General features: G+C 69.2%; 75 protein-coding genes, 2 pseudogenes and 1 riboswitch. Of the genes and pseudogenes, 34 read left to right on the top strand and 43 right to left on the bottom strand.

Annotation, left to right across the window (positions count from 1 at the left end; all coding sequences use genetic code 11):
- Window positions 1-694: 694 nt before the first annotated feature.
- Both NET02_RS14385 and NET02_RS14380 read right to left on the bottom strand, forming a co-directional pair.
- On the bottom strand, window positions 695-2047 hold the full coding sequence (locus tag NET02_RS14385) for a glutamine synthetase family protein (RefSeq protein WP_284058127.1): 1353 nt from the start codon (window positions 2045-2047) through the stop codon (window positions 695-697).
- A gap of 144 nt (window positions 2048-2191) precedes the next feature.
- Window positions 2192-2833, bottom strand: coding sequence for a DedA family protein (locus NET02_RS14380; protein WP_284058126.1), 642 nt, complete (start codon window positions 2831-2833; stop codon window positions 2192-2194).
- 292 nt (window positions 2834-3125) lie between these two features.
- Between NET02_RS14380 and NET02_RS14375 the strand changes: the two genes are divergently transcribed.
- Window positions 3126-3584, top strand: a complete 459-nt coding sequence (locus NET02_RS14375) for a RidA family protein (protein ID WP_284058125.1) — start codon at window positions 3126-3128, stop codon at window positions 3582-3584.
- A 17-nt stretch (window positions 3585-3601) separates the two neighbouring features.
- On the opposite strand, the gene NET02_RS14370 is transcribed toward NET02_RS14375, so the two are convergent.
- The gene (locus tag NET02_RS14370; RefSeq protein WP_284058124.1) at window positions 3602-5011 is read right to left on the bottom strand and encodes a sensor histidine kinase; all 1410 of its coding nucleotides are present in this window, start codon (window positions 5009-5011) and stop codon (window positions 3602-3604) included.
- A 140-nt stretch (window positions 5012-5151) separates the two neighbouring features.
- Here NET02_RS14370 and NET02_RS14365 point away from each other — a divergent pair, with 140 nt between their 5' ends.
- Together NET02_RS14365 and NET02_RS14360 are read left to right on the top strand one after the other, a co-directional pair.
- Entirely contained in the window at window positions 5152-5847 is a 696-nt protein-coding gene (locus NET02_RS14365) for a response regulator transcription factor (protein ID WP_284058123.1), read from the top strand.
- 210 nt (window positions 5848-6057) lie between these two features.
- Entirely contained in the window at window positions 6058-6681 is a 624-nt protein-coding gene (locus tag NET02_RS14360) for a hypothetical protein (protein ID WP_284058122.1), read from the top strand.
- 198 nt (window positions 6682-6879) lie between these two features.
- Here NET02_RS14360 and NET02_RS14355 read toward each other — a convergent pair whose 3' ends face one another.
- The 3 genes from NET02_RS14355 to NET02_RS14345 are packed head-to-tail and all read right to left on the bottom strand — an operon-like array spanning window position 6880 to window position 9318.
- Complete coding sequence (locus NET02_RS14355) at window positions 6880-7215, bottom strand: hypothetical protein (protein ID WP_284058121.1); 336 nt, start codon at window positions 7213-7215, stop codon at window positions 6880-6882.
- Window positions 7208-9034 carry an aldehyde ferredoxin oxidoreductase family protein gene (locus NET02_RS14350; RefSeq protein ID WP_284058120.1) on the bottom strand — a complete coding sequence of 609 codons (1827 nt, stop codon included), beginning with the start codon at window positions 9032-9034 and terminating at the stop codon, window positions 7208-7210. Before NET02_RS14350 ends, NET02_RS14355 begins: the two co-directional genes overlap by 8 nt.
- Window positions 9031-9318 carry a hypothetical protein gene (locus NET02_RS14345; RefSeq protein ID WP_284058119.1) on the bottom strand — a complete coding sequence of 96 codons (288 nt, stop codon included), beginning with the start codon at window positions 9316-9318 and terminating at the stop codon, window positions 9031-9033. Before NET02_RS14345 ends, NET02_RS14350 begins: the two co-directional genes overlap by 4 nt.
- 108 nt (window positions 9319-9426) lie before the next feature.
- Here NET02_RS14345 and NET02_RS14340 point away from each other — a divergent pair, with 108 nt between their 5' ends.
- Window positions 9427-10359 (top strand): DMT family transporter, encoded by a 933-nt coding sequence (locus tag NET02_RS14340; protein WP_284058118.1) that lies wholly within the window; start codon window positions 9427-9429, stop codon window positions 10357-10359.
- A 26-nt stretch (window positions 10360-10385) separates the two neighbouring features.
- On the opposite strand, the gene NET02_RS14335 is transcribed toward NET02_RS14340, so the two are convergent.
- The 4 genes from NET02_RS14335 to NET02_RS14320 form a co-directional block, all read right to left on the bottom strand.
- Window positions 10386-12128, bottom strand: a complete 1743-nt coding sequence (locus NET02_RS14335; RefSeq protein ID WP_284058117.1) for a flotillin family protein — start codon at window positions 12126-12128, stop codon at window positions 10386-10388.
- A 96-nt stretch (window positions 12129-12224) separates the two neighbouring features.
- Window positions 12225-12818, bottom strand: coding sequence for an NfeD family protein (locus tag NET02_RS14330; protein ID WP_284058116.1), 594 nt, complete (start codon window positions 12816-12818; stop codon window positions 12225-12227).
- Window positions 12819-13063: 245 nt separating this feature from the next.
- Entirely contained in the window at window positions 13064-14413 is a 1350-nt protein-coding gene (locus NET02_RS14325) for a PQQ-dependent sugar dehydrogenase (RefSeq protein ID WP_284058115.1), read from the bottom strand.
- 23 nt (window positions 14414-14436) lie between these two features.
- Window positions 14437-15702, bottom strand: a complete 1266-nt coding sequence (locus tag NET02_RS14320) for a M20 metallopeptidase family protein (protein ID WP_284058114.1) — start codon at window positions 15700-15702, stop codon at window positions 14437-14439.
- A gap of 211 nt (window positions 15703-15913) precedes the next feature.
- Here NET02_RS14320 and NET02_RS14315 point away from each other — a divergent pair, with 211 nt between their 5' ends.
- From NET02_RS14315 to NET02_RS14305, 3 genes are read left to right on the top strand one after another with little or no spacing between them, the layout of a single operon-like run.
- Window positions 15914-16690 (top strand): TerC family protein, encoded by a 777-nt coding sequence (locus NET02_RS14315; RefSeq protein ID WP_284058113.1) that lies wholly within the window; start codon window positions 15914-15916, stop codon window positions 16688-16690.
- Between the two features lie 39 nt (window positions 16691-16729).
- Complete coding sequence (locus NET02_RS14310) at window positions 16730-17563, top strand: hypothetical protein (RefSeq protein ID WP_284058112.1); 834 nt, start codon at window positions 16730-16732, stop codon at window positions 17561-17563.
- Between the two features lie 60 nt (window positions 17564-17623).
- On the top strand, window positions 17624-17935 hold the full coding sequence (locus NET02_RS14305; protein WP_284058111.1) for a hypothetical protein: 312 nt from the start codon (window positions 17624-17626) through the stop codon (window positions 17933-17935).
- A 7-nt stretch (window positions 17936-17942) separates the two neighbouring features.
- On the opposite strand, the gene NET02_RS14300 is transcribed toward NET02_RS14305, so the two are convergent.
- Window positions 17943-18863, bottom strand: a complete 921-nt coding sequence (locus NET02_RS14300; protein WP_284058110.1) for a proline dehydrogenase family protein — start codon at window positions 18861-18863, stop codon at window positions 17943-17945.
- A gap of 233 nt (window positions 18864-19096) precedes the next feature.
- Here NET02_RS14300 and NET02_RS14295 point away from each other — a divergent pair, with 233 nt between their 5' ends.
- Window positions 19097-20434: an HD domain-containing protein gene (locus NET02_RS14295; RefSeq protein ID WP_284058109.1), complete on the top strand. Its 1338-nt coding sequence runs from the start codon at window positions 19097-19099 to the stop codon at window positions 20432-20434.
- Window positions 20435-20857: 423 nt separating this feature from the next.
- On the opposite strand, the gene NET02_RS14290 is transcribed toward NET02_RS14295, so the two are convergent.
- Window positions 20858-24505 (bottom strand): hypothetical protein, encoded by a 3648-nt coding sequence (locus NET02_RS14290; protein WP_284058108.1) that lies wholly within the window; start codon window positions 24503-24505, stop codon window positions 20858-20860.
- Between the two features lie 163 nt (window positions 24506-24668).
- Window positions 24669-24752: riboswitch (cyclic di-GMP riboswitch) on the bottom strand.
- Window positions 24753-25169: 417 nt separating this feature from the next.
- On the opposite strand from NET02_RS14290, the gene NET02_RS14285 reads away from it, so the two are divergent.
- From NET02_RS14285 to NET02_RS14265, 5 genes are all read left to right on the top strand, one after another.
- Window positions 25170-26630, top strand: coding sequence for a hypothetical protein (locus NET02_RS14285; protein ID WP_284058107.1), 1461 nt, complete (start codon window positions 25170-25172; stop codon window positions 26628-26630).
- Window positions 26631-26660: 30 nt separating this feature from the next.
- Window positions 26661-27161, top strand: coding sequence for a GNAT family N-acetyltransferase (locus NET02_RS14280; protein WP_284058106.1), 501 nt, complete (start codon window positions 26661-26663; stop codon window positions 27159-27161).
- A 490-nt stretch (window positions 27162-27651) separates the two neighbouring features.
- Window positions 27652-28059: a hypothetical protein gene (locus tag NET02_RS14275; protein WP_284058105.1), complete on the top strand. Its 408-nt coding sequence runs from the start codon at window positions 27652-27654 to the stop codon at window positions 28057-28059.
- Between the two features lie 213 nt (window positions 28060-28272).
- Window positions 28273-29757, top strand: a complete 1485-nt coding sequence (locus NET02_RS14270) for an LGFP repeat-containing protein (RefSeq protein ID WP_284058104.1) — start codon at window positions 28273-28275, stop codon at window positions 29755-29757.
- Window positions 29758-29896: 139 nt separating this feature from the next.
- Window positions 29897-30814 (top strand): DMT family transporter, encoded by a 918-nt coding sequence (locus NET02_RS14265; RefSeq protein WP_284058103.1) that lies wholly within the window; start codon window positions 29897-29899, stop codon window positions 30812-30814.
- An 83-nt stretch (window positions 30815-30897) separates the two neighbouring features.
- On the opposite strand, the gene map is transcribed toward NET02_RS14265, so the two are convergent.
- A complete protein-coding gene (gene map / locus NET02_RS14260) occupies window positions 30898-31647 on the bottom strand; it encodes a type I methionyl aminopeptidase (RefSeq protein WP_284058102.1) in 750 nt (249 codons plus the stop codon).
- A 223-nt stretch (window positions 31648-31870) separates the two neighbouring features.
- On the opposite strand from map, the gene NET02_RS14255 reads away from it, so the two are divergent.
- The gene (locus NET02_RS14255) at window positions 31871-32404 is read left to right on the top strand and encodes a CHRD domain-containing protein (protein WP_284058101.1); all 534 of its coding nucleotides are present in this window, start codon (window positions 31871-31873) and stop codon (window positions 32402-32404) included.
- A 79-nt stretch (window positions 32405-32483) separates the two neighbouring features.
- Window positions 32484-33035 (top strand): cupredoxin domain-containing protein, encoded by a 552-nt coding sequence (locus tag NET02_RS14250; RefSeq protein WP_284058100.1) that lies wholly within the window; start codon window positions 32484-32486, stop codon window positions 33033-33035.
- On the opposite strand, the gene NET02_RS14245 is transcribed toward NET02_RS14250, so the two are convergent.
- From NET02_RS14245 to NET02_RS14220, 6 genes are all read right to left on the bottom strand, one after another.
- On the bottom strand, window positions 33022-33876 hold the full coding sequence (locus NET02_RS14245) for a (2Fe-2S)-binding protein (RefSeq protein WP_284058099.1): 855 nt from the start codon (window positions 33874-33876) through the stop codon (window positions 33022-33024). The two genes, NET02_RS14250 and NET02_RS14245, sit on opposite strands and share 14 nt — an antisense overlap.
- Window positions 33873-35534, bottom strand: a complete 1662-nt coding sequence (locus NET02_RS14240) for an ABC transporter ATP-binding protein (RefSeq protein ID WP_284058098.1) — start codon at window positions 35532-35534, stop codon at window positions 33873-33875. The genes NET02_RS14245 and NET02_RS14240 overlap by 4 nt, the downstream gene beginning before the upstream one ends.
- 9 nt (window positions 35535-35543) lie before the next feature.
- Window positions 35544-36605 (bottom strand): FecCD family ABC transporter permease, encoded by a 1062-nt coding sequence (locus NET02_RS14235; protein WP_284058097.1) that lies wholly within the window; start codon window positions 36603-36605, stop codon window positions 35544-35546.
- Window positions 36605-37645: a FecCD family ABC transporter permease gene (locus tag NET02_RS14230; protein ID WP_284058096.1), complete on the bottom strand. Its 1041-nt coding sequence runs from the start codon at window positions 37643-37645 to the stop codon at window positions 36605-36607. The genes NET02_RS14235 and NET02_RS14230 overlap by 1 nt, the downstream gene beginning before the upstream one ends.
- Before the next feature lie 61 nt (window positions 37646-37706).
- Window positions 37707-38882, bottom strand: coding sequence for an iron-siderophore ABC transporter substrate-binding protein (locus tag NET02_RS14225; protein ID WP_284058095.1), 1176 nt, complete (start codon window positions 38880-38882; stop codon window positions 37707-37709).
- Between the two features lie 52 nt (window positions 38883-38934).
- Window positions 38935-40143 carry an ABC transporter substrate-binding protein gene (locus NET02_RS14220; RefSeq protein WP_284058094.1) on the bottom strand — a complete coding sequence of 403 codons (1209 nt, stop codon included), beginning with the start codon at window positions 40141-40143 and terminating at the stop codon, window positions 38935-38937.
- A 246-nt stretch (window positions 40144-40389) separates the two neighbouring features.
- Between NET02_RS14220 and NET02_RS14215 the strand changes: the two genes are divergently transcribed.
- Window positions 40390-41088: an LmeA family phospholipid-binding protein gene (locus NET02_RS14215; protein WP_284058093.1), complete on the top strand. Its 699-nt coding sequence runs from the start codon at window positions 40390-40392 to the stop codon at window positions 41086-41088.
- Between the two features lie 45 nt (window positions 41089-41133).
- Entirely contained in the window at window positions 41134-41592 is a 459-nt protein-coding gene (locus NET02_RS14210; protein ID WP_284058092.1) for a nuclear transport factor 2 family protein, read from the top strand.
- A gap of 9 nt (window positions 41593-41601) precedes the next feature.
- On the opposite strand, the gene NET02_RS14205 is transcribed toward NET02_RS14210, so the two are convergent.
- Complete coding sequence (locus NET02_RS14205; RefSeq protein WP_284058091.1) at window positions 41602-42822, bottom strand: M24 family metallopeptidase; 1221 nt, start codon at window positions 42820-42822, stop codon at window positions 41602-41604.
- Between the two features lie 352 nt (window positions 42823-43174).
- Here NET02_RS14205 and ftsH point away from each other — a divergent pair, with 352 nt between their 5' ends.
- Both ftsH and NET02_RS14195 read left to right on the top strand, forming a co-directional pair.
- Window positions 43175-45166, top strand: coding sequence for an ATP-dependent zinc metalloprotease FtsH (ftsH, locus tag NET02_RS14200; RefSeq protein WP_284058090.1), 1992 nt, complete (start codon window positions 43175-43177; stop codon window positions 45164-45166).
- Between the two features lie 56 nt (window positions 45167-45222).
- Complete coding sequence (locus NET02_RS14195; RefSeq protein ID WP_347711049.1) at window positions 45223-45921, top strand: queuosine precursor transporter; 699 nt, start codon at window positions 45223-45225, stop codon at window positions 45919-45921.
- Between the two features lie 54 nt (window positions 45922-45975).
- On the opposite strand, the gene NET02_RS14190 is transcribed toward NET02_RS14195, so the two are convergent.
- Entirely contained in the window at window positions 45976-48021 is a 2046-nt protein-coding gene (locus NET02_RS14190) for a PhoX family protein (protein WP_284058088.1), read from the bottom strand.
- Window positions 48022-48344: 323 nt separating this feature from the next.
- On the opposite strand from NET02_RS14190, the gene fabD reads away from it, so the two are divergent.
- Window positions 48345-49295: an ACP S-malonyltransferase gene (gene fabD / locus NET02_RS14185; RefSeq protein ID WP_284058087.1), complete on the top strand. Its 951-nt coding sequence runs from the start codon at window positions 48345-48347 to the stop codon at window positions 49293-49295.
- Window positions 49296-49414: 119 nt separating this feature from the next.
- Window positions 49415-50653 carry a beta-ketoacyl-ACP synthase II gene (fabF, locus tag NET02_RS14180; RefSeq protein WP_284058086.1) on the top strand — a complete coding sequence of 413 codons (1239 nt, stop codon included), beginning with the start codon at window positions 49415-49417 and terminating at the stop codon, window positions 50651-50653.
- Between the two features lie 193 nt (window positions 50654-50846).
- Here fabF and NET02_RS14175 read toward each other — a convergent pair whose 3' ends face one another.
- The 16 genes and pseudogenes from NET02_RS14175 to NET02_RS14105 all read right to left on the bottom strand — a co-directional run bounded on the left by NET02_RS14175 (window position 50847) and on the right by NET02_RS14105 (window position 67204).
- Window positions 50847-51815 carry a catechol 2,3-dioxygenase gene (locus NET02_RS14175; RefSeq protein WP_284058085.1) on the bottom strand — a complete coding sequence of 323 codons (969 nt, stop codon included), beginning with the start codon at window positions 51813-51815 and terminating at the stop codon, window positions 50847-50849.
- 24 nt (window positions 51816-51839) lie between these two features.
- A complete protein-coding gene (locus NET02_RS14170) occupies window positions 51840-52505 on the bottom strand; it encodes a 4-carboxy-4-hydroxy-2-oxoadipate aldolase/oxaloacetate decarboxylase (RefSeq protein ID WP_284058084.1) in 666 nt (221 codons plus the stop codon).
- A 17-nt stretch (window positions 52506-52522) separates the two neighbouring features.
- Window positions 52523-53254, bottom strand: a complete 732-nt coding sequence (locus tag NET02_RS14165) for a PIG-L deacetylase family protein (RefSeq protein ID WP_284058083.1) — start codon at window positions 53252-53254, stop codon at window positions 52523-52525.
- Between the two features lie 2 nt (window positions 53255-53256).
- A complete protein-coding gene (locus NET02_RS14160; RefSeq protein ID WP_284058082.1) occupies window positions 53257-54198 on the bottom strand; it encodes a DUF6282 family protein in 942 nt (313 codons plus the stop codon).
- 170 nt (window positions 54199-54368) lie between these two features.
- Window positions 54369-55097, bottom strand: coding sequence for an ABC transporter ATP-binding protein (locus NET02_RS14155; RefSeq protein ID WP_284058081.1), 729 nt, complete (start codon window positions 55095-55097; stop codon window positions 54369-54371).
- Window positions 55090-55236, bottom strand: coding sequence for an ABC transporter ATP-binding protein C-terminal domain-containing protein (locus NET02_RS16710; protein ID WP_430981085.1), 147 nt, complete (start codon window positions 55234-55236; stop codon window positions 55090-55092). Before NET02_RS16710 ends, NET02_RS14155 begins: the two co-directional genes overlap by 8 nt.
- 102 nt (window positions 55237-55338) lie before the next feature.
- Window positions 55339-55782, bottom strand: a pseudogene (locus tag NET02_RS16705) (ATP-binding cassette domain-containing protein); the annotation flags it as partial.
- Between the two features lie 73 nt (window positions 55783-55855).
- Window positions 55856-56890: a branched-chain amino acid ABC transporter permease gene (locus tag NET02_RS14145; RefSeq protein WP_284058079.1), complete on the bottom strand. Its 1035-nt coding sequence runs from the start codon at window positions 56888-56890 to the stop codon at window positions 55856-55858.
- 18 nt (window positions 56891-56908) lie between these two features.
- Window positions 56909-57769, bottom strand: a complete 861-nt coding sequence (locus NET02_RS14140) for a branched-chain amino acid ABC transporter permease (RefSeq protein ID WP_284058078.1) — start codon at window positions 57767-57769, stop codon at window positions 56909-56911.
- A gap of 18 nt (window positions 57770-57787) precedes the next feature.
- Window positions 57788-57913, bottom strand: a complete 126-nt coding sequence (locus NET02_RS14135; RefSeq protein ID WP_284058077.1) for a hypothetical protein — start codon at window positions 57911-57913, stop codon at window positions 57788-57790.
- Between the two features lie 88 nt (window positions 57914-58001).
- The gene (locus tag NET02_RS14130) at window positions 58002-59402 is read right to left on the bottom strand and encodes an aminomethyl transferase family protein (protein WP_284058076.1); all 1401 of its coding nucleotides are present in this window, start codon (window positions 59400-59402) and stop codon (window positions 58002-58004) included.
- Between the two features lie 144 nt (window positions 59403-59546).
- Window positions 59547-60923 (bottom strand): ABC transporter substrate-binding protein, encoded by a 1377-nt coding sequence (locus tag NET02_RS14125; protein WP_284058075.1) that lies wholly within the window; start codon window positions 60921-60923, stop codon window positions 59547-59549.
- Between the two features lie 556 nt (window positions 60924-61479).
- Window positions 61480-63135: a thiamine pyrophosphate-requiring protein gene (locus tag NET02_RS14120; RefSeq protein WP_284058074.1), complete on the bottom strand. Its 1656-nt coding sequence runs from the start codon at window positions 63133-63135 to the stop codon at window positions 61480-61482.
- Between the two features lie 164 nt (window positions 63136-63299).
- Complete coding sequence (locus NET02_RS14115) at window positions 63300-64160, bottom strand: prolipoprotein diacylglyceryl transferase (protein WP_284058073.1); 861 nt, start codon at window positions 64158-64160, stop codon at window positions 63300-63302.
- A gap of 238 nt (window positions 64161-64398) precedes the next feature.
- Window positions 64399-66105, bottom strand: a complete 1707-nt coding sequence (locus tag NET02_RS14110) for a protein kinase domain-containing protein (protein WP_284058072.1) — start codon at window positions 66103-66105, stop codon at window positions 64399-64401.
- A gap of 307 nt (window positions 66106-66412) precedes the next feature.
- Window positions 66413-67204 carry a sortase gene (locus tag NET02_RS14105; protein WP_284058071.1) on the bottom strand — a complete coding sequence of 264 codons (792 nt, stop codon included), beginning with the start codon at window positions 67202-67204 and terminating at the stop codon, window positions 66413-66415.
- 221 nt (window positions 67205-67425) lie between these two features.
- Between NET02_RS14105 and NET02_RS14100 the strand changes: the two genes are divergently transcribed.
- Both NET02_RS14100 and NET02_RS14095 read left to right on the top strand, forming a co-directional pair.
- Window positions 67426-67659, top strand: coding sequence for an Lrp/AsnC family transcriptional regulator (locus NET02_RS14100; RefSeq protein ID WP_284058070.1), 234 nt, complete (start codon window positions 67426-67428; stop codon window positions 67657-67659).
- Between the two features lie 196 nt (window positions 67660-67855).
- A pseudogene (locus NET02_RS14095) lies at window positions 67856-68781 on the top strand (carbohydrate deacetylase).
- Between the two features lie 34 nt (window positions 68782-68815).
- On the opposite strand, the gene NET02_RS14090 reads toward NET02_RS14095, so the two are convergent.
- On the bottom strand, window positions 68816-70150 hold the full coding sequence (locus NET02_RS14090; protein WP_284058069.1) for an acetyl-CoA carboxylase biotin carboxylase subunit: 1335 nt from the start codon (window positions 70148-70150) through the stop codon (window positions 68816-68818).
- Between the two features lie 254 nt (window positions 70151-70404).
- Here NET02_RS14090 and NET02_RS14085 point away from each other — a divergent pair, with 254 nt between their 5' ends.
- From NET02_RS14085 to NET02_RS14055, 7 genes are all read left to right on the top strand, one after another.
- Window positions 70405-71277: an FAD binding domain-containing protein gene (locus NET02_RS14085; RefSeq protein ID WP_284058068.1), complete on the top strand. Its 873-nt coding sequence runs from the start codon at window positions 70405-70407 to the stop codon at window positions 71275-71277.
- Between the two features lie 31 nt (window positions 71278-71308).
- Window positions 71309-71785: a (2Fe-2S)-binding protein gene (locus NET02_RS14080; RefSeq protein ID WP_284058067.1), complete on the top strand. Its 477-nt coding sequence runs from the start codon at window positions 71309-71311 to the stop codon at window positions 71783-71785.
- 31 nt (window positions 71786-71816) lie between these two features.
- Entirely contained in the window at window positions 71817-74177 is a 2361-nt protein-coding gene (locus NET02_RS14075) for a xanthine dehydrogenase family protein molybdopterin-binding subunit (RefSeq protein ID WP_284058066.1), read from the top strand.
- A gap of 97 nt (window positions 74178-74274) precedes the next feature.
- Window positions 74275-74529, top strand: coding sequence for an acetyl-CoA carboxylase (locus tag NET02_RS14070; RefSeq protein ID WP_284058065.1), 255 nt, complete (start codon window positions 74275-74277; stop codon window positions 74527-74529).
- A 43-nt stretch (window positions 74530-74572) separates the two neighbouring features.
- Window positions 74573-75568 (top strand): 5-oxoprolinase subunit B family protein, encoded by a 996-nt coding sequence (locus NET02_RS14065; protein ID WP_284058064.1) that lies wholly within the window; start codon window positions 74573-74575, stop codon window positions 75566-75568.
- 43 nt (window positions 75569-75611) lie between these two features.
- Window positions 75612-76604, top strand: a complete 993-nt coding sequence (locus NET02_RS14060) for a 5-oxoprolinase subunit C family protein (RefSeq protein WP_284058063.1) — start codon at window positions 75612-75614, stop codon at window positions 76602-76604.
- Window positions 76605-76607: 3 nt separating this feature from the next.
- Complete coding sequence (locus NET02_RS14055) at window positions 76608-77378, top strand: LamB/YcsF family protein (RefSeq protein WP_284058062.1); 771 nt, start codon at window positions 76608-76610, stop codon at window positions 77376-77378.
- A 244-nt stretch (window positions 77379-77622) separates the two neighbouring features.
- Here NET02_RS14055 and NET02_RS14050 read toward each other — a convergent pair whose 3' ends face one another.
- The 4 genes from NET02_RS14050 to NET02_RS14035 all read right to left on the bottom strand — a co-directional run bounded on the left by NET02_RS14050 (window position 77623) and on the right by NET02_RS14035 (window position 81154).
- On the bottom strand, window positions 77623-78690 hold the full coding sequence (locus tag NET02_RS14050) for a ParB/RepB/Spo0J family partition protein (protein WP_284058061.1): 1068 nt from the start codon (window positions 78688-78690) through the stop codon (window positions 77623-77625).
- Complete coding sequence (locus NET02_RS14045) at window positions 78683-79465, bottom strand: ParA family protein (protein WP_284058060.1); 783 nt, start codon at window positions 79463-79465, stop codon at window positions 78683-78685. The genes NET02_RS14050 and NET02_RS14045 overlap by 8 nt, the downstream gene beginning before the upstream one ends.
- 255 nt (window positions 79466-79720) lie before the next feature.
- Window positions 79721-80563: a PhzF family phenazine biosynthesis protein gene (locus NET02_RS14040; protein ID WP_284058059.1), complete on the bottom strand. Its 843-nt coding sequence runs from the start codon at window positions 80561-80563 to the stop codon at window positions 79721-79723.
- An 87-nt stretch (window positions 80564-80650) separates the two neighbouring features.
- Complete coding sequence (locus NET02_RS14035) at window positions 80651-81154, bottom strand: hypothetical protein (RefSeq protein WP_284058058.1); 504 nt, start codon at window positions 81152-81154, stop codon at window positions 80651-80653.
- A 247-nt stretch (window positions 81155-81401) separates the two neighbouring features.
- Here NET02_RS14035 and NET02_RS14030 point away from each other — a divergent pair, with 247 nt between their 5' ends.
- From NET02_RS14030 to NET02_RS14015, 4 genes are all read left to right on the top strand, one after another.
- A complete protein-coding gene (locus NET02_RS14030; protein WP_284058057.1) occupies window positions 81402-82274 on the top strand; it encodes a polysaccharide deacetylase family protein in 873 nt (290 codons plus the stop codon).
- Window positions 82237-82992: an SDR family NAD(P)-dependent oxidoreductase gene (locus NET02_RS14025; protein WP_284058056.1), complete on the top strand. Its 756-nt coding sequence runs from the start codon at window positions 82237-82239 to the stop codon at window positions 82990-82992. Before NET02_RS14030 ends, NET02_RS14025 begins: the two co-directional genes overlap by 38 nt.
- Window positions 82993-83317: 325 nt before the next feature.
- A complete protein-coding gene (locus NET02_RS14020) occupies window positions 83318-83605 on the top strand; it encodes a hypothetical protein (protein ID WP_284058055.1) in 288 nt (95 codons plus the stop codon).
- A gap of 144 nt (window positions 83606-83749) precedes the next feature.
- Window positions 83750-85141, top strand: a complete 1392-nt coding sequence (locus NET02_RS14015; protein WP_284058054.1) for a DUF2851 family protein — start codon at window positions 83750-83752, stop codon at window positions 85139-85141.
- Window positions 85142-85435: 294 nt separating this feature from the next.
- Here NET02_RS14015 and NET02_RS14010 read toward each other — a convergent pair whose 3' ends face one another.
- Window positions 85436-86002, bottom strand: a complete 567-nt coding sequence (locus NET02_RS14010) for a Uma2 family endonuclease (protein ID WP_284058053.1) — start codon at window positions 86000-86002, stop codon at window positions 85436-85438.
- Window positions 86003-86274 lie beyond the last annotated feature (272 nt).

The following is an 86274-nucleotide window of genomic DNA, read 5'->3' as shown; positions in this document are numbered from 1 at the left end:
AGCCCTCATAGGTACTGTCGAAACTGGACGTAGACCAGTCCAAACGTCGCTACGACAATCACGTTTCAAGCCCTCATAGGTACTGTCGAAACGCGTCACGCCATCCCTCTTCCCAAGAGGGATAGCTTGTTTCAAGCCCTCATAGGTACTGTCGAAACGGCAGGTACTCGCTACCTGGCTAGTCGTTATCAGTTGTTGTTTCAAGCCCTCATAGGTACTGTCGAAACATCCACGTCGCGAGTCCGATCCCCAGTAACGCAAAATCGTTTCAAGCCCTCATAGGTACTGTCGAAACCCAACCAGATCCCCGCCAGTATCGCGATCTCGTCACCCGCAGTATAGCGGGAAATCCAGCCAGGCGCAAGCCCCTCTTCAGCCGTTTTCCGCGTGCCGACGGCGATCCAGGCTCCTCGCCGCCGCGCGTCGACCCCCCGGGGTTTGTGCACGATTGGAGGTCGACGCAACGCCGCGCGCCCGCCTCTCTCCCCGCCGTGGCCGCGAGCGCTTACCCAGCACGCCCGCGCGTCGACCTTCCCCACGCGCTCTGCCGCGCGACACCCCAGCGCAGGCAAGCCGCGGGGCGCCAGGCGCGGCACCGGCAGCCCTGGCCAGAGTCGTGACCTGCCTCCTCGAACCCGAGCGCGGCGTTGTGTTCGAGCCGGTGCGGGGAGCCGCGGGACGGCGAGAGCGGCCGTCAGATCAGTTCGCCGTACTCGCGCCACTCGTAGGGGTCGACCCGGCCGTACCACTCAGGCGTGCCGTAGTCCGGGCAGTTGGCCTTGGCCTTGGTCACGTCCCAGCGCTTCACTTTGCGGTAAGTCTCGACGAACGGCTCGCCGAGGATCTCGCGCAGGGCGCGGTCGGCCTCCAGCGCGTCCAGGGCATCTTCCAGCGAGCGCGGGAGCTCCGGCAACCCCGAGACCCGGCTCGCTTCGACGGTCACCGGCTCCGGGATGGGCAGCGCGCGGCAGATGCCGTCGAGCCCGGCGGCCAGCGAGGCGGCTAGCGCGATGTACGGGTTCGAGGCAGCACCGCCCAGCCGGTTCTCGATCCGAGCGGCCGGCCCGCGCGCTCCCGCGGGGATGCGGAAGGCAGCCGAGCGGTTGTCTGGCCCCCAGCAGATGCTCGTGGGGGCGAAGAGCCCGGGCCGGTAGCGCTTGTAGTCGTTCGGCGTGGGGGAGAGGAAGGCGATCAGGGCCGGGGCGTGGTGGATCAGGCCGCCGAGGAAGTGCCAGCCGAGCTGGGAGATGCCGAGCGGGTCGCGGTCATCGGCAAAGAGGTTCTTGCCAGTCCGCAGATCGATCAGGCTGTGGTGCAGGTGGCAGCCCGAGGCGGCCTCGCTGATGAACGGCTTGGTCATGAAGGGCGCGTCGTAGCCGTAGCGCCGGGAGACCTCCTTGACCGCAGTACGGAAGCTGAACGCCTGGTCGGCGGCCGCCAGCCCGTCGGCGGGGCTGAAGGTGACCTCGAACTGCCCGGGGGCGTTCTCGACGCTGAGCGTCGAGACCTCGATGCCGAAAGCCGGCAGGCTGCCGAGCAGCTCGTCGCGCCACTCGGGGAGCATGTTGTTGCGGAGCGTGGAGCAGATCTGCCGGTCTTCGAAGGCGCGAGCGCGGGTGACCCGGTCGATCAGGTAGAACTCGTACTCGAAGCCGCTTCGGGGAAGCATGCCCTGATCGAGGAAGCGCGCGATGACGCGCCGGCAGACGACCCGCGGGTCGTCCGGCGTCGGGGTCTCCGGGTCGATGTAGAGGTCGCCCAGCACGCGCGCCTCGCCCGGAGCGTAGGGCAACACGACCAGCGTATCGAGGTCGGGCTTGAGCAGGAAGTCGGGCGGCGGCAGCCGCTCGTCCTGCGGGATGTCCCAGCCGGAGGCGTCTTGCAGCAGGATGCCCCCGTAGAAGTTGACTCCTTTGACCGCGTAGACCGGGAACTTGCCGAGCGGGACGCTCTTCGAGCGGGCGATCGCGTGGATGTCGGCCATCTCGATACGGACCCACCGGACTCCGGCTGCCGCAAGCAGCCGCGTGACGGTGGACACGTCCATACGGTATGCCTCCTCCCCATACGCCTGACGCGTCCAGTATACCCGCGCCTGAAGCCCGCTCGGCAAGCAGGCCAGGGCTCCTCGGGCCCGGCAACCAGAGCGCGCACCGCCCAGGCGCGCGAGGGCGCGACGACTGGGCAGGACTCAGCGGCCGGGCGTCCGCGCGAGACGGCGCCGTACGTGCGCCGTGATCTCAGCGCCGTTCTCCCGCCAGACGTGGATCGCCGAGGGCGCGATCGAGACCAGGATGATGAAGAGCACGATCGGGATGAGGTAGCGATCGACGTCCGGGATCATGCTCCCCAGGAAGTAGCCGGCCATCGTGACCCCCACCGCCCAGAGGAAGCCGCCGAGGACGTTGAACGCCAGGAAGCGCGGGTAGTGCATCTTTCCCATGCCAGCCACGATCGGCGTGCAGGTTCGGACGATGGGCAAGAAGCGCGCCAGCACGATCGCCTTGCCGCCGTGCTTTTCGAAGAACGCCTCGGCGCGCTCGAGGTGCTTGCGCTTGAAGACGCGGGAGTCCTCGCGGTTGAAGAGCGACCGCCCGACGCGGTACCCGAAGGCATAGCCGGCCGAGTCGCCGGCTACCGCGGCGATGAAGCAGAGCGGGACGAGCCACCGGATATCGAGGTACCCCTGGGAGGCTAGGAAGCCGGCGGTGAAGAGCAGGCTGTCGCCGGGGAGAAAGAGACCGATCAGGAGGCCGCTCTCGGTAAAGACGATCGCCGCGACGCCCAGCGTGCCGACCGCCTTGATCAACGTCACCAGATCGAAATGCGGCATCACTAACCCTCATCTCATATCGGACGCGAGGCCGCTCGCTCCACCCGGATCGCGCCCGGGCCAGCGGCTTTTCCGGGCCACGCGCATCGCGCCAGCAAAGTCTCCCGGCCAGGCGCATGGAGCGTCGCGGTCATCGGGCCCGGCGCGCGGCCTCCGATGGCGGGCGGCTTCTTGACACCGCGGCGATCGCCGCCTACCATGCCGCCCGGCGCCGGAAGTATAGCCCGGCCTGGGTTCCGTTACCCATGCCGGCCTAACCAAATCGCGAACGCGAGAGGGAGGGATGACCTCGATGAAGACCGAGCAGCGACTCGCCGAGCTGGGGATCGAGCTGCCACCAGTGCCGCAGCCCGCCGGGAACTATGTCCACGCGGTGCAGACCGGCAACCTGCTCTTTCTGGCGGGCAAGGGCCCCTTCAACCCCGACGGCTCGGTTCCGACCGGGAAAGTCGGACGGGACTACACCACGGAGGAGGCGTACCAGCATGCCCGCTCGGTCGGCCTCACGCTGATCGCGGTGATGAAGGACGTGCTGGGCGACCTCGACCGGGTGAAGCGGGTGGTCAAGGTGCTCGGCATGGTCAACGCCGTGCCGGAGTTCGGCGAGCAGCCCAAGGTGATCAACGGCTGCTCGGATCTGTTCGTCGAGGTCTTCGGGGAGCGCGGGCGGCATGCCCGGTCGGCAGTGGGCATGGGCTCGCTGCCCAACGGGATCACCGTGGAGATCGAAGCGATCGTCGAGGTCGAGTAGGGAGCGACCAGGCGAGGCTAGCCCCTCGCCGAGCTCGGCTGCGGGACGGAAGCCGGAGCCGCCAGGGGGAGGAAGACGCTCATCGTCGTCCCCTGGCCAGGGTGGCTCATCGCCTCGATCCGTCCCCCGTGCGCCGCGATGATCGTCTTGGCGATGGGCAGCCCCAGGCCCGCGCCTCCCCGCGCGCGGCTGCGCGCCTTGTCGACCCGGTAGAACCGTTCGAAGACCAGCGGGAGGTGCTCCGGCGGAATCCCGGGGCCGCGGTCGACCACCTCGATGACCAGCTCGTCGCCGCGGATCTCCGAGGAGAGCACGACCACGCCGCCGCGCGGGCCGTACTTGGCGGCGTTGTCCACCAAGGCAAGCACGGCTTGCTCGATGCGGACCGGGTCGACCTCGAGCCACCCCTCGGCCTCCAGGGCCGCGCGCAGCGATGCGCCGTGCTCGCGGGCCAGCGCCGCGGCACGGTCGGCGAGCCCGGCCAGAAACGGCCCCACGGCGAGCCGTTCCCGGACGAGCGGGAGCGACGCTGCGTCGGCTCTGGCCAGCAGCAGGAGGTCTTCGACCAGACGGGACAGGCGATTCGCCTCCCGGAGGATCTCGCCGAGAAGCTCGGCGTGAGCGCAGCTCGAGTCGACCGCCAGGGCAAGCTGCGCGTTCCCGCGCAGCACGGTGAGCGGCGTGCGCAGCTCGTGCGAGGCGTCGGCGATGAAGTCGCTCTTCGCCTTGAGCGCCTCCGCGAGCCGCTGCGCGGTCTCCTGCTGGGCCGCGTACAACCGCCGGAACGCGTTCATGACCTTCACCGTCGCGTAGACGAGCCCAGCGCCGATCAGGCCCAACCCTGCGAGCACGCCGAGGAGCACAAGTTGCGCGGTCGTCATCGTCTGCTCGACGCTGTCCAGCGCCTGGCCGGCTTCTTCCTCGCCGACGCGCTGGACGACGCGCGCGTCCCGATCGAGCTCGGTCAGGAGCATCAACCCGCGCTCGCTCGCCTGGGCAAAGCGGATCGGGTCAGCCTGATAGCGATCGAGCGCTGAGGAGAACGTGGCGTAGTACGCCTCAGCGACCGCGCGGAGGGCTGACGGCTGCGGGATCGTGGGGTCGCGCACCCCGAGCCGCTCGATCGCCGCGATCGTCTCGACCAGGTACGCGTAACTCTGCTCGAACTCGACCCGCTCAGCCGCCGAAGGGCCGCCATCCCTGAGGTTGAAGTGATGGTTACGCAGGTCGAGGACGGCCAATCGGAGCTCGTGCCCGAGGTGCTCGAGCTCCACGTCGTAGCGCACCGCCTCGTCGACGACGGTCTTGACGCGCTGGTTGAGCGCCAGCGACACGAGACCCATGACCGCGATCGCTACCAGGAGCCCGCCTAGCGAGGCGCTGACGATCCACCACGAGCGCATGCGCGACCAGTCGCGATCAGCCATGGCCCACCAACCGGCTCACCTCACACCGCTCGATCCCATTTCCGTCTCCGGAAGTACGCGCGTATAGTATAGAGAGTACGGCACACCCGACCGACAGGAGAGGGTTCCGGGGTCGTCTCGCTCACCTCGCCGGTTGCCGCATGCGGATCCTGATCGTCGAAGACGATGCCGCCGTCGTACGCTTGCTGGAGCGCAGCCTGCGCGCCTACGGTTACGAGGTGGTCAGCGCGGGCAGCGGCGAGGAGGCGGTGCGACTGGCCTCCACCGGCTCGATCGATCTCGTCCTGCTCGATATCGCCCTGCCCGGGATCGATGGGCACCACGTGCTCTCCCATATCCGCGCGATCGACCGCATGCTGCCAGTCTTGATGTTGACGGCGCGCGACGACACCAGGAGCAAAGTCGCCGCACTCGACGGCGGGGCGGACGACTATCTCACCAAGCCGTTCGACCTCGAGGAACTACTGGCCCGCATCCGCGCGCTCCTGCGGCGTCGAGGGCAACCACAGCTCCCGCAGCCGTCATCGGCGCTCCTCCAGGCGAGTGATCTGGTCGTCGACCCCCTGTCTCACCGCGCCTGGCGAGGGGATGAACCCCTCGACCTCTCCGCCCGCGAGTTCGCTCTGCTCACCTACTTCATGCGCCATCCCAGCCAGGTACTGAGCCGGGAACAGATCTTGTCCGCCGTCTGGGGGTACGACTTCGACCCCGAGTCGAACATCGTCGACGTCTACGTCCGCTACCTGCGCCGAAAGCTCGACCGCCCAGGCGAACCATCGGTGATCACGACCATCCGTGGGGTCGGGTACCGCTTGGACCCGCCCTCGCCAGCATAGCCGGCGGATCGACCTTGCTCCATCGCCCGGCACGCTCGATGAACGTTTTCTCATGCCACATTAAGCCCCGGTTAATCTCGCCGCGCTATCTTCACGAGTGGGCGCGCGGTCGAGGAGTATTCGACACCTAGCGCGCTGCACTCGCGGACAGGGAATACGGCACTGTCCTCGACACCGTGGCCGCGTCAACCGGAGTGAGAGGAGTCCAACATGCGAGCGATAGTCACGCTCCTGGTCGCGAGCGCCGTGCTCGCTGTCGTCGTCATCGGGTCGGCGCCGATACGGCTCGCGGCGGCACCGCCCGATTGGGTCACGCCGGGGCCTCCGCCCTGGGCCGGAGGCGAGCTCCGCGAGCGAGCCAACCAGGAGGCCCCGCAGACGGACACGACGTCGTCCACGGAGACGCTAGGTTGCGAACCGATCGAGCAGAGCGCCGAAGAGGTGCTCCCGGGCGTCGTCTTGACCTGGGACAGCGCGTTCCTCTGCGCGGATGCGCCAGACGCGGGCAGCTACGAGTTGACGGTCACGGTCTCGAACAGCGCCGAGAGCGCCGAGGCCGTCTCGATCGATGCGCTCACGCTGACCCACACGACGCCGAGACCGCGTGGCCAGGCGCCCAGCGCGAGCGGCGATGCGACTGGGCTGCCGCTGACGCTGGCGCCCGGCACGACCGCGAGCTTCACCGTGAGCGGAACCTATGAACTGGTCGAGACGGACGAGGGCAAGAAGGCTAACCTGCACTTCCGCGCGAGCGGACACGGCCTGAGCAGCGGCGAGCCCTTCGAGCTCGGCATCAACGCGCACGTCCGCGCGCCCGGCGTGCCCCTCGACTGACCGGGGCCAAAACCTCGTCGCGGCGATCCGCGGGAAGCCGGTGCAGCGAGCCCAGCGGGTGGGGCACGGTGCTCCACCCGCTTGGTGTCACCGCTTTCCCGCGCCAGCTTGGGCCGCGAGGGGATCACCGGCCGGCTGCCGGCTCGCTGAACCAGCAGCCGGCAGTCTCCTGGTCACGATCCGGGCACGACGGAGGGACTACGACTCCGGCCCGTTCGGGCTGACCTGCCCACCCTCCAGCGCCTGGTCGCTCTCCTCCACCTCTTCCAGCGTCGTGGCCTCTGACGGCTGGTCGGGGCTGAGGGCCTGGCGGACGAACAGGAGCTCGCGGCGACGCAGATCCCACATCCGCTCGAGCTCCAGGTCGAGCTCGGCCAGCCGGCGGAGCGCCTGGTCGCGATGGTGGATGAGGTCAGGGATAGTACGGAGGAGTTGCCGCCGCTCCTCGGCTAGCTCCTCGATACGGGCTAGCACGGGGGAGGGAAGCCGGATCCGTTCGAGTTCGAGTGCGAAGAGCTCGTCACTGTCAAGCATACTCGCGCATCATTCTACCATCGGCGAGGAGATCCGCCAGGCCGAGGTCGCGTAGCCGCTCCGGCGGCACCTGGCCCTGCTCGTCCCAGCCACGGACACGGTAGTATGCCTGGATGAGCCTGTCCAGCTCCGCCGCCGTCAGGCCGCCCGCCTCGCCGCTGAGCAGGCGCGAGGGCAGCGTGTCGTCCCCTCGCGTCCACCCCTGGCGGATGTTGAACAGCTTCTTAACGGTGTTGATCCGCTCCCCCGCGAGCCGAAGCTCATCTGCTGACATCGGAAGACCGGTCACGCGCTCGAAGAGGTCGGCCGCCTCGGCGAAGAAGTCGCTGAAGCAGTGGCGCAGGAACTTGCAGACAGTCAGCGAGTCGAGCACCGCGGCGCGATCCTCGGAGCTAGCCGCCGCCCTGGCCCAGGCCAGCGCCTCAGCCTGCGGGTCGAGCTGGTCGGAGAAGTCGACCTCGTAGGCCGAGGAGCGGTTGTGGCAAGCGCCGCGAGTCGACACCGCGAAGCCCAGCGCCATGGCCTTGAGCTTGCGCGGATCGTAGCCGGGCAGCTCCAGGCCCTTGACGTGCATGGCCCAGGCCTCGCTCCCCTGGCCGGTGATCTCGGCTGCCCGGCGCGAGCCCTCAGCCAGCAAGTCACCTAGGCCTCGCCGCTCGCCGATGGCCTCGATCGTCCGCAGCAGGCCCTCCGCGTCGCCGAAGCGCGGCCACTCCTCCGGCCGGCCCGGCAGGCGCACCCCCCGCTCGACACACTCCATCGCCCAGGCGATAGTCGAGCCAGTGCTGATGGCGTCCATCCCGTAGCGGTCGCAGAGCGCGGCTGCTCGCAGCACGGCGTTGGGGTCGCTGACCCCGCAGAGCGAGCCGAGCGCGAACAGCGACTCGTACTCCAGCCTGACCTCGACGGCCTCGCCGGCATCCCGTGTGCGGTAGTGGTGCTCGCAGCCGATGGTGCAGGCAGCGCAGCCATGCTTGTCAGTCCGGTGCTCCAGGAAGAGGCGCTCGCCGCTGATCGCCTCGGCCGCCTCGAACGTGCCGGCCTGGAAGTTGCGCGTCGGCAGCACGCCGAGCCGGCTGAAGAAGGCGAGGTTGGCCGCCGTGCCCAGCTCGCGGTACTTGGCCGTGCCCGGGCCCAGGCTGCGAGCGGCCAGCTCGCGCGCGGCCCGCACCACCCCGCGCGGGTCGGCGACGGCCGGCAGCCGCTGCGTCCCCCGCACCGCAAGCGCCTTCAGGCGCTTGCTGCCCATCACCGCGCCGGTTCCGGTTCGACCGGCCAGCCGGCCGTCGTTGCTGATCGAGGCGTAGCGCACGCCGCGCTCGCCCGCGACGCCGATCGCCGCCACCCGGAAGCCGCTGCCGAGCTCGGCGCGGACGGCGCCAGCGGTGGCAGCCGGATCCAGGCCCAGGAGATCGCTCCCCGGCAGCAGTCGGATCTCGCCGTCGTCCACGGCCAGTACCGTCCAGCCGGGCGCCTGGCCGGTGATCACCAGCGCGTCGTAGCTGGTGCGCTTGAGCGCCAGCGCCAGGTAGCTGGAGGAGAGCGAGTCGCCGATCATGCCGGTCTGGGGGGACTTCGCGGCGACCGCGATCTTGCTGGCGGTGGTGATGCCGGTGCCGATGAAGGGGCTGCTGGCGAAGACGAGCGGGTTCTCCGGCCCCAGCGGGTCGGCACCGGGCGGGCAGAACCGGTAGAGCAGGTAGCTGGCCAGCCCTGTCCCGCCGATCAGCCGGGCGAAGACGTCCTCGGAGAGCGGATACGCCCTCGCCGTGCCCGAGGAGAGGTCGATATGGAGGTAGCGGCCGTGGACGGCGTTCACGACGCCCCTCCCGCTTGTGCCGAGACGAGGAGAACTGACGACTCCGGCCCGACCGGGCAGCTCGGGTCACGGGTGAAGCGCCCATCGACGACGAAGAGGTAGCCGCCGTTGATCCAGCCGGTCGCCGGGTCGACGACCGAACCGGCGAGGGCGGGGAACTCCCGCGCGAGCGCCCCGGCGACCTCACGCAGCGTCCGGCCCGGCACCTCTACCTGCCGCCGGCCGGTCAGAAGCTGCGGGACACCGAAGAGCTCGACTCTAACTGTGGCGGTGCCGGTCGACATGGCCACTCTCTGCATCGTTGCGACCAGCCCTGACAGCGGTTAGTATGCCGGAACGGGCTGGCCAGGCGCCAGTCCGCGCCGACTCTCTGCGAACCACGAGGTCGTCCGGTGCGTACCCCCGCGATGATTGCCCGCTCAGCGAAAGGTGCGCGCAAGGCCGCGCTCTGGCGCTGGGTCAACCTGCCCGCGCTGGCCGCGGTCGTCATCTGGGGCGCGGCGTTCCCGATCGTCAAGTATGCCCTGGCGGAGTTTCCGGTCTTGGCCTACGCCGCGCTGCGGCCGGTGGTCGCGGTCGCGCTGCTCTTCGGCCTCCTCCGGCTGCGCGGCGAGTCGCTCGCCGTGGAGCGCGGCGACTGGCCGCGGCTGCTGCTCGCTGGCTACGGTGGCATGGCGCTCTTCCAGCTCTGCTACGTCCTCGGCCTCGACAACACCAGCGCCAGCCACAGCGCGTTGCTGCTCTGCGCGAGCCCGCTGCTCGGCGCGGTCATTCTCTGGGTGGCGGGTCGCGAGCGTCCGGAAATCCGCTCGCTGGCCGGCCTGCTCCTGGGGTTGGCCGGCGTGGCGCTCGTGGTGCTCCAGGCCGACCCCTCCGGCAGCGCCAGCCTGATGGGGGACCTCCTGACCCTGCTCGCCGCGCTGGGCTGGGTAGTAGTGACGGCGCTGCCGCGGCCCCTCGTCGTCCGCTACGGGCCGGTGAAGGTGACCGCCTGGCTGCTCCTGGCCAGCACCAGCGTGTTCCTCCCGATCGCCTGGCGCGACACGCTGGCCGCGCTGCGCGATCCCCCCTCGCTGCTCGCCTGGCTCTCGCTCATCTACAGCGCGGTCGTGGCGATGGTGCTGGCGAACGTGCTCTGGCAGCGCGCCGTGCGCGCGCTCGGGTCGACGCAGTCGCTCGTCTACTTCTACCTGCAGCCGGTCATCGCCATTCTGCTGGCCGCCGCGATGCTCGGCGAGCGGCTCGGCCTCCTCCAGGCGATCGGCGGGGCGATCACGCTGCTCGGGGTCGGCCTCGTCCAGCGGGGCAAAACCTCGACCGGTTGAAGCGCGCCATCGCCCTGCCTCCGTGCCTACGCACGCGGGCTGGCCGGAGGCGCTTCGGAGGCGCCGGCCGACTCCTCTCCTGGCGCGGGGTCGTCCGCAGCCGCGCCCGGGGATGGATCGCCGCCAGCTTCGGGGGCTTGCGCCTCGGCGGGGGACGGCGCCGCCCCGTCGGACGACACGTCCCCGCCGTCCGGCTGGCCCAGCCGCTCCTGCGCCAGCTTGACCAGGTCGATGCCGGTCAGCGCGGCGAAGCTCTCGGTCATCTGCTGGACGATCAGCGGCAGCCCCGTCGCGTAGCGGCCCAGCGCGCTGTGGCCGTCTCCGCCCGCGCCGTTGCTGTCGATCAGCACGACCCGCTCGATCTGCGCGAGCGGCCGGGCAGCCGCTTCGACCACCTTCGGCAACTGCTCGACGAAGGCCTGGTACATCAGAAGCTGCATCGCGGTCGGCCCGTAGGCGTTGAGCGCGGCCGCCAGCGCCCGCTTGCCCTCGGCTTCGGCGATCAGCGCGGCGCGCTTGCCCTCAGCCTCGGCAAGCAGGGCAGCCTTCTGCCCCTCGGCCTGGGCGAGCAGCTCGGCCTGGACGGCGTCGGCCAGCGCCTTCTTGGCATCGGCCTCCGCCTGGCCCACCTGGCGGATCCGGGCCGCCTCCCCCTGGCCGACCAGCTCGCGCTGGCGCGCCTCCGCCTCGGCTCGCGTGATCGTCGCCTGGCGATCCCCTTCAGCCTTGACGATCGCCGCCTGCTTCTCCCCCTCGGCGGTGATGATGGTGGCCTGGCGCTCGGCCTCAGCCTGCTTGAGGACCGTCGCCTCCAGCTCCTTCTCGCGCCGGCGCGCCTCCATCTCCTGCACGGCGATGGCCGCCTCGGTGCGGGCCAGCTCCACCTGCTGCTCGGCGACGACCACCTGCCGCCGCGCCTCGGCCTCGGCGAGCGGGCCGGCCTGCGAGGCCCGCGCCTTCTCGGCCTCGACCTCGGCGTCGAAGCGCGCCTTCTTGGCGTTCGTCTCCTTCTGGGCCGCCGCGATCTCAGCCTCGGCCATCGCCTCGGCGACGGCCGCCTCCTGCATCGCCTGTGCCCGGCGCTTGCGGGCATCGCGCTCGGCCTCGGCCTTGCCGATCTCGGCGTCGCGTTTGACCTCGGCCGTCCGCCGCTGGCCCAGCGCGTCCAGGTACCCCTGAGGGTCGCTGATCTGCTGGATAGTCAGCACATCGATCTCGATCCCCATCCGGGAGAGATCCTGCGCCGACTCGGCGGCCAGGCGCTGGGCGAACGCCTGCCGGTCAGCGTTGATCTGCTCCACCGTCAGCGTGCCCAGGATCGAGCGCAGGTGACCTTCGAGCGTCTGGAAGATGACGTTGCGGATCTGCTCCTGCGGCATGCCGAGGAAGCGCTCGATCGCGTTCATGACCATGACGTCGTCGGAGCCGATCTTGACGTTAGCGACGGCATCGACCGAGACCGGCACGCCCTCCTTGGTGTACGCCGAGGCGATCTTGAGCGGGATCGTCATCACGTTGAGCGAGAGGAAATCCACCCGCTCGATGATGGGGATGCGGACGCTCGAGCCGCCCTTGACGATGCGATAGCCCACCGTGCGCCGCTGCCCGGTCGCCGGATCGGTGACGGTGCGCTTGCGCCCGGAGAAGACCGCCACCATGTTGGGCGGCACCTTGACGATGTTGCGGCTGACGATGGCGAGCAGCGCCATCAGCGCCATCAAGATCAGGATGACGGCGGCGATGACGAAGAAGACCTCGGCGATATTCATACCGGGCTCCCCTCGAACGCGACTCGAGAACTCCCAGTCTCTCACCCGCTCGTCAAAACCCCGCGCTACCGCACTGGGCGGCTGGACGCTCGCGTGTCAGCCGTCAGCCCGCTGGCCACGATCCCCGGCCTCGCCGCGTTCCGGCGCGACCCGCTCCGCACCGCTGGCCCGGGTAGCCGGCTCCGCCTCCCCGGCCGGCTCGACAATGACGGCCGTCCCGACCACGTCCACGATCCGGACGAGCTGCCCGGCCGGGATGCTGGCCCCCTCGCGGCTCCGGGCCAGAAGCTGGCGGCTGCCGGTGGCGTCGCGGTAGAGCACCTGGCCCAGACCGCCCTCGGGGATAGCGGTCGTCACCTCGGCGAGTCGGCCGCGCGTCCAGCTCATCGAGAACTCGGTCGTGGCCTGCTGCTTGTAGAACAGGCCGATCAGCCACCAGGCCAGCGCGCCGACGGCGAGCGCCGCCGCGGCGGCGATCAGCGCGCCGGTGACCGGGCTGCGGTCATAGTAGGTGGCCAGCATTCCGGCGGAGCCGAAGGCGGTCAGCGAGGCGGCGAGCACCTTGCCGTTGAAGGGGCCGACGCCGTCGCCATCGGCGCCGAAGTCGAGCACGTCGTCAATCTCACCGACCACCAGGGTGACGATCAGCAGGAGCAACCCCAGGAGCGCGATCCCGAAGTAGATCAGCATGGCCCGCCGCTCTGCACGCTCGTCGTTCCGCTCGGTGCGCAGCTATTCCTATCCTAACCGAGGGCTGGCCCGCGCGCCAGGACTCCGGGAACGGCTCGCGGCCTCGAGCCTCTGGGACGCGGGCGGTCAGGAGGGTGAAGAGACCGATTGCCAGTCCCGCGGGCGATGCACTTCGCAAGACAGCGCGCTGCCGGGCAGCCGCCGGTGAACGCGGCCGTGGCCGCCCACCCGGGTGGACGGCGGGCTCAGAGCACGTCCGGCACGATCCGCAGGACGCGGTCGTCCTCCGCGCTCGGGTTGCCCCGGCCGTCGCGGTTGCTGGTCAGCAGGTAGAGCGTGCCGTCGGGCGCCTCGACCACCGCGCGCAGCCGCCCGAACTCGCCGGCGAAGAGCGGCTCCAGCGCCACCGCCTGCCGCCCGTCCTCCGAGAGGTCGAGCCGCCACAGCGTCCGGCTGCGCAGCCCGGTGAAGAGCAGGTCACCCTGCCACTGCGGGAAGCGCCCGGAGGAGACGAACACCGCTCCCGACGGCGCCCAGGTCTGCTGGCCACTCTCGAGCACGGGCGGGACGTAGTCGCCAGGCGCGCCGACCACCGTTGCCCCGACCATCTCCGGCCAGCCGTAGTTCCGACCCGGCTCGATCAGGTTGACCTCGTCGTGGGCTGCCATGCCGAGGTCGCCGGTGGGGCCGTGCTCGGTCGCGTAGAGCCGACCATCGGGCGCCCAGGCCAGCCCCTGCGGGTTGCGGTGCCCATACGACCAGACCGGTGAGCCGGGGAACGGGTTGTCCGGCGGCACGCTGCCGTCCGGGTTCACCCGGAGGATCTTGCCCGCCAGCGACCCCAGATCCTGCGCCAGAGCCGGGTTGCGGGCGTCACCGGCGGTCACGTACAGCTTGCCGTCCGGCCCGAACGCGATCCGACCGCCGTCGTGCAGGCTGGCGCCGGGGATGCCGTCGAGGACGACGAGCGGGTCGATGAGGCGGTTGTCCCGCTCGGTGTAGCGGACGACCCGGTTCCAAAACGCGCCGCTGCCGTCCCGGTAGGTATAGTAGACATAAATATAGCCGTTCGAGGCGAAGTCAGGGTGGAGCGCCAGGCCGAGGAGCCCGCCCTCACCGACCTCCGCCACCTCCTGGATCACGACGGCGGGCTCGGGCAGGAGCTGCCCGTCGGCGATGACCCGCACCCGTCCGGGCCGCTCGGTGAGAAAGAGGCGGCCATCGGGCGCAATGGCGAGCTCCCAGGGCGCCTCCAGGCCGGTGGCCACGGTCTCGACCCGTACCGGCACCGGCCCGGCGGGCGCAGGCGTGGCCGCCGGTTCCGGCGTGGCGGTGGGAGCCGGGCTGGCCGCGGGTTCACCGGCCGCCGTCGGTGAGGCTGGCGGTGGAGGGGTCGGTGAGGCGCTCGCTGCCGGCTGCGTAGGCCTGGCCGCCGGGCTCGGGGCCGGCGTGGCACTCTGGGAGCCGGAGCGGCACGCGGCCAGCACTGCCGGGAGAAGGAGCAGGGCGAGCAGGAGCGCTGCGCGCGCGCCGGAACCCCGGCGACGCGCTGGCCCGACCGCCGACCGCCGGTGGAGTACGCAACGGGCGCTCATCGCCGAACCGACCCTCCTGCCGCTTACCGGGCTGTCTCCAGGTACCGCAGCGCGACCGCCGCCATCAGGCGCACCCCGACCGCCAGGGCGTCCTCGTCGGCGTCGAACTTCGGGTGGTGCGGCGGGTAGACGAGCCCGCGCTCCGGGTCGGCGACTCCCAGACTGAACATGCAGGTGGGCACGTGCTGGGAGATGAACGCGAAGTCCTCGCCCGCCATCAGCGGCTCGCGCTCGAACACGTTCTCCGGGCCGAGCAGCTCCCGGCCGACCTCCTGCACCAGCGCCGTCAGGGCTGGGTCGTTGCGCATGGCCGGATAGCCGCGGAGGTAGACGGTCTCCGCCCGCGCGCGCATGCCCTGGGCGATGCCGCTCGCCAGCTCGGCGATCCGCCGCTCGATGTGATCGCGCACGTCCGGGCTGTAGGTGCGCACCGTGCCCTCGAGCGTCGCGTGGTCGGGGATGATGTTGGTGGCGGTGCCGGCCTGGAGCCTGCCGACCGTGACGACCGCCGCCTCCAACGGGTCGACCTCGCGGCTGACTAGGATCTGCAGCGCGACCACGATGTGCGCGGCCACCACGATGGGATCGACCGCCCCCTGCGGCCGGGCGGCGTGGCCACCGACCCCCCACACCGTGACCTTGAACGTGTCGGCCGACGCCGTGACCGGCCCGGCGGAGACCGCGATCTGCCCGGCCTGTCGCCCGACGTCGACGTGCAGCGCCACCGCGGCATCGACCGGCGGATCCTCTAGCACGCCGTCGTGGATCATCGCGAGCGCGCCGCCGGGCCCCTCCTCGGCCGGCTGGAACATCAGCTTGACCGTACCGGCGAAGTGCTCACGCAGCCCGTTGAGCACCTCCGCCACGCCGAGCAGGATCGTGGTATGCACGTCGTGTCCGCAGGCGTGCATCACGCCCGGGCGAGTCGAGCGGTACGGCGTGTCGTTCTGCTCCTCGATCGGCAGCGCGTCCATGTCGGCGCGCAGGAGCAGCGTCTTGCCCGGCCCCTTCTCGCCGCGGATCAGCGCGACGACCCCGGTGCCACCGGTCGTGGGGCCCGGCGTGATCCCAGCCGCTGCCAGCGCCTCCGGCGACATGAACAGCGATCGCCCGTCGCCACCGACCCCTGTCCGGTGCTCGATCCCGAGCTCGCGGAGGTGCCCGGCGACCAGCCGCGACGTGTTGACTTCCTGCAGCGAGAGTTCCGGGTTCATGTGCAGGTAGCGCCGGGTCTCCCGCAACCAGGCGTCCAGCTCAGGCGTGACTCGTACCAGCTCGACCAGGCTCACCGTTCGTCTCCCTCCCGTCATCCTGCCGGTTCTTCCGGCCCTCATAGTAACACCCGCGCCTAAGAGCGCGATAAGAAGCCGTGACTGGGCCGGCTCGACCCATCGCGGCACGGGTGGGATCGCGCGCGAGACCGAGAGGTTGGTAGCATTAGTGCGGGGCTGGCCGAACAGAGCGCCGCCGGCCCGGACGGTAGGCACGCGAGACTCGAGGGTGAGCGTCCATCTCCTCACTGGCATCTTCAGCATCGTCGTCGTCGACCTCGTCCTGAGTGGCGACAACGCGCTGGTCATCGGCATGGCGGCCCACCGGTTGCCGCCGCGCCAGCGCCGCTGGGCGATCGTCCTGGGCGGCGCCGGGGCGATCGCGCTGCGAGTCGCCTTTACCGCTCTCGCGGCCGTGCTGCTGGCGATCCCGCTGCTCGAGGCCGCGGGTGGACTGGTGCTCACCTGGATCGCCTACAAGCTGGTGCGCGAGGAGGCGAGCGAGCACAACATCGCCGCTGCCGAGTCGTTCTTCGGCGCCGTGCAGACGATCACGCTGGCCGACCTGGTCATGAGCCTCGACAACATGCTGGCCGTGGGTGGCGCCGCGCACGGCAGCATCGAGCTGCTGCTCTTCGGCCTGCTGCTCTCGATGCCGCTCCTGCTGTTCGGCAGCAGCCTGGTCGCTCGCCTGCTCAACCGCGTCCCCAGCCTGCTCTGGCTGGGAGTCCTCGTATTGACCATAACGGCCGCCCGCATGCTGGTGGACGATCCCTTGATCGCCCGGCGGCTCGGCGCCGAGCTTCACCTGCCGGCCCTGGTCATCCTGGCCGCCGGCCTGACCGGCCTGGTGACCACCCCGACCGCCCTTCGCTGGTGGCGGAAACGATCTGCGCCAGAGACAGCCGAAGCCGACGAGGTAGCCACGATCAGGAGCTCGTCCTCCCTTGCGGCACATCCTGCGCCTGCGAAGCATCCCGACCGGCCCGGTACGCGCCTCGAGTGAGTCGATGTGCCTCGGTTCGCGTAGAATTGGGACAGAGGGATGCCTGTGCCGATCACGATCGACGACTTGCCGGAACTGCTGCGCCTGTTACGGGAGCACCCGGAGTGGCGGGACGCACTCCGGGCCACGTTGCTGACCGAGGAGCTGCTCCAGCTCCCGGCCCTCACTGAGCGCCGCTTCGCCGAACTCGCCAGCGCCATCGAGCGGCTCACGGAGCGCCAGGAGCGTACCGAAGCGGCGCTGGCCGAACTGGCTGCCCGCCAGGCCGAGACCGAGGCCCGCCTGGCAACGCTCACCCAGCGCGTCGAGGAGCTCGCCGCCCGTCAGGCCGAGACTGAGGCGACGGTCGCACGACTCGCCGAGCGCATGGACCAACTCACCGAACAGGTGAGCGTACTCGCCGAGCGGGCAGGACACCTCGATACGGATGTCGCTGAGCTCAAGCAGTTCCACCTCGAGGCCACATACCGCGTGAACGGGCCCGCAATCTTCGGTGGCCCAGAGTTCCGTCGCCCCCGAGTTCTTTCTCCAACCGAACTCGATGCCCTGCTGACCGATGCGGTCGAGGCAGGAACGATTACCTGGGCCGAGCGCAAGGCCATTATGCAGGCCGACCTGGTCGTCCGGGGCCGCACGCCGGAGGCCGACCAGCTCTACCTGGTCGTCGAGGTCTCCTGGGGCGTGGGCACGACCGATATCGCGCGGGCGATCGAGCGCGCCCACCTGCTCCGCAAGGCTGGCTTTCCCGCGCGCCCGGCGGTCGCCGGACGCTGGTTGAGCCCCGACGCGCAGCGGATGCTGGACGCCCTGTCCGGCGACGATCGGCCGGTCATCGTGCTGGACGGCACCGTAGAGTGGGACGGCAGGGGTTGAGCGGTGGCTCCCGCCGCCGGCGCGAGCCCCTGGGCTCGATCTGAGGAGCGAGGCCGAAGCATGTACCGAGGACAGTTCCCATACGGGCGATATGACCGGGCGCCGCAGCCGGAGATCACGGTCGATGACCTCTCCCGGATCTACGTCGTGGTGCCCCGCGACGACGGGCCGGGAACCGAGAACGTCACGGTCGCGCGGATGAGCGACCGGCAGTTCCGCGAGTGGATCGTGGCCAAGGGGGAGCTGCACGGGGTGCCGATGATCGCCCCGATGGGCCGGATCGGCCACGAGACCCGGGCCCGGATGATCAACCGGCTGATCAAGCACGGCGTCCGCATCTACATGGTGCCGAAGGCGGAGCCGGAGGCATAGGCGCCGCTCAGCGCCCGGCAATCTGGCGCAAGGCGAAGAGCAGGTTAGCCGGGCGCTCGGCCAGGCGCCGCATGAAGTAGGGGTACCACTGCCGGCCGAACGGCACGTAGACGCGCATCGCGTACCCCTCGCGCACGAGCTGCTCCTGCACGTCCCGCCGCACCCCGTAGAGCATCTGGAACTCGAACTTCTCGCGCCCGATCCCGAGGCGGCGGGCGAAGCCCTTGGCCACGCGGAGAATGGCCTCGTCGTGCGTGGCAATGGCGACGAACCGGCCGAACTCCAGGAGCAGCTCCATCTGCCGGCGATAGGCGGCGTCCACCGCCCGCTTCGAGGGGTACGCCACCGTCGGCGGCTCGGCGTAGGCGCCCTTGACCAGCCGCACCCGCGCCTGGCGCTCGATCGCCTGGCGTACGTCGCGCTCGGTACGGTACAGGTACGCCTGGAGCACCAGCTCGATATGATCGCCGTAGACCGGGTGGAGACGGTAGAAGAGGTCGAGCGTCCGCTGGGTGTAGGCTGAGCTCTCCATGTCCACCGCCACGGAGTTCCCCAGCTTCCGGGCGTGGGCGACGATCGACTCCAGGTTCTCCCGGCAGAGCTCGTCGCTGAGATCGAGCCCCAGCATCGTCAGCTTCACCGAGACCGTGCTGTCGATGCCGCTGCCGGCGATCCGATCCAGCACGATGCGGTAGGTCTCGGTCGCCTTGCGCGCCTCGTGCTCGTCGGTGACGTTCTCGCCCAGGACATCGAGCGTCGCCGACATGCCGCGCCGGTTCAGCTCACGGACGGCCTCGACGGCTTCCTCCAACGTCTCGCCCGCCACGAAGCGACGAACCAGCGGCTGAGTGACCGGCGCGCTCCTCACCAGCTCGGCCACCTGCGGCTGGCGGGCCAGCCAGAGCATCGCCGTCCGGAGCACGGGCATGGTGCTTTCCTCCTCGCGCGAACGCACGCTCATTCCCCCGGCCAGCGATTGTACTCCCGCACTGCGGGGATCGGCTGAGCGTCGATCAGTCTCTGCGGCTGCACATCGACCTCCCTCACCCCGGCTTCGCCACCCCTCTCCCGCGTGGCGGGAGAGGGGCCGGGGGCGAGGGGAGTACCACGAACACGCGTTCGAGGACGTGCTAGAATCAGCCGGAGCGAGCGGGAGACGCCATGACGACGCTGCCCGACCAGGCCTGGGTCACCACCATCCGCGACAGCCTCTACGACCGGATCCCGTTGACTGCCGCCGAGGCGGCGCTCATCGGCACCTCGGCCTTCCTGCGGCTCGACCGGATCCAGCAGCTCGGCTTCGTTAGCAAGGTCTGGCCGGGCGCCAAGCACACGCGCTTCGAGCACTCGCTCGGCGTCATGCACCTGATGCGCCAGGCCGTCGCCTCCGTCCGCCGCTACGACCGCGAGGGGCTGGTCGACGACGAGGTCGCCCGGGCCGCGGTCGCCGCCGCGCTGCTCCACGACATCGGGCACTACCCGTTCAGCCACGCGATCGAGGAGCTCGGCCCGCCGGTGCTCCCCCACGAGGAGGTCGGCCGCCGGCTGATCGAGACCGGCGAGGTCGCCGACGTGCTGGAGCGCGAGTGGCGGGTCGACCCTGGCCGGGTAGCCGACCTGGTCGCCCCCCGCGGCGAGCTCCCCCATGCCGACCGGCTGCTGCGCGGCCTGCTGAGCGGCCCGCTCGACGTCGACAAGCTCGACTACCTGCCGCGCGATGCCCGCCACTGCAACGTCCCCTACGGCGGGGTAGACATGCCCCGGCTGCTCGACGCCCTCCGCCCAGCGGTCGTCCAGGGCCAGCGGCGCATCGTGGTCACCGCCAAAGGGGTCAGCCCGCTCCACTCGCTGATCAACGCCCGGCAGGAGATGTTCGACAATGTCTACTGGCACCACACCAACCGGGCCTGTATGGCGATGCTCCTGCGCGCGGTGCAGGACGCGCTGCTGGCCGGCGCGATCGACCCCGGAGAGCTGCCGCGCCACGACGACGCCTCGCTGCTGGAGCGGTTGGGCAGCCCCGGGATGCCGGCGAGCACCCGCGCGCTGGTCGAGCGGCTGCGCGAGCGGCGGTTGCACAAGCGGGCGGTGGAGGTGAGCGCCCGGGCGCCGGAGCTGTACCGCTACCTGAGCGGCCTTTTCTACGCGCCGGCCCAGCGCCGCGCGCTGGAAGTCGAGATGGCCCAGCGGCTGAGCGCGTTGCTGGGTCAGGAGGTAGCCGACTGGGAGATCCTGGTCGACCTGCCCAAGCCGGAGCGCTGGAGCACCGACGTCTGGGTGCTGTTCGAGCGGCCGCCGGTCGGCTTCCGGGAGCTGATGCCCTGGACGGAAGTGGTGGGCCTGAGCGACGAGGACTTCAAGCGCTACGAGGAGCACCGGCGCCTGGTGCGGATCGTGGCCACCGAGCGGCTGCGCGAGGCGGTGGCGGCGCGCTGGGAGGCGCTGCTGCTGCCGCTGCTGGCCCAGCCGGCCTCCCTGACCGAGACGACCTGGCCATAGGGGCGACCGGACGGTCACCCCTCCAGCACGCTCGCTGCCCGGCTGCCCCGGCGTGCCGGGACAGCGTCGCCAGAGACGACCGCGGGGGCGGACAGTCGTTCGCCCCCGCGGTGTCACCGGAGACCGGCCGCCTCCCCGCGCCTTCCCGAAGAGCTGAAATGCGCCGCGCGCTTGACCGATCGGGGCAGGAACCACGGACGACCGGCAGGCCGCTCGCTGCCCCTCCGTTCGCTCGCGATCCCGGTCGGCAGAGATACGGCCCTGCGGACGAACCACCACTCGCCCCTGCCGGACGGAAGGGCGCCCGCGGCCTGGGGCACCCGGCGAGCGGGAGCGCGGCGCGCGGTCTCTGACCAGGAAAGGAACCGGGGGCGACCGAAGCGGTCGCCCCCGGTTGGGCTCATCTCGCTTGGTCGGGCCCGGCTAGGCGCGCAGGCCGCGCCGCGAGCGCCGGTGCAGCTCGACACCGCATCCAGCGGCCATCAGCAGGCTCCCCAGGCCAGTCAGCAGCCAGAGCATCCCCGAGCTGCCCTCGCCGCGGCCGGTCTTCGGCAGCACCTGCGGTGGCGGAGCTCCGACGATCGGCGAGGCCTCGCTCACCCGGGTCGGCGGCGTGGCGGTCGCCGGGGCAGCCTCGCTGACCGGCGGCGACGCGGTGATCGGCGCTGCCTCGCTCACCGGCGGCTGCGGAGCCGGCGGGCTCGAAGGCGGATTCGATGGCGGGGACGGCGGGTTCTCCTCGCGCTGCTGCTCACGCCGGTTCACCACCGTGTGCGTGCAGTCCTCGGCGTTGCCGCAGAGCTGCTCGACCGTGAAGGTGCCGGTGCCACTCGTCGTCTCCCAGCCGGCCGGCACATCGGGCTCGGCGATGACGACCGTCACGTCGTCGCCCGCCGGCAGATCCAGCGTCGGCGTGCACGTCCAGAGCGAGCCGCTGCCGCTGCACGTCACCTCAGTCGTCTCCGAGCCGATGGTCACCTCGATGACGAGCGAGTCCGGGCGACCGCTCCCGATCCACTGCTTGCGGAGGGTCAGCGTGCGCTCGGGCTCCTCAGACGGCTGGGTCTGGAACCGGTTCACCACCGTATGCGTGCAGCGGATCAGCCGCTCCGACGTCGCGCAGTTCTGGAGCGTCGAGGGGTCGATGATGCCCAGGCCACTCTCGTTCTGCCAGTTGTCGGGCAGCCCGCTCTCAGTGACCGTAAACGTGTCGCCCCACTCGACGGTCAGCGTCTCAGGCGTGCAGACGAGCGCTGTGCCGTTCCAGGTGCAGACGATGGAGTTCTCACCGCTCCCGGCGCTCAGCTCGAAACCGCCGGCCTGCGCAGCGCTCGGCGGGGTGCCGCCGACCCACTGCTTCACCAGCTCGATCTCGTAGTGCTGGCGCAGGTTGACGACGGTGTGCGTGCAGGTGACCGTCGTGACCAGGATCTCGTCCTCGAGCACCGGGTCACCCTCGACGCACGTCACCGGATCGTTGGTATTGCCAGGATCGAAGGTGAAGTCACCGACAGTGGCCGGGTCGGGCTCCCAGCCCTCGGGTAAGTAATACTCGGAGACGTTGTAGCTCTGGCCCACACTGATCGGGATACTCAAGTTCGAGCAGGGCTCTATCTCCCCACCAGCGCCGCAGTGTATCTCCTGATTGTCACTCGAGGTCAAGAGCAACGTAAATGTGCCGCCCGGTCCTCCCTGCCACTCCTTCGCGACCTGTATCCGATACCGGGTCTCGGTGCCGCGCTTCTGGTTGACGACGGTGTGGGTGCACTCATCGTCGGTGTTGCACGTATTGAGGAAGTCGGCGTCGACCGTCAGTGTCAGCGTGCTCGTGTCCGCCTGCCACTCCTGGCCCAGCCCGCTCTCCTCGATCGTGAGCTGGTCGCCGAGCTGGATCTCGATCGCGCTGTCCTCGTTGATTCCGCACGTCCACGTCGTGCTGTCGCCACCACCGCTGCACGTCGCGGTGTACTGCGTGCTCGTTTGCCCCCGCGTCCGCGTGATCGTCAGCGTAATTGGGTCATCCGGCGGGGCGCCGCCCTGCCAAAGCTTCTCGAAGCTCAGCTCGTAGGTGCGCAGCCGGTTCGTGACGGTGTGGGTGCAAACCACCAAGGTAACGTTTATCAGGCCCAGTTGTTCGGACCTTGTTTCACAGGTCAGTGCATTCGGGTCGAAGATGAACTCACCGACAGTGGCCGGGTCGGGCTCCCAGCCCTCGGGCAGGTCAGTCTCGGAGACGCTGTAGGAATCGCCGGGCTCGATGATAATCACCTCACTCGGGCAGTTCTGGCCAGCCGTGCAGGTAACTGAGACTGCGTCCACCTCCAGCGTGAGCGTCGGCGCTGCGCCCTCCGGTGCCTGGCCATCCCAGTCCTTGTCGACCCGCAGGAAGTAGGGGGGCTCCTCCGAGGGGGTCGTCTCCGCCGTGTTCGTCACCGTGTGGACGCAGACCCCGTTCTCGCACTTCGAGGGCACCGTAAAGTCGCCGGTGCCGCCGGTCACCTCCCAGCCATCGGGCACGTCGGGCTCGTCGACCGTGTACTCCTGGTCGGGCTCGACGTCGATGTCGGGCGTGCACGTCCAGGTCGACGTGCTCTGAGCCTGGCAGGTGACGGTGTGGACGGTCTTGCCGACGGTGACGGTGAGGGTCACGTCGTCGCCGGGCAGCTGCCCGTCGCCCAGCCAGACCTTCTTGAAGCGGAGTTTGAGCGTCGTGGGTTCGCCGGTGCACTTAGCGTGGCTGAGGTTGAACTGGCCGTTCCAGTCCTCGTAGATCGTGGCCGTCGCCGTGATGAGCGTGTCGGAGCCCGAGGTGTAGTACGTGTAGTGCGCGGTTCCGCCGGTGAACTTCTCACGCGTGATCGTGACGGTGCCAGCGTTCTGGAACGTCGCCGTGATCGAGCTCGGCGCGTTGGACTCTTGGTCGATCTGGGTGATCACGAAGTGCCACTCGACCTGCTGGCCCTGCGGGCACGATTTGGTGAAGTTCCCCTGTTTGATCTCGATCTCCGTGGTGCCGCCGTTGCCACCACCGCCGCCAGTCGTCTGCGGCTCGTTCTGGACGGTGTGGGTGTAGGTGCCGCTGCCGGACGGTATCGTGAACGAGAGCGTGCTCGCTACCGGCTGCCAGCCGCTCGGCGGGTTCGGCTCGGTGATCGTGACACTGCTCCCCACCTGGACGTTCGAGACGCTGCCGCAGCTCCAGGTCGACTGGTTGCTTTTCTTGCAGGTGAGGTTGTACTGCTTCGGGCTGCCGCTCCCGGGGTCGTCCACCGTCACCTGGAGCTGGACGTCCTGGTTGGGCGGCGTGTTCGTGAGCCACTGCTTCATGACCTCGAGCTTGCGCGTCACCGGCTTGTTCTCGACCGTGTGCGTCGCGGTGCCGCTCCCGGAGGTCGGCACGGTGAAACTGAGGTCTGCAGAACGCGGTGCCCAACCGGCGGGCGGACTGGGCTCAGAGAGGGTGACGGTCGTGCCGACCGGCGCCTGGATAGTAGGCGTGCAGTCCCAGGTCGTCCCGGTTCCGTTGCAGGTGACCGTCGTCGATCCCAGGACGGACTGGATCTCGAGCTGCACCGGGCCGGAGGGCACGCCGATGCCGGCGCCGGAGTCGGTGTCCCACTTCTTCCTGATCTGGACGTCGCGGAGCTTGTGGTTCTTGACCGTGCAGTCCTGATCCCCGTTCCCTGACCTGACTCTACAGCTCAGTGAAGCCGGATCCGTCCACCAGCCGGTGAGGCTCGGCTCGGTGATGGTCACGGTCGTTCCGACTTTGACGTCCTCGATCTCGGAGCCGCAGTCCCCGTCGTTGGCTGGGCAGTTGCGCGTCGTCTGCTGCTGGTTACCGTCCTTATCGGTGTAGGTAATGCTAAGAGTTACCGAGGTGCCGTTGCCGCCCACCCAGTCCTTTTCGATCTGGACGTCACGCGTGCCGCCCTGTCCGCCACCGGTCGCCGCGGTCGGCTGCACCGCCAGGACAAAGCTCGCGAGCACCAGGGACAGGCCCAGGAGCACACTCGCCCAAGCAGCGACCGCGCTTCGACTTTGGGGCTGTCGCCGACGTGAAAAGCGCATCCAAAACCTCCTCGACTTCACTTCCGGTTCACTCGTAGACACATCGCTGGGAAACTGCTCGATCTCGTGCACGACTCCCGTCTCACGCTCGGCGCGTCACCTCCCCGATCGTTCAAATCCCGGTCAAATCCCGGTAGAACCGGGAGAACAAAAAACCGGCCGATGTCCCACCGGCCGGTTGCGCCACTCGCTCCACGCGGGCCAGGCGCCCAGCTACGGCCCACGCTTCGTCGCTCTCGGTCACTATTCGGTTATCACACCGGAGAGTGGTACCAGAGGGCTGGCCCACCCCCTGTCCTGAGTCTAGCCCGAAAATGCTAGGACGATCAAGGTACTTCCGTACCTATCGTCCAACCGACGGCAGTCCCGCCCAACCGCTGGGGCGCTCGAGAGCGCTCGCGGCCCCTCCCGGTTCCGGGCGCACCCCAGGCGAGCTGGCTGGCGCAGGGACGGTCTCCGTATCGAGCATCGAGTAGGGGCGACCAGCCGGTCGCCCTACCGCGCCCGCGCGCCGCAGCCGCCCCTGGCCCCGTCGCCCCGCTGCCTACGCGCCACGCCGGCCCGGGCGCCCCACACGCTGCGGCCGCTTCCCGGTCGCCCGCGAGGTCCTCGACTCCGAGACCATCCGGTCCTGGCACGTGCTATCCTCCCCGCGAGGGACACGATGGGCCACCCGGCTGCACAACTCGCTCCCGTCCAGAGACCGCTCGAGCACGGCCTGCTCGTCGTCTGCGGGCTGGCCCTGCTCGCCTGGCTGGCCCTGCTGCCGCGCGTCCTCACCCGGCTCGACCCGCTGACCGGCGACGAGCCTTTCTACGTGATGACCGCCATCAGCCTGCTCCAGGACGGCGACCTCGACGAGTCCAATAACTACGCGCAGCGCGATTACGAGCAGTTCTACCCGCCCGACCCGCTGCCGCCGGGCTGGCAGGGCTGGCCCAGCTTCCCGCGCGAGCTGCCGCCGCACCCCGCCCACTCCCGCCTGCCCGGCCTCCACACCAAGCACGGGCTGGGGCTCACCTTGCTGATCGCGCTCCCCTGGGCCGCGCTGGGCCGGCCCGGTGCCGTGCTGGTGCCGCTGGCCTGCGGCGTGCTCCTGCTCGGCCAGATGTTCTTGCTGGCCCGGGAAAGCGGCGCGCCGCCCGGCGTGGCCGGCACGGTCGCGCTCGGGCTCGCCCTGGCGATGCCGGTCGGCCCCTACGCGCTGCTGCTGTTCCCGGAGGTGCCGGCCGCGCTGTGCCTGATCTACGCCGTCCGGCGGCTGGCCGCGCCGAACAGCCGTCCCTGGCAATGGCTGCTGGCCGGCGGCGCGATCGGCTTCCTGCCCTGGCTGCACCAGCGCTTCGTTTTCACCGCCGCCGTGCTCGGCCTCGTCGCGCTCGGCCGCTGGCTGCGCGCGCGGCCGCGCTGGCCGGTGACGCTGGCGATCGCGCCCGCGCTGGCCGGAGGGCTGGCGCTGCTCGGATACAACCTGTGGCTCTACGGGGTGCCCTGGCAGCGCACCGCGGATCACGCCGGCTTCAACGGCCTGGCCGGCGCCCTCAATGGAGCGGCCGGACTATTGCTGGACGCCCAGTGGGGCCTCTGGGTCGTCGCCCCGGTCACGATCCTGGCGGTCGCGGCGCTGCCCTGGTGGCTCGAAGCCGAGCGGCGATCCTTCTGGATCGCGCTGGCGGCGGTCGCGCCCTACCTGGCCCTGATGGCCGCGTACAAGGTCTGGTGGGGCGAGTGGGGGCCTCCGGCTCGCTACCTCGTGCCGGTCGTCCCGCTGGTTGCGGCCCCGCTCGGCGCCTGGCTCGCCCACGCCCGCTGGCCCGGCTGGCTGGCGACCGCCCTGCTCTGGGGTTGGGGGGCAATGCTGACCGCCATCGGCTACCTCGACCCGCAGCGCTTCTACCACCACCCGGACGGCGTCAACAAGCTGGTGGGCGTCGTCTCCGGCCGGCTCGGGGTCGACCTTGGCCGCTGGCTGGTGCCGTTCCAGCCCTACGCCCAGTCCCCGCTGGACGAGCGGCTGCTGGCGGCGCTGATCGCTGCGGTCGCCCTGCTGCTGGCGCTGCTGCTGGTCGGCTCGCCCGAGCGCTCGACACGCTCGCCGGACCGGTCAGCGCTAGAGACGCCGTGACGCGAATCGTTTGCAGGGGGGAGGAAAGGCATGAAGGATATCCGGGTCCGCGCCGCTGAAGAGCGAGACCTCGAGGCAATCGCCGAGATCTTCCGCTGCCCAGGCGTGATCCACGGCACTTTGCAGCTCCCCTACCGCTCGCTCGAGGACTGGCGCGAGCGGCTGAGTCGCCGCTCGCCTGACCGCCACCCGCTGGTGGCCGAGTTGGACGGCCGGGTCGTGGGCATGCTCACGCTCTACCGGCAGCAGGCCGACCGGCGACGCCACGCCGGCTCGCTCGGCATGGCGGTACACGACGATCACCAGGGGAGGGGCATCGGCACGGCCCTGATGGCCGCCGCGATCGAGCTGGCCGACCGCTGGCTGGGACTGCACCGGCTCGAGCTCGAGGTCTACACCGACAACCAGCGCGCCATCCGGCTCTACGAGCGGTTCGGCTTCGTGATCGAAGGTACCCTGCGCGACTTCGCGCTGCGCGACGGCCGCTACGTCGACGCCTACGCGATGGCCCGCATCCGGCCGGACGTCTGACCTGATGCCCGGCGTGCCATCTCGACGACCGGGCACGCTGCTCGCACCCGAGGAGACTCGCTACCGTCACAGCGGCGCCTCGACCTAACCGATAGCAGGGAAGACCGGCCTTCGTCCCTACAGCACGACAGGCCAGGCGCGGAGCGATCCCCGTGGCGCGGCGACGAGACGGTGGAGGACGCCCGCGGCCGAGACGGCTCCGATGCGTCGGTTGCCGCGGCCCAGCCATCGTCCAGTTCCCTGGCCGCCGCTGTCCGGCCACGACCTGCTGGGCCAGAGGTCGAACCGGGACTGGGCACGGTCGTCCCGTGCCGTGGGACGCGCGCCGTCGCTGGCGTGCCCCTCCGGCGTCCGGTCGCGTCCGCCTCGCGGGGACGGCGGCCCGGGCCACCGCGCGCGCCGGTGCTCGTTCCGGTACAATCGGCTGCGGTGGCGGTTGCCCGCGCCGTGGCGACGGCGGGGCCAGACGCCGGATGAGGGAGGAGCGGAGATGCCGGAGTTCGGCCGGGGACGTCCTTTCCAGCCCAAGCAGAAGACGAGCGCGCCGACGATGCCGGGGGCCTGGCTGGTCACGCTCCGCTCGGTGCCCCACCACTACTGGGACATCAAGAACGTGATCGAGTCCACCGGCGAGGCGCGGGTCTACTTCGGCGAGGCGCTGGCTTACCTCAAGGGACAAGGGGTCTCGCTCTTCCGCGTCGAGGCGACCGGGCTGGGGTGGGTCGACGCGCTGTACCGCTGGTGGCGCGAGGCCCAGCGCCGGGACGCGATCCCCTTCGAGATCAAGGTCTACGTGCACAATACTGAGGAAATCGCCAGCTTCCGCCAGCATCCGCCAGAGGAGATCAAGGCGCGGATCGAGCAGCGGGCACCCCGCTTCCAGCTCCTCGCGAGCTGAGCCGGGACGCCAGGCATTGCTGCCAGGCAGCGCCCCAGGCACGGCCGCTCGCAACCGTGGCCCTCTCCAAGCGTCGGAAGAGGTAGAGGCGTCGCGTCTCGATAGAACCCGTGACCGTTCGGCCGCACCGGGTCGAGCGCACGAGCCAGAGCCGAGTGACCGGGAGCGATCGCGGGATGTCGGCAGCCGTTGTTCGAAGGGATTGGGGACGCCATGGAGAAGACACCTGTGAGCGGCTCCCGGCGCCGGCGACAGCTCGGCGCGCCGCTACTCTGGATGGCCGCGGCAGTCATCGCGGCATTGCTGGCGGCACACATCTCCGCCCCGGGCGAGACAGCAGCGCAGCCAGGCCCGCTCGAGAGCGCGGCTGCTCCTGCCGAGCCCATTCCTGGCTGTACCTACTTCCCCGAAACGGGCCATAACCTCTGCGCCGGCTTTCTCCGCTACTGGGAGCAGTTCGGCGGGCTGGCAATCTTCGGCTACCCGCTGACCGAGGAGTACCGTGATCCCGAGACCGGGCTCACCACTCAGTGGTTCGAGCGGGCCCGCTTTGAGTGGCATCCGGGCACCTATCCCGAGCGGCACGATGTCCTGCTCGGGCTGCTCGGCCACGAGCTGGTCGCCTTGCGGGAGGGAAGCGATCCCACCTTCCCGACCGGGCCCTTTTCCCCGGCCGGGCCGAAGCCTGGCTGCCTCTACTTCGCCGAGACCGGCCACAACCTGTGTGCCGGCTTCCGGGCCTACTGGGAACAGTTCGGCGGGCTAGCGGTGTTCGGCTACCCGATCAGCGAGGAGTTCCGCGAGGTGAACCCGGACGACGGGCGGGAGTACACGGTCCAGTACTTCGAGCGGCAGCGGTTCGAGTGGCATCCGGGGGCCTGGCCGGAGCGGTACGACGTGCTGCTGGGCCGGCTGGGCGCCCAGCTCCTGGCCCAGCGCCTCGCGCCATCGTCTCCCGCTCCGACACCCACGCCGGAGCCGGTCGTACCGCCGGAGGACGCGCGCCTCTCGCTCGAGCCGACCAGCGACGTCAACCCGGTCGGCACCGAGCACACGGTGGTCGCCCGGGTCGAGGTCGGCGGGCGACCGGTGGTAAACGTGCGGGTGACCTTCGTCGTTACCGGTGGCGGGAACCCCGAGCCGGCCGCCGGTGAGGTCCTGACCGACGCAAGCGGCCACGCGCGCTTTACCTTCACCAACGATCAGCCGGTGACGAACATCGTGCGCGGCTTCATCGACGTGAACAACGACGGTGATCGGGACCCGAACGAGCCACAGGACCGTGCGACCAAGCGGTGGCTTGCCGGCTCGCTGACCGTCCGGCCGGACGCGATGACTACCGAGGCCGAAGTCGGGGACGCGACGGCCGACGCCACCGCTACGCTCGTCGTCCGCGACGAGCGCGGGCCGGCCGAAGGGATACCCGTGCTGCTCGAGATCCGTGACTCGGACACGCCCTCCGGAACGCGGGCGAGTGCCTCGTTTGCAGCGTGTCCGGTCAACGATGACATCGCCCCTGGGGCGACGGACGCGATCGGCCAGTTCAGCCGACCGCTCTTCGCTTGCGGCATCGTCGACGACGGCGTGAACGATACCGTAACCGTGAATGCCTACTGGGATAGCAACGCTAACGGCCAGCTCGACCCGGATCTCGATGTGCTGCTCGACTCGGTGACGTTTACTGTGGATGACCTCTAGGCGAGAGCACCCGCTGCGCGACGGTGCGGCAGGCCGGTGGACTCGCCGGAATGGCTCGAGCGGCTCTGGCGTTCAGGTATACGAGCCGGCGGTGGCACACAGGCGCGCCCCGGCGATGTCCTGAAGGCTGGAGAGAGGCATGACGCTCGGCCAACTCGCGCAGCTCGTGCTGCTCGGCACCATCTGGGGCAGCTCCTACCTGATGATCAAGGTCGCCGTCGCCGGCATTCCGCCCCTGCCGCTGGTCGGCGGCCGGCTAGTGCTGGGGGCCGCCACACTGCTTGTAGTGCTCGCCCTGCGGGGCATCCGGCTGCCGCGCCGCCCGGCCACCTGGGTCGACCTGACGGTGATGGCGCTCACCGGCAACATCGTCCCGTTCCTGCTGATCGCCTGGGGAGAGCAGCACATCGACTCAGGGCTGGCTGCCGTGCTCAACGCCACCACGCCGTTCTTCGCCGTGCTCTTCGCCGTCCTCGCCTTCCGTGCTGAGCGGTTCAGCACCGCCAAGCTGGCCGGGCTGCTGCTCGGCTTCGGCGGCGTGCTCGTCCTCAGCGGCGCCGACCTGGCGACGCTGGCCAGCTCGTCGGCCCAGGGGCAACTCGCGATCCTGCTCTCGAGCGCCTGCTACGGCTTCGGCTTCGCCTACGCTCGGGCGCGCCTGCGCGGCGAGCCGCTGGCGCTCTCGGCCGGGCAGATCCTGGTCGCCAGCGCTCTCCTCGCGCCGCCAACGCTTCTGCTGACCGATCCGCCGGCGCTCGAGCTCACACTGCCCCGGCTGGCGGCCTGGATCGGGCTGGGCGCCGTGAGCAGCGGGCTGGCCTACATCTTGTACTATCGTCTGATCGCGCAGGTGGGAGCGGTGAACGCCTCGCTCTCGACCTATCTCATGCCACCGGTCGGGGTGACGCTGGGCTGGCTCGTCCTCGGCGAGCCGGTCGGTTGGCGCACCGTGGCGGGCGTGGCCGGCATCCTGGCCGGGCTAGCGGTGGTGCAGGGCAAGATTCCGTTCCCGCTGCGCCGGCCGCAACAGTCGGCGGCCTGCGTGGCAGAGCAGTAGGCGGCGCCCGCCGGGAGCCACGACGCCCCGAGGTTCGACGGCTGCGCGCCCGGTCGCGGCCCGGGCATGGCCGGTGAGCGGTCTCAAGGGAGGGTCAGGATCTCCGGGCCGTTGTCGGTGATGGCCACGGTATGCTCGAACTGGGCCGAGAGGCTACCGTCGGCGGTGACGATAGTCCAATGGTCGTCGAGCAGGCGGGTGTCGGGCCTGCCGGCCGCGATCATCGGCTCGATGGTGAGCACCATCCCCGGCCGCAGCAGCGGGCCCTGCCCCGGAGGCCCATAGTGCGGGAGCATCGGCTCTTCGTGCAGCGCGCGGCCGATGCCGTGCCCGTACAGGTCGCGCACCACCGAGAAGCCCGCCGCCTCGACGTGCCGCTGGATCGCCGCGGAGATGTCCGTCAGCCGGTTGCCGGCCCGCGCCTGCTCGATACCGATGTCCAGCGCTTCGCGGCACACCCGCAGCAGCCGCTCGGCTTCGGGGGAGACCCGCCCCACGGGGACGGTGATCGTGGCGTCGCCGTGGAAGCCGCGGTAACGTGCTCCGATATCGATGCCGACGATGTCGCCCTCGCGCAGCACCCGCGGGCCAGGGATGCCGTGGACGACTTCATCGTTGACCGCGACGCAGATCGTCGCCGGGAACCCGCGGTAGCCCTTGAACGACGGGGTCGCGCCGCGGCGGCGGATGTGGCGCTCGGCTAAGGCATCCAGCTCGGCGGTCGTGATTCCGGGGCGCACCGCTTCGCGCAGGAGGAGGAGGGTCTCGGCGACGATCCTGCCAGCTTCGCGCATCAGCTTGAGCTGCTCTGGGCGCTTGAGTAGGATCGGCACGTCCTCTCCTCGATGATGCTCGCGTGGACTGGCCTATACCGGCGGGCCAGCAGGAGCGGATTTTCCTGCGGCCGAGCTAACACATCAGTGTACCACGCGGGAATGAGCTGATCCGGGCAATCCGTCGAGCGATCGATCTCGTATTGCTGTTGAGGGTCGGGCGAGGGGGACGGGACGACGTCGACCCGGACCCGAGCGTTGGTTTAGGAGAGGAGAGCACCCTATGCGACGAGTCATGTTCGCGCTCACCATCGCGCTGTTGGGAGCGCTGTTCACGGCGGTAGCGGCCTCGGCGCAGGAGACCGTCACCGTCAACCTGTCGGAGCAGAGCGATTCAGGGCAGTCGGGGACTGCCACGCTGACAGCGATGGGGAACCAGACGCGGGTGACGATCCAGTTGAGCAACCCGCCTGGCGACACGCCCCAGCCGGCACACATCCACCCGGGTACCTGCGCCAACCTGAACCCGCAGCCACAGTACCCGCTCAACAACGTCGTCAATGGGACCTCGGAGACGGTAGTCGACGTGCCGTTGGCGAACCTGCTCACCGGCAACTTCGCGATCAACGTCCACAAGTCGGGGCAGGAAATCTCCGTCTACGTGGCCTGCGGCGACATCCCGGCCCGAGCCCAGGTCGCCCCGGCCACCGGCCAGCCGCGCGCTGGCACGGCCCAGCTCCCGCTGATCGGCGGGCTGGCTGCCCTCGCCCTGGTGGCGGTCGGCGCCGGGCTCACCCTGCGTCGCGCCCGCGCCTGAGCGCCTGACGTCGAGACCCCTCCCCACCAGCTCCCCAGCCGGTGGGGAGGGGTACGACCCACCGATGGAGGCCCGGGACATGTTTCGTGCCCGCATGCTCGCCCTCCTCGCCCTGCCGCTCGCGCTCACGATCGCCGTCGTGGCCTGCGCTAGTACCGGCAGTGGTACCCAGCCGGCTATGAACACCCCAGCCGCGGCCGGTTCAGCGCCGGCCGCAACGCCGACGCAAGCCGACCGCTCGTACGGCTACGGCGAGCCGTACGGCGGGAGCGACGGCACCAGCACTCCCGCGCCGACCGCCACGCCGACCGCAGCGCCGCCGGCCACCGCGACGCCAGCACCGGCGGCGGCCGCTACCCCGACTGCGGGCCCGACCAGCGGGCAACAGGTCGAAGTAGAAGTCTTCAATTTCGGCTTCAGACCCGCTGAGATCACGATCTCGCCAGGGACGACCGTCGTCTGGATCAACACGAGCCCGACCACCCATACCGTCACCGACAAGGAGCGGCGCTGGGATTCCGGTTTCTTCGAGCAGGGCCAGCGCTTCCAGATGACGTTCGATACGCCGGGCGAGTACGAGTACTGGTGCCTGCTCCACCCGGACATGGAGGGCAAAGTCATCGTGCGCTAGACGCGGCGCCCTCGCCAGGAGCGAGATACCGCCGCAGCAGGACAGCGCGCTCCTCCAGCGGGCGCAGGCAGCAGGTATCGCACTTCTCTCTGCCGGGCAGCCGGTAGTTCAGGCAGCACCCACCGCGTCGCAGGACGAGCCCCGAGCGGCCCTCGCACTCGATTTCGAGGATGCCAGTCCGCGCCTTCGGGCCCGCGAGGGCGACCAGAGCCGGCACCTCGCGGCGCGCGAGCTCCTGGTCTCCGAGCTGCTCGGCCAGCCAGAGCACGACGCTAGCCAGACGATCGACGTAGTTCGCTCGCATCCCGACCAGGCCGAACGGTGCCACCCGGCGCAGCGTCGAGAAGAGCGGCTCGGCGTGCTCGCGCTCGAGCTGGTCGACGAGCTGGCGACGCAGCGCGTCCTCGTCGGCCACGACGAGCACAGCCGGGTGCCCGGCCGCCGGGTCGTCCGGCAGTGCCCAGCAGCGCGGAGAGAGAAACGCCACGCCCTGCCGGAGATGGAGCGCTACCGCGCCGGCCGACAGATCGGGGACGCGCCGCTCCAGGAAGTAGCAGGCCACCGCGCCACACAGCAGGTACCAGAAGTACGCGAGCACCAGAAAGCTCGCCGCGACCTGCCGGTCATCCATCTCGTACCAGCAGCAGAGCTGGTCGAGGAGCTCGCTCACGGCGGACGGGTCGCTCACGATGTCGGCAGCGAGCCACCACCCCTCGGGCGGCAGGCCCCAGCGGGCGCTCACCTGCGGGCACCGCGCGGTGGCCCGGGCCAGCGTCTGCTGGATCGGCGGGGACGAGAGCGAGACGCTCTGCCCGGAGACACCTGTTGGCCGGTACGTCACGCTCCCCTCCACGCTCTCCCTCGCGGCTCTGCCTCCCCGAGCCGCTCCGAGGCCAGCTCGAACTCCAGCGCTCGCCCAGGGAGGACGAGCGGACGGCCAGTCGCGGGGTCGGGGATCACCGTGCTGTCGACGCCGAAGACGTCGCGCACGAGCTCCTGGTCGACGACCTCAGCGGGTGGCCCAGCGGCCACGACGCGACCGTCCTTCATCACCACCAGCTCGTCGGCGTAGCGGCAGGCCTGGTTCAAGTCGTGCAACACCACGACGACAGTCCGGCCCTCGGATCGGCTCAGCTCCCACACCAGGTCGAGCACTTCCACCTGGTGGGCGATGTCGAGGAACGTCGTCGGCTCATCGAGGAGCAAGACCGGGGTCTCCTGAGCCAGCGCCATGGCCAGCCACGCGCGCTGCCGCTGCCCGCCCGAGAGGGTCTCGACCGCGCGCCAGCGCAGGTCGATCACCCCCGTAGCGACCATGGCCCGCTCGACCGCCTGCTGGTCTCGCTCGCTCCACTGGCGGTACCAGCGTTGGTAGGGATAGCGGCCGATGGCGACCAGCTCTTCGACCAGCAACCCCTCAGGCACGGTCGCTCCCTGGGCGAGGAGCGCCAGCCGCCGGGCGAACTCGCGGTGGCTGCTCTCCCAGACTGGCCGCTCGTCGAGGAAGACGATCCCGGCCTCCGGTTTCAACAGCCGGGCGAGCGTCCTGAGTAGCGTCGACTTGCCACAGGCGTTCGGGCCGACAATCGCCGTCACCCGCCCGGCCGGGAGCGAGACGGTGACGTCGCGCAGCACGGGCCGGCGACTGTAGCCACTGGACAGCCGCTCGGCCCGGAGGGCAGCGCGACCGGCTGGCGCGCTGTTCCCCGGAGGCAGCGCGCGGCCGCGTGGCATGCAGACGGGAGACCCCGACGCCGAGGGCACGACTACCTCGCAGGGTACCTCGAAAACGCGCTCCAGCAGCTCCGGGCTCAGCACGCGATCCGGCGGCCCCTGGGCGACGACCTGTCCACCGCGCATGGCGACGACGCAGTCGCTCACCTGCGCCGCGTGGTTCACGTCGTGCACCACCAGGACGACCGTGCGCCCCTCCTCTCGGTTGAGCCAGCGGATGAGCGCGAGCACCTCCTGCTGGTGGGCGATGTCGAGATAGGTCGTCGGCTCGTCGAGCAGCAGCAAGGGAGTCTCCTGCGCCAGCGTCATGGCAATCCAGGCCCGCTGCCGCTGCCCACCCGAGAGCTCGTCGACCGGGACGTCCCGCAGTTCGGTCATGCCGGCCAGCTCCAGCGCCCGCTCGACCGCGACCTGGTCACGCCGGCTCGGTGGCTGGAAAAACGACTGGTGCGGGTACCGCCCGCGGCGCACCAGGTCTTCGACCGTGATCGCCTCCGGGGCCGACGCCTGCTGCGGCAGCAGCGAGAGCCGCCGGGCGACCTCTCTGGTCGGCAGCCGGTGGATGGCCTCGCCGTCCAGCACGACGCAGCCACGCTGGGGAGCGAGGAGCCGCGCCAGCGCGCGCAGCAGCGTGCTCTTCCCGCACCCGTTCGGCCCGATGATCGCGGTCACCGCCTTATCGGGGATCTCCAGCGAGAGCCCGTCGACTACCACGCGGTCGCGCCCGTAGGCGAGCGTGACAGTGTCTGCCAGAAGCCGCGCCATCTCCACCCCCTACAGCCGCGCGTTGACCCGGTAGAGCAGGTACAGGAAGTAGGGCGCGCCCACGGCCGCCGTCACCACTCCCACCGGCAACCCCACCGGCAGCGCGTGCTGGCCTACCATGTCCGCGCCTAGGAGCAGCAGGGCGCCGAGGACGCCGGTGAAAGCAAAGACGCTCCCGCACATCGGCCCGGCCAGCATCCGGGCCAGGTGAGGCACCATCAACGCCACGAAGCCGATCGGCCCGGCCACCGATACCGCTACCGCACTCAGCCCGCAGCCGACCAGGATCAAGGACAGGCGCACGCGCTCCAGCGGCATGCCGACGCTTCGGGCCACCAGGTCACCAGCTTGAATGACCCGCAGCGACCACATCAGGGCGATACCTACCGGCCCCAGCACGGCCAGCGCGAGCGCAAGCGTCCGGACATCGTTCCAGGTGCTGGCGTACACGCTCCCGGTCATCCAGAGCACTGCCCGGCTCGCGTCGTTGATCTCAGCGCGGACGACCATGAAGGACGTCGCGGCTGACAGCGCCGCGTTCACGCCGATGCCGACGAGGATCAGCCGGGGGCCGGCGATATGCCCGCGCCAGCTCAGCAGGTACACGATCGACGCGGCCACGACCGCGCCCGCGAACGCCACCAGCGGGAGCGCGGCGGGCGAGTGCCTGGTGGTGATCCAGAAGACCGCGACGAAGGCCGCGCCGGCGTTGACGCCGATCACGTCCGGCGAGACCAGGGGATTGCGCACCAGTCCCTGGAAGATCGCCCCCGACATGGCGAGCATGGGGCCGATCAGCACGGCGGCGAGGATGCGGGGCAACCGCAAGTCGAGCACGATGAACTGGGCCTCGTCGCTGCCGCTCCCGGAGAGTGCCGCGATGACCGCGGCGAGCGGGAGCCGGTAGCTCCCGAGGGTCAGCGCCCAGGCGCTGAGCGCGAGGAGGGCAGCCAGCGCGAGGCCGGTCATCGCCAGGACGCTGGCATCGACCCGAAAGGCGACCCCGCCCACTCGCACCACCCGCAGCCGGGGACGCCTTTCCGTCTGGGAGGAGACGAGCGCTCGTACCATCACAACTCCGCGACGCGCCGCCGGCGCGCCAGGGCGATCAGGAACGGCGCGCCGACCATGGCAGTGACGATTCCGACCTGCACCTCAGACGGCCGGGCGACGACGCGCCCAGCGATGTCCGCGCTGAGCAGCAGGAGCGGCCCCACCACCAGGCAGTAGGCGAGCACCCAGCGGTAGTCGGGCCCGGTGACCACCCGCACGATGTGGGGCACGGCCAGCCCGACGAAGCCGATGGGGCCGGCCACCGCCACTGAGGCCCCGGCAAGCAGCACGACCAGGAGGGTGACCAGTGCCCGCACCCGTCCGGTGTGCATGCCGAGTGAGCGGGCCGTCTCTTCGCCCAGGCTCAGGATGTTGATCTGATGGCTCAACAGCAGCATGCCAGCCAGACCGAGCAGCAGGAACGGGAGCGCGACGAGAAAGACGCTGAGGTCGCGCCCGGCCAACGACCCCGCGAGCCAGAAGCGCACGACATCGAGCGTCTGCTGGTCGAGCAACAGCAAGGCCGTGAGCCAGGAGCTGAGCAGCGAGGAGACGACGACACCGGCCAGCGCGAGCTTCACCGGCGTCGCCCCACCAGGACCGGCCGACGCGATACCGTACACCAGCATCGCGGCGATCAGCCCGCCGGCGAAGGCGAACCAGACGAACTGGAGCGGATGGGTGAGCTCCCCGAGGTAGACGGCCGTGACCACGCCGAACGCCGCGCCACTGTTCACGCCCAGGATGGAGGGGTCAGCCAGCGGGTTCCTCGTCATCCCTTGCAGCGCGGCCCCAGCGACCGCGAGCGCCGCGCCGACGCCCAGGCCGATCAGCGTGCGCGGCAGCCTGAGCGTGCGCACCACGGTCTGCTCGTACGACTCCGGCGCGTAGCGGACGAGGGCATCGACCGCATCGGCGGTCGTGATGCCGATCGAGCCGATCCGCAGGCTCGCGAGCGCGACCACGCCCAGCGCCACCGCGCAGAGCGCCAGCGTTGCCGAGCGCGTTAGAAGCAGCCCGCGACCGGCCCGCCTGGCCCCGTGGGCGCTCGCTACCATTCCCGGCATCCTTCTAAGTGAGCAGCGCCTGCCATCGGAGTCGCCTCGAGTCTCGGGGCACTCATGGCGCAGCCTCGGTTTCGGGGTCTCCGTCCATCGCAGCCTCGACCATCGGCACGAGGCGATCCAGCAGGAACGGCAAGCTCAGTACGGTGCTGAACTGCAACGCGTCGTCGAGCTGGCCCTCTAGGAAGAGTACGCGCCCCTCCTGCATCGCCCGGAGTCTCCCGAGCAACGGGTCGCTCTCGATCGCAGCCCGCCCGCCTTCTACCCAGGCGAGCTGGTGGAAGACCAGGAGATCCTGGTCGAGCAGGTCTGCGCGCTCGAGGCTGACCGTTCCCCAGAACTGGCCACCGGCAATCTCGTCCAGCTCGGGCGGTACCTCGAAGCCGAGCGCGGTGAAGACGCGCGAGCGCGCATCCTGTGAGGCGACGAAGCCGAACTGCCCGTCACCCCTCGGAGATCCGACGACGACACGCTTGCCAGCCCACTCCGGGTGCCCAGCACGGGCGGCCGCGAACCGGGCTTCGACCTCGGTCACGAGCTCGTGCGCCAGCGCCTCTCGCCCGAGGGCACGCCCTATCAACAGGGTAGCCTCCTGCCAGGGCATGCCGAAATCGATGTACTCGCTGGACTGTGCGAGCGTCGGCGCGATCTGCGCGAGCCGCTGGTATTCCTCTTGCGTGATGCCAGAATAGACCGCGCTGATCAGGTCGGGGCGCAGGGCTGCGACCCGCTCGAAATCGAGCTGACCGAACGGCATGTTCAGCACGTCAGGCGTCGCGTCACCCAGCTCGTCCTGCGCCCAGGGGAAAACCGCATGCGGTTCGTCTCCGAACCAATAGCGCACTGCGATCGGTCGCACTCCCAGCGCCAGGAGCGGATCCTGATCGCTGTAGCCGAGGGCCACGACGCGCTGCGGCTGAGCCGGGATCTCGGTCACGCCGAACTTGTGCTCGATGGCGACCGGAAACGCTGAAGACGCGGCAGTAGCTAGCGGCGTCTCGACCCGCGCCGCCGTCGGAGAGCTGGACACCCCTGCCGGGGCATGTGGAGTTGCGCTCGCTTCGACGCTTGCCGGCGCGGACGCGCTCCCACCCTCGCCCGCCTCCGGTCGGCCATCGCCGCAGGCGGCCAACACGCCGACGACGCTGGCCAGCAGCGCGCCACGCACCAGTGCCCGGCGCGTCAATCGAGCGTCGAGCACCCTCGCACCCTCGAGGCTCAACCCCTTCACCCCGTCAACTCCCTCCCTCTCCTTCCGATCGATCGAGCCTCTCTAGCGACTGTCACGGCGTCGCCCCGGTCGAAGGATCGCCATCGAGCGCGGCCACCAGCAGCGGCAGCAGGTGCTCGAGCGCGTACGGCAAGCTCAACACCGTGCTGAAGCTCAGCGCGCCGTAGAGCGGGTCGTCCAGACCGACGAAGAACAGCGCTCGCCCCTCGCGCGCGGCCCGGAGCTGCTGGTAGAGGGGGTTCGCTTCGATCGCCGCGCGCTCCTCGGGCGTGTTCACCTGGAGGATCAGCGCGTCGGTGTCGAGCAGGCCCAGTTGCTCGCCGCTGATCTGCGCCGAGTCCAGCTCACCGACGACCGCGGCAAGGTCGTCCGGCATTCGGAAGCCGAGCGCGCTGAGGAAGCGCATGGGGGGAGTGTTCGGGCCAACTGCCCAGTACTCGCCGTCGCCGCTCGGCGAGGCCCAGGCGATCGTGGCGCCCTCGAACTGGGGATGCGCAGCCCTCGCGGCGGCAATCTGCGCCTCGACCTCGGCGATCAGCACCTCTGCTCGCTCCGCGCGACCGAGCGCCTGGCCGATGATGCGGGTCTGCTCTTGCCATGGCACGCCGAAGTCCGGGTATTCGCCTGGTTGGGCCACAGTGGGGGCGATACGCGAGAGCGCCTCGTACTCGTCGGCCGTGATACCGGAATGGGTGGCGACGAGAAGATCTGGGCGCAGCGCTGCGATGGCTTCGAAGTCGAGTTCACCGAACGGCATCCGCAAGACGGTGGGCGTGGCATCGCCCAGCTCGTCCTGCGCCCAGGGCCAGACGGCATATGGCTGGTCGCCGAACCACTCCCGCACGGCGATCGGCTTGACGCCAAGGGCGAGCACCGGATCCTGCTCGCTGAAGCCCACGGTGGCAACACGCTGAGGCTGTTCGGGGATCTCTGTGGTGCCGAACTTGTGCCGGATCACGAGGGGGAAGACTGGCTGCTCCTGCGTAGCCGGCGTGGTTCGAGGCGCGGGAGTGGGAGAAGACGGTCGCGATGGAGCCGGCTCGCTGAGCACGGCGGCCGGAGTCGGTGAGGTGGCTTCCGGTGATGTCCCTGGCACTGCCGCCGATTCATTCCCCGCACGACAGCCTGGGAGGAACGCAGCCAGCGAGAGCGCTCCGCCGGCACCAGCGAGCGCGCGCAAGAATCCCCGGCGGGACAGTGCCCGGTGAAGACATGCTCGGTCTGTCCCGGCTATCCACTGTTCCGGTCTGCCTGCCCTCATCGACCACTCCTCACAGGTGGCGCCGGGTCGCTGCCGGCGCCACCAATCCCGACTCCGTTACTCGGGATTACTCTAGCAACGGGCTGCCTGGGTGTCAATGCGCTGGTACAAGAGGATCTGGGCAGGACGGGATGAGCTCGGCCCGGCCGGTGCTACTCCCGGTTAAGTATCCTAGAGCGCCAGGTACCGGACAGAAGGATGACCGGTGCCTGCGGTTGGTCAGCAGAGCGGGAGGAAAGCGCCGAGATGTACTGTCCCTACTGCGGCACCCGCCAGTCGCCCGGTCGGCGCTGCATCGCCTGTGGTGCCTCCTTCGCTCGACTCCCGCCCAATCGACAGCCGCGCTCGACGACGATCGCCCAGCGCCCCCGTCCGGGAACACGCTGGGAGCGACGTGGAGGCATCGGTGGCCGGGCCCTCGGATGCCTGATGACGCTGGTGGTGGCCACGCTCATCTTGATCGCGCTGGCAGCGTTTTTGACTTCCGAGACGGGAAGCCCCACGACGGGGCCACCTGCTGAGCAGAGCCCTCCTCCTTCGCCATCGCTAACCCCCGAGTCCAGGCCAGCGGACACCACACCTACCTCAGGCTCCGAGCAGGTCGTCATCACCGAGGAGGAGCTCAACCGGGAGATCGCGGAGAACCCTCGAGCCTTCGGCCCTGCCCGCAATGTGCGAGCGGAGATCGACCCTTCTGGCATTACCATGCGGTTCACGGCGTATGGGCTCGGCGGCGCGTTCCGCGCGCGGCCGGTCGCGCGCGACGGTACGATCGAGCTGGAGGACGCTCGCGTCGATGGGCCACTGGGACTCGTCGTCGATGCGGACGATCTGCGCTCCCGGCTCACGACCGAGCTGCAGCGGCGGCTCGCCTCCGAGGGAGTAACGGTCGAGGACGTGACCCTGGAGCAGGATCAGCTCGTCGTGACGGTGAACAGGGCGTAGCCCGCCGGCACCAGCACAGGTGCCCGCCGCGAGCGAGCCCGGAGTATGATTTGGACGCTGCGTTGCCGCATCGAGCGAGGAGGCGATGGCAGGGCCGTGGTCGAGGGGCGAGCGAGCACGCCGGCCGAGGTCGTCCGAGCCTCGATCGCCGCGCTGAACCGCGGAGACATCGAGGCCGCGCTCCGCTACTGCGCCGACGATATCGTGGTCTGGGTACCTAGCCCGCAGCTCGACGGGCAGGAGATCCGGGGGAAACAGCAGCTCCGCGCCCTGCTGGAGGCCAGTGAGGCACAGTGGCCCGACATGTGGAGCGCGGTCAAGACGCTGGTGGTCGACGGCGACCACGTCGCGGTCGAACTCGTGGCAGTGGCCACGCACAACGGGCAGCGCATCGCCCAGCCGATGGCCGCCTTCTATACAGTGCGAGAAGGGGTTATCGTCCGGCAGTCCTGCTACTTCGACCTCGCCGCGCTGATCGAGCTCGTCCGGCAGACCGGCTCGTGAGCCGGCTCGCTAGAACTCCTTGAGACGGTCTTCCAGCCGGGCCCAGCGCTCCTGCCGGGGATTGAGGATGCGCGGCCCCTCGGCCTCGATCACGACCGTCTGCGCGTGCCGCGCGCCGGTGCGTCCGGTAATGCTCAGGCCGGGGCGGAGAACCACCACCATCCCCTCTTCCAGCGGCGTGGGAGCATCTGGTCGTAACCACGGCAACTCCCAGCGCGCCAGCCCGATACCGTGCCCGGTCGGCCCGCGCAGTGCCCGGGCCAGCCCCGCGCGCTCGATGACCCGGCGCGCCGCGTTGTCGACCTCGCCGGCAGCGGTTCCGGGAACAGCCACCTCGAGCGCCGCCGCCTGCGCCTGCACCGCCGCCTCGACCCAGCTCACGACATCGCGCAGCGGATCACCGACGAAGAAGGTGCAGCCCGACTTGGCGTGATAGCCAGCGACGCAGGCAGTGAACTCGGCGATGACCACATCGCCCCGGCTGAGCCGCCGGGTGCTCGTGGGGGCAGATGGCAAGGCGGCCCGAACTCCGCTCTGGATGACGCCCTCCAGCGCCGGATGAACCAGCTCGTAGTGCTCCCCGAGCTCGTCCCGCATCAGCCTGGTGACCGAGTGGACGACGTCAGATAGGATCTCGAGCTCGGTGCTCCCGCTCGCCAGCCGGGCGAATGTCCGTTCGAGCGCGATGTCGGCGTATTCGGCCGCTCGCTCGATCAGCGCCAGCTCGGCCGGAGACTTCACACGGCGAAGCTCGCTGGCGAGATCCTGGAGCGCGATCTCGTCCACCTCGGCTGCGATCGCCTGCCAGGCCGCTGCCGGGAGGGTATCGATCAACAGCGGGCCACCGGCCTCGCGGGCCATCCAGCGGTACGGTTCGACATCGTCGAGGTCATCGTCGTAATGGCGCACGTCACGCACCCAGCTCTGCCCTGCCAGCTCCAGATCGGTCGCCGGCACCAGCAGCGCCGCCTTCCCATCGGCCCAGACACAGGCAGCCACCGGGAACGGCGACGGGGAGAGTCCCACTCCAGTCACGTAGCGGATATTGGCCGGATCGAACAGAAGCACGGCATGCCGGTTCAACTCACTCAGGCGGGCGGCGAGCGCGGACACGACCTGACGGTGAAAGGCTTCCCCCAGCACCACAGTGTCCTCCCATCTCTCGATCGATCCCGCCGACCGGGCACCCTCCATCTTGCCCGGCCAGCAGAAGTTTGCCAAGTGCGCCATCCTCGATCCCGCTCAGGCCTGCCGAACGCCGCCAGAGGCGAGGAGCGAGCGGACGATTCACCAGAAATTCACCGAGAAGTACCGCTCTCGCCCCTGGACAAGCAGGCCTGGCTGAGGCATACTAGGAGGTGCCGGGAGAGCGAAGGCGTTCTCCCGCCCCAACCGAGCACACCAGTCTCATCTCCTCCTCACGTGCGAGGCAGCCGACCAACTCGGCTGCCTCGTGCGGTTCGAGGCGAGGAGATCGAGCGGCAGCGCTCGTTCCCGCTGGGTACAATCACGTCAGTTCATTCGCCCATGTGCCAGTGTGGCACGCGAGCACGGGCATGGGCTAGCGTATCGAGGATCGCGAATGGCCGACAACGAGCGCAACCGGCGAGACCGGGATCCAGACACTCGCAGACCGTTCGGCTTCCGCACCGTGCGACGACTCCTGAGCTCCCGCTACGGCCTGCTCTGGCTGATCCTGGCCCTCGTCGTCTTCTGGAACGTCTACGCTTTCCTGCGGCCACGTGTCGAGGAGCAGCCGACCATCCCGTACTCCACCTTCGTCGAGGCGGTCGAACAGGGCCTGGTACAGGAGGCCACGATCTCCAACCAGACGGTCCAGGGACGATTCACGCAGCCAGTCAGGATCGTCGAGGGCCAGCTCATCCAACCTGGTGAACCGCTCCCGCCGGGGGTGGACGAGCGCTCGGGGACGATGGTCACCCGGTTCCGCACCAACCTCGCAGAGAACACACAACCGCAGGTCATCGAGCTCTTGCAGGCGAACGGTGTCCACCCGATCAACGTGGAGCCCGGTGGCGGATCAGCCCTCCCGAGCCTGCTGCTGGGGTTCCTGCCGTTTCTCATCCTGCTCGGCCTCCTCGTCCTGCTCGGACGGAACCTCTCCCGTGGGCAGCAGAACGTGTTCAGTTTCGGCCGCTCGCGCGCCAGAGTCTACGATGTGGAGCGCCCGCGGGTGACCTTCGCTGACGTCGCTGGCGAGGAAGAGGCCAAGGCCGAGCTGACGCAGGTCGTCGACTTCCTGCGCAACCCGGCCAAGTACCACCGGATCGGCGCGCGCCTGCCACGAGGCGTCCTGCTCATCGGGCCGCCAGGCACCGGGAAGACGCTCCTGGCCCGCGCGGTCGCCGGCGAGGCCGGCGTGCCCTTCTTCAGCGTCAGCGCCTCGGAGTTCGTCGAGATGTTCGTCGGCGTCGGCGCCAGCCGGGTACGCGATCTCTTCGAGCGGGCGAAGGCGCAGGCACCGTCGATCATCTTCATCGACGAGCTCGACGCAGTGGGCCGGCAGCGCTTCGCTGGGCTCGGCGTCGGCAACGACGAGCGCGAGCAGACCCTCAACCAGCTCCTGGTCGAGATGGATGGGTTCGAGGCGCACCACGACGTGGTGGTGATCGCCGCGACCAACCGGCCCGACGTCCTCGACCCGGCCCTGCTCCGGCCCGGCCGCTTCGACCGGCAGGTGACCGTCGGCCTACCCGATCGGCGAGGTCGCCTCGCCATCCTGCGCATCCACGCGCGGGGCATCCCGGTTGCCCCCGACGTCGACTTCGATTCGCTGGCCGCCGCCACCCCTGGCTTTTCCGGGGCCGACCTGGCCAACCTGGTCAACGAGGCGGCGCTCGTCGCAGCGCGCCGCGGCAAGGAGATCGTGGACCGTGCCGACTTCGAGGAGGCGCTGGACAAGATCCTCCTCGGCACCACCCGCTCCATGCTGATGAGCGAGGAGGAGCGGCGGGTAGTGGCGTACCACGAGGCTGGACATGCAGTCGTCGCCTACTTCACGCCAGGCTCCGACCCGCTGCGCAAGATCAGCATCGTGCCGCGGGGCCGTTCGCTCGGCGTCACCGTGCAGACGCCAGAGGAGGACCGCTTCAACTACACGAAGAGCCAGCTCTTCGGCCGGCTGGCGGTCCTGCTGGGCGGGCGCGCCGCCGAGGAGCTGGTCTTCCATGAGGTCTCTACTGGCGCCCAGAACGACCTCAAGGAGGCGACCCAGCTCGCCCGTCGGATGGTCGGGCTCTGGGGGATGAGCGAGGAGATCGGTCCTCTCTACCTCGGCCTCGGCGAGCAGCACGTGTTCCTTGGGCGCGAGATCGCCCAGGATCACCAGATCGCCGAGACCACGCTCGACCGCGTCGATGCCGCCGTGCAGCGCATCCTCAACAGCGCCAAGGAGCAGGCGCAGGCGATCCTCATCGAGCACCGGCACGAGCTCGACCGTCTGGCTGACCTGCTGGTCATCGAGGAGACGGTCGGGCCGGAGAAGATCCGGGAAGTGCTCGGTGAGGTGCCGGCGCGGACCCCGACCGGCGCGGCTGCTGGGGCGGACGAGTAACCCGGAGGGCGCCTGTGTCGCGCGGGCCGCTCCGGTCGAGACACGTCGACGAGCGCGTGACGCTACCCGGCTCTGGCCCCGCTCCCGGCTACAGCCGCTGGTTCGTGGCCGTCGCCGCGCTCTTCGTCACCGCGCTGATCACCTCCAACATCGTGGCGGTGAAAATCGTCGATATCGGCGGGCTGGTCGTCCCGGCCGGCACGGTGACAGTGTTCCCCTTGAGCTACATCTTCGGCGACATCTTGACTGAGGTCTACGGCTACCGCCGGGCGCGGCTGATCATCTGGCTCGGGTTCGCCTGCAACCTGCTGGCGGTCATCGCGATCACCGTCACCCAGTACCTGCCGCCGGCTGCCTTCTGGGACGGGCAAGCCGCCTACGAGCGCATCCTGGGCTACACGCCGCGCCTGCTGGCCGCCTCGTTCCTGGCCTACCTCGTCGGCGAGTTCGCCAACGCCGCCGTCCTCTCGCGGATGAAGCTGCTGACCCAGGGCCGCTGGCTCTGGACCCGCACCATCGGCTCCACGCTGGTGGGGCAGGGACTCGACTCGCTGGTCTTCGTCACCGTCGCGTTCATCGGCACCATCGCCGGCGCCGACCTCCTCCGCACCATCGTCACGGCCTGGCTGGTCAAATCGGCTTACGAGGCGCTGGCTACCCCGCTCACCTATGCGGTCGTGAACGCGCTGAAGCGCGCCGAGGGCGTTGACACCTACGACTACGGTGTCAGCCTCTCCCCCTTCCGGCTGGAGTAGCGCGCAGACTTCCCAGCGCACGCTACGGCGTTAGCCAGGCAAGCGAGAGCTCGCCTAGCTGCCGATAACCGGGCGCCCGTGCTCCCTGGTGACGACGACCACGCTCGGCCGCGGCGGCGCGATGCCATCGGGCCAGGTGCTCGCCGGCTGGGCGAACGTGCCGCCCTCACCGGGGTGCTGCACGGCACAGAAGAGCCCGGCGCCGTTCGGCGTGAACTCGGGCCCGCAGATCTCGGCGCCACGGGGGCCACTCAGGAACTGCCGCAGGTAGCCCCGCTCCGGCCCCTCCACTGGCACCACGAAGATGCCGTCGTTCTTTCGGAACGTCCCCGGCTGGCCATCGGTGGCGATCCAGAGATTGCCCGCGCGGTCGAAGGTGATGTTGTCCGGCGAGGAGATCGGGCTCACCAGGCTGGGATCGAACCCGGCGAAGTAGGCCTGGTCATCGGGATTCGCCGGGTCGCCGCAGAGCATGAAGATCTCCCAGGTGAACGTCGTCGCCGCGTAGTCATTGCCGTCTTCAGTCAGCTCGATGATGTGCCCATGCTTGTTGTTCGGGCGCGGGTTCGCGGCATTCACCTGGTCCGGCTGCCGCCGCGTGTTGTTCGTCAGCACACAGTAGACCTTGCCGTTGACCGGGTTAACCTCGATATCCTCAGGGCGATCCATCTTGTTCGCCCCGAGCAGATCAGCGGCCCCGCGCGTATTGATGAGCACGTCTGCCTGGGAGGCGAATCCGTTCTCGGCGGTTAACGGCCCCGCGCCGTGTACCAGCGGCAACCACTCCCCAGTGCCATCGTCGTTGAACCTCGCGACGTACAGGGTTCCCTCGTCGAGCAGGTCGAAGTTCGCCTCGCGCGAGCGCGGATCGAACCGCCCGGAACTGACGAACTTGTAGATATACTCGAACCGCTCGTCGTCTCCCGAATAGACGACCACGCGGCCATCGCCGTTCACCACGACCGTCGCGCCTTCATGCTTGAAGCGCCCCAGCGCTGTACGCTTGCGCGGCGTCGAGCTCGGGTCGTACGGGTCGATCTCGACGACCCAGCCGAAGCGGAAGGGCTCGTTCGGCTCCCGAGCCAGGTCGAAGCGCGCATGATACAGCTCCCACCGCCGCTCCGTCGCTCCCGCTGGCAGCCCGTAGCGCGCGTGCGCGGCCTTGCGCGGGTCGTCGTCCGGTAGTGCGTCCAGATTGGCGAAGTATTGGTGGAAGTTCTCCTCGCAGGTGAGGAGCGTGCCCCAGGGCGTCTTCCCTCCCGCGCAGTTGTTCAGCGTGCCACGTACGGTGACGCCGCTGGGGTCGTCGGAGGTGCGGAGCCAGGGATGCCCCTTGGCAGGCCCGGTGATCTCCATGGACGTCTCCGCGGTGATGCGCCGGTTGTACGCCGATCCCACGACGTATGTCCACCGCTCCACCCCGGCTTCACCACTGGGCACGAACGGGATGGCACCTCGCCGCCGGCGTCGTACCTCGACGATGCTCACCCCGTGGGCCGCGAGCTCGATGGCGACCTGCTCCTGCGTCGGGTTCCCCGCCACGTAATCCGGGAACATCAATTCGGGGTTCGTGTACTCGTGGTTGACCGCGAGCAGTCCCATGGTCGATACGCGGGCACCCCACCTCGGCAGCGGGAAGAAGCCCACGAAGTCGCAGTTGTAGCCGAACTGCTCGGCCTGGGCAGCGGCACGCTGGGCATCGAGCTGGAAGGCAGGAGCAGTCGACGTGAGCGGATCCCCCCAGCGAATCAGTACCTGAGACTGATACCCCTCCGGGACAGTCACCCGGTCTTCGGTATTGAGCGAGATCGGATCGAAGCCGAGAGAAGCTCCCCGCGCGGCGACCTCTCCGGCGCTGAGCCGGGCGAGCGGGGTCGAGCCGGCTACCAGGAACGAGGCGCTCAGCGCCGCGCCCTTGAGCAGGACGCGCCGGTCAAGCCGTCGCTGCAAGATCGATTCGAAGGTCGGATTGTCGCTCGGATTGACCGGCTGTTGAAAACACTTTGACCCACATGCCCACCGGCAGGTCTGAAGAGCCCGGCGCAGCGGCAGGAGCATCAGCGTAGAGCGGCGTGAGCGATTGACCCTGGTCTCGGTCATCGGTCGCACGACCTCCCATCCGGAAACAACCCAGCCAGCAGCGGCGCACCTGGTGTACCTGTAGCAGCCTCGAGCACCGGGGTGGTGAACAATTCTTGAACCCCGCGGCCCGGTGAGACGATCTCGTCTCCCCATTCGCAACCAGAGGCTGCGCTGGCCTCACGCGCGGCCCTATCCCAGGCCGCACGGCGGCCCCGCGAGTGACTTCGCTCGCCGCGTGCGAGCTACCGCGCTCGGATTTCTCCCACCAGTGGCTGCAAACTGGTAAGATACGGCGGCAGTGCGAGCGCTGGCCGTCTGGGGAAGGGGAGAAGTCACCGTCCATGGAGCTCTCGACGCTCGTCGGCAAGCGATTAGCCTTGATTTTCCCCGGACAGGGGAGCCAGCACGTGGGCATGGGCCAGCGGATCCACGAGGTCTCGTCCGCTGCGCGGCGTATCTTCAACCAGGCTGATGAGATCTTGCGCTTCCCGCTGTCCCAGCTCTGCTTCAAAGGCCCGGCCGATGAGCTGGCGGACACGTTCAACGCCCAACCGGCAATCCTGACCGTCAGCCTGGCCTATCTGGAGGCACTCCGAGAGCGCCTCCGCGAACTGGGGCATACCATCCAGCCGGCCTTCGTTGCCGGGCACAGCCTGGGCGAATTCACCGCGCTGGTGGCGGCCGGCGTGTTGAGCTTCGAGGACGCGCTAGCGCTAGTGCGGGAGCGTGGCCGGCTCATGAAGGAGAGCGGCCAGGAGCGGCCTGGTGGAATGGCAGCCGTCATCGGGTTGGACCGCGCGGCACTCGAGCAGGTGTGCCAGGAGGCGAGCGAGCTCGGGCTGGTCGTCGTGGCGAACGACAACTGTCCCGGGCAGCTCGTGATCTCCGGCGAGGAGGCGGCGCTGCGACGGGCCATGGAGCTGGCCCAGGAGCGGGGGGCGAAACGCGTCGTCCGCCTCGGCGTGACGATCGCCTCGCACTCGCCGTTGATGGAGCGGGTAGCCCACGCGTTGAGCGAGCTGCTGGCCCGTGTCCCGCTCCGCGAGCCGGAGATCCCGATCGTCGCCAACATTACTGGCAAGATCCTGTCGACGGTCGAGGAGATCCGGCACGAGCTGGCGCAGCAGGTCGTCTCGCCGGTGCAGTGGACCGACGCGGTACGAGAGATGGCGAACCGGGGCACGACCGCCTTCCTCGAGGTGGGACCGGGACAGGTGCTAACCGGGCTGGTGCGCAAGATCCGCCAGGACGTTGAGGCCTACTCGGTGCGGGATTTCGGTTTCGAGCCATAGCGCCGATGAGCCAGCCGGGTACCGGGTCTCCGGTACCCGGCATGCGCAAGACTCACAGGGGGCAGGAGTCCCGCAAGGGCTGGAGCCCGGCCGACCGGGTTCCGGCGGGAGGATGAGGCGTGCATCGCGTCGTTGTCACCGGGCTCGGCGTGATCACCCCGCTGGGTCTGGACATCGAGACATTCTGGTCACGGCTGTTGAACGGCGAATCCGGTATCGACCGCATCTCCAGCTTCGATCCGAGCGACCTCGAGGTGCAGATCGCTGCGGAGGTAAAGGGGTTCGACCCGAAGGACTTCATGGACTTCAAAGCCGCCCGCCGCATGGACCGCTTCGCGCAGTTCGCCGTCGCCGCGGCTGGGCAAGCCATCCAGGATGCTGGTCTGGCGATCACGCCGGAGAACGCCCAGCGGATCGGCGTTATGCTCAACACTGGCGGTGGCGGCATCCACAGCATGGTACGCGAGGTTCTCAACTTCTACCAGCGCGGGCCCAGCCGGGTCAGCCCGTTCTTCGTGCCCATGTTCGCGCCCAATATGGGGGCCTGCCAGATCTCGATCGTCTACGGGATCACCGGGCCGATCATGGCCTCGGTGGCCGCCTGCGCCGCCGGCACCCAGGCGTTCGTCGATGCCCTGCGCATGCTCCGGCTCGGTGAGATCGACGTCATGATCGCCGGCGGCACTGAAGCGGGACTGGAGCCGGTCGCCGTGACCGCCTTCGCCAACATGGGCGCGCTCTCCCGGCGCAACGACCAGCCACAGAAGGCCAGCCGGCCCTTCGACCGCGACCGGGACGGCTTCGTCTTCGGCGAGGGCTGCGCGGTGATGGTGCTCGAGACGGAAGAGCACGCCCGGCGACGCGATGCCCGCATCTACTGTGAGCTGATCGGCGGCGCGGTCACCGGCGATGCCTTCCACATCAGCGCCCCAGCGCCCAATGGGGCCGGCGCGGCCCGAGCGATGGAGCTGGCGCTTGCGGACGCGCGCACGCGGCCGGACGAGATCGACTACATCTGCGCGCATGGCACCTCGACCCCGCTGAACGACGTCTCCGAGACGGTGGCGATCAAGACGACCTTCGGCGAGCACGCCTACCGGGTGGCGATCAGCTCGCCCAAGAGCATGATCGGCCACCTGGTGGGGGCAGCCGGCGCGGTGTCCGGCGTGGTGTGCGCGCTGGCGATCCGCGATAACATCGTGCCACCGACGATCAACCTGGAGAACCCGGACCCGGAGTGCGACCTCGATTACGTGCCGAACGTCGCGCGCCGGATGAGAGTGAACGCGGCTATCGCCAACGCCTTCGGCTTCGGCGGCCAGAATGCCGTCGCCGTTTTCCGCCGCTACGAGGACTGAGCGCTTCGCCCTGCCGGCCGCGGCCCGCAGCCGCGATCCCGTCTGCGGCGGTCACCGCTTGTCGCCCGTAGCTCAGGCCCTCTGCCCGTACGCACAGGACAGGGATACACGAAGGGGAGAGCGGGGGAGAAAGCAGCGCATACGTCTCCCGCTTGGAGCGACCTGACTAGCTCCCGGTAAGACGCGAATTGCCTCACACCGGCGGCGTGCCGTAGGTGTGGAAGGTGGCCACGGTGGGCAAGCCCCAGGCCTGCCCGCGCTTGCGCTCCTCCTGGCTCCACACCACCGGCTTCCAGTCGGGCGCCAGAACCAGCCGCGCTCCGGGGCAGCCGATCTCCACCCGGTGCCCACCCGGCTCGTAGACGTACAGGAACACGGTCTGCTGGATTGCGTGCTTGTGCGGCCCGTACTCGATGCGCACGCCGGACTCCAGCATGATGTCGGCTGCCCGCAGCACCTCCTCCCGCGTATCGACCGCGTAGCAGACGTGATGGAACCGGCCGGGAGTGCCGGTCGCGTCCTCGGTGATCGCGACCTCGTATCCCTTGTTGTTGGAGGTGACCCAGGAGCCCTTCTCCGAACCGTCATCGAAGATGATGATTTCGGTCAGCCGCAGTCCCAGATAGTCCTGCAGGGCGAGGCGGCTGGCCCGCACGTCGACGGCGAACAGGTTGATGTGGTCGAGCCGGCGCACATTGCAGCCTCGGGCAGGGAAGCGCGAAGCCTGGTTCTTCAGCGCCGGCCGCGTCTCGGGCGTGGGCTGGTACCAGTCGACCTCCCAGAGCACTTCCACGATGTGGCCGTCGGGCGTGCGGAAGCGGTAGGCGGGGCCGTGCCCCTCGTCGCCCTCGATCCACCCCAGTCCCAGGCCACTCCGCTCCAGAGCCGCGACGCGCCGCTCTAGCGCCTCAGGCGAGCTCGTCCGAAAGGCGAAGTGCTCCATGGCAGCCACCGGCCCGGCCGTGAGCTTCAGCGTGTGATGGGCATAGTCATCCCACCCTCGCAGGTAGACCGAGTTGCCGCGCCGCGCGCTCACCGTCATCCCCAGGATATCGACGAAGAAGCGGACGCTCTCGTCGAGCGCGGGGGTCAAGAGCTCCACGTGCGCCAGGTGCGCGATATCGAAGCAGGGCTCTCCGCTCCAGAAACGAACGTCCTGCATTGTGACCCGTCTCCTGTCTCTCGACTACGGCCGCGCTCGCGACTCGACGACCGCTCGCAACCCGTGCAGGTCGTAGGAGAGCTTTCCGGCAAGCAGCTCTTCCCGGAGCCTGGCCTCCCGCTCGGCCCGGGCCCGGGAGGCGTCCAGCACCTGCTCGAGGCGCGCCCGCGCGACGACGACCGCGCCGTCATCGTCGAGCACGACCACGTCGCCTGGCTCGATCCGCGCACCGCCGACCGTGACCGGCACGTCGATCGCGCCCACCGCGTCCTTGGCCGCTCCGCGCACTCGCACGAATCGCGCCCACACCGGCAACCCCATCCGACGCAGCTCGTCCACGTCCCGCACCGCCGCGTCCACCAGCAGCGCGGCCGCCCCGCGAACTTTGGCCTGGATGGCGAGCAGCTCGCCCACCAGTGCCACCGGCTCGGGCTCGGGCATCGTGATGACGAGCACGGCGCCCGGGTAGACGCGCTCCATCACCGCGTGCACCATCAGGTTGTCGCCCTGCCCGCACAGCACGGTGAGCGCCGGCCCGGCGACCCGGCTGCCGGGGCTCAGCGGCTGCAGCGGGATATCGATCAAGCCCTGGCGGCCGGAGGCCTCGTAGACGGTCGCCACGCCTAGCTCGGCCAGCTCCGCGCAGGCTCGTTCGAGCGCGGCGCGCCCGGCTTCGTCCATCTGGTGCATCGCCTGCTCCTTTCGGCTCATCCGTGCCCGATAAGGTCACTCGAGACCAGCGGAGTGACGCGCTGGAACGCCTCGGCGTAGCGCACGGCGCCGTTGCCGGAGATGCGGCGAGCGTGGTTGCCGCGCCGCTCGGCCAGCTCGGCGTAGTACTTCTGCAAGTACTGCTGCGAGCCGACAGCGCGCATCGCCTCGAGCTTCTTCTCGTAGACCGGGGTAATGTCGACGAACGCGTTGGGCACGAAGCCGCAGAGCTCCGGCTGGTGGGGCTCGAAGAGGTAGATGACTGGCGGCTTGACCGTCTCGAATGCGCTCGCGACGCCAGCACCAGAGGCGAGCAGCCGCGCTTTCATCACCGCGTCGTGAGTCACGGGGTGATCAGGGTTGAAGGGGTCCACCGCGGTATGAGTGATGATGACATCGGGCGCGAGATCGCGGATCACCTGGGCGAGCTGGTCCAATGCCTCGCGGCCTACCTCCAGCGGGTAATCGCCAAGGTCGAGACAGCGAAACTCGGCGCCGACGATCTTCGCCGCCTGCTCCCCCTGCTCGTGGCGAATGCGCTTGACCCGCTCCACCGTCTGTCCGGGTTCCTTCCAGAGCTCGCCCGACTCGCCCCGCTCGCCGTAAGAGAGGGCAAGCACCGTCGCCTGCGCGCCGCGCTCCGTCGCCAGCGCGATCACCCCCGAGGCACGCCAGACGAAGTCGGCCGCATGCGCACCGACCACGAGGAGACGCTGTATGCCGCTCATCGTCACGCCTCACCTGCCAATCGCACCGTATTGCGGACCGCCATCGTGTGGATCTCGTCTTCGCTGAAGCCTGCTTCGAGCAGGCGATCGACCATCAGCGCGAGGCCGTCTTCCACTGGCGGGTTATCCGGCTGGCCGAGGTCGCTGCTGAGCACGACCGAGGTTGGACCGACCGCCCGGATATGCTCGAACATGGTCTCCCAGGAGACTTTGCCAGTGTAGACCGGAGTGAAGCAGTGCTCGAGGATCGCGCCTTGCTGCGCCAGCTCGATCTGATCTCCGACCGGCAGCGCCTGGCTAGGGAAGTCCGGATGCGTCACGACGATGTGGCGCACCCCTTCCTCGCGCGCGGCGGCGACGGCCGCGAAGATCTCATCGCGACCGAGATGACCGGTGGCGAGCACCATGTCGTGGCGCGCCACCACCCGGAGCACCTGCCGCAGCAGGGGCAGCGCCCGCCCATCCTGGTCGACGACCTCAACCGGCTCGGACTCGAACCCTGCAGCGCGCATCTCGCGCTGCAGGCGGGCCCAGTAGGGAAGCTTCGTCGCGTCCGCTGCCTGGTCCGATGCGTGGTGCCGGCGCTCGTTGACCGAATCGACCGTCGGAAGCCAGACGATGCGCGCCCCTTCGCGCGCCGCGATCTCGACCGCCAGCGGATTCAGCCCGCCGACGGCTGCGTTGAGGGTGATCGAGCCCAGCACGCGGACGCCCGGCACGGCACGGCGGACGACCGCCGCCCGCTCGGCCGTCGGCACGTAGTGCGACTTGATGACGTAGCCAGCCAGGCCCAGCTCGCGGAACCGGCCCGCGAGCTCGAGGTCGTCGATGCGCCGCCGCATGACGTCCGGTCCCGAGTGGACGTGAAGGTCGTACGCCCCACGGACGAGCTCACGGGCTCGCGCCGAAGGGACGGGATGCTCTCTCGCTCGCTGCTCCGACATACCCAGCTCCGCTCCCTGCTCCACCGCCGTGCCATCCCGCATCTCTCGCCTCGGGCGATCGAATGGCCTCCCTGTACCACCCACGTGTGAAGAGAAAGTCGCCTCTGGAATTCCGGGCCGGCCGAATTCCTGAACCTGCCAGGCATGCCCGCCCGCGCGGGCAGCCGAGTTCAGGCGCCTTCGCTCGCCTCGACGCGAAGCCCCAGATAGGTTGCCTGCACGTGCGTGTCGGCCAGCAACTCCTCGGCGGTGCCCTGCCAGATGACCCGGCCCTCTTCGAGGATGTAGGCCACGTCCGCTACCGACAGCGCCAGGTCCAGGTTCTGCTCCGCCAGCAGGATCGAGAGCCCGGCCTCCTTGAGCCGGTGCAGGATCTCAGCCACCCGCTGCACCATCACCGGCGCCAGCCCTTCCGACGGCTCATCGCACAGCAGGACCAGCGGCTGCGTCAGCAGCGAGCGGGCAATCGTCAGCATCTGCTGCTCTCCCCCGCTCAGCAGCGTGCCCCGCAGGTTCCCTCGCTCCCGCAGGATGGGGAACAACCGGTAGATCTCCTCCAGGGTCCAGCGCACCCGCTGCTCCCCACGCGGCGGCCGCACGCCGATCAGCAGATTCTCGGTTACCGTCAGCGAGGGGAAGATCCGGCGCCCCTGCGGCACCAGCGCCACTCCGCGCGCCGCCACGGCGTACGGAGCCAGCCCCCGCAGCGACTCCCCCCGCAGCGTGATCCTGCCCGCCAGGCGCGGCAGCAGCCCGAAGACGGCCCGCATCGTGGTCGTCTTGCCAGCCCCGTTCCGCCCCAGCAGCGCCACCACCTGCCCCTCGCCCACGCTCAGCGACAGGCCGTTCAGCACCAGCCCGTCCCCGTAGCCGCCGTAGACCTCGTGCAGCTCAAGCATGACCCCTCCGCATCGCGCCCGAGAGGTACGCCTCCTGCACCCGCTCGTCCTGCTGCACCGCCTCAGGCGTACCGTCGGCCAGCACCGCCCCGTGGTGCAGCACGGTCACCCGATCGGCAAAGGCGAACACCACCCGCATGCTGTGCTCCACCAGCACCACGGTCACCTCGCGCGGGAGCCGGCGCAGCCGCTCGATGAAGCCCGGTATCTCCTCGGCCGCCAGCCCTGCCGCCGGCTCGTCGAGCAACAGCAGCCGCGGCTGCATCGCAAAGCGCGCCGCTAGCTCCACCCGCCGCTGGTACCCGTGCGGCAGGTGCCGCACCTCGTCGTCTGCCACTGCCAGCAGGTCCCACTCCTCCAGCACGTCCTCGGCCTGCCGCTGGACCTCGCGATCGAGACTCACGAGCGCCGTCAGCCCCAGCAGCGGGTGACGGCCGCGCAGCAGCGCCAGCAGGATGTTCTGCCGGACTGTCAGCTCGCGAAAGACGGCCGGTTGCTGGTTCGTCTTCAACAGCCCAACATCGACCCGCCGGTGCGCCGGCAATCGCGTCACGTCACGCCCGAACACGACCACCCGCCCCCGGCTCGGGGGGAGAAAGCCAGCAATCACGTTGAGCAGCGTCGTCTTGCCGGCCCCGTTCGGGCCGATCACCGCCCGCCGCTCCCCCGGCATCACCGTGAGCGACACGTCATCGAGGATCGTGAGCCCGCCGATCGTCTTGGTAATGTGCTCGAGCTGCAGCGCCGTTTCAGCCATGCTACGACCGCTCCACGACCTGCTCGGCCGGCTGCCGCTCCCCCGCCACCGGCTCCAGCAGCTCCTCCCGGCGCACCCGAGCCCGCACTTCGCGCAGCCGCTCAGGTAGCCGCACGATGCCGCGGGGCATGAGGACGACAGTGGCAATGAAGATCAATCCGAGAATCAGCAACCAGCGCTGGGTGAAGGTGCTCACCTCGTAGCGCAGGAGCAGCACCACCGCTGCCCCTACCATCGGGCCCCAGAAAGTGCCCGCGCCGCCGACGATCGTCATCACCAGCCCTTCCCCCGCCACCAGCCAGCTCAACTGGCCCGGCCCGACGTAGCCCTTGAAGAAGGTGTAGAGCGCCCCGGCCAGCGCCCCGTACCCACCGGCCAGCGCGTAGACCGCGTACTTCACCAGCCAGGTCGGGTATCCCAACCCTTCCACCACCCGCTCGTTCTCCCGAATGGCCAGCAGCGCCAGCCCGAATGACGAGCGCACCACCCAGGCCATGCTCGCGATTGCGACCACCACGATGGCCAGCGCCAGGTAGTAGAAGTTCGCTGTCGGCTCCAGCGACCCAGCCAGGAACGCGAGCTGCGGCGTCGGAATGCCTGGCAACCCGTCATCGCCCCCAGTCACCCCCCGCGCCAGCCAGACGACCCCGAACAGCACCTGAGTGAGCGAGAGGGTCAGCATCAGGAAGTAGGCCCCGCTCGTCCGCAGCACGATCGGCCCCGTCACCAGCGCCAGGACCACGCCCGCGAGGATGGCCAGTAGCAGCGCCGGCCCCAGGGGCACCTGGTAGTACTTGGCGAGCAAGCCCACGACGTACCCGCCGGCGCCGAAGAAGGCCGAATGCCCCAGGGTCGGCAGCCCGGTATAGCCCAAAAGCAGGTTGAGCGACATGGCGAAGAGCCCGAAGATCAGGATCTCGGTCAGCACGCTCAGTGGATAGGTCGACAGCACCGCCGGCGCCAGGAGCAGCGCCGCGACGGCGACCACGTAGGCGAGGAGCTGCCATCGCTGCCTCAGCCGGCTCATCTGCTCCATCGGCATACCCTTCCTGCCCTACGCGGTCACCCGGCCCAAAAGCCCCTGTGGCCGCACGGCCAGCACCAGCGCCGCCAGCACCCACACCGCAAAGAACGAGGCCTCCGGCCAGTAGGTGCGCACCATGCTATCGACCAACCCGACCACCACGCTTGCCACCACCGCCCCGGAGACCGAGCCCAGCCCGCCCAGCACCACCACGATCAGCGCCATCAGCAGAATCTGGATGTCCGCCCCCGGCGCCACCCCAGTGACCGGGGTCCCCAGCGCCCCGCCCAGTCCGCACAGCAGCGCGCCCAGCGCGAAGACGATCGCGAACACCCGCCGCCCGTTGATCCCCAGGCACTCGAGCATCTCCAGGTCATCCACCCCCGCCCGGACATAGGCGCCCCACTTGGTGCGCTCCAGCAGGTACCAGACCAGGCCAGCCAGCACCACCCCAGCCACGATGAGAGCGACGCGATAGGTCGGCACGATGGAGCCCAGCAGCAAGATCGAGCCGCGCAAGGACTCCGGCGGCCGCAGCCGCAGCGGGTCGCCACCCCAGATCCAGCGCGTCACGTCCTGCACCACGTAGGCGACGCCGAGCGTGAGGCACACCTGCAAGAGCTCGTTGCGATGCAGCCGCTCGAGAAAGCCCCGCTCGATCACTACCCCGACCGCCAGCGCGCCGAGCGCGCCGCCGAGCAGCGCCAGCCAGAAGCTCCCCAGCTCCCCGGCGATCGTCCAGGCCAGGTACCCACCGATCAGGTAGAGCGACCCAGTGGCCAGGTTGACGAAGCGCATCAGCCCGAAGACAACCGACAGCCCCACCGCCACCAGGAAGAGCAGGCTGGCATACGACAAGCCGATGACGACGCTCGCCGTGTTGAGCGGCACGCTATCCTCCCACCACCGTCAGCTTCGCCCACCTCGCAGCCCGTACACCGAATGGTCCATCTTGCCGAGCATATCGATCACGAGAGTGCCGTAACTGCCGTTCGGCAACTGTTCCAAACGCCGGCTCAGTCGTCGCTCGTGCACGCCTCACTCCCTCCTCTCGGAGCGCGACCGCTCGCGGCCTGCGCGGCGAGCGACCAGGGGTGAAGCGTTCAGGTTCGGCCCCTGGCCCTCAGTGGCGCGTGACCGTCTCGCGGTAGCGCCGCGCGGCCTCCGAGTAGGGTGCCGGGCCGACTGTGACCCGGATCTCAGTCTGCACGTGTCGCTCGACAGAGGGCTTGCGCGAGCCGCCGTTCGGCTCGCCCCACACGAGGGTCAGCCGCGTGCCAGGCTGCGCATACTCTTCCCGCACCGTCGCGAGCGAGAGCTCTGCCCCCTCGTTCGAGGTGTACCCGGTCCACATCGCGAAGCCTACCACCTCGCCACGATCGTTCAAGACCGCGTCGTACATCCAGGTAGCGTACTGCCCGAGTGGCAGGTCGAGGTACTTGTAGCGCTCGCCCTTCGGCCTCATATAGAGGCTCCCGATCACCCGAGCCACGTCGTCCGGATCCCAGACCAGCGTCACCTTCTTGCGATGCGGTCCCTGCTTCATCCGCTCGAGTGCGGCGCGGCCCACGAAATCGTGGTCGAACTTCACGAGCCGCCCGTACCCGAGGTCCCAGGGCGTCAGGTAGTAGGCGCTGATGTCCTCGGAGAGGAAGCTTCCTCCCAGCGAGCCAGCCGCCTCGTACGCCGTCGCCGGCAGCCACTCGCGGTACGGTCGCAGCTCCTCACCGGTATAGATCGCCGGGAGCGGGTTGGGAATCCAGCCGGACTCGAGGCCGTTCGTCGCGTAGGCACGCGAGCCGACCTGGCGCAAACCGAGATCCCGGCCCGCTTCCAGAATCGCCGCCTTCACCGCCTGGCCGTCCTCGAAGGGACCGAAGAACTCGGCCCCTGGCGCGCCCGCCATCCCGTGGTGCAGCATCCCGACCTGGCGACCGGCGATCGTCACCCGCGTGAAGTGGAAGAACGGCAGCTCCGGTGGCGGTCCTCCCAGCAGTCGCTCCAGGAGCGGCATGGCGTTCGGCCCCTGGATCTGGAACCGGTAGGTCTTGCGCGGCCGGTGGGGATCAGCCACCGACCACTCGTCGCGCTCCCACTGCACGGCCGCGCCGCTGGTTGCCGCGTGATATTGCACCCAGTTATGGAGCGACGGGCGACCAACGATCTGGAACGTCCCGTCCTCGAGGTAGAACAGGATGCCGTCGCCGATCAGGTAGCCATCGGGCGTCACGCAGATGAGCTGCTTGGCCTGCCCCGGAGAGAACTTGGCGAAGCTATTGATCGCCAGCCGCTCCAGGAGCCCGAAGGCATCCGGGCCACGCAGGAAGAGATCCGTCATGTGATAGGAGAGGTCGAAGAGGCAGACGGTCTCCCGCCAGGAGTGCTGCTCATCGCGCCAGTTGGAGAACTCCGGGGGCACGACCGGGTAGACGCGCGCGCCGACCGGGTTGTTGTACAGGCGTTCGACGATGTTCGGCCCCTGGTCGATGATCTGCTGCAGGTTGTTCACCGGCGAAGCGCTCATCGCTCGATCCTCCTACGAGACACGTACCGATCGCTGTCGCGCTCAGGAAGGCCGAAGACGGAGACCGTGAAGCCCGTCAACTCCCGGGGGCAGCTCAGCCTTCCGGCATCCCGCACCGCGTCGTCTCGAGGACCACGCGGGCACCTAGAACGACAGGTCATCGACATTGGGTACCTGCTCGACAACCACGTTCCCGAGCTGTCCACCTTCGACCTGCTCGACGCGGCAGATGAAAATCGTCACCACTGCTCCCTGCGACTCCGGATGGAACCGAAACTCGCCCGCCGGCCCGGTAATCTGTACCTGCTTCAGCGCCTGGAGCAGGCCTTGCTTATCCTCGACCTGCCCATCGATGCTCTCGAGCGCTTCTAGGATGACCAGCCCTCCGAGATAGCCGCTATAGGCGACCTTTCCGGGGAGACTGTTGTGCTTGGCCTGGAACGCTTCCACGAAGGCTTGATTCTCCGGGCTTTCGAAGAACGCCGTGTAGGCCAGACCGCCCATCAGATCCAGGGCAGCGTCGCCCATCTCCGAGAGCAGCGATTGATCGAGGTTCTCCCCTGACGGAACCAGCGGGATCTGGTCCTTGAGCCCGAACTCCTGGTACTGCACGATGAACCGGATCGCGTCGGTACTCGTGCCGTGGAAGGCGTAGATGGCATCGACCTGGCCAACGAGCTGGCCGAGCCGTTGCAGGTAGGGTCCGAAATCCTGCGTCCCGAACGGAGCATACACTTCATCGACGATCTGCCCGCCAGCCTTCTCGAATGCGCTTCGGAACGCGGCGACGTGCTCGTGCCCCGCAGCGTAGTCGGCTGCCGTGACGGCCACTCGCTGGTATCCGAGAGTGTTGTATGCGTACGATGCCATCGGGGCATCCTGCTGGCCGTTGGTAATGGCGACGCGGAAGATGTACGGGCTCCGCATGGCCGGATCGCGCGTCAGGGCCTGCAGGCCAGCGTTCGTGACAATCGTGGGTAACTCGTTCTGCACGAGATAGTCTTTCAGCGCAGCAGCCTGGTTACTCAGGGTAATGCCAGCCAGCAGGTGCACGCGGTCACGCTCGACGAGCTGCCGCGCCTTCGTGAGCGCTTGCTCGGGCTGGCTGGCGGAGTCTTCGACGAAGGTTTGAATCGTTCGCCCGGCGACCGTCATGCCAGCTTGCTCGAGAGCAAGCTGCAGCCCGCGGAGGTTGCCCTCGCCGTTGGGGGCCGCTGGGCCCGACAGGTCGAGAAGAATGCCCAGCCGGATCGGCTCAGCGCTGACCGTGGGCGTAGCGGCGGCTGGGGCAGTTGTGGGGGTCGCGGCACCCGCCGCACCGGTCGGCGTGGCCGCTGCCGTAGGAGTCGCAGCCGGCGCGCTTGTGGGCGTAGCCGCAGGGGCTGTGGTCGGAGTCTGTTCCCCGCGGCAGGCGCTCAACAGCACGCTCGTTGCGAGCCCCCCACCGAAGACGCGAAGCATCGCGCGCCGGCTCAGTCGTCGTTCGAGCATGTTCATCGCCTCCTCACGTCCTCGTGCCATTCCTGTCACAACTCCTCTCTACACTCACCATAACACGCCCCGGACGGACGATGCCGATCGACCCGCAGCTCACCCCCTCTTCCCGCAGGGCGGATCCACTGCCCACAGCAGGGTTATGCCGAGCCGTCGCGACATCCTTCTTATTGCCTGGTGGATCGTACGCACGAAAGCCTCGGGAGCGCAGAGCGCCACAATACGTGCTCGGCATCTCTATGAAGGACACGCCCAATAGGCGAACCAGGCATAGGAGGCAAGCGCTACCCAACCCGGTTCCCCACCTACCTGCACTGGCTCCAGGGTATTGGCGAACATCGACGCGAGCAAGTAGCCTGTTCAGCATAGATGAACAATTTCTGCTTTCCAATGCAGACGCTCATAGAGAACTGGCCAATCGCTCCGCCACTGGATACAAACCATAAGCGCACTCACACAGATCCAGTCATGCGATGGGAATCACCGTAGCCCCAGCAGAGCTGCGAACAGATCGGAGAGAGGACGCATACCATCCGCCTTCGAGGCAGGTGGCATCGAATCCATTTCGTGAGTGGCAGCACCCTCAGGAAGACGCTGCGGGATCAGGGAACATCGAAAACGTGATCTCCTTCGCAGTGATGAACTCGAGCAGGGCAGGCGTGCCGTCCTCGACCTGGCGTAGCGCGCGCTGGATCGCCGGAACGATCTCGCCGGGCTCGGTCACCCGCTCGCCGTAGCCCCCCAGCGCCCGCGCGAACTCGGCATAGTTGCCGCTGATATCGGTCGCCCGGTATTTCTCCGTGGCCACGGGCATCACCGGCAGCTCGATCGCCATCGAGAAGTTGTTCAGCAGCACCGAGAGGATCGGGATACGCTCCCGTACGGCTGTCTCGAAGTCCATGCCAGTGAAGCCAATCGCCGCGTCACCCCAGATGTTGATGCAGAGCTTCTCCGGCCGGGCAAGCTTGGCTCCCAGCGCCAGGCCTAACCCGTAGCCGAGCTGCGTCGTCTTGCCCCACCCGATATAGGTCAGCGGCTCCCGGCACACCCAGAACGGCGAGAGCTGATCCCGCGGGCTGCCGGCGTCGTGGGTGATGATCGTGTTGGCGACGTCCACCGTGCGCATCAGATCCCAGATGACCCGGTAAGGAGAGAGCGGCTTCTCATCGGACGTGAGCCGGGGCATCCACGATCGCAGCCATTCCTCCCTCACCGCGCGGATCTCGGCGGCCACCGTCTCCGCGCGGCCGCGTGGCCGACCGCTGAGCAGGTCGCGCACCGCCTCGACCAGCGCCTCCAGCGTGAGGCCGGCATCGCCCAGCAGCGCGTAGTCGGCTGGCACGTCTTTGTTGATATCGGCCGGGTCCAGCGTCGCGTGCACGATCGTCTTGCCAGCCGGGATCGTGACTCCGTAGTTCGTCGTTGCGAAGCTGCACCCGATGCCGAAGATCACGTCGGCTCGCTGCAGGAAGTGGTGCACGGTCTTCGGGATGGCCCGGCCGCCCGAACCGAGCGAGAGCGGGTGATCTTCCGGGAAGGCGCTCTTCCCCTGGAGGCTCGTGGTCACTGGGGCCTCCAGCAGCTCGGCTAGTTCCCGCAGGGCACCCCAGGCGCGCGCGTAGTGGACTCCCTGGCCGGCGTAGATGACTGGCCGCTCGGCCGCCAACAGCACGCGCGCCACCTCCTCGACTGCCTGAGGATCCGGCGCCGTGCGCAGCCGCGGCGCCGGGCGGTAGCTGAGCGGCTCGGGCACCTCCTCGGCGAAGAGGTCTGTCGGGATCTCGACCAGTGCTGGCCGTGGCCGGCCGTTCCGAGCCTGGGTAAAGGCACGCCGCAGGGCATCGGGCACGGCTGCCGCTACGACCACCTGCTCGGCCCACTTGGTGATGTGCTGGTAGTTCAGGAACGCGTTGAAGTTGGGCGAGATGTTGGTGAGCCGGCGGGGATAGCCGGCCGGGAGAACCACGATCGGCACCGAGTCGCCATAGGCCTGGGCCACGCCGCCGAACGAGTTCTCGGTGCCTGGCCCGTGCTGCATCGCGAAGACGCCGATCCGCTCGCCGGAGGTCACCCGGCTAACGGCATCGGCCATGTGGATACCGGTTCGCTCCTGGCGCACGATGATCGTCCGGATATCGGCCCGCGCTGCAGCCTCGATGATCGGGTTGACCGGGTACCCGAAGAGGAACTCTACGCCCTCGCGCTTGAGGATCTCTGCCACAGCGTCGGCGACCTGCATGCAACCACCTCTCCTGATTCAAGCGGCTCACCCGAGCCGTCCTCGCGCCATCGCTCGTGGAGCCGTGCCATGCAGGGCAAGGGTAAGCCAGTTCCGCAAGGGGCACAAGGCAAAGGTAGGGTGGTCGAGGCGCCTCGCGCCTCCTGGGCAACCGACGCGCCCGACTAGGCAGCCGGGGTGGTCACTGGGGACGGCCGGCGCAGCAGCCAGATCAGGGCGATCAGGGCAGCGAGCCCGGCGACGATCGCGACGACCTGCGCCTGCTGAAGCCCCCAGAACCAGACACGCTCCTGCCGCACGAAGCTGATGAAGAACCGGCCCACGGCGTAGAGCACCGCCGCGAGCGCGAAGAGCGCGCCGGAGGGCAACGAGCGACCGCGCAGTCGCCAGACGACCGCGAGCACCAGCAGGTTGACGGCGATGTCGTAGACCGGGTAGGGGTGGGTCGGCACGCCGAGCAGGTCGTGGGGAATGATCGCGTCAGGATGGGTGTAGGTGAAGGCGAAGGGACAGTAGCCTAGGCCACCGCCCCCCGGGACCGCGGCCCGCGCGCCTGAGCAGGCGAGGCAGGTGCAGGGCCCGCCCCAGGCGTCGCCGTTGATCACGCAGCCGATCCTCCCGATAGCCTGGGCAAGGAGCAGCCCAGGAATGATCGAATCGGCCAGCACGCCGAAGGGTTGTCCGTAGATCCGGGAGAGCAGGAACACGGTGACGAAGCCGCCGAAGACCGCCCCGTAGATCGCCAGGCCACCCTCCTGCACAGCCAGAACCCGGAGGGGGTCGTCGGCGAACAGCTCGGGGTGATCCAGAACGTAGAAGAGCCGGGCACCGATGATCCCGCCGATCACGGTGAAGAACGCGAAAGTGTCGAAGTTCGGGAGTTCCAGGCCACGTCGGCGCAGCTCGTGGTGGGCGATCGGCAGCGCGGCCAGGATCGCGAGCGCGGTGAACAGTCCATGCCAGGTCAGCAGGAACGGCCCGACCTGGGCGATATTCGGATCGATCCCGATCGTGATCTCGAACACCTCCGCGCCTCCCCGGTCCGCGAGCACGCACCGGCGCGTTCACCAGCCACGCCGCGTCACCAGCGTAACACACCCCTCGGAGCAGCGACTGCTCCCGCGCCGGCGACCGCTCCGCTGGGGAGTACAAGCGGCGATCGCCTGTGTACGAGCGGCAAGGCAGCAGCCAGGTCTATCGCTCTGCTGAATGGAGAGACGGGCTACCTCCGCGCCGAACCGCATCCCGGCACTCACCAGGCGCTCAATCAGCCCGGACGTAGAGCGCGAGCGACCGCACAGCCAGCCAGGGCTCCTCGGCGACTTCCCCCTCTGGGCTGGCATTCCGGAGCGCAACCACGAGCGTCCCCTCAGAACCAGGTGGGACGGTGGGGATCGAGAAGACGGTCTGCTCCCAGCGGCGATCCGAGAAGGGAGCCTCCCCCTCCCAGACGATTACCCCATTGACCAGGAGCTGGAACGGTGTCCCCTCGGCGCTCCGGCCCTCGATCTCGACGACGAGCGGCCCCTGGGCATTATCGACCTCGGTGGCCACCGTGCCGGTTTGGAAACCGCTCGGCTCCCCGAACAGCAGGGCCACGTCCCTTAGATCTCTTGGAAGATCCCGATCTCCGTCACGCTCCGGCACGTAGGCGCCCTCGAGATCCTTGGGGTTGAACTCCCGCCTGTCCAGCTCTTTGTCGAGTTCCTGGAGGAATCGCCTGATCTCGGGCGGTAACACGATGGTCGCCGGTGGTTGAGGCTCAGGGGTCGGGGTTGCGGTGGGTGCCGGCGTCGGCGTCGGCGTGGCCGTCGGCGCTGGGGTGGGAGTTGGTTGTGGCGTCGGCGTGGCAGTCGGCGCCGGCGTCGCCGTCGGTGTCTGAGTCGGCTCCGGCGCACTCGCCTGGACAGTCGCGGTGGGCACCGCGTCTGGCGTCGGTGTCGTCTCCGGGTTCCCACCGCCGGACGAAGCCAGGGTAAGCGCCAGCACAAGGATTAAGGCCAGCACGGTGACCCCACCGGCCATCAGAACCGGCTGCCAGCCGGAGCGCCCGGCGGCACGCTGGGATGGTTGGACGAGGGCACGCCCCCGCCCGCGGCGCGAGAGCGGGGACGCGAGCGCGCTCCCCAGCGGCACCTTCTGCGGCGCGGCGACGGCGGCTTCCAGCGCCGCGGCCATCGCCTCGGCTGAGCGGAACCGCTCCTCTGGGCTCTTGGCCAGGGCCCGGAGCACCACCGCCTCCAGCGCCGGAGAGATAGCCGGGTTGTGGCGGCGCGGCGGAACCGGTGACTCGTGGACGTGCTGGTAGAGCACCTCCAGCGGGTTCTCGCCGCTGAAGGGGAGCCGCCCGGTGAGCAACTCGTAGAGGATCACGCCTGCAGCGTAGAGATCGGTCGCCGGCGAGACCGGCCGGCCAGTCGCCTGCTCTGGCGCCATATAGGCCGCCGTACCGATCACCGAGCCGGTTTCGGTCAACCCGGTGTCGCGAGCGGTGCGGGCGATGCCGAAATCGGCGAGCTTTGCCCGTCCCGCACGGTCGATCAGCACGTTCTGGGGCTTGACGTCGCGGTGGACGATCCCCGCGCGGTGGATCGCCGCCAGGCCGCGAAGCAGGTCGAGCGCGATCCGGACGGCCTCGTCCGCCGGAAGCGGCGCCTGCTCGCGGATCAGGCGCTTGAGGTCGGTGCCGTCGACCCACTCCATGACCAGGTAGCGCGTGTCGCCCTCCTGGCCGACGTCGAAGACCTGGACGACGTTCGGGTGGGAGACAGCCGCCGCGGCCCGCGCTTCCCGCTCGAAGCGGGCCCGGTCGCGCGGGTCGACGAGGTATTCCGATCGGAAGAGCTTGACCGCCACGCGACGGCCGAGCAGATCGTCCTCGGCCAAATAGGTAGTGGCGGTGCTGCCATCGCCCAGCCGCTCGAGTAGGTGATAGCGTCCGGCGATGACTCTCGATCCCGTTGGAGGCAAGCGTCCTCTCCTCGACACTCAGAGACCGGCGCTTGACAACTCGTCCAACGTTCTGGATTGTACGACCTGCACTGGATACTTCCCAACGAGCCCGCTCGGGATTCCCCCGGCTCACTGGCACGCGCATACAGGTGAGAGCGATCTCGGCACCTCGCCCCGGCTCTCCGGTGAACCGCGGGCTCCGGCGCGCGCGGAGACCGGGAGGTGGAGGAGAGACCACCCGGCCATCCGGCAGACGGCCCTCACCTCGGCGCGAGTCTCTTGCGGAGATCTGCGGCGGGGTTGAACGGGGGCCGGAGATGATCCGCTACGGCTGAACTGGCTTGGCGACGACGATGATCCGGTGATCGTCTATACCGTAGGGCCAGCAGGTGACCAGCGTCACCCGCTCCTCGGGCATCGGATCGAGGAACCGGCCGGTTGCGATCCGCTCCTCGAGCGGGACACCGACCTCCTTGCGATAGTGGATCTCGACGATCCGGTAGGTGAACTCGCCGGCGTCGCTCGTGAGGATCACCTCGTCGCCGAGCTTGGCGAACTCCAGCGTGCGGAAGACCTCGCCCCGCCAATCGTTGTGGCCGGAGATGACGATATTGCCACCTTCGCCCGGGCTGGCGGACGTGCTGTGGTGGCCGGCCGCGTAGTCCGCCACTTGCCACTGGATGACCTGCTGGCCGTTGATCTCGACGACCTCGTAGCCGACCTCGACGACCGGAGCATCGATCCCGACAGACGGGATGCGGATGCGGGTCGGTGGAGGCATATCCGGCACGGGCGTGGCCGTCGGCGTCGGGCTCGGCGTCGGCACGACCGTCTCGGGCGTCCCGGCCGGGGATGGCGTTGGTCGAGCCCTCGGGGTCGGTGACGGCGCGGGGATCGGGGTAGGCTCCTGCGCTTGCACTAGGGGCGGCCAGCGCGAGACATCCCCGCCGCCCGGGGTCGCGATCTGATCAGGCGGAGGCTGCCGGCTGGCGCCTGAGGGCTCGAATGCGGCCATACCGAGGGCCGCGCCTAGGAAGAGGATTCCCAGGACGATCAAGAGGTTGCCGGCGCTCCAGCGGCGTCGCACAGGTCTGATCGGGTTCGGGTCGCTGGCCATCCCACCTCCGGCCAGGCACGGCTGCGCCTGCACACTGCGGCATCGCCTCCAGTATACCGAAGCTTTCGGACGGCACGTACCGGCGCAGCTTCACCGTCAGTCCCGAAGGGTGTGCGAGACAGCATCGGACTCGCTGGCGCCGCTCTTGCCTGGACGATCGCTCTTTCCGATAATCATGCTAGTCTCCTCCAGAGGCGAGCACAGCGACCGGAGGCAGAGTCATGGCGGCGCGGGCCTACGTCTTGATCAAGTCCGAGGTCGGCAAAGCGAAGGCGGTTAAAGAAGCGCTCGCGAACCTTCCGGGGGTGCGCAGCGCCGACATCGTGACCGGCGACTACGACGTGGTCGTCGCCATCGAGCAGGCCACGACCGAGGAACTGGGGAAGCTGGTGATGGAGCACATCCACGCCACCCCTGGGGTGACCGCGACCAGCACCCACGTGGTCGTCGGTTAGCGCATCCCGGCTGAAGAGGCAACTCCACCATCCACCGGAACGACGAGCGGGTCGAAACCACGACGCGCCCCTGCCGCGCGCGGCCGTGACCACAAGGGAAGCGTGCAGGCCGAGCCAGCGCCGGCAACCGCCCCTCCGCTCGCCTTGCGGAGGGGCGGCATAATGCTGCGCTGAGAGTGGAGACGGGGACAGTGCGATGCCCGGTAGGGAAACGGGAACGGAGGAACGCCAGCTCATCGTCAACGCTGACGACCTCGGGCTAAGCGAGGGCACAAGCGCGGCCATTATCGAGGCGCGCCAGCGGGGCATCCTCACCTCGGCCTCAGCGGTAGTCAACATCGCGGGCGCGCTCGAGCAGATCGCCCGGGCCCGCGCGGCCTGCATCTCAACATCACGACTGGTCGCCCAGTCTTGCCGCCCGAGCGCGTACCGACCCTGGTCGACCGCGCGGGCTGCTTCTACCGCAGCCAGGCCATGCTGGCACGTCTGCCGGCCATCTCGCTCGATGAGCTGCGCGCCGAGTTGCGGGCACAGGCCGAGCGTCTGCTCGGAGCCGGTGTTCAGTTCGACCACATCGACTACCACGAGCATATCCTCCTGCTCTACACGCCCTTCTACGAGGTCGTGCTCGAGCTGGCTGTCGAGTACGGCGTTCCGGTGCGGCAGCCGGTGCCAGCATCGGCGCGCGGGCAAATTCGACTTCCCGGCGGGGGCGCAGCAGCCGTCATCGGGCGTATGGTGCGCTTCGCGCTGCGCCACCCGCTGCTGGCGTGGCGGCTATTCCCTCAGCTCTCACCCAGAGCTTTCGAGCAGAAGGCCGCGCTCCTGGCCACCCGCGGCGTTCCGGCGCCAGACCTCTTCATCGACGGCTATTTCGGCCGGCCCTCGGTAGAGCGCTTCCTTGCTCTCCTACGACAACTGCCACCAGGGATAAGCGAGGTAGCAGTGCACCCCGGCTACGTCGACGAGGGGCTACGGCGGCTGGGCGGGGGCTACGTGGCGGAGCGCGAAGCTGAGCTCGCGGTGCTGCTCGACCCTCGCCTGCCAGCGGCGCTGGCGGCCCACCAAGTCACGCTGGCCGACTTCTCCGCCGTGAGACAGCAGCAACGCAGCGCTAGCTAGGCAGCCATCCGATCCAGCCTTGCTGCGCGCTGTTCTAGACCCGCCCGTCGAGGAACTGGACGTGGTAGTCGGCGGCGATGACGGCCGGGTCGCCGAGCAGCCGGCGGTGGAAGGGCGCGGTCGTCGCGATCCCTTCGATCCGTAGCTCAGCCAGTGCCCGCCGGCCCCGCGCCAGCGCCTCTTCCCGATCCACCCCCCACACGATCAGCTTGGCGATCAGCGAGTCGTAGTACGGCGGGATCTCGTACCCGGCATAGAGCGCGTGATCCACCCGCACCCCCGGCCCGCCCGGCAGCTCCAGCGCCTCCACCACCCCCGGCGAGGGGAAGAAGCCCATCTCCGGATCCTCCGCGTTGATCCGGAACTCGATGGCATGCCCGCGCAGCTCCAGCTCCTCCTGCTGCCACCGCAGCGGCTCCCCCGCCGCCACCCGGATCTGCTCCTTCACCAGGTCGACCCCGGTCACCAGCTCGGTCACCGGGTGCTCGACCTGGATGCGGGTGTTCATCTCCAGGAAATAGAACTGCCCCTCCTGATCCAGCAAGAACTCGAGCGTGCCGGCGCTGGTGTAGCCAGCGGCGCGAGCCAGCCGCACCGCCGCGGCACAGATCTGCTCCCGCAGCTCCGGGGTGAGCGCGGGGGAGGGAGCCTCCTCGAGCAGCTTCTGCCGGCGACGCTGGATCGAGCACTCGCGCTCGAACAGATGCAGCACGTTCCCGTGCTCATCCCCCAGCACCTGCACCTCGATGTGCCGTGGCCGGCTCAGGTATCGCTCCAGGTAGAGCGCGCCGTCGCCGAAGGCCGCCTGCGCCTCCTGGGCCGCGATCGCTACCGCGCCGGCTAGCTCTTCCCGGCACTCGACGACCCGGATCCCGCGACCTCCACCCCCAGCCGCAGCCTTGACCATCAAGGGGAAGCCGATCTCCTCGGCTGCAGCCAGCGCCTCCTCGGTCGAGACCTTGTCCGGAGTGCCTGGCACGACCGGTACCCCCGCCTCGCGTGCCAGCGTGCGCGCCGCCGCCTTGTCTCCCATCAGCTCGATCGCCTCCGGGCTGGGGCCGATGAAGACCAGCCCGGCCTCCCGGCAGGCCCGGGCGAAGGCGGCGTTCTCGGCCAGGAAGCCGTAGCCGGGGTGAACCGCCTCGGCCCCGGTCTCTCGCGCCGCCTGCACCAGGGCCTCGATGTTCAGGTAACTCCGGGTGGCCACCGCCGGCCCGATGCAGCGGGCCTCGTCGGCATAGCGCACGTGCAGCGCCGTCGCGTCCGCCTCCGAGTAGACGGCCACGGTGGCGATCCCCAGCTCCCGGCAGGCACGCATCACCCGCACCGCGATCTCCCCGCGGTTGGCCACCAGCACCTTCCGGAACATGCCGATCCTGCTCTCTTCCTGCTTGCCCGCGTCGTCGACACTGGCCTGATTTGCACAGGCGCAGAGGATGTCTACTCACTCGTATCTTGACACCCTCACAGCCAGCGCTTAGCATACTTTAAACGTATTCCACCCGCGGCATCGGATCCGGCACAGCAGCGTCACCGAGCAGGTCGGTTCGGCAGCCGAGTGCACCTGCGAGGGTTGGCTTCTCATACGCGTTGTTGCCGTGAACCGGGAAGGGAGGGAAGCGAATGAAGCCTCCGCCGTTCGACTATGCCCGTCCACGGAGCCTGGATGAAGCCCTGGCAACCCTCGCCGCGCACGGCGCCGATGCGCGGCCGCTGGCCGGCGGTCAGAGCTTGATCCCGCTGCTCAGTCTCCGGCTGGCCCGGCCGAGCCTGCTCGTCGACCTCTCGTTCATCCCCGGCCTGGCCAGCGTGCAGGCGGAGAACGGTACCACCGTCCTCGGCGCGATGGTGCGGCAACGGGCTCTCGAGCGAGACGCGCAGGTTGCTCAGCGACTCCCGGTGCTCGCCGAGGCCACGCGGCTGGTTGGTCACCCGCCGATCCGCAACCGCGGCACCGTCGGCGGAAGTCTCGCCCACGCCGACCCTTCGGCCGAGTACCCAGCGCTCGCCCTGGCACTCGACGCCGAGCTCGTCGTGCGGAGCGCCTCCGGCGAGCGGGTCATCCCAGCGCGTGACTTCTTCGTCGACCTCTTCACGACAGCCCTCGCGCCCGGCGAGCTCCTGACCGCGGTGAGAATTCCGGTGCCTCCCCCAGGCACCGGCTGGTCGATCCAGGAGATCGCCCGGCGCCACGGCGACTTCGCCCTTGCCGGCGCGACCGTCCTGCTCCGCAAGGCGTCCGACGGCACCTGCCAGCACGCAGCCATCGCGCTCTTCGGGGTGGCGACCCGGCCGCTGCGCGCGAGCGCCGCAGAGCAGGCCCTTGCCGGCCGGCCGCTGACGAGCGAAGCCATCCGCGAGGCAGCCTCGCTCGCCGCGGGGTGGATCGACGAGCCGCTCTCCGACGTGCATGGCTCGGCCGCTTACCGTCGCCGGATGGCCGAGGTCGTCGCGCGGCGGGCGCTGGAGGAGGCGAGCCGGCGGGCCGGGGCATAGCAGCACGATGCGCAGCGAAAGGACACCGGTTATGGCGACAGTGCCGATTACGCTTACGGTGAACGGGCAAGCAGTGCGCGCCGAGGTAGAGCCCCGCGTCACGCTCGCCGACTTCCTGCGGGACGAGCTCGGCCTGACCGGCACGAAGCTGGGCTGCGAGCACGGTGTCTGCGGCGCCTGTACCGTGCTCGTCGACGGCGCGGCGGTTCGCTCCTGCCTGATACTCGCCGTCCAGGCCGAGGGGGCCGATGTCTTGACGATCGAGGGGCTTGCGGGCGACGGGCTGCACCCGGTGCAGGAGGCCTTCTGGGAACACCACGGGCTCCAGTGCGGCTTCTGCACCCCAGGCATGGTACTGACGGCCTATGCCCTCCTCCAGGAGCGCCCGAGCCCGAGCGAGGAGGAGATCCGCGAGGCCCTGGCTGGCAACCTGTGCCGCTGCACTGGCTACCAGAACATCGTCGTCGCCGTCCGCGCCGCGGCCGAGAAGCTGGCCGGCGCGCGCTAGAACGGCCATGTACGCCGACGAGGAGGCCAAGATGACGCTCCAGGTCTTACCCCGTGGGAAATGGCTGGGCGCTCGGGTAAAGCGCGTCGAAGACCCGCGCTTCCTCACCGGTGAGGCGAAGTACCTCGCCGACATCGTCCTGCCGGGCACCGTCCACGTCGCCTTCGTCCGCTCTCCGTACGGCCATGCCCGGATCAAGAGCATCGACACGTCCGCAGCAAAGACGATGCCCGGCGTGCTCGCCGTCTTCACCGCTGACGACGTGACCGCGCTGCCGCCGCTGGCCAGCGGTCTCCCGGTCGAAGGGCTACAACCGACGCCACAGCCTGTTCTGGCAAAGGACAAGGTGCGCTTCGTGGGCGAGGCGATCGCCGCCGTGGTGGCCGAGAGCCGCTACCTTGCCGAAGACGCCGCCGAGCAGGTCGTCGTCGACTACGAGCCGCTCCCGGCGGTCGTCGACGCCGAGCGGGCCATGCACCCCGACGCGCCGATCCTCCACGAGGAGCTAGGCACCAACATCGTCTACCAGAAGACGACCACGCTCGGCGATATCGAGGGGGCCTTCGCTCAGGCCGACCGCGTCTTCCGGCGGCGACTGCACACGAACCGCTTCGTCGCCGCGCCGATGGAGACGCGCGGCTGCCTTAGCGTCTACGAGCGCGCCTCTGGTCACCTCACGTTCTACTCCTCGACCCAGATGCCCCACATGCTGCGGCTCTTCCTGGCGCTGTTCCTGGGGATCCCCGAGCATAAGGTGCGCGTCATCTCGCCCGAGGTCGGCGGCGGCTTCGGCCAGAAGATGACGATTTACCCCGAAGAGGTGGTCGTGGCCTACCTCGGCAAGGTGCTCGGCCGCCCGGTGAAGTGGGTCGAAGACCGGCGGGAGAACCTCGCAGCCGCGACGCACGCCAAGGAGCAGATCATCGAGCTGGAGGCCGCCGTCCGCAACGACGGCACGATCCTCGGGCTCAAAGCGCGGCTGATCGGCGACGCGGGCGCCTACTCGTTCAACACGGCCAGCGCGCTGATCGAGCCGCTGGCCGGCGCTGGCCTCATGCCCGGTGTCTACGACATCCAGCACTACCAGCACGAGGTCATCGCCGTCTGCACCAACAAGGCACCGGTCGGCGCCTTCCGAGCCGTCGGCTGGACGGCCGCCCAAACCGCGCGCGAGCTGTTCTTCGACGAGATCGCCCGCGAGCTGGGCCTCGACCCGGCCGAGCTTCGCCGCCGCAACGTGATCCCGCCGGAACGGTTTCCCTATACGACCTGCACCGGCATGGTCTACGACAGCGGCACCTACCGCGAGTCGCTGGAACGGGCGCTGGAGCTGGTAGGCTACGAGGAGCTGCGACGCAGGCAGGCCGAGCTCCGCCAGCAGGGACGTTACCTCGGGGTCGGCATCAGCCTCTACGTCGAGCCGACCGCCTGGGGATCGGAGATCGCGCTCCAGGCCGGCTTCCCCTTCCCCTCGCACGACAATGCCACGGTGACCATCGACCCGTCCGGCAAGGTGCGTGTCGCGGTCAGCGTGCATAGCCACGGCCAGGGCCACGAGACCACGCTGGCCCAGGTAGCGGCGGAGATCCTCGGCGTGTCGATCGAGGACGTGGTCGTCGAGCACGGCGATACCGATCGCGCTCCCTGGGGGATGGGCACCTATGCGAGCCGCAGCGCGGTGATCGGTGGTGGGATGGTCGCGCTGGCCGCCCAGGAAGTGCGCGAGAAGGTGCTACGCGCCGCCAGCCGGCTGCTCGAGGTCGCGCCCGAAGACCTGGACATCCAGGACGGCACCGTGTTCGTCAAGGGCGCGCCCGACCGCTCGCTCTCGATGTTCCAGGTGGCCTTCGCCGCGTACCTCGACAACCGGACGCGCGCCGAGGGCGAGGAACCCCTGCTGAGCGCGACCAAGTTCTACGACCCCCGGGCGACCTACTCGAACGGCTGCATCGTGACCGTGTGCGAGGTCGACATCGAGACCGGTCTCGTGCAGCTGGACAAGGTGGTCGCGGTCGAGGACTGCGGCACGATGCTCAACCCGATGATCGTCGAGGGGCAGGTCATGGGCGCGATCGCGCAGGGGATCGGCGGCGCGCTGTACGAGGAGATGGCCTACGACGAGAGCGGCCAGCTCATGACGGACACGTTCGTGAACTACCTCCTGCCGAGCGCGACCGAGGTACCGCCGCTCACGATCGAGCACCTGGAGTCGCCGTCGCCGGTCACGATCGGGGGTATCAAGGGCATCGGGGAAGGAGGGCTCCTGGCAACGCCGGCCTCGGTAGCCGGCGCGGTGCTCGACGCGCTAGCGCCGTTCGATGCGCGGATCGAGCGCCTTCCGCTGACGCCAGAGCGCATCGTTGAAGCACTTAGGTCGAGCGAAAGCCGCTGACGTGCCTGCTAGGCCAGCGGTTATAGCGGTTATCATGGACGGGGACTAACAACCCCTGTGCGTTACCCAGCAGAGAAGGGTAAGGGAGGGTTTCGCGATGGCCGAACGAACGATCCGGTCGCCGCTCCCCGGCATCTTCTACCGCCAGCCCAGCCCCGACGCCGAGCCGTTCGTCAAAGAGGGCGACGTGATCCAGCCGGGGACGGTGATCGGCCTCGTCGGCGTGATGAAGACGTTCCACCAGATCACGGCCGACTCCGGCGGGCGCGTGGTGCGGTTCCTGGTCGAGAACGAGGAGCCGATCCGGCCAGGCCAGGAGATCGCCGTGCTGACCGACGCCGGTGACGAGTAGCTCGCCCGCCGGCCGACAGGACTGTCAGCGGAAGGAGCACACCATGACCGAGCATACCGCCGCCCAGCCATCCGGGGTGATCCTGGCCACCTTCCCCGAGCACAACGGGCGGCCGGGGGTGGTCTACCGGAACGCCGGCGATAGCTTCCTGCTCGTCGAGTTCGGAGACATGGTTTTCGATCTCACGATGAGCTTCCGCGTCCTCGGGCTCGACGACGCTATCAAGCGCCACAGGCCCGAGGGGCTGATCGAGGTGATCCCGGCGCTGCGCAGCGTGCTCATCAACTACGACAGCCGCGTGCTGCCGGCAAAGCGGCTCATCGAGTTCGTCCAGGCCCAGTACGAGGAATTGCCCCCGTTCCATGACCTGGTCGTCCCCAGCCGCATCGTCGAGCTGCCGATCGCATTCGACGACAAGTGGACGCGCGAGGCGATCGCCCGCTACGTCCAGTACCAGCGCGCGGATGCCCCTAACATCATCAACGGCACGAACTCCGAGTACGCGGCCATGTACAACGGCCTGCGCGACAAGGAGGAGTTCTTCGAGTACATCATGGCGACCGACTGGTGGAACGCGGCGCTCGGCTTCTTCCCTGGCCTCCCCTTCGCCTACCCGCTCGACCCGCGCCGGGCCGTCGTTATCCCCAAGTACAACCCGACCCGGCACTGGACACCGGCCGGCACGATCGGCATCGCTGGGCCGTGCCTCGCCATCTACCCGGTCGAGTCGGCCGGCGGCTACCAGATCTTCGCCCACACAGTTCCGATCTACGACCCGCAGCAGCGGAACCCCGCCTTCCGCGAGAGCCCGGTGCTGCTCCGGCCCGGTGACCGGCTGCGCTTCCGCCCGCGCGTCACCGACGAGGAGCTGGAGGCGATGATCCAGGCCGTCTACGACGGCACCTACCAGTACGTGATCGACGAGACAGCGACCTTCGATGTCGGCGAGTACCTCCGGTTCCTCGACAGCGTGCGCGAGGAGGCGGAGGCGTTCCGCCGCCACCAGGCCGAGGCGGCCACGCGCGTCCCTATCCCCTGACGACCCGGGAGCGCGGCGAGATCACAGGGAGGAGAACTGGGCGATGCTGGAAGTGCGCAACGGCGGGTTCGAGACGACGGTGCAAGACTATCCCGGCCGGATCGGCATGCTCTCGCTCGGCTTCGCTCCGGCCGGGCCGATGGACGACTACGCGTTCCGCTTCGCGAACGTGCTGGTCGGCAACCCGCCCGGGGCGGCCGGGCTCGAGATCACCGCTGGGGGCCTGGTGGTCGCCTTCCACGACGAGCGGGCGTTCGCCGTCTGTGGGGCCGATATGGCTGCCCGGCTCAACGGGCAGCCGGTCGTGCTCTGGCGCAGCTACCGGGCGCGGCCAGGCGACGTGCTGGAGTTCGACTATCTGCAGGGGGCGGGATTCCGCACCTACCTCGCGGTCAGCGGCGGGATCGACGTGCCGCCAGTGCTCGGCAGCCGGTCGACCTACCTGCCTGGCAGCGTCGGGGGCCTCGACGGCCGCAAGCTCCAGGCGGGCGACCGCTTGCCGCTGGGCGAGCCGCGCGTCGACCTCGGCCAGGTGATCGACCGGCGGGTTCGGGCCGACCTGATACCGGGCTACGCCGGCTACAACGAGGTCTGGGAGGTCGAGGCTACCCGCGGGCCCCAGGCCGACCCCGACTACATGACCAGGGAGGACATGGACGCCTTCTTCAGCCACCACTGGAAGCTCGACGCCGCCTCCAACCGTACCGGCTACCGGCTCGATATCTACAAGTGGCAGTGGGCGCGCACCAGCGGCGGTGCTGGTGGCGGGCACCCCTCGAACATCATCGACAACGGCTACCCGGTCGGCGCGGTCAACGTCTGTGGCGACCAGCCGATCATCCTCTGCATCGATGGGCCGACGCTCGGCGGCTTCATCTGCAACGCGGTGGTGGCCAAGGCGGCGATGTGGAAGCTGGGGCAGATGGTGCCCGGCTGGAGCTACATCCACTTCAAGGAGGTCTCGCTGGAGGAGGCGATCGAGCTGCTGGCCAGGCAGGACGCGTCCATCAGCGAGGAGAACCTGGAGAGGAGCTGAGCCATGGCCCGCGCGATCGACATCAACTGCGACATGGGCGAGAGCTTCGGGCGCTGGACGCTCGGCAACGACGCGGCCCTGATGCCGTTGATCACCTCGGCCAACATCGCCTGCGGCTGGCACGCTGGCGACCCGGCGACGATGCGCGAGACCGTCCGGCTGGCGGTCGAGCACGGAGTTGGCATCGGGGCCCACGTGGCGTTCCCCGACCTGCTGGGGTTCGGCCGCCGGCGCATGGACGTGAGCCCCGAGGAGGTGTACGAGTACACGCTCTACCAGGCCGGGGCACTCCAGGCCTTCGCCCAGGCGGCCGGCTCGCGCCTCCAGCACGTGAAGCCGCACGGCGCCTTCTACGTCATGTGCTCCCAGAATCAGGAGCTGTGCGAGGCGCTCTGCCGGGCGATCAAGGCGCTCGGCGACGACGTGGCCCTGGTGATGATGGGCGAGATCGCTCCCCGCGCTGCGGCTGCGGTCGGCGTGCCCCACGCGGCGGAAGGATATGTCGACCTCAACTACAACGCGCAGGGGCAACTCGTGCTGGAGCGGCGCAAGCAGGCCTGGGATCCAGACGAGGTCGCCCGGCGCGCCGAGGAGCTGGCGCTCGAAGGGCGCATCCGGACGGTGGACGGGACTGACCTGCATGCCCAGGTGCAGACGATCTGCATCCACGGCGACGCGCCCAACGCGCCGGACATCGCCCGGCGTGTGCGGGAGCGGCTGACCCAGGCGGGCGTGGAGGTCCGGCCGCTCCGCGAAGTCCTGGCGCGCCGCTGAGGATCCCGGTACCCGAGTCTTCTCCGGCATGCCGGCGAGCGCTGGCGCGGGACTGCTGTAGTCGGCATCTAGACCGGCTCCCCGAGTCGAGCGCGCCGCTCCAGCCCTGTGCTCGATGTCGTCGGGAGACTGCCACGGCTAGTGAGTAGCCAGGCGTCGTGAACCCGGGGCAGCGCATGGCTAGCGGCCAGGAGCCAGCTCTCCGGCGGGGACAGCCGGGCGGTCTCTCCTGCCGCCCGGCGAGTCAGTCTTCCAGCGCGCGCAGCGTCCGGCGGACCTGCTGGGCCAGGCCGCGCAGCCCAGCGGCCAGCCGGGCACGCTCGTCGTCGGCCAGATGGGCGATCTCCAGCCGGGCCAGTGTCTCCCCGAGCGCCCTGGCCTGCTCCAGCGCGGCTATGGCCGGTCTGGCGGCACTCGCTGGCTGCGGCGAGCCTGGCCGGGCCGCCGGCTCGGCCAGGCGGCCCCGGCGAACCTGACCGGCGGCGAGCGTTGCCCGCATGCGGCGGAGCTGCTCGCGCAGCGCGCCGTCGTCTTCCTGCGCCAGCGCGGGGTTCGCGCGCAGCGCCCTGGCCAGCCGCTCGATCTCTCGCTGCTCGAGCCCGTCCTCGACGATCAGCTCGGCTAGCGCCGCCTGTGCCCGCTCCGGCAAGCCGTGCAGCGGGCGGCTCTGCTTCTCCGAGAGTCGGCCGGCGCGGATCTCGGCCTGCACCGGCTCTGGCAGCTTCTCGGTGCTCAGGAGCTGGAACAGCCGGCTGCGCTTGATCCCGACCGCCTCGGCCACCTGCTCCCAGGGCGCGTCGCCCATCTGCCGCTTCAACCGGCGCAGCGCGGCGGCCCGATCCAGCGCGTTCAGATCCTCGCGCAGGATGTTCTCCATAAGCTGCTGGATCAGCCGCTGCTCATCGCCCACCTCGCGAACGATCGCCGGGATGCTCTCCAGCCCAGCGAGCTGAGCCGCCCGCCAGCGACGCTCGCCGTGGATGATCACGTAGCGGTCGCGCTCGGCGTCGTAGCGCACCGCGATCGGCTGGAGCACCCCCTCGAGACGGATCGAAGCCGCCAGCTCCTCCAGCCGCTCCTCATCGAAGGAGCGTCGTGGCTGGTCGGGGTCGGGCTCGATGCGATCCAGCCGGATCTCTTTCGCCGTCGCCAGCTCGCGCGTGCCGACTGCCCGCGGCGAGGTATCGGCGAAGAGGGCGTCTACCGTGAAGCGGCGGCGCCGGCGCAGCGGCTGGCTGCCGGTGGTCGCCTGGTCACCGTGGATCGGTCGCAGCGATGGGGCTGGCTCATGGAGCGGGCGCGCTTCAGACATGGCTGGGGCTCCCTACGCGTCGAGCGATCTCGGCCGCCGCCTGCCGGTAGGCCGCGGCCAGCGAGGATCGCGGCTGGTACTGCAGGATCGAGCTGTGCTCGGCCACCGACTCGGCTCCCTTGACCGAGAGCGGGATCGGGGGCAAGAGCGGCAAGTCCGGGAACTGCTCGCGCAGCGTCGCCAGCATGTCGGCCGCCAGGCGCGACGAGTGGTGCACTTTCGTGGGCAGGAAACCCAGCACCTCGAGCCGCGGGTTGAGCCGGCGCACCCGGTTGACGGTCTCGAACAGCCGGCGCAGCACCATCAACGAGAGCGGGTGAGGCTCGATCGGGATGACCAGCGCGTCGGCAGCCACCAGGATGTTGATGCTGAGGATGTTGAGCGCCGGCGGGCTATCGATCAACACCACGTCGTACGGGAGGGGCTGGGAGGCCTGGAGCTTGAGGCTCAGCTTGCGCTCGCGCTCCAGCTCGCTCAGCAGCTCCAGCTCGGCGGCCGCGAGGTCTGGGTGGCTCGGCACGAGGTCGAACCCGGGGATGCGGGTGGGTTGTGCCACCTCGGCCAGCGTGACCGCCTCGTCGACCAGCAGGTCGTAGACGGAGAGCGGGAGCGATTGGACATCGATGCCGAGCGCCATCGTCAGGCTAGCCTGGGGATCGAGGTCGAAGGCGAGGACGCGGAGCCCCTGCTCGGCCATGGCGGCCCCGACGTTGAGGGTGCTGGTGGTCTTGGCAGTCCCACCCTTCTGGTTGAAGAAGGCGACAGCCGGCGTCATCGAGATCGTCCCCCTGCGAATCTGTACGTACAGTCGCCTCTGTAGCCTACCAGAACCGGGCAGGTTGTGTCCAGCGGGCACGCCTCCTCTCAGGACACCGCGCACCGCCCGCCGATCGCTTGCGACGTGCGCGCCGGGTCTTGCCCATCTGGCCACCAGCTCGCCTGGCGATACAGGTCAGGAGCCAGCCGCGCTCGACGCTCGCGGCCGAGGCTGGATCAGCCAGGCGAGGGTAGCACTAGAGCGGCCCGGCGCCTAGAGCACGTACTCGCCGGCAAAGCACGTGGTCGTCTTCCCGCCGACCCAGACGGTGCCCTCGCCGTCCTGATCGATCACGACCCGGCCGGAGCGTCCGAGGCGCGTCCCCTGGGAAGCGACATACGGTACCCGCGCACGGCCGGAGGCGAGGAGCCACTGCGCGGCCGACGCGTTGAAGCTGCCCGTGACCGGATCTTCGACGATACCGCCCTTGTGGTCGCTGAAGAACGTGCGTAGCTCGAATGCAACCGGGCTACCGGGCGGGTACGGGCCAACGACGCCGATATCGACGCGGGTCGGGAACTGCCGGAGCGGATCGAGGGCCAGCACCTCTTCTGCCGACGCGAGGAGGACGCCGACCCAGCCCGGCCCGTTATCCACCCACTGGACATCGACGAAGCGTGACCGGTCGAGCTGGAGAACCGTCTCGATCGTGCGAAGCGTGGGCTCATCGACGGGGCCACTGCGGATGAGGGGCGGCGCGGCGAACGACAGGAGACCCTGCTGCCGGCGGACCCGAACGAGCCCCACCCCGCATTCCTGCACGATCTCGTCGGCGCTCCGCGGCATGCCACCGGCTGCGAGCCAGGCATGGCAACTCCCCAGCGTCGGGTGGCCGGCGAACGGCATCTCGCGCTCCAACGTGAAGATGCGGACGCGATAGTCGGCATCCCTGGCCGTCGGCGGCAAGAGGAAGGCTGTCTCCGACAGATTCAGCCAGCGAGCGATCCGCTGCATCTCCTCAGTGGATAGCCCCTCGGCATCGAGAATCACGGCGAGCGGGTTACCGGAGAACTGCTGCTCGTGAAAGACATCGACGAGCTGGAAACGGCGACTCATGATCCACCTCCTTAATTCTAAGGATCTCTAGAGTAATGACCTCGGAGCGCATCTCCCTCGGCAACGCGGTATGGCCGGCAACCGCGGCTACGCGCGGCGACGGGCGCGCATCTCCTGCACTAGCTCCCAGGTTGCCCCGCCGTCCTTCGACACCTCTCCGAGCCAGCGGAAGGAGTCCGGCGCGATCTCGGTGAACCGCCAGCGCTCGCATTGGCCGCCGGCTACGGGGAAGAGGACCTCTTGCACGATGTCGTCGCCGACCTGCCGGCCCTGGAGATAGACGAACTCGCCGCTCGCCGGCTGCATCCAGGCGATGTGCCAGGCATCCTTCTCCGGATCGTAGCAGCGCAGCGTCGTGCCGAACCTGTCCGGTGGCGCACCGGCACCGTAGAGCACGTCCTGAACCCCACGCCCGCCGAGCACCCAGGCAAAGTGCCACTCGCCCGTACTCCGGCGAACCTCTTCGCTGTCGTACCAGGTCGCTTCGACGTCCCAGGAGCCGACGAACCGGCCATAGAGCATGACGCGCTCGGCATAGCTAGCGAACGGGCCGGACGCTGCCAGCAAGTCGAGCACATCGCGAGATCGCATCGTATTCCTCCTCTCACCGGCATAGTGGCTCGGATCCGGTTAGTATAGGCGGGATTGTACAACGGTAGAGGCGAGCCGGCATTGCAAGGGTACGACCGCGCCCTGAGCGAGGAGGAGTTAACTGGCGCGATTCCTTCCCCCAGGTCTGCCTGTGATCGGCCGGCGGCGAGCCCGCCCTTGCGCCCACCGGTCAGGCTGCTAGGATGGACGCGCGCGGGCAAACGCAGCCGGCGGAGGGAGGTTAACCGTGGGCCGCTGGAAGGATGGCGCGCAGTGCGCCGTGATGCTGACGTTCGATCTCGACGCGGAGACGCTCTGGCTGGCCGGGTCTCTGGAGAACCTGAACAAGCCGGGCATGCTCTCGCACGGCACCTACGGTGCCCGGGTCGGTACGCCCCTGATCCTCCAACTCCTGCGCCAGAACGACATCAAGGCCACGTTCTTCGTCCCGGGGTGGACGGTCGAGCAGCACCCGGACATCATCGAGGCTATCCGCGACCAGGGGCACGAGCTCGCGCACCACGGCTACCTGCACGAGCGGCCGACCGAGCTGACCCGCGAGCAGGAGGCCGAGGTGCTGGTCAAGGGCATCGAGGCGCTCCGGCGGATCACCGGCGAAGCGCCCCGCGGCTACCGCTCGCCGGCCTGGGAGTTCTCGGCCAATACGCTCCAGCTCCTCAAGGAGCACGGCTTTCGCTACTCCTCGAACCTGATGAGCCACTTTCTCCCCTGGCAGCATCCAGATACCGAGATCATCGAGCTGCCAGTGCAGTGGCTGCTCGATGACGCGCCCTTCTTTCTCTTTCGCTCCGGCCCCGGCTCGCGGCCCATCCAGCCCGCGGCGGTGGCATACCAGGCGTGGACGGAGGAATTCCGCGGCATCTATCACTACGGCGGGCTGTTCAATCTGACCATGCACCCGCAGCTCATCGGCCGGCCGGGCCGAGTGCTGATGCTTCAGCAGGTGATCGACTTCATCCGGAGCTTCCCTCACGTCTGGTTCGCGACCGGCAGCGAGGTGGCCGAGTACTGGGCGCAGCACGTGCGCGAGAACCCGGATGAGGGGCGTCAGGGGCGGATCTATGACCCGGTCAGTTCTTCTCGGCCGCTTGGCCGGTAAGCGCGCGATCGTCACCGGCGCCGGCCGGGGGATCGGACTGGCCATCGCCACCGCCTTCCTGCAGGAAGGCGCCCGCGTGCTAGCCAACGATATCCAGGCCGAACTCCTCGAGCGTGCCCGCTTGCGCCTGCCCGCTGCGACCGGGCACGTCGCCTTTCACCAGGGCGATGTCTCCGATCCTGGAGCGGTGGCCGAGATGGTAGCGCTGGCCCGCGAGGCCTTCGGCGGGGTCGACGTGCTGGTCAACAACGCGGCCATCGGCGGCACCGGTAAGACGCTGCTCGAGCTCTCGCTCGAGGAGTGGGAGCGCTTCCTGCGCGTCGACCTGACGAGCGTCTTCCTCTGCTGCCAGGCCGTGGTGCCGCTGATGATCGAGCAGGGACGGGGCAGCATCATCAACCTGTCCTCGATCACCGGCTTGGCCGGGACGGCTGGCAGCATCCCCTATGCGGCCGCCAAGGCCGGCGTGCTCGGCCTCACCAAGTCGCTCGCCAAGGAGCTGGCTCCGCACCGGATCAACGTGAACGCGATCGCGCCGGGGCTGATCGACACCGAGATGTCGCGAGCGCGCGGGCAGGAAGAGTCACGCCGGGCCGTCCTCTGGCCGCGGATCGGGATGCCGGAGGACGTCGCCTGGCTGGCGGTGTACCTGGCGTCGGACGAGGCGGAGTTCGTGACCGGGCAGGTGATCAGCCCCAACGGCGGCGCCTGGATGTGAAGACAACGACTCTTGACATTGAAACGCGGCAGATGCACGCTTGGCGTTGCCGGAGGTGGGCATAAGAGGGCTCCTTTTGCATGGACGATTATCCAGATCCCGCATTTGCGCGGCAGCTCGAGAGGCAACTTGCGCGCCATGGTCCACGCAGTATCTGGCGAACGATTCGCAGCTTGGAAAGGCGACGATCCGAACACTACGCAAAGCTGGGTCGCGCCGAACATAGGAGTAGTATCCTGCGGGAAATTGCCACCTTCGAACGGCAACTCGAGACGGCCTGGCACTTTGCCCAACGCTACTGTCCTACCCCAGAGGAGGAACACGGATGAGCATCACCGCGCATGATTACGAGCGCCTCCGCGACAGCTTTCTGCGGGGTAAGCTCGTTGCCTTCCTCGAAAAGGGAGAGCTGCTCGATCCCGCTCGCGCTGAAGCTGTTGCTCACGCACTCGTCGATATCGCCGAGGCACTCTCCGAGATCTACGGGGAGATCGTCCCCCGCCTCCTCGAGGCACACGATCTAGAGGCGTTTCGCGATGCCCTGCTCGACCTGAGCGAGGCATTCCGCCACGTCGATTACCACATCCACGACGCCGGCCTTACCGACCTCTAGCGATAGCGTACCCCCAGGCGGAAACACCCAGCGCCCGGGAGCACGAGCTCACCAGGGAACCACCCGCCGGTCGGAGCATGCGGGCCTTCAGCCAGTGGCACAGCGATTGCGCTGTGCGCGCTGCGCGGCGACAATGCCGCCGCGATGGCGGAGGAGTCCGAACTGCTGCTGGCTCAGGTCTGGAACGCCCAGTGGCTCGCTCCCGAGCTGCGGACGAGCGAGGGGCACACGCTGCGCGTGGTCTACCGCGGGGTCTGGACCCACGCCGAGGGCCCCGACTTCACCGGCGCGCTGCTCGAGCTCGACGGCCGGCTGGTCAGCGGCGACGTCGAGCTACACCGGCGCGCATCCGACTGGCTCGCCCACGGCCACCACCTGGATCCAGCCTACGACCGGGTCACCCTGCATGTGGTGCTCGAGGACGACCTGGGCCAGCCTGTCCGGCGCCGTACTGGCGAGCGCGTGCCGACGCTGGTCTTGAGCACCTGCCTACCCGGACCGCTGGCGAGCTTCCCGGCGCTGTCCGGCCTGCGCCCGCTCGGCGCCATCGGCTTCGACTACTGCGCGCCGCAGGTCGCCGCCGCTGCGCCGGAGCGCCTGATCCAGGTCTGGGAAGCGGCCGGTGACGCGCGGCTAGCAGACAAAGTCGCGCGGATCGCGGCCCGGCTCGCCCTGGAGCCACCCGCCCAGACGCTCTACTGGCTCCTGCTCGATGCCCTCGGCTATAGCCGTAACCGCGAGGGCATGCGGGCGATCGCCGAGCGCTTGCCCTACGACCACCTGGATAGCCGGGTGGCCGGCCGGTCGACAGACGAGCGCTGGCGACGAGCGGCTGGACTCCTGCTCGGCGTCGCCGGGTTCCTGCCGCTCTCACCGGCCGACCAGGAGCTGGCCGGGTTGAGCCCACGCGAGGCGCGCGCGGTCGAGCAGGCATGGCAGGCGCACGGCGGAGCCTGGCGAGGGCTGGAGCTGGCTCCGACCGCCTGGCGGCTGCACCGCCAGCGGCCAGCCAACCACCCGCTCCGCCGGCTCCTCGCCCTGGCCTGGCTGCTCGCCAGGGACGACCAGGGGCTGCTGCCCGCGCTCCTGAGCCGCCTGCTCCAGCCGGACGCAGCGCTAGCCCTCCGGAGCTGGCTGGCGCGAGACAACCCCTACCTCGGGCAGGATCGCGCGCACGAGATCGTGGTCAACGTGGTGGCGCCGTTCGCGCTGGCCTACGGCGAGGCCGTGCAGCAGGAGGAGCTGGTCTGTGCAGCCGGCGAGCTCTGGGCCAGGCTCCCAGCCGGCCGCGGCAACGCGATCGTGCGCCGGACAGCCGAGCAGATCTGTGGCCCCCACCGGCTCCGCGTGCCGACAGCCCGGGCCGAGCAGGGCCTGCTCCACCTCTACTACGCCGGGTGCCGCCAGCTCCGCTGCTACGAGTGCCCGATCGCCCACCTGGCGCTCGCCTGGGGCCGAGGGAGCGATGATGGAGCTGCCGTCCGCAACGCAGACCAGGCGGAACGTGCCGGGCCTCCGGGCGATCCGCCCTCGTGAGCGGCGCGGCGCACCTGTCTCATCGCCTGGCGGGTGAACTCACGACGTTGTCTAACGAAGGTCCTTTGCTACCCTGGCCTGCTCTGACCNCCCGATCGCCCACCTGGCGCTCGCCTGGAGACGAGCGCGTGCCGAAGGGGCTCCGCTCGACGAAGCAGACCAGCCAGAACCAGCGGCGCAGCCGGGTGAGCAGCTCTGGTGAGCGGTGCACCGCGATCGCCCAGCCACCTGGCCAGTGAGCTCGTTGCGCTGGCGCACCAGGGTTGAGCCATCCGCTCACCACGGGCGAGCCGGCTACCCGAGGAGGTCGGCANCGGCGACCGCGAGCGCGCGGTCGGGAAAAGCCGCAGGGGCGATCGCATCGGCCCGATGCAGCACCTGCACCGCCCGATAGCCGTCGGGGGTCGGCACGCGGTACACGGTCAGCGTCTCCTGCTGCAGGTCGAGAAGCCAGACCTCGGGGATGCCGCCCCGGGCATAGAGCGGGATCTTCACCCGCCGGTCGAGCTCGGCCGAGGTGTCGGCAACCTCGACGAGCAGGAAGACGTCCGGCGGAACCGGATGCCCAGCGGCGTAGAAGTCGGCGCGGCGGCGCAGGAGCGCGAGATCCGGCTGGGGCTCGCTGTGCTCACCGAGACGGATAGGGTTCTGGATCGCCACGATGGCGACATCGGCGAACGTCCGAAAGAAGCGCTCGTTCAGTCGATTCACGCACCCGGCGTGACGGTCCCCGATGGGCGGCATTTCGACGATCTCGCCCTCGATGAGCTCGACACGGTCGTCCTCGCCCAGGATGCCTGCCTGAGCCATCTGGTGGTACTCGGCTACGGTAAAGCGCCGTCGCGGCAGGTGCAGTGCCATCGCAGGCCTCCAGCTCTAGTATAGCTCATGAGCGGGGCACGTTCACTCTCGGGCGTCGCGTGGCCAACGGAGCGCTCGCCGCCGAGCACGCGATGTCGCGAGGCATGGTTGCCTAGCGACTCCAGCACCTCCCGTGTAAGCTCTGAGGCAGGAGCCCACGAGTCCTCTCGACACTAGCGAGAGAGGTCGCTCGTGACGCTCGATGCCTAGATCGCGGTCGATGGCCACCCTGATCTGCTGTGGCGGATCAACCGAGGAGATCGGCGACCGCG

The organism is Thermalbibacter longus, assembly GCF_023806485.1.
In the GTDB taxonomy this organism is placed as follows: Bacteria; Chloroflexota; Chloroflexia; order Thermomicrobiales; family Thermomicrobiaceae; genus Thermalbibacter; species Thermalbibacter longus.
The sequence above is the reverse complement of the archived record's forward strand: the minus strand, read 5'-3'. Positions and strand labels throughout refer to the sequence as shown.

What these genes read in the sequence shown, in the direction of transcription:
- NET02_RS14235 (WP_284058097.1), bottom strand. Translation starts at nt 36,605, where the DNA reads ATGGTACGAGCGCTCGTCTCCTCCCAGACGGAAAGGCGTCCCCGGCTG.
- NET02_RS14175 (WP_284058085.1), bottom strand. Translation starts at nt 51,815, where the DNA reads ATGCAGGACGTTCGTTTCTGGAGCGGAGAGCCCTGCTTCGATATCGCG.
- NET02_RS14125 (WP_284058075.1), bottom strand. Translation starts at nt 60,923, where the DNA reads ATGGCACGAGGACGTGAGGAGGCGATGAACATGCTCGAACGACGACTG.
- NET02_RS14035 (WP_284058058.1), bottom strand. Translation starts at nt 81,154, where the DNA reads ATGCGATCTCGCGATGTGCTCGACTTGCTGGCAGCGTCCGGCCCGTTC.
- NET02_RS14360 (WP_284058122.1), top strand. Translation starts at nt 6,058, where the DNA reads ATGCGAGCGATAGTCACGCTCCTGGTCGCGAGCGCCGTGCTCGCTGTC.
- NET02_RS14105 (WP_284058071.1), bottom strand. Translation starts at nt 67,204, where the DNA reads ATGGCCAGCGACCCGAACCCGATCAGACCTGTGCGACGCCGCTGGAGC.
- NET02_RS14375 (WP_284058125.1), top strand. Translation starts at nt 3,126, where the DNA reads ATGAAGACCGAGCAGCGACTCGCCGAGCTGGGGATCGAGCTGCCACCA.
- NET02_RS14205 (WP_284058091.1), bottom strand. Translation starts at nt 42,822, where the DNA reads ATGGCGCACTTGGCAAACTTCTGCTGGCCGGGCAAGATGGAGGGTGCC.
- NET02_RS14165 (WP_284058083.1), bottom strand. Translation starts at nt 53,254, where the DNA reads ATGAGCGGCATACAGCGTCTCCTCGTGGTCGGTGCGCATGCGGCCGAC.
- NET02_RS14190 (WP_284058088.1), bottom strand. Translation starts at nt 48,021, where the DNA reads ATGACCGAGACCAGGGTCAATCGCTCACGCCGCTCTACGCTGATGCTC.
- NET02_RS14210 (WP_284058092.1), top strand. Translation starts at nt 41,134, where the DNA reads ATGATTTGGACGCTGCGTTGCCGCATCGAGCGAGGAGGCGATGGCAGG.
- NET02_RS14280 (WP_284058106.1), top strand. Translation starts at nt 26,661, where the DNA reads ATGAAGGATATCCGGGTCCGCGCCGCTGAAGAGCGAGACCTCGAGGCA.
- NET02_RS14290 (WP_284058108.1), bottom strand. Translation starts at nt 24,505, where the DNA reads ATGCGCTTTTCACGTCGGCGACAGCCCCAAAGTCGAAGCGCGGTCGCT.
- NET02_RS14365 (WP_284058123.1), top strand. Translation starts at nt 5,152, where the DNA reads ATGCGGATCCTGATCGTCGAAGACGATGCCGCCGTCGTACGCTTGCTG.
- NET02_RS14130 (WP_284058076.1), bottom strand. Translation starts at nt 59,402, where the DNA reads ATGAGCGCTTCGCCGGTGAACAACCTGCAGCAGATCATCGACCAGGGG.
- NET02_RS14345 (WP_284058119.1), bottom strand. Translation starts at nt 9,318, where the DNA reads ATGTCGACCGGCACCGCCACAGTTAGAGTCGAGCTCTTCGGTGTCCCG.
- NET02_RS14220 (WP_284058094.1), bottom strand. Translation starts at nt 40,143, where the DNA reads ATGAGGGCAGGCAGACCGGAACAGTGGATAGCCGGGACAGACCGAGCA.
- NET02_RS14155 (WP_284058081.1), bottom strand. Translation starts at nt 55,097, where the DNA reads ATGCTTGAGCTGCACGAGGTCTACGGCGGCTACGGGGACGGGCTGGTG.
- NET02_RS14380 (WP_284058126.1), bottom strand. Translation starts at nt 2,833, where the DNA reads ATGCCGCATTTCGATCTGGTGACGTTGATCAAGGCGGTCGGCACGCTG.
- NET02_RS14335 (WP_284058117.1), bottom strand. Translation starts at nt 12,128, where the DNA reads ATGAATATCGCCGAGGTCTTCTTCGTCATCGCCGCCGTCATCCTGATC.
- NET02_RS14240 (WP_284058098.1), bottom strand. Translation starts at nt 35,534, where the DNA reads ATGGCGCGGCTTCTGGCAGACACTGTCACGCTCGCCTACGGGCGCGAC.
- NET02_RS14015 (WP_284058054.1), top strand. Translation starts at nt 83,750, where the DNA reads ATGGCGGAGGAGTCCGAACTGCTGCTGGCTCAGGTCTGGAACGCCCAG.
- NET02_RS14070 (WP_284058065.1), top strand. Translation starts at nt 74,275, where the DNA reads ATGGCCGAACGAACGATCCGGTCGCCGCTCCCCGGCATCTTCTACCGC.
- NET02_RS14385 (WP_284058127.1), bottom strand. Translation starts at nt 2,047, where the DNA reads ATGGACGTGTCCACCGTCACGCGGCTGCTTGCGGCAGCCGGAGTCCGG.
- NET02_RS14040 (WP_284058059.1), bottom strand. Translation starts at nt 80,563, where the DNA reads ATGAGTCGCCGTTTCCAGCTCGTCGATGTCTTTCACGAGCAGCAGTTC.
- NET02_RS14310 (WP_284058112.1), top strand. Translation starts at nt 16,730, where the DNA reads ATGCCTGTGCCGATCACGATCGACGACTTGCCGGAACTGCTGCGCCTG.
- NET02_RS14065 (WP_284058064.1), top strand. Translation starts at nt 74,573, where the DNA reads ATGACCGAGCATACCGCCGCCCAGCCATCCGGGGTGATCCTGGCCACC.
- NET02_RS14230 (WP_284058096.1), bottom strand. Translation starts at nt 37,645, where the DNA reads ATGGTAGCGAGCGCCCACGGGGCCAGGCGGGCCGGTCGCGGGCTGCTT.
- NET02_RS14330 (WP_284058116.1), bottom strand. Translation starts at nt 12,818, where the DNA reads ATGCTGATCTACTTCGGGATCGCGCTCCTGGGGTTGCTCCTGCTGATC.
- NET02_RS14215 (WP_284058093.1), top strand. Translation starts at nt 40,390, where the DNA reads ATGTACTGTCCCTACTGCGGCACCCGCCAGTCGCCCGGTCGGCGCTGC.
- NET02_RS14025 (WP_284058056.1), top strand. Translation starts at nt 82,237, where the DNA reads ATGACCCGGTCAGTTCTTCTCGGCCGCTTGGCCGGTAAGCGCGCGATC.
- NET02_RS14045 (WP_284058060.1), bottom strand. Translation starts at nt 79,465, where the DNA reads ATGACGCCGGCTGTCGCCTTCTTCAACCAGAAGGGTGGGACTGCCAAG.
- NET02_RS14305 (WP_284058111.1), top strand. Translation starts at nt 17,624, where the DNA reads ATGTACCGAGGACAGTTCCCATACGGGCGATATGACCGGGCGCCGCAG.
- NET02_RS14355 (WP_284058121.1), bottom strand. Translation starts at nt 7,215, where the DNA reads ATGCTTGACAGTGACGAGCTCTTCGCACTCGAACTCGAACGGATCCGG.
- NET02_RS14250 (WP_284058100.1), top strand. Translation starts at nt 32,484, where the DNA reads ATGTTTCGTGCCCGCATGCTCGCCCTCCTCGCCCTGCCGCTCGCGCTC.
- NET02_RS14170 (WP_284058084.1), bottom strand. Translation starts at nt 52,505, where the DNA reads ATGCACCAGATGGACGAAGCCGGGCGCGCCGCGCTCGAACGAGCCTGC.
- NET02_RS14055 (WP_284058062.1), top strand. Translation starts at nt 76,608, where the DNA reads ATGGCCCGCGCGATCGACATCAACTGCGACATGGGCGAGAGCTTCGGG.
- NET02_RS14085 (WP_284058068.1), top strand. Translation starts at nt 70,405, where the DNA reads ATGAAGCCTCCGCCGTTCGACTATGCCCGTCCACGGAGCCTGGATGAA.
- NET02_RS14325 (WP_284058115.1), bottom strand. Translation starts at nt 14,413, where the DNA reads ATGAGCGCCCGTTGCGTACTCCACCGGCGGTCGGCGGTCGGGCCAGCG.
- NET02_RS14295 (WP_284058109.1), top strand. Translation starts at nt 19,097, where the DNA reads ATGACGACGCTGCCCGACCAGGCCTGGGTCACCACCATCCGCGACAGC.
- NET02_RS14075 (WP_284058066.1), top strand. Translation starts at nt 71,817, where the DNA reads ATGACGCTCCAGGTCTTACCCCGTGGGAAATGGCTGGGCGCTCGGGTA.
- NET02_RS14265 (WP_284058103.1), top strand. Translation starts at nt 29,897, where the DNA reads ATGACGCTCGGCCAACTCGCGCAGCTCGTGCTGCTCGGCACCATCTGG.
- NET02_RS14120 (WP_284058074.1), bottom strand. Translation starts at nt 63,135, where the DNA reads ATGCAGGTCGCCGACGCTGTGGCAGAGATCCTCAAGCGCGAGGGCGTA.
- ftsH (WP_284058090.1), top strand. Translation starts at nt 43,175, where the DNA reads ATGGCCGACAACGAGCGCAACCGGCGAGACCGGGATCCAGACACTCGC.
- NET02_RS14300 (WP_284058110.1), bottom strand. Translation starts at nt 18,863, where the DNA reads ATGCCCGTGCTCCGGACGGCGATGCTCTGGCTGGCCCGCCAGCCGCAG.
- NET02_RS14255 (WP_284058101.1), top strand. Translation starts at nt 31,871, where the DNA reads ATGCGACGAGTCATGTTCGCGCTCACCATCGCGCTGTTGGGAGCGCTG.
- NET02_RS14050 (WP_284058061.1), bottom strand. Translation starts at nt 78,690, where the DNA reads ATGTCTGAAGCGCGCCCGCTCCATGAGCCAGCCCCATCGCTGCGACCG.
- NET02_RS16710 (WP_430981085.1), bottom strand. Translation starts at nt 55,236, where the DNA reads ATGCGGGTGGTGTTCGCCTTTGCCGATCGGGTGACCGTGCTGCACCAC.
- NET02_RS14145 (WP_284058079.1), bottom strand. Translation starts at nt 56,890, where the DNA reads ATGGAGCAGATGAGCCGGCTGAGGCAGCGATGGCAGCTCCTCGCCTAC.
- NET02_RS14020 (WP_284058055.1), top strand. Translation starts at nt 83,318, where the DNA reads ATGAGCATCACCGCGCATGATTACGAGCGCCTCCGCGACAGCTTTCTG.
- NET02_RS14285 (WP_284058107.1), top strand. Translation starts at nt 25,170, where the DNA reads ATGGGCCACCCGGCTGCACAACTCGCTCCCGTCCAGAGACCGCTCGAG.
- NET02_RS14270 (WP_284058104.1), top strand. Translation starts at nt 28,273, where the DNA reads ATGGAGAAGACACCTGTGAGCGGCTCCCGGCGCCGGCGACAGCTCGGC.
- NET02_RS14080 (WP_284058067.1), top strand. Translation starts at nt 71,309, where the DNA reads ATGGCGACAGTGCCGATTACGCTTACGGTGAACGGGCAAGCAGTGCGC.
- fabD (WP_284058087.1), top strand. Translation starts at nt 48,345, where the DNA reads ATGGAGCTCTCGACGCTCGTCGGCAAGCGATTAGCCTTGATTTTCCCC.
- NET02_RS14160 (WP_284058082.1), bottom strand. Translation starts at nt 54,198, where the DNA reads ATGTCGGAGCAGCGAGCGAGAGAGCATCCCGTCCCTTCGGCGCGAGCC.
- NET02_RS14090 (WP_284058069.1), bottom strand. Translation starts at nt 70,150, where the DNA reads ATGTTCCGGAAGGTGCTGGTGGCCAACCGCGGGGAGATCGCGGTGCGG.
- NET02_RS14370 (WP_284058124.1), bottom strand. Translation starts at nt 5,011, where the DNA reads ATGGCTGATCGCGACTGGTCGCGCATGCGCTCGTGGTGGATCGTCAGC.
- NET02_RS14100 (WP_284058070.1), top strand. Translation starts at nt 67,426, where the DNA reads ATGGCGGCGCGGGCCTACGTCTTGATCAAGTCCGAGGTCGGCAAAGCG.
- NET02_RS14275 (WP_284058105.1), top strand. Translation starts at nt 27,652, where the DNA reads ATGCCGGAGTTCGGCCGGGGACGTCCTTTCCAGCCCAAGCAGAAGACG.
- NET02_RS14060 (WP_284058063.1), top strand. Translation starts at nt 75,612, where the DNA reads ATGCTGGAAGTGCGCAACGGCGGGTTCGAGACGACGGTGCAAGACTAT.